The 113,819-nt window shown below is 69.7% G+C and carries 94 protein-coding genes and 2 tRNA genes (2 of these 96 only partly in view); 48 read left to right on the top strand and 48 right to left on the bottom strand.

Going from position 1 to position 113,819, the window contains the following annotated elements; all coding sequences use genetic code 11:
- Positions 1-203, top strand: the 3' end of a protein-coding gene (locus KF708C_RS13620; RefSeq protein ID WP_059412204.1) for a DUF2325 domain-containing protein. The gene continues 1,144 nt to the left of window position 1, outside the view; 203 of the gene's 1,347 nt are visible here — the last part of the coding sequence; the start codon falls outside the window, past its left edge; the stop codon is at positions 201-203.
- Between the two features lie 19 nt (positions 204-222).
- Here KF708C_RS13620 and KF708C_RS35640 read toward each other — a convergent pair whose 3' ends face one another.
- Positions 223-564, bottom strand: a complete 342-nt coding sequence (locus tag KF708C_RS35640) for a hypothetical protein (protein ID WP_156173817.1) — start codon at positions 562-564, stop codon at positions 223-225.
- 404 nt (positions 565-968) lie between these two features.
- Here KF708C_RS35640 and KF708C_RS13615 point away from each other — a divergent pair, with 404 nt between their 5' ends.
- Entirely contained in the window at positions 969-3,737 is a 2,769-nt protein-coding gene (locus KF708C_RS13615; protein WP_052165871.1) for an ATP-binding protein, read from the top strand.
- A 72-nt stretch (positions 3,738-3,809) separates the two neighbouring features.
- On the opposite strand, the gene KF708C_RS13610 is transcribed toward KF708C_RS13615, so the two are convergent.
- A complete protein-coding gene (locus tag KF708C_RS13610) occupies positions 3,810-7,832 on the bottom strand; it encodes an ATP-binding protein (protein ID WP_059412201.1) in 4,023 nt (1,340 codons plus the stop codon).
- A 360-nt stretch (positions 7,833-8,192) separates the two neighbouring features.
- Here KF708C_RS13610 and KF708C_RS13605 point away from each other — a divergent pair, with 360 nt between their 5' ends.
- On the top strand, positions 8,193-9,002 hold the full coding sequence (locus KF708C_RS13605; protein ID WP_020202780.1) for a response regulator transcription factor: 810 nt from the start codon (positions 8,193-8,195) through the stop codon (positions 9,000-9,002).
- 83 nt (positions 9,003-9,085) lie between these two features.
- Complete coding sequence (locus tag KF708C_RS13600) at positions 9,086-10,150, top strand: porin (RefSeq protein WP_059412196.1); 1,065 nt, start codon at positions 9,086-9,088, stop codon at positions 10,148-10,150.
- 198 nt (positions 10,151-10,348) lie between these two features.
- On the opposite strand, the gene KF708C_RS13595 is transcribed toward KF708C_RS13600, so the two are convergent.
- Together KF708C_RS13595 and KF708C_RS13590 are read right to left on the bottom strand one after the other, a co-directional pair.
- Entirely contained in the window at positions 10,349-11,020 is a 672-nt protein-coding gene (locus KF708C_RS13595) for an Hpt domain-containing protein (RefSeq protein WP_196812866.1), read from the bottom strand.
- Positions 11,021-11,063: 43 nt separating this feature from the next.
- Positions 11,064-11,696 carry a response regulator transcription factor gene (locus tag KF708C_RS13590; protein ID WP_029043558.1) on the bottom strand — a complete coding sequence of 211 codons (633 nt, stop codon included), beginning with the start codon at positions 11,694-11,696 and terminating at the stop codon, positions 11,064-11,066.
- A 436-nt stretch (positions 11,697-12,132) separates the two neighbouring features.
- Between KF708C_RS13590 and KF708C_RS13585 the strand changes: the two genes are divergently transcribed.
- The 7 genes from KF708C_RS13585 to KF708C_RS13560 all read left to right on the top strand — a co-directional run bounded on the left by KF708C_RS13585 (position 12,133) and on the right by KF708C_RS13560 (position 20,836).
- Entirely contained in the window at positions 12,133-12,921 is a 789-nt protein-coding gene (locus KF708C_RS13585; protein ID WP_020202776.1) for a hypothetical protein, read from the top strand.
- A gap of 579 nt (positions 12,922-13,500) precedes the next feature.
- A complete protein-coding gene (locus tag KF708C_RS13580) occupies positions 13,501-14,049 on the top strand; it encodes a fimbrial protein (RefSeq protein WP_020202775.1) in 549 nt (182 codons plus the stop codon).
- Positions 14,050-14,195: 146 nt separating this feature from the next.
- On the top strand, positions 14,196-14,960 hold the full coding sequence (locus KF708C_RS13575) for a fimbrial biogenesis chaperone (protein WP_231401598.1): 765 nt from the start codon (positions 14,196-14,198) through the stop codon (positions 14,958-14,960).
- A 227-nt stretch (positions 14,961-15,187) separates the two neighbouring features.
- Complete coding sequence (locus KF708C_RS13570; RefSeq protein ID WP_059412193.1) at positions 15,188-17,806, top strand: fimbria/pilus outer membrane usher protein; 2,619 nt, start codon at positions 15,188-15,190, stop codon at positions 17,804-17,806.
- Positions 17,807-17,866: 60 nt separating this feature from the next.
- Complete coding sequence (locus KF708C_RS13565) at positions 17,867-18,847, top strand: fimbrial protein (RefSeq protein ID WP_020202772.1); 981 nt, start codon at positions 17,867-17,869, stop codon at positions 18,845-18,847.
- Positions 18,848-19,570: 723 nt separating this feature from the next.
- The gene (locus KF708C_RS35635) at positions 19,571-19,768 is read left to right on the top strand and encodes a hypothetical protein (protein ID WP_029043556.1); all 198 of its coding nucleotides are present in this window, start codon (positions 19,571-19,573) and stop codon (positions 19,766-19,768) included.
- Between the two features lie 405 nt (positions 19,769-20,173).
- A complete protein-coding gene (locus KF708C_RS13560; protein WP_020202770.1) occupies positions 20,174-20,836 on the top strand; it encodes a response regulator in 663 nt (220 codons plus the stop codon).
- A gap of 23 nt (positions 20,837-20,859) precedes the next feature.
- Here KF708C_RS13560 and KF708C_RS34165 read toward each other — a convergent pair whose 3' ends face one another.
- The 7 genes from KF708C_RS34165 to KF708C_RS13525 form a co-directional block, all read right to left on the bottom strand.
- Positions 20,860-22,056: a fimbrial protein gene (locus KF708C_RS34165; RefSeq protein WP_197090355.1), complete on the bottom strand. Its 1,197-nt coding sequence runs from the start codon at positions 22,054-22,056 to the stop codon at positions 20,860-20,862.
- A 99-nt stretch (positions 22,057-22,155) separates the two neighbouring features.
- A complete protein-coding gene (locus KF708C_RS13550; protein ID WP_059412184.1) occupies positions 22,156-25,134 on the bottom strand; it encodes a two-partner secretion domain-containing protein in 2,979 nt (992 codons plus the stop codon).
- A gap of 83 nt (positions 25,135-25,217) precedes the next feature.
- The gene (locus KF708C_RS13545; protein ID WP_059412182.1) at positions 25,218-26,906 is read right to left on the bottom strand and encodes a ShlB/FhaC/HecB family hemolysin secretion/activation protein; all 1,689 of its coding nucleotides are present in this window, start codon (positions 26,904-26,906) and stop codon (positions 25,218-25,220) included.
- Positions 26,907-26,969: 63 nt separating this feature from the next.
- Positions 26,970-27,722: a fimbria/pilus periplasmic chaperone gene (locus KF708C_RS13540; protein WP_059412181.1), complete on the bottom strand. Its 753-nt coding sequence runs from the start codon at positions 27,720-27,722 to the stop codon at positions 26,970-26,972.
- A 24-nt stretch (positions 27,723-27,746) separates the two neighbouring features.
- Entirely contained in the window at positions 27,747-30,533 is a 2,787-nt protein-coding gene (locus KF708C_RS13535) for a fimbria/pilus outer membrane usher protein (protein WP_231586472.1), read from the bottom strand.
- Positions 30,534-30,708: 175 nt separating this feature from the next.
- Positions 30,709-31,470, bottom strand: coding sequence for a fimbrial biogenesis chaperone (locus KF708C_RS13530; RefSeq protein WP_059412298.1), 762 nt, complete (start codon positions 31,468-31,470; stop codon positions 30,709-30,711).
- A gap of 31 nt (positions 31,471-31,501) precedes the next feature.
- Positions 31,502-32,071 (bottom strand): fimbrial protein, encoded by a 570-nt coding sequence (locus KF708C_RS13525; protein WP_059412176.1) that lies wholly within the window; start codon positions 32,069-32,071, stop codon positions 31,502-31,504.
- 591 nt (positions 32,072-32,662) lie between these two features.
- On the opposite strand from KF708C_RS13525, the gene KF708C_RS13520 reads away from it, so the two are divergent.
- Entirely contained in the window at positions 32,663-33,415 is a 753-nt protein-coding gene (locus KF708C_RS13520; protein ID WP_059412174.1) for a carbonic anhydrase, read from the top strand.
- Positions 33,416-33,448: 33 nt separating this feature from the next.
- Here KF708C_RS13520 and ppk2 read toward each other — a convergent pair whose 3' ends face one another.
- From ppk2 to KF708C_RS13490, 6 genes are all read right to left on the bottom strand, one after another.
- Complete coding sequence (gene ppk2, locus KF708C_RS13515; protein ID WP_059412170.1) at positions 33,449-34,585, bottom strand: polyphosphate kinase 2; 1,137 nt, start codon at positions 34,583-34,585, stop codon at positions 33,449-33,451.
- Between the two features lie 145 nt (positions 34,586-34,730).
- The gene (locus KF708C_RS13510) at positions 34,731-35,714 is read right to left on the bottom strand and encodes a Bug family tripartite tricarboxylate transporter substrate binding protein (protein ID WP_059412165.1); all 984 of its coding nucleotides are present in this window, start codon (positions 35,712-35,714) and stop codon (positions 34,731-34,733) included.
- 72 nt (positions 35,715-35,786) lie between these two features.
- The gene (locus KF708C_RS13505; protein ID WP_082079545.1) at positions 35,787-36,941 is read right to left on the bottom strand and encodes a mandelate racemase/muconate lactonizing enzyme family protein; all 1,155 of its coding nucleotides are present in this window, start codon (positions 36,939-36,941) and stop codon (positions 35,787-35,789) included.
- Positions 36,934-37,929 (bottom strand): hydroxyacid dehydrogenase, encoded by a 996-nt coding sequence (locus KF708C_RS13500; protein WP_063923005.1) that lies wholly within the window; start codon positions 37,927-37,929, stop codon positions 36,934-36,936. Before KF708C_RS13500 ends, KF708C_RS13505 begins: the two co-directional genes overlap by 8 nt.
- Positions 37,930-37,944: 15 nt before the next feature.
- Positions 37,945-39,084 (bottom strand): mandelate racemase/muconate lactonizing enzyme family protein, encoded by a 1,140-nt coding sequence (locus KF708C_RS13495; protein WP_020202757.1) that lies wholly within the window; start codon positions 39,082-39,084, stop codon positions 37,945-37,947.
- Positions 39,085-39,096: 12 nt separating this feature from the next.
- Complete coding sequence (locus KF708C_RS13490; protein WP_020202756.1) at positions 39,097-39,432, bottom strand: NIPSNAP family protein; 336 nt, start codon at positions 39,430-39,432, stop codon at positions 39,097-39,099.
- 217 nt (positions 39,433-39,649) lie between these two features.
- Between KF708C_RS13490 and KF708C_RS13485 the strand changes: the two genes are divergently transcribed.
- Positions 39,650-40,426, top strand: a complete 777-nt coding sequence (locus KF708C_RS13485; RefSeq protein WP_020202755.1) for a GntR family transcriptional regulator — start codon at positions 39,650-39,652, stop codon at positions 40,424-40,426.
- On the opposite strand, the gene KF708C_RS13480 is transcribed toward KF708C_RS13485, so the two are convergent.
- Positions 40,415-41,962, bottom strand: coding sequence for a HAMP domain-containing sensor histidine kinase (locus KF708C_RS13480; protein ID WP_231586471.1), 1,548 nt, complete (start codon positions 41,960-41,962; stop codon positions 40,415-40,417). The genes KF708C_RS13485 and KF708C_RS13480 overlap by 12 nt on opposite strands.
- Positions 41,959-42,690: a response regulator transcription factor gene (locus KF708C_RS13475; protein WP_020202753.1), complete on the bottom strand. Its 732-nt coding sequence runs from the start codon at positions 42,688-42,690 to the stop codon at positions 41,959-41,961. Before KF708C_RS13475 ends, KF708C_RS13480 begins: the two co-directional genes overlap by 4 nt.
- Positions 42,691-42,875: 185 nt before the next feature.
- Between KF708C_RS13475 and msrB the strand changes: the two genes are divergently transcribed.
- The 3 genes from msrB (at position 42,876) to msrA (ending at position 46,069) form a co-directional block, all read left to right on the top strand.
- A complete protein-coding gene (gene msrB, locus KF708C_RS13470; RefSeq protein ID WP_029043549.1) occupies positions 42,876-43,388 on the top strand; it encodes a peptide-methionine (R)-S-oxide reductase MsrB in 513 nt (170 codons plus the stop codon).
- A gap of 34 nt (positions 43,389-43,422) precedes the next feature.
- Entirely contained in the window at positions 43,423-45,216 is a 1,794-nt protein-coding gene (locus tag KF708C_RS13465; RefSeq protein ID WP_059412159.1) for a cytochrome c biogenesis protein DipZ, read from the top strand.
- A gap of 118 nt (positions 45,217-45,334) precedes the next feature.
- Positions 45,335-46,069, top strand: a complete 735-nt coding sequence (gene msrA / locus KF708C_RS13460) for a peptide-methionine (S)-S-oxide reductase MsrA (RefSeq protein WP_059412158.1) — start codon at positions 45,335-45,337, stop codon at positions 46,067-46,069.
- Positions 46,070-46,093: 24 nt separating this feature from the next.
- Here msrA and eno read toward each other — a convergent pair whose 3' ends face one another.
- Positions 46,094-47,377, bottom strand: coding sequence for a phosphopyruvate hydratase (gene eno / locus KF708C_RS13455; RefSeq protein ID WP_059412157.1), 1,284 nt, complete (start codon positions 47,375-47,377; stop codon positions 46,094-46,096).
- A 202-nt stretch (positions 47,378-47,579) separates the two neighbouring features.
- On the opposite strand from eno, the gene KF708C_RS13450 reads away from it, so the two are divergent.
- The 5 genes from KF708C_RS13450 (at position 47,580) to KF708C_RS13430 (ending at position 51,111) form a co-directional block, all read left to right on the top strand.
- Positions 47,580-48,455, top strand: a complete 876-nt coding sequence (locus tag KF708C_RS13450; RefSeq protein ID WP_059412155.1) for a LysR family transcriptional regulator — start codon at positions 47,580-47,582, stop codon at positions 48,453-48,455.
- A gap of 94 nt (positions 48,456-48,549) precedes the next feature.
- Entirely contained in the window at positions 48,550-48,840 is a 291-nt protein-coding gene (locus KF708C_RS13445; RefSeq protein WP_059412153.1) for a nucleotidyltransferase family protein, read from the top strand.
- The gene (locus tag KF708C_RS13440) at positions 48,837-49,208 is read left to right on the top strand and encodes a HepT-like ribonuclease domain-containing protein (protein ID WP_059412151.1); all 372 of its coding nucleotides are present in this window, start codon (positions 48,837-48,839) and stop codon (positions 49,206-49,208) included. Before KF708C_RS13445 ends, KF708C_RS13440 begins: the two co-directional genes overlap by 4 nt.
- Before the next feature lie 139 nt (positions 49,209-49,347).
- Positions 49,348-49,848, top strand: a complete 501-nt coding sequence (locus KF708C_RS13435) for a GAF domain-containing protein (protein WP_059412149.1) — start codon at positions 49,348-49,350, stop codon at positions 49,846-49,848.
- Between the two features lie 84 nt (positions 49,849-49,932).
- Positions 49,933-51,111 (top strand): MFS transporter, encoded by a 1,179-nt coding sequence (locus KF708C_RS13430; protein ID WP_059412144.1) that lies wholly within the window; start codon positions 49,933-49,935, stop codon positions 51,109-51,111.
- Positions 51,112-52,042: 931 nt separating this feature from the next.
- On the opposite strand, the gene KF708C_RS13425 is transcribed toward KF708C_RS13430, so the two are convergent.
- On the bottom strand, positions 52,043-53,383 hold the full coding sequence (locus tag KF708C_RS13425; RefSeq protein WP_156173816.1) for an Nramp family divalent metal transporter: 1,341 nt from the start codon (positions 53,381-53,383) through the stop codon (positions 52,043-52,045).
- A gap of 374 nt (positions 53,384-53,757) precedes the next feature.
- A complete protein-coding gene (locus KF708C_RS13420; RefSeq protein WP_020204662.1) occupies positions 53,758-54,579 on the bottom strand; it encodes an alpha/beta fold hydrolase in 822 nt (273 codons plus the stop codon).
- Between the two features lie 687 nt (positions 54,580-55,266).
- Here KF708C_RS13420 and KF708C_RS13415 point away from each other — a divergent pair.
- Both KF708C_RS13415 and KF708C_RS13410 read left to right on the top strand, forming a co-directional pair.
- Entirely contained in the window at positions 55,267-56,496 is a 1,230-nt protein-coding gene (locus KF708C_RS13415; RefSeq protein WP_059412295.1) for an MFS transporter, read from the top strand.
- A gap of 74 nt (positions 56,497-56,570) precedes the next feature.
- Positions 56,571-58,019 (top strand): dipeptidase, encoded by a 1,449-nt coding sequence (locus tag KF708C_RS13410; protein WP_059412140.1) that lies wholly within the window; start codon positions 56,571-56,573, stop codon positions 58,017-58,019.
- Positions 58,020-58,074: 55 nt separating this feature from the next.
- Here KF708C_RS13410 and KF708C_RS13405 read toward each other — a convergent pair whose 3' ends face one another.
- From KF708C_RS13405 to cyoA, 5 genes are all read right to left on the bottom strand, one after another.
- On the bottom strand, positions 58,075-58,935 hold the full coding sequence (locus KF708C_RS13405; protein ID WP_059412136.1) for an SURF1 family protein: 861 nt from the start codon (positions 58,933-58,935) through the stop codon (positions 58,075-58,077).
- Positions 58,932-59,348 (bottom strand): cytochrome o ubiquinol oxidase subunit IV, encoded by a 417-nt coding sequence (gene cyoD, locus KF708C_RS13400; RefSeq protein WP_020204666.1) that lies wholly within the window; start codon positions 59,346-59,348, stop codon positions 58,932-58,934. The genes KF708C_RS13405 and cyoD overlap by 4 nt, the downstream gene beginning before the upstream one ends.
- Positions 59,345-59,965 (bottom strand): cytochrome o ubiquinol oxidase subunit III, encoded by a 621-nt coding sequence (gene cyoC, locus KF708C_RS13395; RefSeq protein WP_155888182.1) that lies wholly within the window; start codon positions 59,963-59,965, stop codon positions 59,345-59,347. Before cyoC ends, cyoD begins: the two co-directional genes overlap by 4 nt.
- 28 nt (positions 59,966-59,993) lie before the next feature.
- Positions 59,994-61,994, bottom strand: a complete 2,001-nt coding sequence (gene cyoB / locus KF708C_RS13390) for a cytochrome o ubiquinol oxidase subunit I (RefSeq protein WP_059412134.1) — start codon at positions 61,992-61,994, stop codon at positions 59,994-59,996.
- A gap of 78 nt (positions 61,995-62,072) precedes the next feature.
- Complete coding sequence (gene cyoA / locus KF708C_RS13385; protein ID WP_370552815.1) at positions 62,073-63,068, bottom strand: ubiquinol oxidase subunit II; 996 nt, start codon at positions 63,066-63,068, stop codon at positions 62,073-62,075.
- 250 nt (positions 63,069-63,318) lie between these two features.
- On the opposite strand from cyoA, the gene KF708C_RS13380 reads away from it, so the two are divergent.
- The 4 genes from KF708C_RS13380 (at position 63,319) to KF708C_RS13365 (ending at position 66,547) form a co-directional block, all read left to right on the top strand.
- Entirely contained in the window at positions 63,319-64,641 is a 1,323-nt protein-coding gene (locus tag KF708C_RS13380; RefSeq protein ID WP_029043946.1) for an MFS transporter, read from the top strand.
- Between the two features lie 170 nt (positions 64,642-64,811).
- Positions 64,812-65,510, top strand: coding sequence for a YceH family protein (locus KF708C_RS13375; RefSeq protein WP_059412127.1), 699 nt, complete (start codon positions 64,812-64,814; stop codon positions 65,508-65,510).
- A 345-nt stretch (positions 65,511-65,855) separates the two neighbouring features.
- Positions 65,856-66,089, top strand: coding sequence for a hypothetical protein (locus tag KF708C_RS13370; protein WP_020423871.1), 234 nt, complete (start codon positions 65,856-65,858; stop codon positions 66,087-66,089).
- A gap of 95 nt (positions 66,090-66,184) precedes the next feature.
- On the top strand, positions 66,185-66,547 hold the full coding sequence (locus KF708C_RS13365; protein WP_020204674.1) for a translation initiation factor Sui1: 363 nt from the start codon (positions 66,185-66,187) through the stop codon (positions 66,545-66,547).
- Positions 66,548-66,560: 13 nt separating this feature from the next.
- Here KF708C_RS13365 and KF708C_RS36400 read toward each other — a convergent pair whose 3' ends face one another.
- Positions 66,561-66,737: a hypothetical protein gene (locus KF708C_RS36400; protein ID WP_196812910.1), complete on the bottom strand. Its 177-nt coding sequence runs from the start codon at positions 66,735-66,737 to the stop codon at positions 66,561-66,563.
- A gap of 199 nt (positions 66,738-66,936) precedes the next feature.
- On the opposite strand from KF708C_RS36400, the gene KF708C_RS13355 reads away from it, so the two are divergent.
- Entirely contained in the window at positions 66,937-67,134 is a 198-nt protein-coding gene (locus KF708C_RS13355; protein WP_020204676.1) for a hypothetical protein, read from the top strand.
- Positions 67,135-67,156: 22 nt separating this feature from the next.
- Here the strand turns inward: KF708C_RS13355 and KF708C_RS13350 are convergent, their stop codons facing one another.
- From KF708C_RS13350 to KF708C_RS13305, 10 genes are all read right to left on the bottom strand, one after another.
- Positions 67,157-69,568, bottom strand: coding sequence for a CHASE2 domain-containing protein (locus KF708C_RS13350; RefSeq protein ID WP_082079543.1), 2,412 nt, complete (start codon positions 69,566-69,568; stop codon positions 67,157-67,159).
- Positions 69,558-71,243 carry a FecR domain-containing protein gene (locus tag KF708C_RS13345; RefSeq protein WP_082079542.1) on the bottom strand — a complete coding sequence of 562 codons (1,686 nt, stop codon included), beginning with the start codon at positions 71,241-71,243 and terminating at the stop codon, positions 69,558-69,560. The genes KF708C_RS13350 and KF708C_RS13345 overlap by 11 nt, the downstream gene beginning before the upstream one ends.
- Before the next feature lie 106 nt (positions 71,244-71,349).
- Positions 71,350-72,060, bottom strand: a complete 711-nt coding sequence (locus KF708C_RS13340; protein WP_029043948.1) for a response regulator transcription factor — start codon at positions 72,058-72,060, stop codon at positions 71,350-71,352.
- 217 nt (positions 72,061-72,277) lie between these two features.
- Positions 72,278-73,648 carry an exopolysaccharide Pel transporter PelG gene (pelG, locus tag KF708C_RS13335; RefSeq protein ID WP_020204680.1) on the bottom strand — a complete coding sequence of 457 codons (1,371 nt, stop codon included), beginning with the start codon at positions 73,646-73,648 and terminating at the stop codon, positions 72,278-72,280.
- A gap of 1 nt (position 73,649) precedes the next feature.
- Entirely contained in the window at positions 73,650-75,251 is a 1,602-nt protein-coding gene (gene pelF / locus KF708C_RS13330; RefSeq protein ID WP_059412125.1) for a GT4 family glycosyltransferase PelF, read from the bottom strand.
- Positions 75,248-76,234 (bottom strand): tetratricopeptide repeat protein, encoded by a 987-nt coding sequence (locus tag KF708C_RS13325; RefSeq protein WP_020204682.1) that lies wholly within the window; start codon positions 76,232-76,234, stop codon positions 75,248-75,250. The genes pelF and KF708C_RS13325 overlap by 4 nt, the downstream gene beginning before the upstream one ends.
- On the bottom strand, positions 76,227-77,675 hold the full coding sequence (locus KF708C_RS13320) for a PelD GGDEF domain-containing protein (RefSeq protein WP_059412124.1): 1,449 nt from the start codon (positions 77,673-77,675) through the stop codon (positions 76,227-76,229). The genes KF708C_RS13325 and KF708C_RS13320 overlap by 8 nt, the downstream gene beginning before the upstream one ends.
- 13 nt (positions 77,676-77,688) lie before the next feature.
- Entirely contained in the window at positions 77,689-78,246 is a 558-nt protein-coding gene (locus KF708C_RS13315; protein ID WP_020204684.1) for a hypothetical protein, read from the bottom strand.
- Positions 78,247-78,313: 67 nt separating this feature from the next.
- Positions 78,314-82,471, bottom strand: a complete 4,158-nt coding sequence (locus KF708C_RS13310; RefSeq protein ID WP_059412123.1) for a tetratricopeptide repeat protein — start codon at positions 82,469-82,471, stop codon at positions 78,314-78,316.
- Complete coding sequence (locus tag KF708C_RS13305) at positions 82,434-85,319, bottom strand: bifunctional glycoside hydrolase 114/ polysaccharide deacetylase family protein (RefSeq protein ID WP_059412122.1); 2,886 nt, start codon at positions 85,317-85,319, stop codon at positions 82,434-82,436. Before KF708C_RS13305 ends, KF708C_RS13310 begins: the two co-directional genes overlap by 38 nt.
- 928 nt (positions 85,320-86,247) lie before the next feature.
- Between KF708C_RS13305 and KF708C_RS13295 the strand changes: the two genes are divergently transcribed.
- The 3 genes from KF708C_RS13295 to KF708C_RS13285 all read left to right on the top strand — a co-directional run bounded on the left by KF708C_RS13295 (position 86,248) and on the right by KF708C_RS13285 (position 88,875).
- Positions 86,248-87,630, top strand: a complete 1,383-nt coding sequence (locus KF708C_RS13295; protein WP_082079541.1) for a GGDEF domain-containing protein — start codon at positions 86,248-86,250, stop codon at positions 87,628-87,630.
- Positions 87,631-88,548: a cysteine synthase A gene (cysK, locus tag KF708C_RS13290; protein ID WP_020204689.1), complete on the top strand. Its 918-nt coding sequence runs from the start codon at positions 87,631-87,633 to the stop codon at positions 88,546-88,548.
- 126 nt (positions 88,549-88,674) lie between these two features.
- Positions 88,675-88,875, top strand: a complete 201-nt coding sequence (locus KF708C_RS13285) for a hypothetical protein (protein ID WP_020204690.1) — start codon at positions 88,675-88,677, stop codon at positions 88,873-88,875.
- A 23-nt stretch (positions 88,876-88,898) separates the two neighbouring features.
- On the opposite strand, the gene KF708C_RS13280 is transcribed toward KF708C_RS13285, so the two are convergent.
- Positions 88,899-90,626, bottom strand: coding sequence for a hypothetical protein (locus KF708C_RS13280; RefSeq protein ID WP_059412120.1), 1,728 nt, complete (start codon positions 90,624-90,626; stop codon positions 88,899-88,901).
- A gap of 656 nt (positions 90,627-91,282) precedes the next feature.
- On the opposite strand from KF708C_RS13280, the gene KF708C_RS13270 reads away from it, so the two are divergent.
- Both KF708C_RS13270 and KF708C_RS13265 read left to right on the top strand, forming a co-directional pair.
- Positions 91,283-91,516 carry a hypothetical protein gene (locus KF708C_RS13270; protein WP_059412118.1) on the top strand — a complete coding sequence of 78 codons (234 nt, stop codon included), beginning with the start codon at positions 91,283-91,285 and terminating at the stop codon, positions 91,514-91,516.
- A gap of 217 nt (positions 91,517-91,733) precedes the next feature.
- Positions 91,734-92,573, top strand: coding sequence for a hypothetical protein (locus KF708C_RS13265; RefSeq protein ID WP_020204694.1), 840 nt, complete (start codon positions 91,734-91,736; stop codon positions 92,571-92,573).
- Positions 92,574-92,728: 155 nt separating this feature from the next.
- On the opposite strand, the gene KF708C_RS13260 is transcribed toward KF708C_RS13265, so the two are convergent.
- Positions 92,729-93,256: a metal-dependent hydrolase gene (locus KF708C_RS13260; RefSeq protein WP_020204695.1), complete on the bottom strand. Its 528-nt coding sequence runs from the start codon at positions 93,254-93,256 to the stop codon at positions 92,729-92,731.
- A 262-nt stretch (positions 93,257-93,518) separates the two neighbouring features.
- Here KF708C_RS13260 and KF708C_RS13255 point away from each other — a divergent pair.
- Both KF708C_RS13255 and KF708C_RS13250 read left to right on the top strand, forming a co-directional pair.
- A tRNA-Glu gene (locus KF708C_RS13255) sits at positions 93,519-93,594 on the top strand.
- An 82-nt stretch (positions 93,595-93,676) separates the two neighbouring features.
- Positions 93,677-93,753: transfer RNA gene (locus tag KF708C_RS13250), tRNA-Asp, on the top strand.
- A gap of 79 nt (positions 93,754-93,832) precedes the next feature.
- Here KF708C_RS13250 and KF708C_RS13245 read toward each other — a convergent pair.
- Positions 93,833-95,476, bottom strand: coding sequence for a sensor histidine kinase (locus tag KF708C_RS13245; RefSeq protein WP_059412117.1), 1,644 nt, complete (start codon positions 95,474-95,476; stop codon positions 93,833-93,835).
- A 58-nt stretch (positions 95,477-95,534) separates the two neighbouring features.
- Here KF708C_RS13245 and KF708C_RS13240 point away from each other — a divergent pair, with 58 nt between their 5' ends.
- Together KF708C_RS13240 and KF708C_RS13235 are read left to right on the top strand one after the other, a co-directional pair.
- Positions 95,535-96,140: a response regulator transcription factor gene (locus KF708C_RS13240; RefSeq protein WP_020205424.1), complete on the top strand. Its 606-nt coding sequence runs from the start codon at positions 95,535-95,537 to the stop codon at positions 96,138-96,140.
- 128 nt (positions 96,141-96,268) lie between these two features.
- On the top strand, positions 96,269-96,934 hold the full coding sequence (locus KF708C_RS13235) for a DUF746 domain-containing protein (RefSeq protein ID WP_020205425.1): 666 nt from the start codon (positions 96,269-96,271) through the stop codon (positions 96,932-96,934).
- 61 nt (positions 96,935-96,995) lie between these two features.
- Here KF708C_RS13235 and KF708C_RS13230 read toward each other — a convergent pair whose 3' ends face one another.
- A complete protein-coding gene (locus tag KF708C_RS13230) occupies positions 96,996-97,901 on the bottom strand; it encodes a LysR family transcriptional regulator (RefSeq protein ID WP_059412116.1) in 906 nt (301 codons plus the stop codon).
- 294 nt (positions 97,902-98,195) lie between these two features.
- Here KF708C_RS13230 and KF708C_RS13225 point away from each other — a divergent pair, with 294 nt between their 5' ends.
- On the top strand, positions 98,196-98,939 hold the full coding sequence (locus KF708C_RS13225) for a DUF3047 domain-containing protein (protein WP_082079540.1): 744 nt from the start codon (positions 98,196-98,198) through the stop codon (positions 98,937-98,939).
- Positions 98,940-98,963: 24 nt separating this feature from the next.
- Here the strand turns inward: KF708C_RS13225 and KF708C_RS13220 are convergent, their stop codons facing one another.
- The 5 genes from KF708C_RS13220 to KF708C_RS13200 all read right to left on the bottom strand — a co-directional run bounded on the left by KF708C_RS13220 (position 98,964) and on the right by KF708C_RS13200 (position 102,220).
- Positions 98,964-99,380 carry a type II toxin-antitoxin system VapC family toxin gene (locus KF708C_RS13220; protein WP_029044128.1) on the bottom strand — a complete coding sequence of 139 codons (417 nt, stop codon included), beginning with the start codon at positions 99,378-99,380 and terminating at the stop codon, positions 98,964-98,966.
- Positions 99,367-99,603, bottom strand: coding sequence for a FitA-like ribbon-helix-helix domain-containing protein (locus KF708C_RS13215; protein ID WP_059412115.1), 237 nt, complete (start codon positions 99,601-99,603; stop codon positions 99,367-99,369). Before KF708C_RS13215 ends, KF708C_RS13220 begins: the two co-directional genes overlap by 14 nt.
- Before the next feature lie 120 nt (positions 99,604-99,723).
- Complete coding sequence (locus KF708C_RS13210) at positions 99,724-100,707, bottom strand: tripartite tricarboxylate transporter substrate binding protein (protein ID WP_059412114.1); 984 nt, start codon at positions 100,705-100,707, stop codon at positions 99,724-99,726.
- A 53-nt stretch (positions 100,708-100,760) separates the two neighbouring features.
- Positions 100,761-101,039 (bottom strand): muconolactone Delta-isomerase, encoded by a 279-nt coding sequence (catC, locus tag KF708C_RS13205; protein WP_020205431.1) that lies wholly within the window; start codon positions 101,037-101,039, stop codon positions 100,761-100,763.
- A 62-nt stretch (positions 101,040-101,101) separates the two neighbouring features.
- Complete coding sequence (locus KF708C_RS13200) at positions 101,102-102,220, bottom strand: muconate/chloromuconate family cycloisomerase (RefSeq protein WP_059412113.1); 1,119 nt, start codon at positions 102,218-102,220, stop codon at positions 101,102-101,104.
- Positions 102,221-102,365: 145 nt separating this feature from the next.
- Here KF708C_RS13200 and KF708C_RS13195 point away from each other — a divergent pair, with 145 nt between their 5' ends.
- Positions 102,366-103,295, top strand: coding sequence for a LysR family transcriptional regulator (locus KF708C_RS13195; protein WP_020205433.1), 930 nt, complete (start codon positions 102,366-102,368; stop codon positions 103,293-103,295).
- Positions 103,296-103,783: 488 nt separating this feature from the next.
- On the opposite strand, the gene KF708C_RS13190 is transcribed toward KF708C_RS13195, so the two are convergent.
- The gene (locus KF708C_RS13190) at positions 103,784-104,488 is read right to left on the bottom strand and encodes a FadR/GntR family transcriptional regulator (protein WP_020205434.1); all 705 of its coding nucleotides are present in this window, start codon (positions 104,486-104,488) and stop codon (positions 103,784-103,786) included.
- Between the two features lie 430 nt (positions 104,489-104,918).
- Between KF708C_RS13190 and KF708C_RS13185 the strand changes: the two genes are divergently transcribed.
- From KF708C_RS13185 to KF708C_RS13145, 9 genes are all read left to right on the top strand, one after another.
- Positions 104,919-106,166, top strand: coding sequence for a branched-chain amino acid ABC transporter substrate-binding protein (locus KF708C_RS13185; RefSeq protein ID WP_029044129.1), 1,248 nt, complete (start codon positions 104,919-104,921; stop codon positions 106,164-106,166).
- Positions 106,167-106,322: 156 nt separating this feature from the next.
- Positions 106,323-107,264: a branched-chain amino acid ABC transporter permease gene (locus tag KF708C_RS13180; RefSeq protein ID WP_059412112.1), complete on the top strand. Its 942-nt coding sequence runs from the start codon at positions 106,323-106,325 to the stop codon at positions 107,262-107,264.
- A 2-nt stretch (positions 107,265-107,266) separates the two neighbouring features.
- Positions 107,267-108,622 (top strand): branched-chain amino acid ABC transporter permease, encoded by a 1,356-nt coding sequence (locus tag KF708C_RS13175; protein WP_082079539.1) that lies wholly within the window; start codon positions 107,267-107,269, stop codon positions 108,620-108,622.
- Positions 108,619-109,389, top strand: a complete 771-nt coding sequence (locus KF708C_RS13170; RefSeq protein ID WP_231586470.1) for an ABC transporter ATP-binding protein — start codon at positions 108,619-108,621, stop codon at positions 109,387-109,389. Before KF708C_RS13175 ends, KF708C_RS13170 begins: the two co-directional genes overlap by 4 nt.
- On the top strand, positions 109,386-110,126 hold the full coding sequence (locus KF708C_RS13165; protein WP_020205439.1) for an ABC transporter ATP-binding protein: 741 nt from the start codon (positions 109,386-109,388) through the stop codon (positions 110,124-110,126). Before KF708C_RS13170 ends, KF708C_RS13165 begins: the two co-directional genes overlap by 4 nt.
- Positions 110,123-110,947: an SDR family NAD(P)-dependent oxidoreductase gene (locus KF708C_RS13160; RefSeq protein ID WP_231586469.1), complete on the top strand. Its 825-nt coding sequence runs from the start codon at positions 110,123-110,125 to the stop codon at positions 110,945-110,947. The genes KF708C_RS13165 and KF708C_RS13160 overlap by 4 nt, the downstream gene beginning before the upstream one ends.
- A gap of 90 nt (positions 110,948-111,037) precedes the next feature.
- Complete coding sequence (locus KF708C_RS13155) at positions 111,038-113,227, top strand: alpha-ketoacid dehydrogenase subunit alpha/beta (RefSeq protein ID WP_059412110.1); 2,190 nt, start codon at positions 111,038-111,040, stop codon at positions 113,225-113,227.
- Positions 113,228-113,277: 50 nt separating this feature from the next.
- Positions 113,278-113,766, top strand: coding sequence for a VOC family protein (locus tag KF708C_RS13150; RefSeq protein ID WP_059412109.1), 489 nt, complete (start codon positions 113,278-113,280; stop codon positions 113,764-113,766).
- A 1-nt stretch (position 113,767) separates the two neighbouring features.
- Positions 113,768-113,819: the 5' end (the start) of a pyruvate dehydrogenase complex dihydrolipoamide acetyltransferase gene (locus KF708C_RS13145; protein WP_059412108.1), read on the top strand. The gene runs 1,187 nt beyond the window's last position; 52 of the gene's 1,239 nt are visible here — the first part of the coding sequence; its start codon is at positions 113,768-113,770; its stop codon lies beyond the right edge, outside the window.

Genomic DNA, 113,819 nt, shown 5'->3' with positions numbered 1-113,819 from the left:
CGGTGGACTGCATCGACCACGATTCGATGAACATGATCAAGCGCGTGTGCGAGCGCCACCAGGTCGCCTACCATCCGCTGCGCACGGCGAGCGTGGCCAGCTTCGTGGAGCTGGCGAGCCGCGTGGCCGTGCCGCCATCCGGCCACGCGGACACCACCGCCGCGCCGCGCGCCGTGGCGCTTGCCGGCGCGCGCGCACCGTGATGCGTCGCTCGCATCCTTGCTATCCTTTGGGCCGGCGCGCCATGCGCTTGTCCTCTCCGGCCGCGCCGGCGGCCTGAATCCGGCCGACATCCCGGGCCGGCGCGTGAACGCCCGCCTGCGGCCCGCCGCGCACCCGCTTCGCCACACCCGCCCGCCGCGCATGCATTGACGGGCGGCCGGCGCGCGGCCCCGCCCTCCCCGCTCCGGCGCAGGCCATTCCGAATGGCATCGGCGCGGCGCGCGCCGCGCCGGAATGCGCGAACTGCCTGCCGTTGGCGGAGCGTCCCTTGCCGCGCGCACAGGCTGCAAACAGGGCCTTCGCATTGCGATTGGCCGACATGCCGCGCCGCTGCGCGAGCATCTCGGGAGATTCCTACAGCACAGCAATGTGATTGGGAATTTTCCCCTCCTACATTGGGAAATTTCCCAAAATCATGTCGGAAATGGCGGGATAAAGTCCTGCGTGTTATCGGCATGTTCCGCCCGGACCCGCTCGCGCGCCGTTCTGGCGACCCCACATGACAAGCCACCCGTCCTTGACCGCGCCGCGCAGCCGACAGGCATTGCGTGGGCTTCCGGCGTGCCTGTCCGCCGTCTTTCGCCGGCGAACGCACGAGCCGGCCTCCCACTCCAGGCCGCCGTCGCGCCACGGACGGCCCGGCGGACGTGGCCGGCACATTGCACTGCCCCGGCCACGCCATCGGCAATGACATGTGCTCACGAGGCGCCGTCAGCACAAGTACATAACCGCACCTGAAACAGCACATGCGCATTGACCGACGCTTCCGGCTGGTTGCCGCCTTCATCTTCGTGACCACGCTGGGTCTGGCGGGCTACCTGCTGCTGCTGGAATGGCGGACCTACAACGATGCGCAGGAGACCGGGCCGATGCTGAACCTGTTCCGCGCGGTGCTGGTCGCGGCCGAGAAGGCCTCGGCGGAGCGCGGCCCGTCCAACGCCGTGCTGGGCAGCGACACGCCCGCGCCGGAGAACAAGCTGCACGACCTCGAACGCGCGCGCGCCGAGACGGACAGCGCCATGATGGCAGCCATCGCGGGCCTCGAGGCTTCTCAGTGCGACCATTGCTCGGCCAGCGCCAGGCAGATGCGGCAGACGCACGCGCAACTGCGCGCCGCGCGCGCGCACGTCGACCGGCTGGTGCAACTGCCGCGCCCGGGGCGCTCCACCGACCGGCTGTGCACGGTGCTGAGCACCATGTTTACGGCCACCACCGACATCATGCAGATCTCCGACGAGGTCATGTTCGACCTGATCCGCGCCGAGCCGCTGACCGCCGAGCATGCCGGCATCGCGCGCCTGACCGCCGAGCTGCGCGAGCAGGCCGGCCGCGCCGGCTCCGTGTTCACCCCGGCGCTCACCGCGCGCCGGGCGCTGTCGGTCGACGAGCAGCGCGCGCTGTGGACGGAGACCGGCAGGATCCGCGCGCTGGGCGAGCTGGTGATGATGCGCACGCGCGACGACAAGGCCGCGCGCCGCGAATCGCTGCTGGCCATGCATGAAATGGGCTCGAGCTATTTCACCGATGGCCTGGCCTATCTCAACGAGATCGCCACGCTGCCGCCGCACGACCTGCGCTACCCGACCACCGCGGATTTCGCCGAGCGCTACGTGCCCACCATGAGCGCCATCATCCGCGTGCGCAATGCCGAGCTCGCCTCGGCCGAACACATCATCCAGGCGCAGGACGCCATCGCCGGCAGCCGGCTGCGCGTGCTGTGCGGCGTCATCGGCATCGCGCTGCTGGCGCTGGCCGTCATCATCGTGCTGTTCGCGTACCGCGTGATCCGCCCGCTGTCGGGCGCGACCGACGCCATCCGGCGCATCGCCGGCGGCGACTACAAGGTGTCGCTGCCGTCGGCGCGGCGCAGCACCCAGATCGGCGCGCTGCTGCATTCGGTGCAGGTGCTGCGGCGCGCGGCCATCGCCAAGGACGAGCTGGAGGCCGACCGCGACCTGCTGATCCGGCAGTTGCAGGAAGCCGCCGCGCAGGAGCGCGCGCAGGCCGAGGCGCTGATGCAGGCGAGGGATGCCGCCGAGGCCGCGCTGCACGCCAAGGACAGCTTCCTGGCCATGATGAGCCACGAGATCCGCACGCCGATGCATGGCATGCTGGGCCTGCTGGAGATGCTGATCGACACCGGGCTGGACGAGCACCAGCGCCACCTCGCGCAGGTGGCCAACAGCTCGGGCGAGGCGCTGCTGCAGATCCTCAACGACATCCTCGACTACGCCAAGATCGGCGCCGGCAAGATGAAGATCGTCGAGGCCGAGACCGACATGCGCGAACTGGTCGAAGGCGCGGTGTTCCTGCTGTCCGGCAATGCCTACGAGAAGGGCCTGCGGATGAACATCTGCATCGACTCCGGCATCGCGGCGCGCTACCTCGCGGACACCGCGCGCATCCGCCAGATCCTGCTCAACCTGATCTCCAACGCCATCAAGTTCACCATGCAGGGCAGCATCAGCGTGAGCGCCACGCTGGTGGAGAGCGCCGGCGCGCACGAGACCATCGAGATCACCGTGAGCGACACCGGCATCGGCATTCCGGCCGAGTCGCTGCGCCGGCTGTTCGAGCCGTTCGAGCAGATCGACGGCCATTCCACGCGGCGCTTCAGCGGCACCGGCCTCGGGCTGACGATCTGCCGGCAACTGGCCGAACTGATGGGCGGCCAGCTCGAGATCAGCAGCAACGAGGGCAACGGCACCTCGGTGACGCTGCGGCTCGCCCTGAAGGTCGATTGCGGGCGCCATGCGTTCCCGCAACTGGCCGGCCGCGACATCGCCATCGACGTGAGCGACGCGGCCGCGGTGATGGCGCTCAAGCACTATGCCAGCGCGGCCGGCATGCGGCCGCTGCTGACGGGCGAGGCGGGCGCGCACGGCAAGCCGGATGGCCACGACGCGCCGCTGCGCATCGTGGCCGCCCGCGGCGCCCGCGCGCGCGCCGGCGACATCCTGCTGGCCCACCAGGGCAGCCAGCCGGCCGACGCGCCGGACGGCGGCCCGGTGGTGCTGCACGACAACCCCATCGCGTGGAGCGCCTTCGTCGCCGCGTGCCAGGAAGCGCTGCTGCGCGGCAAGGGCGGCAACGCGGTCGCCGCGGCGCCACCGGACAACGGGCCGGCGCCGTCGGACAAGAAGACCGCGCGCATCGTGGTGGCCGAGGACCATCGCGTCAACCAGTTGCTGCTCAAGATCCAGTTGCGGCAGCTCGGCTACGACAACGTGGTGATCTGCGACGACGGCGAAGGCGCCTGGAAGGCGCTGCACGCCGAGCCGGCGGACCTGCTCATCACCGACCTCTACATGCCCGGCATGGACGGCTTCGACCTCGCCCGGCAGGTGCGCGCCACCGAAGGCGGCAGGCACACGCCGATCATCGCGGTGTCCGCGTCCACGCTGGCCGAGGAGGAACACCGCAGCCGCGCCGCCGGCATCGACATCTTCCTCGGCAAGCCGGCCTCGATGCAGGAGCTGAAGCAGGCGATCCGGCGCGCGCTCGCGCTGCACTGAGGCGACGCGCGCGCGTCATCGCCATCATCGCGCCGCCGTCCTTGCCTGCCCCGCCGCCCTGTCCGTCCCTCCCTATTCGGCCACCGCGCCCGAGAAGCGCGCCGGCATGATCCAGCGCTCCAGGCAGGCGCGCAGGACATGCAGTTGCGCGGGCTTGAACAGGCATTCGTCCATGCCGGCGTCCAGGCAGCGCTGCATTTCCTCCGCCTCGGTGCTGGCGGTGATGGCGACGATGGGCAGGTGGCGCCGCCCCTCCGCGTCGTCGCCCGCTTCGGCCGCTTCCTGCGCGCGCACCCGCCCCGCCAGCTCGTAGCCGTTCATGACCGGCATGTGGCAGTCGGTGATCAGCAGGGCGTAGCTGGTCCTGCCGAGCGCGGCCAGCGCCTCGCCGCCGTCGCCGACCGCGTCGCTGGCGTAGCCGAGCACCTTGAGCTGGCGCTGCAGCAGGATGCGGTTGGTGGGATGGTCCTCGGCGATCAGGATCAGCCGCCCCTGCGCCAGCGCCAGCTCGCGCGACACCGCGGGCACCTGCGCCGGCGCGGCGGCGGGCTCCGCGCCGCGCGCCGCCTGGCTGCCGACGGCGGCCAGCGAGGCCGCGCGCAGCGCGCGCCACGTCAGCGGATTGGCGCTCAGGCGCACGTCCGAGCGCGTGAGCCGGTAGCCGGCCAGCTTGGGCTTGTCGGTGATGCGGATGGCGCCAGACGCGGGCGCCTCCGTGCCGTCGTCCAGGAACAGCAGGTCGAAGCCCGGCTCGCCGGCGCCGTCCGCGCGCGCCGGCTGCCGCTGCTCCACGGTCTGCGCGCCGGCGGCGCGCAGCAGGTGCGCGATGCCGCGCGAGACCTGCGCATCGGCCACGCGGATCGCGGCGCGGCGCCCGGCCAGCGGGCGGGCCGTGTAGGCCATGTCCCTGACCGGCAGCGCGAGCCGGACTTCGGCCTGCGTGCCCGCGCCCGGCGCGCTGGCCAGCGTGATCTCGCCATGCATCAGCACCAACAGCCGGCGGCAGATCGACAGGCCCAGGCCGGTGCCGCCGAAACGCCGCGTGGTCGACGAGTCCGCCTGCATGAAGGGCTCGAACAGCCGCGCCTGCTTGTCCAGCTCGATGCCGACGCCGGTGTCGCTGATGCGGAACACCACGGTCTGCCTGCCGTCGCGCTCGCCGGCCGCCTCCACGGCAAGCGTGACGGTGCCGTGCTCGGTGAACTTGATGGCGTTGCTGAGCAGGTTGAAGAGGATCTGGCGCAGGCGCACGCTGTCGCCCAGCACCACCGCCGCCACGTCGTCGCTGACGTCCAGCCGCATCAGCAGGCCCTTGTCGTGCGCGCGCGTGGCGAGCAGGCCGAGGGCGTTGTCGCACAGCTCGCGCAGGTCCAGCGGCAGCCATTCGATGTCGATGCGGCCGGCCTCGATCTTGGAGTAGTCGAGGATGTCGTCGAGGATCTGCAGCAGCGCGCCGGCGGAGTCCTCGATCATGCCGACCGTGGAGGCCTGCTCGCGGCTCAGCTCGGTATGGCCGAGCAGTTCGACCAGCCCGAGCACGCCACTCATGGGCGTGCGGATCTCGTGGCTCATCATGGCCAGGAAATTGTCCTTGGCGCGCGAGGCGGCCTCGGCGATGTCGCGCGCGCTCGCCAGCGCGGCCGCGCGCTCGTGCTCCTCGGTGGTGTCGGTCCAGTAGCCGTTCCACAGCGTGGTGCCGTCGTCCTCGCGGCGCGGCACGGCGTGCAGCCGGGCCCACTGGAAGCCGCCGCGGCCGCGCAGGCGGACCTCGTGGTTGACCGCCTGCAGCGCCGCGCCGGCGCGCGTGACCGCCGCGCGCAGCGGCTCGGCGTCGTCCGGATGGACGCAGGCGCGCACGCGCGCGCTGTCGGCCATCATGTCCTCGGCATCGAGCCCGAACAGTTCCTGCGTGTTGCCGCTGACCCAGACGAAGGCGAAATGCCCGTCGCGCGCCTGGCGCATCTGGAACACCGTGGCCGGCAGATGGCGCGTGACGTCGGTCAGCCGCGCCTCGGCCTCGCGCGCCTTGAGCTCGGCGCGGCGGATCTCCGAGACCTCCACCGCCGAGAAGATGACGCCGCCCGCCTCGGACTCGTTCGGGGCGAACGGCTGCAGCCAGCACAGGAAGTGCCGCGCGTGCCCGGACGCGGCCTGGAAATCGAGCGCGATATGGTGCATCTCGCCGGCCTGCATGGCGTCGCGGATCGCCTGGTCCAGCGTGGCGCTGATGTCGGCGCCCCACACCGCGGCCTCGTTCTGCAGGCGGCCGACGAGGCGCTCGCGCGTCACGTCCAGCAGCGACAGGAAGGCCGCGTTGATCGCCAGGTAGCGCCCGTCCTTGTCCATGACCGCGATCGGCAGCGGCACGGCGTCGATCAGCGTCGACTGGAAGCGCTGCTGCACCGAGACCTTGCGCTCCACCGCGCGCCGGCCGGCCGCCTCCTTGCGCAGCAGGTACTGCGAGCGCAGCAGGACGGCGACGATGCACAGCAGCGCCGCGATCGGCAGCCCGGCGCGCTCCAGGATCTGCCGCCACGACGGCTCGAGCACGTAGCTGGCCGCCATGTAGCGCTTCTGGATGTCGAGCCGGCGCTGGTCCTGCAGCGCCGACAGCGCGCGGTTGACCAGCGGCAGCAGCCGCTCCGACAGTGCCGGCGACACCGCGAAGCCGATGTCCAGCAGGCGCTCGCCCGAGCCGATCACGCGCAGCTTGCCGGCGAAGCTGCGCTGCAGCTCGACGTCCGCCGAGGCAAGGTCGTCGACGTAGACGTCGGCGTCGCCGTCCGCCACGCTTTGCAGCGCGGCGTGCACGCTGGGCGCGGTGGACAGCAGCGCGCCCGGCACCTCGCGCCTGACCACCCCGCCGGCGCCACCGGCCGCGGTGACAACCACGCGCAGGCCGGCGAGTTCCCGCAGATGCCCGACCGCGGGCGCCGACTGCCGCCCGACGATCACCACCGGGAACGCGGCGTAGGGCCGCGAGACCGGCAGCCGCCGCAGGCCGGGGTCGTTCGGGGCCGCCACCGCCATCAGGTCGAGCGCGCCGTCGTGCATGGCGTCCACGGTCTTGCCGAAGTTGCCGGACGGCACGCGCTGGAAGCGCAGGCCGAGCGCCTCGCCGAGATAGCTCAGGTAATCGAGCGCGATGCCGCTCGGGCGGCCGCTGTCGTCGAGATAGCTGTAGGGCGGCAGGCCCACGTCGAAGCCCACGCGCAGCGGCGGCAGCGCGTTGAGGAAGGCGCTTTCCTCGGGCGTGAGGAAGAACTGGTCGGCGTCGTCCTGCTGCACCAGGCGCGCGTTGATCCATTTCGCCAGCAGCATGAGGCGGCGCTCGCGCGGCACGCGCGCGAGCCCTTCGTCCACCCGGTCGCGCAGCGCGGTGGCCGCGGGCGGGAAGGCGAAGTGCACGGCGCTGCCCGGTTCGCGATAGGCGTTCACCACCGAGAGCGCGTCGAACTCGCGGCGGGCCAGCGCGTATTCCGCCACCGGCTGCACCGCCGAGTAGAAGTCCGCCTTGCCCGCCACCACCGCGCGCAGGCCGTCGGTGACGTCGCCCACCGGCACCAGCGTGGCGCCGGGATACCGCGCGCGCACCACGCTTTCCATGTAGAACCCCGGCTCGGCCGCGAAGCGGACGCCTTTCGAGCCCGGCGACAGCACGCCGGCCACGTGGTCGGCGGTGCGCCCCACCACCACGGTGTCGCCCTCGAAATACGGCGCGGAATAGAGCAGGCAGCGCGTGCGCGCATCCGTCTTCGCCATGCTGATCAGGAGGTCGATCTCGCCGGCGCAGGTGGCGGCGATCAGCGCCGGGATGTCGGGATAGGCGTGCTCGACCAGCTCGAGCGCCGGGTTGCCGAGCGCCTCGCGCAGCAGGTCGACGCCGTATCCGCTCGGCTGCGCGCCGCGCGCGAACAGGAAAGGCGGCAGGCCCTGCCTGACCGTGCCGATGCGGATGACGGCCGGCACCGGCCCGGGCGCCGCGGCCGCAGCCGCAGCCGCCGCGCCGAACGCCGGGCCGGCGCAGCACGCCAGCAAGACAAGATGAACCAGCCACCGCCGCCAGGCCTCGCCCGAGGTCCAGGTTTTTTCCATGAGTCGGTTGTCCTATGTCGCCGCGACGCGTTGCGCTCCCGCGTGGCCGCCCGCTCCGTGCGCCGGGAGCCGCATGGCCGATGGCTTTGCATGATAGCGCCTCCGCCGCGCCGATGGCCGGGCTTCCCGGCACGGTACGAAGCCGCGCCGGCGCGCCGCGCGGACGCCGTTTGCGGCGGCGGCGGCGCCCGCGATCTGATCTTGCGCAAGGCGCGGGGAGAAAACCGAAGTATTCCGACTTGTTTGCGGAAATTTCCGGGCTCGGTACGAAGGCATTGACGCTACCTTGTACCTCGGCCGCCGGGCGTCATCGCGCATGCGACGCCGCGCGCGGGCCGACAGACTCAGAGGTTGTCTTATATGAAAGTCGCACTACTGGATGCCAACCCGGCAAGCTCGCAGCCGGTCGCCGAGCTGGTGACGGGCGCCGGATTTCCCTGCCACTGCTATGAAGAACGGGCCGCGCTGATCCGCGACCTGCGCGACCACGTCTTCGACATGATCCTGGTCGCCGGCGAGCTGCCGGACGGCAACGGCACCGAGGTCGTCAGGATGATCCGCTGCACCTTCGCCTTCCAGACGCCGGTGATCGTGGTCTCGCCCGGCGCCAGCCACCACGAGATCATGGAAACGTTCGCGGCGGGCGCCGACGACTACTGCTGCGCGTTGCGCCCGGCCGAACTGCTGGCCCGCATGGTGTCGCACTACCGCCGCCACCACAGCGCGCAGCCCTCCCGCCAGCGCCTGATCCACCTCGGCGACTACGTGCTGAACATCGACCGGTACAGCGCCACGCTGCGCGGCAAGGACATCCGCCTGACGCCCAAGGAATTCGGCCTGGCGTGGCTGCTGTTCTCCTCGCCTTCGCAGGTGCTGCCGCGCAACCACATCGAGACGATGGTGTGGGGCCACGTGCTGCCCGCCATGTCGCGCGCGCTGGCGGCGCTGATCGCGCGCCTGCGCCGGGTGCTGGAACTGCGTTCCGCCAACGGCATCACCATCGCGTCGATCCACGCCCTGGGCTATCGCCTCGACGTCCAGGAGGCGGCTCCGGCCGGATGGCATCCGGCCGGGCGCGGCGCGCCCGGCGACGTGCCGGCGCGCATGCCGCCGCCGACGCCGGCGCCCGGGGAATACGCGCTGCCCGCCGGGCTCGGCGCGCCCGGGTAGCTGGCGCAGCGGCGCCGACAACCGGCGCGGGCGCGCGCCGGACAGAGTTTCTTAACCAAGGGAATCAGCGAGGAAATCAGGAAATGAAGAAGACAATCGTTGCGGCGGCGGCCGCGGTCCTGGCAAGCGGCGCGTGGGCGCAGAGCGCCGTCACGCTGTACGGGGTGGCCGATGCCGGCCTGGAGTTCGTCAACCGGCAGAACGGCAACGGCGACAAGGTCTACCGCCTGCAGTCCGGCAGCGCGCTGACCGGCTCGCGCTGGGGCCTGCGCGGCGCGGAAGACCTGGGCAGCGGGCTGAAGGGCATCTTCGTGCTGGAAAGCGGCTTCGACCTCGACGACGGCAGGGCCGGCGACCGCCTGTTCGGCCGGCAGGCCTACGTCGGGCTGGAGACCCCGCAGGGCACCGTCACGCTGGGCCGCCAGCAGACACCGATGTACGACTTCGCGCTGCAGTACGACCCGATGGCCGCCGTCAGCAGCTATTCCATCTACGGCATGGACAGCGACTTCGGCGCGCGCGCCGACAACGCCATCAAGTACCGCGGCCAGTCCGGCGGACTGACCGTGTCGGGCCTCTACAGCTTCGGCTACGACGGCCAGGGCGGCACGAATGGCGAAGTCCCCGGCCACTGGAAGGTGGGCCGCGAGTATGCCTTCGGCCTGAACTATGCCGTGGGCCCGCTGGCCGCGGGCGCGGTCTTCGACCAGAAGAACGGCGACACCATCGCCTCGCGCAACCGCCACGACCAGCGCGCCACCATCGCCGCCAGCTATGCCTTCGGCCCGGCCAAGGTCTTCGCCGGCTACCGCTGGCAGCACCTCGGCTTCACCTCGGCGCTGGGCAACGGCACGGCTCACCTGGGCTGGGCCGGGGCCAGCTACCGGCTCACGCCCGCGGTTTCGTTCAGCGGCGCGGTGTACTACCAGGACAACCGCGGCACCAGCGCGGACCCGTGGCTGCTCTCCGCCGGGGGCAACTACGCCTTGTCCAAGCGCACCGACCTGTACCTGAACATGGCCTACGCGCTGAACAAGACCGACCGCTCGCGCGGTTTCATGTCGGACACCAGCGTCAACGGCAACGGCCAGGTCTCGCCGGGCGACAACCAGTTCGGCGCCAGCTTCGGCATGCGGCACCGCTTCTGACGGCACGGCCCCGGCCTGACGGATTGGCCGGGTTGCCGCGGACGCCCCGGTGCGATGCCACGGCATGCACCGGGGCGTGCGGCTTTCGGCGGTCCGGCGGCGGTATCGGCGCCGGCACGCGCAATGCGCGCAACATGCGCCAGCCATCACAGCGGCGGCGCGCGGCATGTGCGCCTTGTCGCACCGCCCCCCCGCCCGCTATCGCTCCGCCAGGCAGTCGTTCATGTGCTCGATGGCCGGCTCGAAGAGCGCCAGCAGGGCCAGCACGCCGTCGGCGTCGCGCCGGCGCGCGGCCGCTTCCAGGCGCGCGCAGAGCGACACCACCGCGCGGGACTCGAGGATGCGCGCCGAGCCCTTGAAGCGATGCGCCAGCGAGGCGGCCTCGTCCCAGCGGGACGCGACGCAGGCATCGCGCAGCAGCACGAGGTCGTCGCGATTGGTGTCGACCAGGCTTCTCACCAGCTCCGCGATCATGTCGGGGTCGCCATCGGACAGCGTCTCGATGGCCGGCCAGAATGCGGCCTCCTCCTCGGCGCTGATCGGCATGAGCCGATGCCGCACCAGTTGCCGCACGAGTTCGTGCTCGCGCACGGGTTCCGCCAGCGTGCCGCCGAAGCGCGGGTCGGCCGGCCCCGCCGACACCGCCAGCCACAGGGTCGGCCCGGCGCCGTCCGGGTCCGGCGCCACGCCGGCCGGCAGCGCGCCGTCGGCGGGCAGCCGCACCACCACCAGCCGCCAACCCTCGCCCAGCGGGCCGGGCGAGGACAGCGCATGCGCGGTCGCCTGGAAACCCAGGCCCTCCATCAGGGTGGCGAGGCCGCTGTCTTCCGCCCAGTCCGTCGTGTCGCCGATTAGCAATGCGCGATGCATGATCCGTAGTCCTTGAAGCTGCGTCGATGAAATTCCGGCACCGTCACGGCACCACATGACAGCGCCGTGCGAAGTCTACCAACTCCACCAGCGTCGCGACACGCAGCTTGGCCATGATGTGGATCTTGTGGCTGCTCACGGTCTTGTTGCTGATGAACTGCAGCTTGCCGATGGCGGCATTCGACAGCCCCCGCGCCAGCAGTTGCAGGATGACGATCTCCTTGTCGGTCAGCTGCTTGAGCCGGTCGTTGTCGTCGCGCAGGTCGGGCGGCACGGCCTCGGCGTCGCCCACTTCCGGCGGGAACAGCGTGTAGCCGGCCATCACGGCATCGACGCAACGCATGATCTCGTCCACGTCCTGCAGCTTGCTGACGAACCCCTTGGCGCCGAGCTGCATGGCGCGCGGCGCGAACGTCAGCGAATCCTGGCCGGACAGCACCAGGATGCGCACGTGCGGATGCATCGCCCGCAGGCGCGGGATGACCTCCAGGCCGTTCACCTTGGGAATATCGAGGTCGAGAATCACCAGGTCGGCCGGGTACTCCTTCGCGATGTCCAGCGCGGACTGACCATTGTTGGCCTCCAGCACCCGGCTCACGCCCAGCACCTGCGAAAGCCGCGTGCGAATGACCATGCGCATCGCTGGATGATCGTCAACTATCAACACCGTTGTCATTGCGCAGTCTCCGTTCAGAAAAATTTGCGCTATCTGCCGCGGAAGCACGCGGAATGCGTGATCCTTGTCTTCCGATTCTGCGATAAAGCGCCTGAGGCAAGTATGGGAAACCCCTGCTTTCGCTGCGGAAAGATCGCCATATGGCATGCGGCATGTCGCGTCCGCACGGACGGCGCAGCGCTGCGCCGCAGCGGCGGGCGGAAAGCGCCGCATGCCGGCACGGCACCTTCGCCCTGGCCCCGCAGAATCCTCCCGCCTCTGTTCGGGAAATGTCCGAGCCCGGCTGCAAGGCCGCTGCGACATACTTCATCCCTCGACTTTTCACGGCCGCGGGGCGGCCCCATCGCGGCGGTCCCGCCGGACGCCAGACGGCCACCAGGGACGCGCGCACGCGCGGCATGCCCCGGGCCTTTCGAAACGACCGCCAAGGAGCCAGATGAAGAAAAGCAAATCTGCAGGGCCGGGAAACCACGGCGACCCGCTGCGCGCGACCCGCGGCAGCATCTCCGACCTGCGCATGGTGGTGACGCTGCGCCCCGACCAGGAAATGACCATCGACAGCCTGGCCGACGCCCTGCGCCACAACGGCGAGTGGCTGGCGCGCGCCAGCATCTGCCTGGCCGCGTTGCGCGAGGCGGGCGCCGTGCCCGTGCGCGCGGTGATCTCGGACGTAAGAAAAGGGGCCGTCGCGCTCGATTTCTACGTCAACGACGACATCGCCCACTGCGCGCGCCTGACGCGCTCGGTCCACGCCGTGCTGGCCAGGGAATTCAACCGCGTGCTGCCACCATCACTGCTGATCGCGGTGCGGCCCCTGCTGGACGCCGCGCCGGAGCGGCGCCGCGCGCGCAGCCGGCCGGACGAGCTCGCCGCCTCCGCAGTCATGCTGGCCGAATCCGCCTCGGAGGCGAACCGGCGCATGTCGGCCATCTGCGCCTACCTGGCCGCCTTCCACGAGGCCAGGCAGGTCGGCGAGATTGCGTGTCCCGAGCAGCAGAACCTGCTGGCCGACCACCACGAAGCGGTGGACTGGCGCCTGCGCCTGCACCAGTCGGAGCAGGCGCGCTCGCTGGCCGAGTCGCTGGCCTTCCTCCAGCGCACCTACAACGAGGCCGCCTTCGACCTCGACACGCCGTTCCGCGAATACCAGGCCCTGCTGCAGCGGGAAGTGATGCTGGCCTTCCGCGAGGACCTCGCCTCGTTCTCCGCCGGGCAGCGCGCGTAGCGGCGGCGCGGTTGCCGGGTGGCGCCTTTGCATGAGGGCGCCGGCATACGCAGCGCCGGCATTTGTTTCGTTATCGGCACGAATATGAAATCATTGAGTTAGGAATTTCCCTCAATGACTAGGATAAATCCTATATTTCTAGTGCTTCCCGCAGCGCAATATTTTATTCATACGCATTGCGCATGCGACTTGCCAAATTTCTGCAATGGCCAGCTGAAATCGCTCTCCCCTTTTCCCCCGCCAGCATCCGCCCATCCCGGGCGGATTTTTTTGAGATTTCCGTCCTTCCCATGACCGCATGGATGGCCTCCTATCCTGTCTCCTGGCGCCGTACGCGCTTTCTCTTGGTTCCGACTTCCGCCGAAATCACCGCCCCGAAGGCAACGATCTGTCCCAACACAAACCCATCCCATATTTAGTACTTGTACTACGTTTAAAGTCCAAATCTCGTTCTGGTCAGATAGTTCGGAACATTGACTTATCCGAAAATTCATTCAGAGCACCGCAGCAGTACTACCTCTGTATCAAGCGGGGCTTTAACGGGTAGTTCCGGATCTTCCACTTTTCCCATTTCTTGTCGTGAAAAATACCCTTCTTGCTTCTGCCATCGCCGCCGCAGCAGCAGCGGCTGCATTCGCCCCGGTCGCCAACGCCTACGACGGCACGATCGAAATCACCGGCAACATCGTCGCCACCACGTGCCAGATCAATGGCAGCAACGGCCCCACCGACGTGACGGTGCCGCTGCCCCCGGTATCGGCCAACGCGCTGTCGACCCAGGGCGCCACCGCCGGCCGCACGCCGTTCTCGATCACGCTCTCCGGCTGCCAGGGGGGTTCGGCCACCAAGGTTTCCACCAGCTTCGAAGCCGGCCCGACGGTCAACAGCACCGGCCGCCTGACCGTGGACGCAGGCGGCGCCAGCGGCGTCGAAATCCGCCTGCTGAATGCCACCCAGGGCGTGATCAACGCGGGCACCGCGCTGACCGGCCAGAACTCGCCGGCCGTGAACATCGTTGGCAATGGCGCCACGCTGAACTACTTCGCCGAATACTTCGCGACCGGCACCGGCACCGTCACGTCCGGCGCCGCGAACTCGCGTGTCCGGTACTCGCTGGTCTACGAGTGATCGACAGCCGGCCGGCGTTGCGCGGAAGACGGTCCGGCGCCTGACCCCGCCGCCGCAAGGCGAGGCCTTTCAAGCCGTCTCGGCAATGCCGAGACGGCTTCTGAGGAAACGTGTTGCCCAAGTAAGCAAATCAATCGGTAGCAAAGATGAAACCCTCCATTTTTCTCGGGCCTCTCATGGCGGCGGCCTTCACCGTGGCGGGCGGGCTGGCCACCCCGGCGCAGGCGAGCGTGGTCATCACCGGCACCCGCGTCATCTTTCCGGCGCAGGAGCGCGAGGTCACGGTCAGGCTCACCAACGACGGCAAAATCCCGGCGCTGGTGCAGAGCTGGATCGACACGGGCGACGCCGACGCCTCGCCCGACCAGATCGACGTGCCGTTCGTGCTGACGCCGGCGATGTTCCGGCTCGAGCCCGGCAAGGGCCAGACGCTGCGCGTGATCTACAGCAAGGAGCCGCTGCCGCAGGACAAGGAATCGCTGTTCTGGCTCAACGTGCTCGAAGTGCCGCCAAAGCCGGAGCTCGGTGAAAACACCAACCGCCTGCAACTGGCCTTCCGCACGCGCATCAAGATGATGTTCCGCCCGGCCGCGCTGGCCGGCAGCGCCGACGACGCGCCGGCGAAGGTCACATGGGAGCTCGTGCGCGGCGAAGGCGGCAAGGGATATGCGCTGAAGGCGACCAACCCGAGCCCGTATGTGGTGAACCTCGGCAGCATCTCGCTCCTGGCCGACGGCCGGGACCTCAACGCCGGCAAGGGCTACGTCCTGCCCGGCGGCTCGCGGACGTTCGCGGTCGAAGGCCTTGCGGCGCCGCCGGCCTCGGCCGTGTCCGTCAACTACAGCGCCATCAACGACTGGGGCGGCGCCGTGCAGGGCAAGCAGCCGTCCGCGGTCAGGCTGGCGCAGTAGGCGCGGGCGGGCGGGGCTGGCAACCATGCCAGTCCCGCCGGGACCGCGCGGACCGTTCCCGCTTTCCAGACAGATCCAGTCCATATCCGCCGCGTGCAGCCAGGGCTTTCGTGAACAGCCCGCACCGGCAGGCGGCGGCCAGGTCCCGGAGGACCCTGGCAAGCCCCGCTCGGCCGTGCATCCGGTCATGCCGGATGCCAACGGCTTTTATCAAGGAGCAAGTAGTCATGACCCCCGCCCGCGATGGCGCCTTTCATTTCCGCCTCAAGCCATTGTGCGCGCTGGTGCTGTCGAGCCTGGCCGCATGGCAGTCCGAGGCACTGGCCGAGGCGGGCGCGCCCGCGGCGAGGCAGGTCGCGCAGGTCGAGTTCGACAGCGGGTTCCTGGTGAAAGGCAACGCCCGGCACGTGGATCTGTCGCGCTTCGAGCACGGCAACGTCGTGCTGCCCGGCGTCTACAGCCTCGACATCTACGTCAACGGCAGCCGCGTGAGCCGCGCCGACGTGCCGTTCAGGCTCCTCGGCGACGGCGACCGCGACGCGCAGGCCTGCTTCGACGGCAAGCTGCTGCAAGGCATCGGCATCGATTTCCGCAAGCTGTCCCCCGAAACGGCGTCGAGGCTCGCGATCGCGGGCGCGTGCCTGCCGCTTGCCGAGGTGGTGCCCGACGCCAGCGTGAGCCTGGACTTCGGCGACCAGCGCCTGGACATCGGCGTGCCGCAGGTTTCGCTGAGCCGCAGCGCGCGCGGCTATGTGAGCCCCGACCTGCTCGACTCCGGCGTGACGACCGGCATGCTCGGCTACAACCTCAACGTCTACAGTTTCAAGAGCCGCGGCGCCAGCATGCACACGCAGGGCTACCTCGGCCTGAACGCGGGCTTCAACGCGGGCAACTGGCATTTCCGCCACAACGGCTCCTACAACTGGGACGCGAACGGGCGCAGCGTCTACCAGAACGTCGCCACCTATGCCCAGCGCGACCTGACGAAGCTGGCTTCGCAACTGACCATCGGCGAGGCCTACACCAGCGGCGAACTGTTCGACTCGACCGCTTTCCGCGGCGTGCGCATCGCCACCGACGACCGCATGCTGCCCGATTCGCTGCGCGGCTACGCGCCGACGGTGCGCGGCGTCGCCAACAGCAATGCCCGGGTGACGATCCGCCAGAACGGCATGACGATCTACGAGACCACGGTCGCGCCCGGCGCGTTCGAGATCGACGATCTCTACGCCACCGGCTACGGCGGCGACCTGAACGTCGCCATCACCGAGGCGGATGGCTCGGTGCGCTCGTTCTCGGTGCCGTATGCCGCCGTGCCGCTGTCGCTGCGGCCCGGCGTCAACCGCTACAGTGTCGTGGCCGGCACGGTGCGCGACCCGTTGAGCTCGCGCAACCCGCTGTTCGCCCAGGCCACCTGGCAGCGCGGCATCAGCAACCTGCTGACCGGCTACGGCGGCGTGACGCTGGCGCAGGGCTACGGCTCGGCGATGCTGGGCGGGGCCTTCAACACGCCGTTCGGCGCGCTCGGCGCGGACGTGACGCAGGCGCTCACCTCGCTGCCCGGCCAGGGCCGCTTCAGCGGCACGAGCACGCGCATCAGCTATTCCAAGCTGGTGCCAAAGACCCGCACCGACGTGGCGATCGCCGCCTACCGCTACTCCACGGGCGGCTACTTCGGCCTCAACGAGGCCATGCTCGCGCGCACGCGCGCGGAGAACGGCCAGAGCATCGACAGCGTCTGGCGCCAGCGCAACCGCGCTTCGGTCACGCTCGGCCAGCAGCTCGGCGAGCGCGGCGGGCGGCTCAACCTGACCGCGTCGACCGCCAACTACTGGAACCGCAGCGGCTCGGACATCAATTATTCGGTCGGCTACGCCAACACCTACAGGAACATCGCCTTCGGCGTGTCGGCCATGCGCCAGCGCAGCGTGGACGGCCGCATGAGCACGATGTACTACGCCAACATCACGATCCCGCTGGGCAAGCAGCGCCCGCTGACCGTGACGGGCAGCGTCTCGCACGACAGCCGCGGCAGCACGCAGGCACAGACCTCCGTGTCGGGCTCGGCCGGCGCCGACAGCAACTTCTCGTATGGCCTGAGCGTGAACCACAGCTCGGGCGCCGGGCAATCCAGCACCGACGGCAGCGCCAACGTGCTGTACCGCAGCGCGTATGCGGATTTCAGCGGCAGCATGGGCGCCGGCGCCGATCGCCAGCAGGCCTCGCTCGGCGTGCGCGGCGCGGCGGTCCTGCACCGCGGCGGCATCACGCTGTCGCAGCCGCTGTCCGACACCTTCGCGATCGTCGAGGCGCCCGCCGCCGAGGGCGCGCGCGTGGCCAACGCGCCCGGCGTGCGCATCGACAGCCGCGGCTACGCGGTGGTGCCGTACCTGACGCCGTACAGCATGAACACGGTGGCGCTCGACCCGAAGGGACTGTCCACCGACGTGGAGCTGCGCGAGACCAGCCAGCAGGTCGCGCCGCGCGCCGGCGCGGTGCCGATGCTCAGGTTCGAGACCATTTCGGGGCGCTCGGCGCTGATCCGGGCGCTGCGCGACGGCAATGCACCGCTGCCGTTCGGGGCGTCGGTGCGCGACGAGACCGGCCAGGAAGTCGGCGTGGTCGGCCAGGCCGGCAAGATCTTCGCGCGCGGGCTCCGGGACAAGGGCGTGCTGAAGGTCTCGTGGGGCAGCGGCGATGCGTCGGCCTGCCGCATCGACTACACGCTGCCGGAGCGCAAGAAGACGGACAAGGGCAGCAGCTATCAGCAGATCAAGGCCGGCTGCGCGTCCATCGCCACGGCGGCGGCCACCGTGACCACCGGCGCGCCGGTGGTACGCCGATGAGCGCGCCGTGCGCGGCGCGTGCCTCCTGACTGGCCATATCGAAACCTGGGCAAGGACATCATGAAAAGACTCTTCTTCTGGCTGGCGTTGCTGAGTTCCGCGCTGACGACGGTCGATGCGATGGCCGACTGCAATGTGATTCCGTCAACGGATCACAAGCCGTTCCGCTACAGGCTGAGCAACTTCAACCCGCCGGCCTTCAATCCGAACGTGGCGGACGGCACCCTGCTCTACTCGGGGACGCACGACTTCATCCCGGAAAACAGCGGACCGACCGGTTGGACCTGCGATCTCCGACTGGTCAATTACGGCGGCCGGGGAAGCCTGGGACCCCACGACACCTTGTCCACACCGCTCAAGGGTATCGGCTTGCGGATGCGCTATGCCTTCGACCCCAGATGGTGGCCGTACTCTGAATCAAGCGCGGCCGTCGGCCTCAGTGAAGGCTACACCGTGCAGTTGGTCGTCGAGCTCGTCAAGGTCGGCCCGATCACCGCGGGTGGCACGCTGAACGGCGTGGTTGCGGCAAAATGGATTCATGACGGCACGGTGAAGGCAGCCGAATACCTGATCGACAATGCCCCCATCAGGCCGCTCGTGCCCACCTGCTCACTGCAAAACAACCATATCCCGGTGTCGCTGGACAAGGTCGACATCAGTCGTTTCAAGGGCATCGGTTCGGCTTCGGACGACCAGCCATTCCACGTCAGGCTATCCTGCGCCGGCGGCAGTGCCGGGACCGAGACCAACATCCATGCGACGCTGACCGACGCGAACGATCTGGCCAACCGCGGAGATACGCTCAAGCTGTCGCCGGGATCGACGGCGAAAGGCGTGGGCATCCAGATACGCAAGGACGGCACCGTGCTCAAGTACGGCGCCGATTCCCGCGACCCGGCCAATCCGAACCAGTGGCCCGCCGGCCTGGCGGCGAACGGCCCGTTCGACATTGCCCTGACCGCACGCTACATACAGACCGAGGCCGAGGTCGGGGCGGGCACGGCAAACGGCCGGGCAACGATCACCATGAGCTATCAATGATGGTCATGCGGCACGGGCATTTGCCGCCGTATTGAAAGACGAATCCGATTGCTCCGGCCGCCCGGCCGGACGGACATGGCGCCCCGGGACCACGTTCCCGGCCCCACGGATTCGGCATCGCCCCGGCATCTTTTTCCTCCGGTGCCCGCCCCCTCGCACGGCGGACCTCTTCTCCCCCGGCTCCCCGACTTGCGCCGGCGCACGTTTGCCGGTCCCGGTCAACCAGCCGGCCCCATCATCGAACTTGTCCGAAATCGGTTCTTGCGCAAAGCGCGCATAGCCATCGATTTCATACTCACCCTATATGGACGCCATAAATATCGTTCATGTCAGATAGAAAGGGAAACGTCATTGACCGAAACTCTGTGCTTGAGCCTGCCCTTGGCAACACGGCAGCCCTCCCCGTCGACAGGCGCTCTGGCCCGCTTCCGGACAGGCCTGGAACGCATGTCGCCGCCGTTGCCCGCGCGCGTTTGCGCCGGCATCGCCCGCGCAGGCAGCGCGCGCGGCCGGACCACTCATACCAAGAACGATCGATGAACCCTATGAAGCCACCACCCCTGACCGGCCTGCCCGCGCCGCCATTGCCGGCGCAGGGCCCATCCACGGAAACCGCGCCCTCGCCATGCGCCGCCGCCATGCCGGGCTGGACATCCATTCCATCTCACCACTGAGACACCGGCAATGCGTGAAGACTCCAGCTTTCCGCCGGAAGGACCTGCCGTGAAAACGCAACAACCCTTGACTGTGTATCGCGTGCTGCTCGAATTCTCCGACCTGAGCAAGGTGAATCAGCAGGTCTTCATCGAACTGATGAACGACTTCCTGATGATCTCGCCGCAGCGGCGCCGCGAATTCATCGAGCAATGGCGCGTGGCGCTGGACCGCCACGCCACAGCCGACACCGAACACAGCAATTGAATTGAGGATGGCGTCTCCCGCTGCGGCGGCGAGCCGCGCCATCCGGGACGCAAAGCAGCAGCCGGCCGGCAGCCAGGCTGCGCAGCACAGCCTGGCCAGCAAGAGAGCAACAAGAACATTCCTAAGCCAGCCGCCGCCAGAGCCGCGTCTCGCCCATCGATGAAACAATTTCTTGGACTCTTCCTTGATTGTTTCTCCTTTTAACCTTCGCACGGGGATGACCGCCGCCCCCGGAGGGAGCTTGCCAACGGTTTAGGGGAAATTCCCGTTAAACTCGTACAGTCATTTAGGATTTGTCAGACGGCTGCTCCCTCGGTCATCATGCGTCCGCCCTCGCGCCCGAAGTCAAACCCGCCATCATTGCCACGTTCCGCGCCGTGGCAGCCGGGGTCAAGGAGTGAAAACATGCAAGAATTTTCCATCAGAGTGATCGTCGCGGACGACCATCCGGCGGTGGCCCTGGGAATCAGTTATGAACTGCAGAAGATCGATGCCGCCAAGCTGGTGGCAACCGTGAGCAACTCGACCGAACTGATCGCCACGCTGGACGCGCATCCGTGCGACGTGCTCGTGACCGACTACGTCATGCCCGGCGGCAAGTACGGCGACGGCCTCGCGCTGGTGTCTTTCCTGCGGCGCCGCTACCCGGCGCTGCGGCTGGTGATCTTCACCATGATCGACAACCCCGGCGTCATCCGGGCCATCCTGCAGCAGGGCGTGAACTGCATCCTGAGCAAGTCCGACGCCATGTCCCACCTGCTCGCCGCGGTCCATGCGGCCCATGTGGAAGGCAAGTATTTCTCGCCCTCCATCAAGGAAATGCTGGAGGACGACCAGCCGGCCACGCAGTCGCGCCCGCTGACCCCGCGCGAAGCCGAGGTCGTGCGCCGCTTCGGCTCGGGGCAGACCATCAACGAGATCGCCGCCCAGTTGCATCGCAGCAAGCAGACGGTCAGCTCGCAGAAATCCAGCGCCATGCGCAAGCTCGGCATCAAGCGCGACGCCGACCTGATCCGCTACGCCACCGACGGCAACCTCGCCGCGTCGGAGAACTCGCTGGCGGGATAAGCGGCCGCGCCGCAACACCGCCCTCATGGGAAGGTAAACGTGAATTCCGCCGAGCCGCCGGCATACCCGGCCTTCATCTCGGCAACCGTGCCGGTGCGAAGGTATTGCGCCTGCAGTTGGATCGTCGCCGTATCGCCCGAGCGCGTCATCACGTACTTCGTGGCCACGTTCGGATTGTCGAAGGCGATGCGCGCACCGCTCGACCTGTTCGTCATGATGATGCCGAAGCCCTCGGCCAGGCTCTGCCCGCCGGGCGCGTAGAGTTGCAGGATGGTCTTGTCGGTGGTCGGCTTGTTGGACTTGTCGCGGAAGCTGATCGTGGGCTTGGCGTTTGCCGTGCAATTGTTCAGCGTGATGGCGAACGGCACCGGCGTCGAGGTGCTGTTGGCGTTCGGGAAATCCCTCACCGAAAAGGTACCCAGGTTGACCGGAATGATCTGGTTGGCCACCACGTCGCACTTGTTCGGAATCGGCGGCGGCGGGCCGCCGCCGAGGTTGACGATGCCCGTGCTGTCGTAGACACGCTCCAGACTGCAGGTGCCCGAAGTCGCCTGGCTGAGGTCGACGATGGTGCCAAGCGCCGGCGCCGCCGCGGTCAGGAAATCCCGGGCATAAAGCTTCACCTCCCGGTTATCCGCGATCCTGGTCACCTGGAGCGCACCCGGCGGCAGCAGATTCGCGGGCTTGGTCAGCACCAGGTATTGCCTGTAGCCGGAGAGACGCCCGGAGCTTCCAGAGCCCACCGCGTCATTTATCATCAACGCAAGTTTGTCGGCGGCCAACGCCGTCGGATACGAACTGAAGGGCAGCGGTGTCTCGCCAGCCCCCGATACCGTCATCCATTTGAGACCGATGCCGTCGATATTGGTCGGCGCAATGCTGTCCGATCCGATCGGTCCCACCGACCAGTGCCCGGCAATGACGAGCGTGTGGGGTACGGTAGCCGGCTTGTAGGCAAATTCGGTATGCAAGCTGAAGTTCCGCGCCATCAGGGGGGTGCCGACCGGCGTGCTGCTGGTCAGCGGATTGACGATCGTCCATGGCTGCACCATGTCGTCGGAGAGCCGCGTAAGGCAACCGGTTGTCACGGCGTCCACCCATGCCGCCCGCACGTCCGCGCTGGCCACGCCCAATGCAACCCCGAGTGCCAGCAGCGGCACGGCAGCGAGCCAGCGCGGTGACGGGGCGCGCCCGGCGCCCGGCAATTCGTTCCTGTTCATGCCATTCTCCATGGCCTCCTTACTGCGAGGCAATTTCAGGGGCCGGCGCGCCCGTCCGGCCTGCACCAGGCGGACAGGCGGCCGGCCAGCCTCGGCGCCTTACTCGATGGTGCCGAAGTTGCGGCCCGCCAGCGGCACCAGCGCGGCGTCACCGGAGACGGCGTTGTAGCTCATCCGGCCATAGTTCACGCCGACCAGCCCACCGCCGTTCTGGCCGTAGTAGGCCGTGGCGTTGACCTTGCCGCTCGCCTGCGAATACTCGACCACGCCGTTGTTCACGCCGACCAGCCCGCCCAGCGATGCATAACTGCCGCCCTTGACCGAGCCCGAGGCCGAGGCGCCGAGGATGCGGCCGTTGTTCTGGCCGACCAGGCCGCCTACCATGCTGTAGTTTTGGCCTGTGACGCTGCCGCTGGCCACGCCGGAAATCGCCATGGCGGTCGGGTCGAGGCTCGTGTTGTTGGTGCCGACCAGCCCGCCGACGTAGCTGTTGCTGCCGCTAGAGACATTGCCGCGGGCTTCCACCCCCTGCAAGTCGCCGGCGTTGTAGCCGACCAGGCCACCGACGTGGCTGTTGCTGCCGGACCAGACATTGCCAGTCGCCAGCGCGCCGACGATGGCACCACCATTGCTGCTGCCAACCAGCCCGCCCACGCGGGCGCCGCTGCCGCCGTAGACCTCGCCGGCGGCCTCGGCATTCAGGATGGTGCCGCCGTCATGCGTGCCAACCAGCCCGCCCACGCTGACGCCGCTGCGGTTCTCGACGACGCCGCTGGCCCGGACATCGGTCAGGTTGCCCGCCTGATTCCAGCCCACCAGGCCACCCACCGTGGCCGCGCCGGAACCGGTCACCCTGCCGCTGGCGTAGGAGCCGGTAATCGAGCCGCCCTCATTGCGGCCGACCAGGCCACCGAGATAACCGCCGGTGGCGTTGACGGAGCCAGTGGCGAAGAAGCTGCTCGCGACGGTGCCGCCACGGTTGTAGCCGACCAGCCCGCCGTAATTGGCTCCGCCCGCGTAGTTGGTGATAGTGCCCAGGCTCGAGGAGTCGGCGATGAAACCAGCGGCACTGCCGCCCGTGCCGTCGCCGTTGTTGATCCCGACCAGTCCGCCCACGCTGCCGGACAGGTTGTGCGACATGCGGTTCATCAGGCTGACGTTGGTCTGGCTGTTGATCACGCGGCCGAAGTTCTCGCCGACCAGACCGCCGACGGCCTGGCTGTAGTCGTTGCCCGACACGGTGCCTGCCACCCTGGCGGTGTCGATGGTGCCGAAATTCATCCCGACCAGGCCGCCCGTCGTGGCGCCGCTGCTGCCGTAGACGTTGCCGTCCACCTTCACGCCGGTGACGTTGACGTTGTTGATCTGGCCGAAGTTCGCGCCCGCCAGCCCGCCCACCAGCGCAATCCCGCCCGCGGGCCAGCCGGAGGGGCCGACGGCCGTAAGCGAAGCCAGGTTCAGGTTGCTGATGCGGCCGGACGAGATGCCGAACAGGCCGACATACGGCCCCGTGCCGCTCACCCTGATGTCGCTCAGCGTATGGCCCAGGCCCTCGAAGATGCCGGAGAAGACCTGGCTGGAACCGATCGGCGTCATGTAGGCACCGCGAAAATCGGTGCCGACCACGTAATAGCCGCCCAGGTTGTTGTTGACGTTCTGCAACTGGGAGAAATTCTGGATCACGTCATAGAAGTAGCCGTTCGACTTGAACGAGGCACCGGTGCCGGACAGCGTCACCACGGCGCCGTTGTTCAGCTTCAGGGCATTGCCCGCGCCATAGTTGATCTCCATGCCGGAGCCCGCGCCGCTGGCCGTCAGCGCGACGCCGTTGATGTTGACGTCGCCGGCCGCGGTCAGCGCCAGCTTGTTGCCGCTGCTCCAGGCCACGGGCGCGTTGACCGAGAGATTGCCAGTGTTGCTGACCAGCTCGACATTGGTGGTGCCCAGGCTGCGTGCCAGCGTGTCGGCCGTTACGGTGCTGCCGCCTGCGCTGCCCGTCTGCCTGACGCTGGCCTCGGCCGTGCCGATGCGCCAGGTGCCGGTCTGGCCATAGCTGGCCTGGGTGCTGACCTGCGTACCCACCAGCACCTGCACGTCGGCGCCCTTGGTCTCGACGACGCCGCCGTTGCCCGGGCCGGACAGCGCGCTGGCGTTGAGGCTGCCGGCCACGCGCACGGTGCCGGCGTCGCCGCCGTCCAGCGTGATCCTGCCGGCGTAGCCGGCCAGGGTCTTGGCCTCGACGACGCCCGTGTTGTTGACCACCGCCTGCTGCAGGCTGCCGGCCGCCTGCGCCGTCATCAGCACCTGCCCGCCATTGGCGCGCAGCACGCCGCCGTTCTGCGCCACCGCGCTCAGCGCGGCGCCGTTGACCTGCAGGTTGAGCAGGCCGCTGCCATCGAAGCTGACGGTGAAGTCGTTGCCGGCGCCCAGCGCCACGCGGCCCAGCAGGGCCTGGATCGTGCCGGTGTTGTTGACGTTCGTGCCCAGCAGCGCCACGCTGCCGCCCGGCGCGGCATTGATCGTGCCGTAGTTCCATACCTGCGCGCCGGTGCTGCCCGCGAAGCGGTAATTGCCGTTGAGGAAGTCGGCGTCGCTGATGCCTTGCGCCGAGGCCACCAGCCCGCCGACGTTGACCTGGGCGGTCCGGCCGAACAGCATGCCGTTGGGATTGACCAGGAACACGCGGCCATTGGCATCCAGCGCGCCATCGATGTTGCTGGTAGCCGCCGTGACCACGCGGTTCAACACCACCGAGGTATTGGCGGGCTGGTTGAAGGCGACGCGTTCGGCCGCGCCGATGTTGAATTCGTTCCAGTTGACGATCAGCTTGTCGGACTGCTGATTGACCGTCATGTTCCTGCCGCCGTTGTATACCTGCACGTCGCCGCTGCCGGACACGATCGACTGCCCGGTCGGCAACGCATGCGCCGTGGCCAGCGCGCCCAGCCCCAGCACGGCGGCGGCTGCCGCGATGACCCGCTTCGCGCTGCCCGGCTTGCCGTGGCGGCGCGTTCCTTCGCTGGCGACATTCCAGCAACCCTGAGATTGGTTCCAGACCAATGCGTAGTTCTTGTTCATGACTTCTTCCTTGTTTGTCAGACACTGCCATCTGCCCGGCAGCATGGGTACGACATCGATGCCGCGCGGCGGACATCCGCCGCTCAAAAGTACTGCGCGCCCTGCACCCAGATCCGCGGGCTGCGCACCGGCCCGCCGCTTTCGTCGCGCTGGCCCACCGGCCACGCGAGCGCCACGCTGACCTGATGCCCGTCGCCGGTCCAGCCGGCACCGACTCCAGCGGCGGTCAGCCGGCGCTGGTTGTTCCCGGTGGACCAGGGATGGCGGTTGATGTCGACCTCGCTGCGGTCGACGAAGGCGCTGAACTGCCAGCCGGCAAAGGGCATGTAGCGCAGCTCCAGGCTGGCCTGCCAGCCCTGGTCGCCGGTGCCGGCGCCGAGCGCGTAGCCGCGCACGCCGTAGGGCCCGCCCATGCCGAATTTCTCGGAGCCGTCGAGATTGCCCGAGGCCCATTGCGCATTGAACTGGCCATAAAGCTGGAAGCGCTGGCTCAGCCGCTGCAGCCGCGCGGCGTTCAGGCTCAGCTTGCTGAAGCGGCCGGCGGCGTGGGCGGTGAAGCCGTCCACGTAACTCGTGTAGGGATCGTCCAGGCGCAGCCGCCCGCGGCTGACGCTCACCGACACCATGCTCTGCCCGCCGCCGAACAACCCGTCCTGGTTGTTGGCGTTCACGCCCAGCGTCCATGATTCGACGCGCTTGGGATTGGTCACCTCGAACAGGTCCATGTCGTCGCGCAGCCGCTTGTCGTCGTATTGCAGTTGCGCGTTCACGTTGAACGCGCGGCCGCGCAGCAGCGGCTGGGTGATGAAGGCGCTGCGGATGCCGGCCTTGCCGTGCGCATCCAGCACCGCGAAATCCCGCGCCAGGTGGTAGCGCATCTCGGAGTACGCCACGCCCGCGCGCGTGAGCCACGGGCCGAACGGCACCTGGTAGCCGGCGCGGTAGTAGCGCTGCCGCTTGTCGCTGCCCAGCACGCGCAGGCTCAACTGGTCGCCGAGCCGCAGCGGGCTGTTGAGATAGAGGCTGCCGCCCAGGCGGTATTCGCCGGTGTAGTAGCCGCCGTAGTTGTCCGCCTCCACGCTGCCGCTGACCAGCGGCAGCGGTGCCGCGTCGACCACGAGGTCGGTGGCGCCGCGCTCGGCGCCGGGGCGCAGCGTGCCGCGCACCTGCACGCCAGGCAGGTCGTTGAGCAGCAGCAGGCGGCTTTCCAGCGCGGCGGCCTGCACGGCGTCGCCGCCCCTGAGCGCCGCGAGCGGCTGGCGCAGCACGCCGTCGAGCACGCGCGACTGGTTCTGCAATTCGACCTGCCCGTAGCGGCCCTCCATCACTTCGATCAGGACCACGCCGTCCTCGATGTCCTGGCGCGGCAGGAACGCGCGCGCCAGCACGTAGCCGTGTTCGTGGTAGTACGCGGTGATGCGGTCGGCCGCGGCGCGCAGGCCGGCAAGGTCCTGCTCACTGCCGTGCAGGTCGCGCAGCAGCGCCAGTAGTTGCGCCGACGCGAACGCCTGGTTGCCGGTGATGCGAAAGCCCTGCACCGTCATGCGCAGGCCCGGCTCGGCGGGCGCGGCCGGGCGCGCCGGCGCCTGGGGCATATCCAGTTCCAGGTCCGATGGCGCCGGCAGGCCGGGGCGCACCGTTTCCAGGTCGCGCATGGTCTGCCCGGCGTTGGGAATATTGGGTGCGTTTGGAACACCGGGCGCCTGCGCCCACGCGGCCACCGGCAGCGCCAGCGCCGCGCCGAATGCGCACAGGCCCGGGATACCAATCATTTGTCTTGCTTTCACATTGACCATCGTCGATTCACCTGCGCCGCGCGGACCATCCGGGCGGACCTACGGCCTGGCGCTCGCGCTCCCGCCGACCAATTCCCCACCGTCCTTCGCCACCTCGTAGCGCACCTGCGCTTCGCCGCTCCCCTTCAGGCCGGGCAGCGCGATGCGCGTGACGCCGAGCGGCGCCAGCGTCTGGCCGTCCAGTTCCACCGCGGCAGCGCCGCGCGTGACCGTCATCTGCGCGAGCGAGACGTAATACGGCGTGGGGTTGTCCGCCTCCAGTACCGCGTCGCCGGGCGCGGGCGCGCCGCCGAGGCGCCACGTCACGCGCGAGACCGCTTCGTCGGCGCTGCCGGGCAGGCCGGCGGGCCGGTACAGCAGCTTCATGCGCGAACGGTATGACAGCCGCAGCAGGTTGCGGCTGTCCTCGGGCAGCGTCGGCACTTCGAGGAAGTTGAGCCAGAACACCGATTCGCGGTCCCCCGGCAGCGGCTCGCCGGTATGCCTGAGGCGCAGCACGGACTTGTGCTCGGGGTCCAGCCGGAACATCGGCGGCGCCAGCACGAACGGCACGCTGAGCCTGGCGGGATCGGCATCGGGATCGCCGCGGTCCAGCCAGGCCTGCACCAGGATCGGGCTGCGGCCCTTGTTGCCCACCTGCACGGTCAACTCCTTCGCGCCGGCGGGATAGATGAAGCGCGTGCCCACCACCGACAGCGCCGCCGCGGCCCAGCCCGGCGCCAGCAGCGACAGCGCCACCAGCACCGCCAGCACGTGCCGCCGCCGTATGCCTGTCTTCGTTCCTGTGTTCATCGCGCCTCCGGGTCCGTTGTCTGCCTACTGCCGTGCCGCGACCTTGCCGCCCTCGGCGCCGCCGGCCGGAATCGGCCTGCACTCGAGGTCCAGCGTTGCGTAGCTCTTGCCGCCGCCGGTTTCGCGCGCCGGCAGCGTGTAGTCGATGGCGCAGCGCTGGTCCGGCTTGCTGCCCCATTCGACGCGGATCGTGCCGTGGTCCTTCTCGCTGCGGATCACCAGGCGGCTGCCCTGGCCGACCGCGCCCACGGATGCGTTGGTCTCGGTGTCGATCACGCTGGCGGCGAACGGCAGCGGCTCGCCGCTGGGCGTGCGGCTGTCGATCAGCACGGCGCGCGCGCGGCGCGTCTCGTAGGAAAGCATCACCACCGCGCCGGCGCGCGGCGCCACGCTGCGCGAGGTGGTCTTCAGTTCCACGTCGTCGGCCATGCCCTTCGGATCGAGGTCGACGCTGTTGAGCTGATAGGGCGTGAGGCTCGGCACGATCGCGTAGCCGCGCCCGTCGATGGTGGCGCCGCCGGAATTGACCGTCGCGCCGGTGGCATCGGGCGCCTTCACCACGCCGATGGTCTCGCCCAGCGTCTGGGCCGCCGAAAGGCCGCCCGGGTGCAGGACCAGCGCGCCCATGGCATTGGCCGACGCCTGGCGGTAGCCTTGCCCCTGCGCGATGCTCGCGCCCACCGTGGCACGCGAGGCGCGGTAGCTGATGCTGGCGTTGCCCGAGGTCGCGTTGCGGTTGTTGTCGTAGGTGCCGGACACCGAATACGACGCCGTGCCGCGCTCGTTGAGCGCGCCCGACACGCCGGTGGACACCTGGGCGCCGCGGTCGCTGTCGTGCGTGAAGAAGGTGTTCATGAGCGGCGTGGTGCGGGAGCCGCCGCGGCCGAGCGGAATCGAGAGATTCACACTGACCAGCGTGCTCTTGGGCGTGACGCTGGGACTCATGAAGCTGCCGCCGCCGGTGTAGGGCACGCTGGTGCCGGCCGACACGTTCTGCACGCGCTGCACGGACACCGAGTAGGTGATGCCGCGCCACTGGTTGCTGTAGCCGAGCGTGAAGCTCAGCGCCTGTCCGCGCTGGTTCCAGTACTGCAGCGAGGAGCCGTTGAGATAGACACTGCCGCCGCTGGTGCCGAGCTGCTGGCTGACGTTGGCGTCCATGCGCGCGCGCATGCGCGCGAACGAGTCGGTCGGCACGCCGCGCTCGGTCAGGTCGTGCAGGCTCAGCGCGTCGCGCAGGCCGAGATAACCGCCGGTGGAGTAGCGGTAGGCCGCCAGCGAGAAATTGGTGCCGCTGTTGGCGATGTTCTTGCTGTACGACAGCCGGAAGCTGGCGCCGCGCTTGCTTTCTCCGTTCGCCAGCCCGGTCCTGGCATAGGTCACGTCGGCGCCGAAGCCGCCCAGCGGCGTGTTGAACGCCGCGCCCACCAGCCCGGACATGTAGTTGGTGGCGAAAGCCATGCCGCCGTAGCCGGTCACCATGTTGTTGATGCCGTGCTGCACCGTACCCTGCACGATGTACTTGCCGCTGCCTTGCAGCGAGAGATCGCTGGCGCGGCCGGCGGTCACGCTGTAGCGCGTGGAGCCGGGGCGCAGCAGTTGCACGGTGGTGGCGAACGGCACCACGAACGTGCGCTCCTGCCCGTTGGCCTCGGTCACGGTGACGTTGAGGTCGCCGCCATAGCTGGCCACCTGCAGGTCGTCGATCTCGAACGGGCCGGGCGCCACGGTAGTCTCGTAGACCAGGTAGCCGCGCTGGTAGACCGAAACCTTGGCGTTGGAAGCCGCGGTGCCGCGCACCACCGGCGCGTAATAGCGCTGCGCCTCGGGCAGCATGCGGTCGTCGCTGAACAGCGACGCGCCGCGGAACGACACCGAATCGAACAGCTCGCCGCTGGTCGCGCTCTCACCCACGAGCAGTTGCGAGCGCAGTGCGGTCACGTCGGTCTGGCCGTAGATGAAACCGCGCTGGTAGTGCGTGCCGGTCTGCGGCGACCACGTCACGGCGCCGTTGTGACGCACCCGCACCGGTCCCAGGTTCATGCCCAGGTTCACGCCCGCGTAGCCGTTGGTGGTGTTGTGCCCCTGGCTCTCGGTGGTGAAGACGTTGGTGTTGTAGTTCAGCAGCAGCGCGGGCACGCCGCTGTCCCACTGCTGCGGGTCGACGTAGTTGGTGAGCCCGGTCAGCCGCAGGAAGTATTGCGGCACGGTCAGGTAGGCGCGCTGCTCGGCCTGGTCGTAGCTCAATTCGGCGCCGGGGATGTAGCGCGAGATCTCGTCGCAGACCGCTCCTTCGGGCACCGGGTCCGGCACGTGCTGCGGATCCTGGCCGCGCGCCGCCTTGGCGAGGTCCACGCCGGCACGCGTCAGCAATTCGCGGCTGTAGCACGGCTGCGCGCTTTCCTTGCCGGGCACCTGTCTGAACTCGATGTCCTCGGTGCCGCGCCATTGGCCGTTGACCAGCAGCTCCGTGCGGTAGCGGCCGGGCGCCACGATGTCGGGCCGCTCGAAGCGGCTGGTGTCGATGGCGAAACCGTCGCCGCCCTGCACCAGCATGTAGGAATCGAACAGCACCGGCCTGGCGGCAAGCTGAAGCGCCGCGGTATCGGCCGTATCGGTGACGGCGGCGGCATCGCCGTCGCCGCGGTCCTGGCCGCGCTCCGCGCGCTCCTCGCGCGCCAGCCGCTCGCCCACCTGCGCGGCGGTGTCCACGGGCTGGCGCGGACCCGCGCCCTGGCCCACCATCGTGGCCGCGGCCCATGCGGTCGGCGACATCGCGATCGCCGCCGCGGCGCTGACCAGGCGTGGCACGAAACGCTCGAGCCGAGACGGCGGCGGAGCGGCCACCGCGCGGGGCCGCTGGGGCCGGCGAGGAAGGACGATGTAGGCAGGACGGGGAGAATACATGGCCGACGGGACTTTCCTGGATTCGAATTGGGAGTCCGCCATGTTGCGCAAGCGGCGGAAGGAGCGGGGCGCGATAGCTTCAGTTCGCCAGGGTCCGCTCTTCTATCGAGCGGCCGCCATAGTCGTTGATGACCTCGAAGCGGACCGACGCCTTGGCATGATTGCCAGGCTTGGTATCGGGCAGGGCAATGGTCTGCGTGGCAAGCGGCGCGACCATGCCGCCGGGCACCAGCACGGACTTGCCGTCCAGCGTAGCTTCGACGAACCCGAACGAAACGTAATACGGCGTGGGATTGCTCGCTTGCACCGCAAGCTGCTTGCCGGACTTGCCGTCGGTCCGGTCCACGCTGGCCAGCTTCCAGGTGAGCCTGGCGGCGGCGGCGTCCACGTCCTTGAGCTGGACCGGCCGGAAGAACACCTTGATGCGGCTGCGGAAAGCGAACTGCAGCACGTTCTCCGCGCCCTCCTGTTTCGAAGGCACTTCCAGCACGTTGAGCCAGAACAGCGACTCGCGGTCCGCGGGCAGCGCCTCGCCCGTGTAGGAAATGCGCAAGACCATGCCCTTGCTCGGCTCCACGCGGGAAACCGACGGCGCGAGCACGAACGGCACCCGCACCTGCTCGGGCGGAATGTCCGCGTGGCCGTCGTCGACCCAGCTTTGCACCAGCACGGGCGCGGCGCTGGGATTGTTGATGCGCAGCGTGACTTCGCGGGAGTCCGCGGGGAACACTACGCGGGTCCCCTGGATGACAATGGCCGCCTGCGCCGGCGCGGCGAGGGCGGAGAGCGCCATGACGCCGGCTGCGGCGAGGCGGAAAGACAGGTGTGCGACCGACGTCATGGCGTTCACGGGATCAGGATCCTGACCCGGCTCAGTTGTAGACCATCGTGTAGCGGATGAACGTGTTGGCGGCGCCCGGCGTGATGGAGCCAGCCGTCTGCACGTACACGGCGCTGTAGGTCAGCGTGGCGGTGTTGCCCGAGATCGTGGCCGTCTGCGGCGTGGTCTGCGCCACGTTCAGCGGGATCTTGCCGGACGCGCCGTTGCCGGCGTCGCTGACCTCGACCTGCACGCCCTTGGCCGCGCCGGTGCCCACCAGGATCAGGTTGCCTGTGTTGGGATCGATGTTGGACGAACCCGTATCGAAGGAGACCAGTGCCTTGCGGCCGTCGATGCAGTTCGTGCCGCCGCCCAGCGCCAGGCTGAACGGCACGGCGGTGCTGCGCGCATTCAGCCCGGTAAACACGTTCGGATTGATCGTACCCAGATCGACCAGGGTGTGATTGCCACCGCCCGGCTGATGGCCGTTGATGGTGCAGCTCACGTCCGTGATGCTGCCGGTGAAGTCGATCTGGCCGTCGAACGCCTGCGACAGCGACGGCGTCAGGGCGGCCAGGGCCACGCAGGTGGTGGCGAGGGATGCAACGATTGTGCGCTTCATGTGATTACCTTTTCAGGTTGAGGTGAGTGGAGCTATGACCGTCTTCGCCGCATCGCTCTCATGACCGCGCGGTGGCAACCGAACCGCTTCGCCGGCCATGGAAAATGGCCATGCCCGGTCTGGCATCTCGGCATTCGACGCTTCATTTCCGGGGAGATCCGCGGTGGCAACCACATCACTCTCCGGTAATGAAAATGTACTGTCCGGCGCGCATGAAGATTCCACGAAGCATCTCTTTGATATCGAGAAACGTCATTTTTTGATTGGTACTAATTCCAATGAATGCATAGGACGCGTACGACATAACGTGTCGATTCTTCTGAGACACGCTTCGTAAACGTCTGTCTTTCCTGCGGCCGATGCGACCTTTACGTCGTCCTGTCTCACTGCTGCCAGTTGTCCTCGCGCCCAAAAGGAGACGACAGGCAGATATGCAGAAAATGGAAATCGAGATCAGAAGATTCACAGTGAAAAATCGAAACTTCCGAGTTATCCGCCGCATCGCCAAATTCATCATGCGTTGGCAGACTTCGGGCTCGCAGCGCGGCCCAGCGCGCTGCCCGACATGGAAAGACAACCAGGGGAAACAGGATGAAGACAGAGATGCTTGCCGCGGCGCTGTGCGCGCTGCTTGCCGCTCCCGCGGCATTCGCCGGACACGAGGCGCACTGGAGCTACTCGGGGCGCACCGGCGCCGAGCACTGGGCGGACCTCGACAAACGCTTTGCCGGCTGCCGCGGCGGCGCGGCGCAGTCGCCGGTGGACCTGGGCGGCGTGCAGGAGAAGGAGGACGGCGGCGAGGCGATGGCCTTCGCGTACCGCGGCGGCGCGGCGGAACTGGTCAACAACGGCCACACCATCCAGGCGAACCTGCGCGGCGCGGGCACGGCGCGCATCGACGGCACGGCCTACCAGTTGCTACAGTTCCATTTCCATACGCCCAGCGAAACCACGTTCGACGGCAAGGCCTATCCGCTGGCCGCGCATCTGGTCCACAGGGATGCCGAGGGCCGGCTTGCGGTGGTGGCGGTGCTGTTCAGGCTGGGCGAGGAGAACGCGGCCCTGAAGCCGGTCTTCGCCAGCCTGCCCGCCCATAAGGGAGAAAAGCGGAAGCTGGCCGCGCTCGACCCGGCGGCGCTGCTGCCCGGCGCGCGCGGCTATTACGCCTACATGGGTTCGCTGACCACGCCGCCGTGCAGCGAAGGCGTGCGCTGGCGCGTGTTCAGGACGCCGCTGGAGATTTCCGCGGCGCAACTGGCGGCGTTCCGCGCGCTGTACCCGATGAACGCGCGCCCCGCGCAGCCGCTCAACGGACGCGAGATACGGTCCGGCGGCGCGGACTGAACGACAGCCCGCGCCGCCGAGGGGCGGGCCGGGCTAGCCCGCCAGCGCCCGCCCGACGATCAGCGGATCGGTCGGGCCGACCGCCTCGACGTCGCGGTTGGCGTAGGGAAAGCGCAGCAGCACGTGCCGCATCGCGTTCAGGCGCGCCCGCTTCTTGCAGTCGGAGCGGATCACGGTCCACGGCGAATCGGCGGTATCGGTGCGCGCGAACATCGTTTCCTTCGCCCGCGTGTAGGCATCCCACTTGTCGAGCGAGGCGACGTCGACCGGGCTGAGCTTCCATTGCTTGAGCGGATGGATCTCGCGCTCGCGGAAGCGCCGGCGCTGCTCCTTCTGGCTGACCGAGAACCAGAACTTGAACAGGTGGATGCCGCTGCGCACCAGATGCCGCTCGAACTCGGGCACCTGCATCAGGAAATCCTGGTATTCCTGCGGCGAGCAGAATCCCATCACGTGTTCCACGCCGGCGCGGTTGTACCAGGAGCGGTCGAACAGCACGATCTCGCCGGCCGAGGGCAGGTGCTGGACGTAGCGCTGGAAGTACCACTGGCCGCGCTCGGATTCGGTGGGCTTTTCCAGCGCCACCACGCGCGCGCCGCGCGGGTTCAGGTGTTCCATGAAGCGTTTGATGGCGCCGCCCTTGCCGGCCGCGTCGCGCCCCTCGAACAGGATCACCACGCGCTGGCCGGTTTCCTTGACCCAGGCCTGCAGCTTCAGGAATTCCACCTGGAGCCGGTATTTCTGTTTCTCGTAATTGCGCCGCGACATCAGGTTCTGGTACGGATACAGGCCCTCGCGCCAGCCCGGCGACAGCTCGTGGTCCGGATGCCTGCGCTTGCCCACCTGCCAGGCGCCGGGATCGCCTTCGAGGATGAGGCTGCGCAGTTGCGCGGCTTCGTCGGGAGACATGCCGTCCATCAGCGTCCTGACCACGCCGAGCATGCCTTCCTCGCCCTCGACGGCGGCCTGAGCGAGGATGTCCTGCATGCTGCTGGCCGCCAGTTGCGCGGCGGCGTCCACGGCGTCGATGACGGTGTTGCGCTCGGCCGAGCGCGGCGTGCGGGTCGGAATCACGTCGCCCTTGGCGACCGGACGCGCGTCGGCTGGCGGGTTGGCGGAATCGGGCTGGCCGGAGGGGGACGAATCGATGTTATGTACGTGTGCTGCCATAGCGGGTATCGGAAGGGTTGCGCGGTAGCGCGATGCCCGGGAACCCGGCAGCAACTCCGGCGGGAATCGGGAATCGCGAGTTTGATTATGCGCAAACACCGCCCGGCGGCTCTTGATGCAGATCATCAGCCGCCCCCAACGGCGCTCAGTCCGGCTGGATATGCGCCTCGGCGATGATCCTGGCGGCCTTGTCCATCTCCGACCTGATATGCGCGGCGAACTGCTCGGGCGTGCCGGCCACCACCTGCAGGCCGGCCTTCTCCAGCGTCTCGACCGACGACGGCTGGCGCAGCGCGGCCACGATCTCGGTGTTGAGCTTGGCCAGGATGTCCTTCGGCATGCCCGCCGGCCCGACGAAGCCGTACCACGACGACGCCGTGAAGCCCGGCACGCCGGCCGACGCCACCGTGGGCACGTCGGGCATCTGCGGCAGCGGCTTGTCGGCCGCCGTCGCCAGCGCCAGCAGCTTGCCGCTGCGGGTGTGCGGCGTGGCCGTGGGCAGCACGTCGAACTCGACCGAGACGCGCCCGCCGAGCAGGTCGGTATAGGAATTGGACGAGCCCTTGTAAGGCACGTGGACCATCTTGATGCCGGCCATGTACATGAACTGCTCCATCGCCAGGTGCTGGGACGAGCCGCTGCCGCCCGAGGCGTAGCTGATGCTGTCCGGGTGCGCCTTGGCCAGCGCGATCAGCTCGCGCACGCTCTTGACCTTGAGCTGCGGGTTGGCCACCAGCAGCATCGGCGCGTTGACCGCCAGCGTGACCGGCGTGAAGTCGCGCACGGTGTCGTACGGCACGTTCTTGTAGAGGCTGGCATTGGCCGCGTGCGTGCCGGGCGAGGCGATGCCGAGCGTATAGCCGTCCGGCGGCGCCTTGGCCACGAACTCCGTACCGACCATGCCGTTGGCGCCCGGGCGGTTCTCCACCACCACCGGCTGGCCCCATTTCTCGGTCAGCTTCTGCCCGACCAGGCGCGCCAGCAGGTCGGTGCTGCCGCCGGCCACGTAGGGCACGATGATGCGGATCGGCTTGCGCGGGAAATCCTGCGCCGTGCCCTGCGCCGCGGCCAGCGGCGGCGCGGCCAGCGCGATGGCGGCCGCGGCCGCCAGTAGCGTCTTGATGTACATGTCTGTCTCCTGTCTGTAGTTATGTTGTCCTGCATTGCCGCGGCGGCGATCCGGCGCGGCTAGCCCGCTCCCCTACACATAGGCCGGCCCCTCGATCACCGGATGCGCGCGCAGGAAATCCTCGTCCACCTCGATGCCCAGCCCCGGCGCCTCGCCCGGCATGACGTTGCCATCCGCGTCGAGCCGGTCCGGCCGCGTGGTCAACTGGTCGCGGAACAGGTTTTCGCGAGCCACGTCGGCCTCGAAGTAACCGGGGTTCTCGATGGCCGACAGCAGGTGGATGCTGGCGGCCATGTTCAGCCCACTGGCGGACGTGTGCGGATGGATGGCGAGCTTCTCGCCCGATGCCATCGCCGCGATGCGCAGGCCTTCGGTGATGCCGCCGGTCTTGGACAGGTCGGGCTGCAACACCTGCACCGATTCCTCGCGGATCAGGCGGTTGAACTCGAAGCGCGTGTAGTGGTTCTCGCCGGCGGCCAGCGGCACGCCGCCCAGCGCGGCGGCGTGGCGGTAGTCGCGGTAGTCCTGCGGCGGGAACGGCTCCTCCAGCCACGCCACGTCCATCGCCACCAGCGCCGGCATCACGCGGCGCACGTCGTCGAGGCGGTAGCCGGTGTTGGCGTCCACCATGATCTTCAGCTCCGCGCCGAAGGCCCGGCGGATCGCCTCCAGCCGCTCCACGTCGCGCGCCACGCTGTCGCCGAAGCGCAGCTTCACCGCGCGGTAGCCCTGCGCGCGCAGCGCCGCCACCTCGTCCACCAGCGCCGCCGGCGGCTGGAAGCCGAGCGAGATGCCGCCGGCATAGGCCGGCACCGGCCTGCGGCTGCCGCCCAGCAGCTTGTACAGCGGCCAGCCCACCGCCTTGCCGCGGATGTCCCACAGCGCCTGGTCGATGCCGCTCATGGCCAGCGCGCACGCGGTGCCCATGCCGTGGCTGGCAAGCTGGCGCGCGTAGATGCGCGCCCACACGCCGACCACATCGTGCGCCTCCATGCCCGTCACCAGTTGGCGCAGCGTGGTGTTGATCAACTGGGCGATCGCGCCCGGGCAGCGGCCGTGGTGCGATTCGCCCCAGCCCACCAGCCCGCCTTCGGTGATCACCTTGACGATCAGCGCGTCGCGCTTGACCGCGCGCCCGATGCCGAGCGTCACGCCCTGCCTGACCGGGAACGAGGTGGCAAACCCTTCCACGCTGACGATCTTCAGGCTCGATTGGGTATCAGGCACGTTGCACCTCCACGGCCCGGCGGCTGGCATGGCCGTCCCAGACCTGCGGGTTGACCAGGAACTCGGGACGCTCGCCGGCAATGAGCTGCAGCAGCTGGCGCGCCGCGCCCGTGCTCATCTTCTCCGAACTCTCTTGCGTGAGCGACGCCGCGTGCGGGGTGAGCATCACGTTGTCGAGCGCCAGCAGCGGATGCGCGGGCGCCAGCGGCTGCCGCGCGAACACGTCGAGCGCGGCGCCGGCGATCCAGCCTTCGCCCAGCGCCCGCACCAGCGCATCCTCGTCGACGACCTCGCCGCGCGCGGCGTTGACCAGGAACGCGCCCGGCTTCATCGCGCGCAGCCGCGCCGCGTCGAGCAGGTGATGGGTCTGCGGCGTCAGCGGGCAGTTCAACGAGACGAAATCGCTTCGCCGCAGCAGTTCGTCCAGCGTGACCCGCGTGACGAAGTCCGGCAGGCCGGCCTCGCCGGGCTGGCTGGCCAGCACGGTCATGCCGAACGCCCCGGCGCAGATGCGCGCGAGCCTGCCGCCGATATTGCCCAGGCCGACGATGCCGACCGTCTTGCCCGCCAGTTCGACGGTCGGCGCGCTGAGCGCGCGCGCCTCGGCCCAGCCGGCGCCGCGCAAAGCCGCGTCCATCATGCCGAAGCGCCGCGCCAGCGCGAGAAAGGCGCCGATGCAGTATTCGGCCACCGCCTGCGCGTTGGCACCGGGCACGTTGGCCACGGGAATGCCGAGCGCGGTGGCGGCATCGACCGGAATCATGTCGAGCCCGGTGCCGTTGCGCACCACGCCCTTGAGCCGGGGCGCGCCGTCGAACAGGTCGGCGGGCAGGTGGCTGCGCACCAGCAGGTAGTCCGCGTCGCGCACCATGCGGCGCAGCGTGTCGGCGCCGGTGTCGGGCGCCACCACCAGCTCCGCCACCGGCGCCAGCAGGGCGGCGCCGGATGCGTGCATGGGCAGCGTGCAGAGAATGAGAGGTCGCGTCATGTGCGTTCTCCCGCCTCAGGCGACACGATACTTGCGCAGGACTTCGCGGTCGATCTCGATGCCCAGCCCCGGCCCGGTCGGCACCGCGACGATGCCGCGCGTGTGCGTGAGCGGCGTGGTGCTGAGCTCGTCGCGGAACGGGTTGAAGGTCTGCTCGTACTCCAGCATCGGATGCACCGGCACCAGGCAGGGCGGGCAGTTGGGCAGCGAGGCCAGGAAATGCATGGTGGCCGCCAGCCCGATGGCCGTGCCCCATGCGTGCGGCACGCACTGCACCGAATGCGCCTGCGCCAGCGTGGCGATCTTCTTGCACTCGGTGATGCCGCCGGCCGCGCACACATCCGGCTGCACGATGTCCATCGCGCGCTTTTCCAGCAGATGGCGGAAGCTGAACTTGGTGAACTCGTTCTCGCCGCCGGCGATCGCCATGTCCAGCCGGCGCGACACCTCCACGTAGCCGTCCACGTCTTCCGGCGAGATCGGCTCCTCGAACCAGTGCACGTCGAGCTTCTCCAGCTCGCGGCCGATGTTGATGGCCTGCGGCACCGTGAAGCAGTGGTTGGCGTCCACCATCAACTGCACCTTGGGGCCGATGGCGTCGCGCACCGCTGCCACGCGCTCCAGGTCCTTGTGGATCGAGCCCAGGCCGATCTTCATCTTGATCGCGCCGAAGCCCTGCTCCACGTAGCCCTGCGCTTCCTCCACGGCCTCTTCCACCAGGCGGTTCATGTCGCGGAAGTACAGGCCGGTGGCATAGGCCTGCAGCTCGGTGCGGAAGGCGCCGCCGATCAGCTTGTGGACGGGCTTGCCGCAGGCCTTGCCGATGATGTCCCACAGCGCGATGTCGATGCCGCTGATGGCCGAGATGTTCATCCCGGTCATGCCGTAGTCCTTGACCTTGTTGTACAGCTCCTCCCAGATCACCTCGACGTCGAACGGGTCGCGCCCGATCACGGCGGCGCGCAGCACGGTCTCGACGATGGCGCGGTTCACCGCCGCCGGCCCGTAGCAGTCGCCCCAGCCGACGATGCCCTCGTCGGTCACGATCTCCACCACCAGCGCGCCCTTGGTCTTGTAGTACCAGCCGCGCGAGGAGGTGAAGGGCTCGTCCACGTTCACCAGCAGCTGGTGCGTGATGACATCGGTAATTTTCATGTTCGCTTCGCTTCAGGACAGGTAGGCGGGCTCTCTGGCCCAGGGGGAAAACGCGGCCGGCACCAGGATCTTGTTCTCCTGGGTCAGCACCAGCGGCTGCACCTTGACGGCGTAGGCCTGCCACGCGGGATCGGCCAGCAGGCGCGCGCGCCGGGCGGCGCGGTCCTCGAGGTCCTGGTAGGCCCACAGGTGCACCACCTGGTTGAGCGGGCCCAGCTCGCTGGTGAAGTAGCCCAGCAGGTGGCCCAGGATGGGGCGCTGGATGGCGAGGCCCTCGGCCTCGTACATCCTCACGTAGGCCTGCGCCTTGCCGCAGTGGCAGGTGTAGACCCGCTCTTCCACAATCATCGTCGTCTCCTTTGTCTTCGCGTCGGTTCCCGGCGGTACCGCGCGAAGTCTATTTAAACTATAAACCTATATAGGACTACAGTGCTGCTAGTATAGACACGGAAACGAAACTGTCAAATGGCCATTGATGCGGCCGTTGATGGTTGCTTGAGACGAGGCGGTCCGGGCGCGGCAAGGCGCGCGCCGGCAGGATGGCCCGCAAGAAGAGGAAGAAAAGATGATGGAAGCACCTGGCGTGGATGCCATCGCGCAATGGCTGCCCGACACGCTGCGCGCGCGCGAGCGCTCCGGCCTGCCGAAATACCTGCAACTGCGCGACGCCGTGTCCGACGCGATCGACGACACGCGCCTGCGCGGCGGCGACAAGCTGCCGGCCGAGGAAACCCTGGCGCAGATCAGCGGCTTCAGCCTGGGCACCGTGCAGCGCGCGCTGGCCAGCCTCGCCGAGGACGGGCTGGTGGTGCGCCGGCAAGGCTCCGGCACCTTCGTGGCCGCCGGCGAGCGGCCCATGACGGCGCCCTTCTATCACTGCCGCTTCCTCGACGAAAGCAGCGGCGAGATCCTGCCGATCTTCTCGCACGCCATCGGCAAGCAGACCGTCACCGAGAGCGGCCCGTGGTCGGCGCACCTGCCCGGCGCCGCGTGGCACCGCGTGGACCGCATCTTCTCGGTCAACAACGAGTTCGACCTGTTCACCAGCTTCTACGTGGTGCAGGGCCGCTTCCCGGAACTGGAGGAGGAGCCGGTCGAGGCGCTCCAGGGCATCAACCTGAAGGAATTCCTCGCGCGCAAGGCGCGCCAGGCGGTCACGCACTTTGCCGAGACGCTGACGGTCGGCGTGTTCCCGCCGGCCGCGTGCCGCGCCATCGGCGTCAAGCCGGGCACCGCGGGCGCGACGCTGGAGATCCGCGCGTTCGACAAGCGCGGCGACGCGGTCTATTTCCAGACCATCGCGATCCCGCCCAATCCGCGCCGGCTGCTGCTATCCAACTGAGCGCCCGGCCACCGGCAGCTCGAAGCGGAATACCGCGCCCGCGCCTTCGCGCTCGAGCAGGCGGATCTGGCTGTGGTGCAGCTGCAGCATGCGCTGCACGATCAGCAGCCCCAGCCCGCCGCCGCGGTGCGCGCCCGCGCTGAAGGCGCGCTGGAACAAACGCTCGCGCAAGGCCGGCGCGATGCCGGGGCCGGTGTCGCTGACCGTGACCGACACCTTGCCGTCGCCCACGGCAAGGTCGACATCGACGGCGCCATGCGCGGGCGTGTGGCGGATGGCGTTGTCCAGCAGGTTGGTCAGCACGCGCTCGATCATGCCGAGGTCCGCCGTCACCGCGGGCAGCCGCGGCGGGATGCCGGCGCGCAACTGCACCTGGCGCGCCTCGGCCGGCAGCTCGAATTTCTGGAACACGTCCTGCAGCAGGTCCGCCAGCGAGAACGCTTCCAGCGCGGGCTGCACGATGCCGTGCTCCAGCCGCGCCAGCTCGAACAGCGACTGCGCCAGCCGCCCCACCTTCACGCTCTGCGCCAGCGCGATGGCGAGGTAGCGGCGGCGCTCGGCGTCGCCGAGCGTGTCGGCCTTGAGCGAGAGCGTTTCCAGGTAGCCCTGCAGCGAGGTCAGCGGCGTGCGCAGGTCGTGCGAGATATTGGCCACCAGCTCGCGCCGCTCCTGGTCCTGCTTGGTCAGCGCGCGCCATTGCTCGGCGATGCGCCCGGCCATCTGCGCGAACGCGGCTTCGAGCGCGGCGATCTCGTCGCGGCTGCCCGCGGCGGACGCGCGCAGCAGGCCCGGCTGCGCCGCGGGCGCGGTTTCCGGGTCGGCGTCGGCATTGAAGCGCCGCATGGCCTCGGTCAGCCGGCGCAGCGGCCGCGTGATCAGGCCGAACGCCACCAGCCCGGCCACGAGGCCCAGCGCCGCCACCAGCGCCATCGACCACAGCGTGGTGCGCAGCACCGAGCTGGCCGACACGCGCGCGGCCAGCTCGTCGTGCGTCTCGCCCAGCAGCACCACGTAGATATAGCCGCCCGAGCGCAGCGGCGCGGCGCTGAACACCTTGCGGCCGGTGGCGCTGCGCGGGTCGTCGCCGAGGATCGGCAACGCGCCGCCGGCCAGCAGGCGGCGCACCGGCTGCAGGTCCACCTGCTCGCGCTGCAGGCGCCCGGCCGGCGCGTCGTGGCCCACGACATGCCCCTGGCCGTCGAGCAGGTAGACCTCCACGCTCGGGTTCACCACCATCAACTGGCCGAACAACTGGCGCAGCGCCTCGGGCTTGAGGCCGTCGGCATCCATCAGCACGGCGTTGCGCGCGATGTGCGCGGCCAGCCCGCGCGAGAGGTCCTGGATGACCTCCTTCTCGTGCATGTCGTTGGAGCGGACCTGCAGCCACGCCGAGGCGCCGCAGCAGGCCAGCAGCAGCACCGAGAACACCAGCGACAGCCGCTGCGTGAGCGTGAGGCCGAAGCGCGGGCCGCGGCGCGCGGGCCGCTCCTGCGCAACGCCGGTGGTTTCGGCCGCGCTCTCGGTGAGGGTGTTCATGTCGCGTCTCCCGGCGCGCCGGCGGGCCCGGCCGCCAGCTTGTAGCCGTGTCCCCACACCGTGAGGATGCGGCCGGGCTGCGCCGGATCGGCCTCGATCTTGGTGCGCAGCCGGTTGATGTGGGTGTTGACGGTGTGCTCGTAGCCTTCGTGCTGGTAGCCCCACACGGCGTTGAGCAGGTCCATGCGCGAGAACACCTTGCCCGGGTGGCGCGCGAAGAAATACAGCAGGTCGAACTCGCGCGGCGTCAGCTCGATGCGCCGGCCGTCCACGGTGGCCTCGCGCGCGATCGGGTCGATCGACAGCCCGCCCAGCACCAGGCTGCCCGCGTCCACGCGCAGGTCCTTCGCCAGCGCGTCCACCCGGCGCAGCAGCGCCTTGACGCGCGCCACCAGCTCCAGCACCGAGAACGGCTTGGCGAGGTAGTCGTCGGCGCCCAGCTCCAGCCCCAGGATGCGGTGCACCTCGCTGGAGCGCGCGCTGGTGATGATGATGGGGGTGTAGCGCGCCATCGCGCGGGCGCGCCGGCAGATCTCCAGCCCGTCCACGCCGGGCAGCATCAGGTCGAGGATCAGCGCGTCCCAGTTGCCCTGCTCGAGCAGGCGCAGGCCTTCGTTGCCGTCGGCGCTGTGCACGACTTCGTAGCGCTCGTCGCGCAGGTGCAGGCTGAGCACGTTGGCGATGTCGACGTCGTCTTCGACGATCAGGATGCGCTTGGGATGGTCCATTGGCGGCGATAGGAACGGTGAAAAGACGGAAAAGACGGAAAGGCGGATGGCGCCCGCGCAGCCATTGTGCAGAATTCCGCGCCGCCGAGTTATCACATTTAATTTAACCTTTCGTGAGGACTCCGGGATCGCGCCGGCCATAGGATGCGTCCATCGATTCGTGGAACCCACGCAAGGAGTACATCATGGGCAGCAGAAGGCGCTTTCTATTGTCGGGCGGTGCCGCCGTGGCGACCATCGCCGTGGCGGGCGGGTGGCGCGCCCTGGCGGCCGGCCCCGCCGGCGCGGGCAAGCCGGCCGAGGTCTTCGAGGTCATGAAGACCGACGCGCAGTGGCGCCAGCTGCTGACCCCGGCCCAGTACGAGGTGCTGCGCCAGGAAGGCACCGAGCGCCCCTACAGCAGCCCGCTCAACAACGAGCACCGCGCCGGCGTGTTCGCCTGCGCCGGCTGCCAGCTCGACCTGTTCTCCTCGCGCGCCAAGTTCGACAGCCATACCGGCTGGCCCAGCTTCTGGGCGCCGCTGGAGCACGCCGTGGGCACCACCGAGGACCGCAGCTTCGGCACCACGCGCACGGCGGTGCACTGCCGCCGCTGCGGCGGCCACCTCGGCCACGTGTTCGACGACGGCCCCAAGCCCACCGGCCTGCGCTACTGCATGAACGGCGTGGCGATGACCTTCCGCCCGCAGGCCGCCTGACGCGCCCGGCATACCACCACATCTGGACCACGCCATGTTTCTCATCGTACTCGCCTATCTCGGCGGCGCGCTCACCATCCTGAGCCCGTGCATCCTGCCCGTGCTGCCGTTCGTGTTCTCGCGCGCGGACCAGCCTTTCCTGCGCAGCGGCCTGCCGCTGCTGGCCGGCATGGGCCTGACCTTCGCCGCCGTGGCCACGCTGGCCGCGGTGGGCGGCGGCTGGGTGACGCAGGCCAACCAGTACGGCCGCTGGCTCGCCATCGCGCTGCTCGCCGTGTTCGGCCTGACGCTGCTGCTGCCGCGGCTGGCCGAGCGGCTGATGCACCCGCTAGTCAGCGCCGGCAGCCGCCTGTCGGCCTTCGCGCAGGCCGACGGGCAGGTGCGGCCCGGCTCGTCCTTCCTGCTCGGCATCGCCACCGGCCTGCTGTGGGCGCCGTGCGCCGGCCCCATCCTCGGCCTCGTGCTGACCGGCGCCGCGCTGCGCGGCGCCAGCGCGGGCACCACGCTGCTGCTGGTGGCGTATGCGGCCGGCGCGGCCACTTCGCTGGCGGTGGCGCTGCTGATCGGCGGGCGCGTGTTCACCGCGATGAAGCGCTCGCTGGGCGCGGGCGAATGGCTGCGGCGCGGCATCGGCGCGGCCATGCTGCTGGGCGTGGTGGCGATCGGGCTGGGGCTGGACACCGGCGTGCTGGCGCGCGTGTCGACCGTGGCCACCGGCGGCATCGAGCAGCACCTGGTGGACCGGCTGGCGAGCAGCCCCGCGCCGGCGGCCGACACGGCTGGCGGCCCGGCCATGATGGCGGCCTCCAGCGCGATGATGCGCGCGGTCGGCGCAGACGCCGCCCCGGCGCTGCCGGTCGAAGGCCAGCTGCCCGCGCTGACGGGTGCCGTGCAGTGGCTGAACTCCCCGCCGCTCACCGCCGAAGCGCTGCGCGGCAAGGTGGTGCTGGTGGACTTCTGGACCTACTCCTGCATCAACTGCCTGCGCACCCTGCCCTACGTCAAGGCATGGGCGCAGAAGTACCGCGACCAGGGGCTGGTCGTGATCGGCGTGCACGCGCCGGAGTTCGCCTTCGAGCGCAACGTCGGCAATGTGCAGAAGGCCATGCGCGACCTCGGCATCGACTACCCGGTGGCCATCGACAACAACTACGCCATCTGGCGCGCCTTCAACAACCAGTACTGGCCGGCGCACTATTTCATCGATGCCAAGGGCCAGATCCGCTTCCACCATTTCGGCGAAGGCGAATACGCGCGCTCCGAGCAGGTGATCCGGCAACTGCTGGCCGAGGCCGGCCACGCCGGCGCGGCCACGGTCGCCACCGGCATCGGCGCGGCGTCCGAGCAAGGCGTGCAGATGGCTTCCGACAAGGCCGACGTGCGCTCGGGCGAGACCTACATCGGCTACGAGCGCGCCGAGCACTTCGCCTCGCCGGGCGGCCAGGCGCAGGACAAGCCGCGCACCTACGCCGCGCCGGCCCGGCCCGCGCTCAACGACTGGGGCCTGGCCGGCGACTGGACCGTCGGCGCGGAGCACGCCACGCTGGCCGGCAAGGACGGCCGCATCGTGTACCGCTTCCACGCGCGCGACCTGCACCTGGTGCTGGGCCCGGGCCAGGACGGCAAGCCGGTGCGCTTCCGCGTCAGCATCGACGGCGCCGCGCCGGGCGACGCGCGCGGCATGGACGTGGCGGCGGACGGCAGCGGCACGGTCACGGAGCAGCGGCTGTACCAGCTCGTGCGCCAGCCCGGCACGGTCGCCGACCACACGTTTTCCATCGAATTCCTGGACCCGGGCGTGGAGGCGTATGCCTTTACGTTCGGCTGATTCGACACATCTCCTGCTGCCGGTGTTCTCCCCTCTCCCGCGTGCGGGAGAGGGGGCAAACCACCAGCAACAAGCTGACTTTCCGCCAGCAACCCGATCTCACCAAGGACAGACCATCATGCCCACGCAATCGACCACCCTCTTCTCCCGCCTGACGCGCTCGGCCGGAGCCAAGCTTGCCGGCGCGGCCATGCTCGCCGCGGGCCTGGTAGCCTGGCAAAGCGCCAACTCCGCCGAGGATGCCGTCAAGATCCCGCCGCCCGCGCAGGACGAAAAACCCGCCGCGCAGACCGAGACCGCGGTCTTCGCGGGCGGCTGCTTTTGGGGCGTGCAGGGCGTGTTCCAGCACGTGCGCGGCGTCAAGCAGGTCACTTCCGGCTACGCCGGCGGCGCGGCCGGCACGGCGCAGTACGAGACCGTGAGCGGCGGCAACACCGGCCATGCCGAATCGGTGCAAGTCACCTTCGATCCCGCTCAGGTCAGCTACGGCCGCCTGCTGCAGGTGTTCTTCTCGGTGGCGCACAACCCGACCCAGCTCGACTACCAGGGCCCGGACCACGGCACGCAATACCGCTCGGCCGTGTTCCCGCTCACCGCCGAGCAGCGCAGCGTGGCGCAGGCCTACATCGCCCAGCTCGGCAAGGCGCGCGTGTTCGGCGGCCCCATCGTCACCCGCGTGGAAGACTACAAGGCCTTCTATCCGGCCGAGGCCTACCACCAGAACTTCCTCACGCTGCATCCGGCCCATCCGTACATCGTGGTCAACGACCTGCCCAAGATCGGCTACCTCAAGCAGATGTTCCCGGACCTGTACCGCAACGACCCGGTGCTGCTGAAGGTGGCCGGCTCCTGACGCGCTGGCCGGTGCGCGCCGCCTTCAGCCCCGCGGCTGGAAGGCGGCCGCGCCCGCGTAGCGCGCCCGCGCGCCGAGCGCGCGCTCGATGCGGATCAGCTGGTTGTACTTGGCGGTGCGGTCCGAGCGCGAGACCGAGCCGGTCTTGATCTGCCCGCAGCCGGTCGCCACAGCCAGGTCGGCGATGCTGGTGTCCTCGGTCTCGCCCGAGCGGTGCGACATCACCGCCGCGTAGCCCGCCGCCCGCGCCACGCCCACGGTGTCGAGCGTCTCGGTCAGCGTGCCGATCTGGTTGGCCTTGACCAGGATCGCATTGGCGACGCCGGCCTCGATGCCCTGCCGCAGCAGCGCGGCATTGGTGCAGAACACGTCGTCGCCCACCAGCTGGCAACGCCCGCCCAGCCGCGCGGTCAGCAGCTTCCAGCCGTCGAGGTCGTCCTCGGCCATGCCGTCCTCGATCGAGACGATCGGGTAGCGCGCCACCAGCCCCGCGAGGTAGTCCACCTGCGCCTCGGCGCTGCGCGTCACGCCCTCGCCGCGGTAAACGTAGCTGCCGTTCTCGTGGAACTCGCTGGCGGCGGGGTCGATGGCCAGCGCCACGTCCGTGCCGGCGCGGTAGCCGGCGCGCTCCACCGCGCGCAGGATGAAGTCCAGCGCCTCGTCCGCCGCGCGCAGGTCCGGCGCGAAGCCGCCCTCGTCGCCCACGTTGGTGTTGAAGCCCGCCGCCTTCAGGTCCAGCCGCAGCGTGTGGAAGACCTCCGAGGCCATGCGCACGCCTTCGGCAAAGTCCGGCGCGCCCACCGGCACGATCATGAATTCCTGGAAGTCGATGGCGTTGTCCGCATGCGCGCCGCCGTTGACGATGTTGATCATCGGCACCGGCAACACATGCGCCTGCGGCCCGCCGAGATGCGCGAACAACGCCTGCCGTCCCGACGCCGCCGCCGCGTGCGCCACCGCCAGCGACACGCCCAGCAGCGCGTTGGCGCCGAGCCTGCCCTTGTCCGGCGTGCCGTCCAGTGCGGCCATGATGCCGTCCACCCGCCGCTGGTCGCGCGCGTCCACGCCGGCCAGCGCCGCGCGCAGCTCGGTATTCACCGCCGCCACCGCGCGGCTCACGCCCTTGCCGAGATAACGCGCCGGGTCGCCGTCGCGCAGTTCCACCGCCTCGCGCGCGCCGGTGGATGCGCCCGAAGGCACCGTCGCCCGGCCCGTCGCGCCGTCGGCCAGCGTGACCTCCACCTCCACCGTGGGATTGCCACGGCTATCCAGCACCTCGTATCCCTGCACCTGACTGATCTCGCTCATCCTGCCGCTCCGTTGCCTGAAAGAAACCGCCTGCGGCGCCGCGGCTTCGTGAGCAATCTTCACGCTGACGGATGTTCCGCCGCGTGGGAGAAGCGCTCCTTCCCGCCACAACGCACTCGATGGATGGCATGTTAGGGAGAACAAGCCTCCGGCAAAACCAAGTTATTCTTCCCAATTCGTCAGTTTTTTGCATATTCACGCCATGCGGACCCTGCCCCCGATGTCCACGCTGCGCGCCTTCGAGGCCACCGCGCGCACCGGCTCCATCACCCGCGCGGCCGAGGAGCTGTGCCGCACGCACGGCGCCGTCAGCCGCCAGTTGCGCCAGTTGCAGGAACACGCCGGCACCACGCTGTTCGACAAGGACGGCACCGGCGTGCGCCTGAACGCGCGCGGCCAGGCCATGTACGACGTGGTGCGCGCCGTGTTCGACCAGCTCGAGCAGGGCTACGGCCGCCTGCTCGACCAGGCGCGCGGCCCCAGCCTGCACGTGGCCTGCAGCGCCACCTTCGCCATGCGCTGGCTGGTGCCGCACCTGGTGGACTTCTACCGGCTGCGGCCCGACATCCGCATCCGCCTGTCCATGACCTCCGCGCGCGAGATGCGCACCGAAGGCGCCGACGTGGTCATCGCCTGGGACCTCAGCGCCTACGCCGAGGCCGACCGCCGGCGCGCGCTCTACCTCGCGCCGGCCACCTTCGGCCCGGTGCGCGCGCCGGCGTACAAGACCCCGCTGCGCGCCGCCGTGCGCATCGCCCACGACTTCACCTCCAGCGCCTGGGACCAGTGGCAGCGGTTGTCCGGCAAGTCCATCGCGCACGGCGGCGAGCTCACCTTCCCGCACACCCACCTGTGCATCGAAGCCGCGCTCGCCGGCGCCGGCGTGGCGCTGGTCGAGCAACGCCTGATCCACAAGGAACTGCGCGACGGCCAGCTCGTCGCGCCGCACGGCTTCGTGCGCTTCGCGGGCGGGCTGATGGCGGTGCCCGCCGCGCGCGAACTGCCGCGGGACATGGATGTGTTCATCGGGTGGCTGCGGGGGACGTTGGGGGCAGAGGGGGAGGAAGGCGGATCATGAGGCTTCGAGCCGCGCGCCGGTTCGCTATATGATAGTCACCGTGTGCTGGCGCACCCGCGAAGCGGGTCCACTCTGGAAAACAGGTCTGCAAGCCATGAAACCCTCTCAGGCACTTGCCTCCCACCGCGAGGCGATCCGGCGCGTGGTGGAATCCCACCGGGCCCGCAATGCACGCGTCTTTGGTTCGGTCGTCCGCGGCGAAGATGCGGAAGGCAGCGACCTCGATATCCTGGTCGACCCGACACCGGAGACGACACTGTTCGATATCGGCGCCATCAGGCATGAATTGCTTCAACTGCTCGGCGTGCCCGTCGACGTGCTGACGCCGAAGGCGCTGCCCGAGAAATTCCGGGACATCGTGCTTGCCGAAGCGGTGCCGGTATGAGCCGGGACAAGCAACGGCTGGCCGATTATCTGGAGCACGTTCTGCAAGCCATCGACCGGATTGCCCGCTACACGAAGGGGATGGACGAGATGGCGTTCCTTGCGAACGAAATGGCGCAGGACGCGGTAGTCCGCAACATCGAGATCATCGGAGAAGCGAGCCACAACATCGAGGACCACTATCCGGAATTCGCGGCGGCGCACCCTGAGTTGCCGCTGGCCTTCGCCTATCAGATGCGCAATGCGGTGGCGCACGGCTATTTCGCGGTCGATCTGGAAATTGTGTGGAAAACCCTCCAGAACGACCTTCCCGGGCTGCGCCGGCAAGTGGAAATATCGCGCCAGTCTCTTCGCCAGGATATTGGCTGACCGGCTGCTCCTCGCCCACGGCCGCGAGCCGGACCGCGCGACCGCCCGCCCGACACCGCCATATTGCACTTCGGAACACCGCCCGGAACGCGGGAATGAGACAATGGCGCAGCCTTTTTCCGCTCTCATTCCAGCCGCCATGTTCCACCTCCCCACCGACGCCACCCCGCAATCCAAGTCCGCGCAATACCAGGAACTGGTGGCGCAGGCCCGCGCACTGCTGGCCGACGAGACCGACCGCATCGCCAATGCCGCGAATTTCTCGGCGCTGGTCTATCACTCGCTGCAAGACCTGAACTGGGCGGGCTTCTATTTCCATGACGGCCGGGAACTGGTGGTCGGGCCGTTCCAGGGCAAGCCGGCCTGCGTGCGCATCGCGCTGGGCCGGGGCGTGTGCGGCACCGCCGCGCAGACCCGCGCCACCCAGATCGTGCCGGACGTGCATGCGTTTGCCGGACATATCGCCTGCGACGCCGCCTCGCAATCGGAAATCGTGGTGCCGCTGGTTGCCGCCGACGGCACGCTGATCGGCGTGTGGGACGTGGACAGCCCGGTCGCGGGCCGCTTCGACAACGAGGACGCCGCCGGCATGGAAGCGCTGTGCCGGGTCTTCGTGGAACTGGGCTGGTCGCGCGCCTGACCCGCTGCCGGTAGCGGCGCGACCGGCCATGCTGGCCGCGCCGCCAAACAACAACAACAACAAGCACCGATCCGCCAACCATCCGTGACCACCCAAGCCGCCAGCATCCGCCACCCCGTCGCCGCGTTCTATCTGTACTACATCGCGCTGTACGCGCCGGTCGCCATCACCATCAGCTTTTTCCCGCTGTGGATCCGCGCGCAGGGCCTGGACGACCGGCAGACCGGGCTGGTGATGGCGCTCGGCGCCGCGCTGGCGGTGCTGGTCAATCCGGCGGTAGGCGCCATCGCCGACCAGTACCGCAGCCGCAAGGCCATCCTGCTGGCGCTGGTGGGCGGCTCCGTGCTCAGCGCCGGGCTGCTGTTCAGCGCCGAGGGCTTCGTCGGCGTGCTGCTGGTGTTCCTCGCCACCAAAGCCTTCTCGGCCAGCCTGATTCCGTTGAGCGAATCGATGGCGCTGGCCGGCGTGCCGCGCTACGGCCTCGATTTCGGCCGGCTGCGCAGCGCGGGCTCGATGTCGGTGGTGGCGGTGTCGGTGGCGCTGGGCTGGCTGGTGGACCGCGCCGGCACCGAAGTGATCGCGATCGCCTTCCTTGTGACCTATCTCGGGCAGGGCATCCTGGCGCTGATGCTGCCCAATGACGACATCGCCGTGCGCCACACGGTCAAGGGACCGCTGCTGCAGGTGCTGCAAGTGCCCGGCTTTTCGCTGTTCCTGGCCAGCGCGGCGGTCTCGCAGGCCTGCCACGGCTTCTTCTACAGCTACAGCGCGCTGTACTGGAAAAGCGTGGGGTTTTCCGCCTCGACCATCGGCTACCTGTGGGCGCTCGGCGTGCTGGCCGAGATCACGGCGTTCACCTGCGGCTCGCTGCTGGCCGCGCGCATCTCGCCGCCGGCGCTGATCGCGCTGGCCTGCGCGGCGGGCGTGCTGCGCTGGTCGCTGACCGGCCTGGCGCAGACCCCCGGCGTGGCCATGCTCGCGCAACTGCTGCAAGGCGCCACGCTCGGCTTCACGCAGCTTGGCGCGGCGCAGTACGTGCGCACGCGCGTGCCCGCGCAGGTGCTCTCCAGCGGCACGGGACTCTACGCCGCCTGCACCGGCCTGCTGACGGCGGCCTGCGTGTTCGCGGGCAGCTTCCTGTTCGCCAGCGTGGGCGGACGGGCGTTCCTGCTTACGGCGGCGATGTGCGCGGTCGGGTTGGCGGCGGCGCTGGTGCTGCGGGCGCGGGAAGCACGCTTGATGGACGTGGCCGGCGCGGGCTGACCGCTTGCGCCTGGGTTTCTGGATTGGGCTAGTCTGCCTGGATTTGCGCTGATTTCGAAGATTCGGAAGCTTTGGAAGCTTGGATTTGACGTCAACTGCTGAACGTCAAAGTCAACTTCTGAACGTCAACGGCTGAACGTCAAAGTCAAAGGCTTTCGCTCCCCCGGAGCGACCTACTTTCTTTTCCCCGAAAAGAAAGTAGGCAAAGAAAGCGGGCTGCCTTGCCGGCAGGGGCAGAAACGTTGGGATTTCGAGGGTTATTGGTTTCGTGGTGGGGCCTGTGGTTCTGCTGGCATCCTGCCGTTACCGGTTCGGCTGGCCACGATCTGGCTGGCGGTATGGGTTTCGGGGTCGGACCTATGATGGCGAGCGCACTGCTGGTTCGACCATCTGCCGTTACCGACTCGGGCGGCCACGACATAGCACCCTCATGTTTTCGTGGTGGGCGTGGTGGACCCCGCGCGAGTGTGTTGGGTTGCTTTGACCCGGATTACCTCTCAAGTCAAAACCGTTTGGCACTGAGATCAAATGGGGGCCACCGCGCCCACCACGAAACCAGCACCGTCCCTCTGCCGTGTGCATTTGCCCCGGTCGCGGCAGCAGCCCGAAGGGCCTGGGTCTATGCCATCATGCAGCGCCACCACGAATCGAACACCACCCGAGAGAACGTGGCCGCTAGAACCGGTACCGGCAGAATCCCAGCAGAACCACGAACCCCACCACGAAACCACCAACAGCCAGCAACCCTGTTCGGCTCTGCCCCTGCCGGCCAGGCAGTCCGCTTTCTTGGCTTACTTTCTTTTCGGACAAAAGAAAGTAAGTCGCTCCGGAGGAGCGAAAGCCTTTGAATTTGATGTTGACTTTAAGCCGTTGACTTTGAAGTTAATCCTTTGACTTTAAGAGTCTAAGGAATTTAAAATCAATAAAAAAATTAACCAATTACCCCCTGCCAAAGCAACGCCCCATTAAGAAAAAGAATAACCCCCGCACTAACCCAGGCCAACACCAGCGGCACGCCGCGCACGCGCCACGCGCCCATCAGTTCCCGGTTGGACGCGAACAGGATCAGCGGCACCACCGCCAGCGGCAGGCTCAGGCTGAGCACCACCTGGCTGGCCACCAGCAGTTCGGCCGAGCCGTGCTGCCCGAACACCCCCACCGCCGCCAGCGCCGGCACGATGGCCAGTCCGCGCGTGAGCAGCGCGCGCCGGGTCTGCGAGATGCGCAGGTTGAGGAAGCCTTCCATCACCGCTTGCCCGGCCAGCGTGCCGGTGAGCGTGGAGTTCAGGCCGCAGGCCAGCAAGGCGCCGGCGAACAGCAGGCTGGCCCATTGCGAGTGGAGCAGCGGATCCAGCAGGCGGTGCGCGTCGGCGAGGTCGCTGACTTCGGTCATGCCGCTGGCGTGGAACGCGGCGGCGGCCAGGATCAGCAGCGCGGCGTTGACGAGGAAGGCGAAGGTCAGCGAGCCGATGGTGTCGAGGTTGACGCCGCGCAGCGCCGCCGCCACGGCGGGCGCGTCCGCGGCCCGGGGCGCGCGCGTTGCCGCCGGCTGGCCGGCTTGCGACCGCGGCGCGAACTTGCTGACCAGCGCGGAGTGCAGGTAGAGGTTGTGCGGCATCACGGTGGCGCCGACGATGCCGGCGGCCAGCCACAGCATGCCGGCGTCGCGCACCAGTTGCGCCGAAGGCGCGAAGCCGCCGGCCGCCGCGGCCCAGTCGGGCTGCGCCATCGCCAGCTGGGCGACGAAGCACAGCGCCACCAGCAGGATCAGCCCGGCCACCAGCGCTTCGAGCGTGCGCCGGCCCTGGCGCTGCACGGCCAGCATGGCGATAGTGCCGACGGCGGAGAGCAGCACGCCGACCCACAGGTTCACGTGCAGCAGCAGTTGCAGCGCCACGGCGGTGCCGACCACTTCGGCCACGTCGCAGGCGATGATGGCGATCTCGCTGGCGAGCCACAGGCCGATCACGGTGCGCCGGCCGAAGCGCTCGCGGCTGAGCTGCGCGAGGTCGCGCCCCGTGACCACGCCGATGCGCGCGGCGATCCATTGCAGCAGCATGGCCACCACGCTGGCGGCGGCCACCACCGCGAGCAGGCCGTAGCCGTACCTGGCGCCGGCGGAAATGGCGGTGGCCCAGTTGCCCGGGTCCATGTAGCCGACCGCCACCAGCGCGCCGGCGCCGAGAAAGGCGGCCCGCCGCGGCAGCTGCGGGGCAAGCCGAGCGTCCGCGGACGCGGCGGGAAGGGCAAGCTGGTCTGGGCTGGGAGGCATGATTGGCTCTGGCATGGTGGTTGGCGCGCCGGCGGGGCCGGCTCGCGCGCCTGATGACTCATTCTGGGCAATGCCGCACGCTGCCGCCAATTGTAAATGCCAATCACTCTCATTTGATGCACAGATGAGGACGGTTGCACATCACTTCCAGTGCATTCTGATTCACTTATTTCGGAGAATTGCCTTCAAAGGCATAAAGAATGCGGTGCCTTCCGTGCGGGAAGCGCCGCCTGGCCGGCAAGAGCGGCAGGCGCGCATCCCGCCGGCGGCCTTGGGACGCACAGGCGCCGTGCCGCCCGCGGCGGGAACCGCGGGCGGCACGGCAAGGGAAAGACCGACAAACCGCAGCCGGCTTTGGGCCGGCTACCGCGCGGTCATTGCTTGATGAAGGCGAGCAGGTCTTCGTTGATGACGTCGGGATGGGTGGTGCACATGCCGTGCGGATACCCCTTGTAGACCTTGAGCGTGCCGTTGCGCACCAGCTTGATGGACAGCAGCGCCGAATCGGCGATTGGCACGATCTGGTCGTCGTCGCCGTGCATGATCAGGACCGGCACGTCGATCTTCTTGAGGTCTTCGGTGAAGTCCGTCTCGGAGAAGGCCTTGATGCAGTCGTAGTGGGCCTTGGTGCCGCCCATCATGCCCTGGCGCCACCAGTTCTCCTTGATGCCTTCGGAGACCTTGGCGCCTTCGCGGTTGTAGCCGTAGAACGGAATCGGCACGTCCTTGTAGAACTGCGCGCGGTTGGCGGCAAGCTGGGCGCGGAAGCCGTCGAACACGTCGAGCGGCAGCCCGCCCGGATTGGCCGCGCTCTTGACCATGACCGGCGGCACCGCGCCGATCAGCACCGCCTTGGCCACGCGGCCGGCGCCGTGGCGCGCCACGTAGCGGGCCACCTCGCCGCCGCCGGTGGAGTGGCCCACGTGCACGGCGTTGCGCAGGTCGAGGTGCGCGGCCAGCGCGGCCACGTCGGCGGCGTAGGTGTCCATCTCGTTGCCGGTCGCGGTCTGGGTGGAACGGCCGTGCCCGCGGCGGTCGTGCGCGATCACGCGGTAGCCCTTGGAGAGGAAGAACAGCATCTGCGCGTCCCAGTCGTCGGCGGTGAGCGGCCAGCCGTGATGGAACACGATGGGCTGGCCGGTACCCCAGTCCTTGTAGTAGATGCGAGTGCCGTCTTTGGTGGTGATGGTATCCATGACTTGGCTTCCTTGGTTGGGGGCGTGTTGGCCGCCGGCACGAACCGGCTTGGTGGCTGCCTCGGCGTCCGCCGTGGCAGCCAGGGCGGAAAGGGTGCCGGCGGCAACGGCGGACGCGCCGGCCACCAGCACATTGCGGCGCGCTGGCGACGGCACGGGGTCTTGTTCTTGTTGCGTAGTCACTGCATGCTCCTTGGCGAGAAACGATGCGGGAAGGAAAAAGGCGCGGAGCGCCGTCCCCTGCGGGCGCGGCAAGACCAGGGCACCGGGCATCCCTGGCCGTGCACTGCCGCCCTGGCGGGACGGGCAGACTTCCGCGTTCATGGCGCCCGGCAAGCTGCGGCCGGCCAGCGATACAACGTGCACAGCCATAGGAGAATAGGCGGCGAATCGCGTGTGCACGAGCGGGATGTGGCGAATTTTCATCGGCCATCGGCCGGGCCGGAACGCTGCCGCGCGGTCACAAGCCTGACATCCATCCGCACCGATAATCGAACAGATTGACGCCGGCGAACCACGCAAGCCAACCGCGGCGCACCTCGGCCGGCGGGCCGGCAGCGTAGAATGACCCGCTGCCGCGGCGCCCCGCGGTCGCGGTCCTGCGCCCGTGCTCCGGGAAGCAGCGCATAAGAAGAACACAGACCTGGTTCCATCGTGAAGACATCCCCAGCCGCGCAAGGCGGCCAGCTGCCCGCGCGGCAAAGCGCCCCCGATGCCACCAACCGCGTGCTGCACGGCATCCTCCTGTTGACCTTCGCGTTCGCGCTCAGCCAGTTCTACCGCAGTTGCCTGGCGGTGATGGCGCCGGAACTCCAGCATGACTTCCGGCTGTCGGCGGCCGGCTTCGGCGCGCTGTCGTCGAGTTTCTTCATGGCCTTCGCGGCGGCGCAGATCCCGGTCGGCATCGCCTTCGACCGCTACGGCGTGGGCCGGCCCACGTCGCTGCTGCTGGCCATCGGCGCGGTGTCGTCGCTGCTGTTTACGCTGGCGCCCAACGGTGGCGTGGCCATGCTGGCGCAGGCCGGGCTCGGCCTGGCCTGCGCGCCGGTCTTCATGGGGCTGCTGCATTTCGCGTCCGAGCAGTTGTCCGAGCGCGACTACACGCGCGTGGTCAGCAAGTCCAACGCCACCGGCATGATCGGCGCGCTGTGCGCCACGGCGCCGCTGGGCTGGGCCTCGCAACTGCTGGGCTGGCGCGTGGCGATGGCGTTCGCGGCACTGTGCATGGCGATGGCCTGCTACGGCGTCTGGCGCTGCGTGCGCGACGAGGGCCATGCCGAGGCACGCCACACGCCGTGGCGCGCCATGCTGCTGCAGAGCGCCCGGCTGCTGGGCCTGGCGCCGCTGTGGACGCTGATCCCGATGTGCGTGGCGATGGCCGCCGGCACCGCCTTCCGCAATGCCTGGAGCGGGCCTTACCTGGCCAGCGTCTACGGCCTGCAGGCCGGCCCGCGCGGCGTGGCGCTGACGCTGCTGAGCCTGGCCGGCTTCGCCACGGCGTTCGTGCTGCCGGTGCTGGTGCGGCGCAGCTCGCTCAAGGCCACCATCGGCGGCTGGTCCTGCTTCTCGCTGCTGGGCGCGATCCTGCTGACCATGTGGCCGGACAGCAGCGTGGCCTCCGGCGTGGGCCTGATGGCGCTGCTGTCCACCATCGGCATGCTCCACCCGCTGGTCATGGCGCAGGGCCGCGGCCTGATCCCGCCGGCGGCGCGCGGGCGCGGCCTGGGCCTGCTCAATACCTTCGTCTTCCTCGGCTCGGCGCTGGCGTCGTGGGCCTTCGGCATGATCGCCAGCTTCGGCGACGCCGCGCGCTGGCCGGTCTCGCGCACCTACGCCGCCATCTTCCTGTCGGCGGGCGTGCTGGTGGCGGCCGCGGTGGTGCCCTACCTGTTCAGCCCCCCGGCGCAGAAAAGCTGACGCACAAGCGGGGCCCGAACGGCTATCCTCCATAGCGCGGCCGGCGCGGCGCCGGCCACACCAGGGGACTCCGCATGCAGATCGACTGGACGACGATCCGGAACGGCAATGCCGACGCGCTCGACGGCGCAACGGTCGAACTCGGCGGCTGGATAATCCCCCTCGATCCCGAGGCACAGGCCGCCGACTATTTCCTGCTGGCGGCCGAGCCGCCCTGTTGCGGCGGCTGCGTGCCGCGCGATCCGCGGGCCTGCGTCGAGGTCTACGCCGCCGGCCCGCTGGCCTTGCCGGCGCAGGCAGTCGGCCTGCGCGGCCGCCTGGTGCGCCTGCTGGACGATCCGGCGGGATGGCGCTACCAGTTGCGCGACGCGCAGCCGCTCGCCGCGCCCGCCGCCGGCACCATGAGCCGGCGCGTGTTCCTGGCCTCCGGCGCGGCGCTCGGCCTCGCGGCCTGCGCGCCAGGACGGTTCGCCGGTTACACCGAAGGGCAGGCCGATGCGGCCGGCAACGCGCAGCCGGCCAACGCGCCGGCCAGGTGGCAACCGGCCGCCGACGCGCTGACCATCGACATGCACAGCCACGCCGGCCGCGTGATCGTCTCGCGCGATCCGGCCATCGGCGCGCGCCGGCCGTTCCTGCCGCTGGCCGCGCCGATGCGCGCGGGCGGCATGAACGTGATCTGCCTGGCCATCGTCACCGACACCACGGTCACGCGCGTGTCGGCCAACCGCATGCGCTTCGAGGCCTGGCGCACGCCGCAGGAGGGCGAGCTCTACGCGCTGGGCCGCACCGAATTCGCGCGCGCGCACGAGCTGGTGGCGCGCGAGCGCATGCAGGTCGTCACCAGCGCGGCCACGCTGGCGGCGCAGGGCCACGCCGGCCCGTGCGCGATCATCGCGGCGGAGGGCGCCGATTTCCTGGAAGGCCGGCTGGAGCGCGTGGACGAGGCGCATGCGATGTACCAGTTGCGCCATCTGCAGCTGACGCACTACCGCGTCAACGAACTGGGCGACATCCAGACCGAGACGCCGGTGCACGGCGGCCTGACGGACTTCGGCGCCGCGGTGGTGCGGCGCTGCAATGCGCTGGGCATCGTGGTGGACGTGGCGCACGGCACCTACGACCTCGTCAAGCGCGCGGCGGCGGCGTCGAGCAAGCCGCTGGTGATCTCGCACACGGCGCTGGCCACGCACCCGGGCACGCGCAGCCGGCTGATCTCGCCGGACCATGCGCGCGCCATCGCCGGCACCGGCGGCGTGATCGGCGTGTGGCCGAGCGCGGGCACCTTCCACAGCCTGCAAGCGATGGCCGAAGGCGTCAAGCGCATGGCGGACGTGGTGGGCGTGGCGCACGTCGGCCTGGGCACCGACATGCTCGGCTTCATCTCGCCGCCGGTCTTCACCGGCTACGAGCAGCTGCCCTCGCTGGGCGACGCGCTGGTCGCCGCGGGCTTCACCCAGCAGGAAACGGGCATGATCCTGGGCGGCAACTACCGCCGCGTGTTCGAGGCCACGGTCGGCTAGGGCCCCGGCGGATGTGCTGGCCGGCGTCCCGATGCGTCGGGACGCCGGCCCCGCCTCACATCCCCTTGCGCCGGCGGTACTCCTGCCGGCCGACCAGGAAGGCGCCCAGCGCCACCATCAGCGCCAGCCCGTACCACGTGATGGCGTAGCCGAGGTGGCTGTTGTGGAAGGAGATCACGGTCAGCCCGCCGACCGGCCACGTGCGCTCGCCGTCCTGCTGGCGCGGCACGCTGCCTTCGGGGTCGGCCGCCGCGCCATTGACCGCGGGCGCGGCGCCGGCCGCCGCATCGGCGTCGATGAAATACGGCGCCACGTTCTGCAGGCCGCGCGCCGCGGCGATGGCGGGCACATCGCGGTTGTACCAGCGGTTGGCCGCCGGGTCGTTGTGGCGCAGGAAGGCGTCGCCGGGCTCGCTGATGCGCAGCAGGCCGGTGACGGTGGTCTCGCCGGGCGGGTCGTACTGGCTGCGGGTAGCGCGCTCGGCGCGCTCGGGCGGCACGAAGCCGCGGTTGACCAGCACCACGCTGCCGTCAGCCATGCGCAGCGGCGTGACCACCCAGAAGCCGCCGCCCAGGTCGGTCACGGCCTGGACCAGCGTCTCGCGGTCGTTGAGGAAGGTGCCGGACACGCGCACGTGCTTGTATTCGTCGCCGGCCACGCTGACCTGCGGCCATTGCGCGAGATCGGGCGCCGCCACCGGTGGCGCGTGCACGCGCGCGTTGACGCGCTCGATCAGGTCGAGCTTCCAGGCGCGGCGCTGGACCTGCCAGGTACCGAGCCCGACCAGGACGGAAAAGGCGAATGCCGCCAGGACGGCAAACACCACGAGAGCGCCGGTGCGGCGCGGGGAAGCGGACGGCTGGGCGCTCGCGGCGCCGGTGGCTGGCTGGGGCTGGGGGTGTCGAGTTGCGTTCAAGGTAGGTTCTTCGTGTCGTGCATAGCCGGCATCATATTCTGATCCAGGTGGAACATCACCCAGAGCGAGCCGCTCAGCGCGATCACGACGAGCACGATGGTGAAGATCAGGGCCAGCATGGTCCAGCCACCCTCGGACTTGAAGTTCATGTGCAGGAAGTAAATCATGTGCACGACGATCTGCACGGCGGCGCACGCCAGCAGCACCAGCGCCGTGGTCCGGGACTTGTCGAACACGTTGGCCATGACCAGCCAGAACGGCACCGCGGTCAGCAGCACGGCGAGCACGAAGCCGGTCATGTAGCCGCCGAAGGTGGCGTGGAACCCTTCGTCGTCATGGTGTCCGTGGCCGTCGTGGCCATCGTGGCCGTGCGCGCCGGCGCCGCCGGCCAGCGTATTGTCGTGCGCGTTCATGGCAGGACTCCCATCAGGTAGACGAAGGTGAACACGCCGATCCAGACCACGTCGAGAAAGTGCCAGAACATGGACAGGCACATCAGGCGGCGCTTGTTCTCGTGGATCAGCCCGTACTTGCCGACCTGCACCATCAGCGTGACCAGCCACACGATGCCCACGGTCACGTGCAGCCCGTGCGTGCCGACCAGCGTGAAGAACGACGACAGGAACGCGCTGCGCTGCGGCCCGGCGCCTTCGTGCACGAGGTGCGCGAATTCGTACATCTCGATGCCGAGGAAGGCCGCGCCCAGCACGCCGGTGATGGCCAGCCACCACTGCGTCTGGCTGGTGCGCGCCTTCTGCATTTCCAGCATGGCGAAGCCATACGTGATCGACGACAGCAGCAGGAAGGTGGTGTTGAGCGCCACCAGCGGCAGCTCGAACAGCTCCGCGCCGGTCGGGCCGCCGGCATAGCGCCGGCCCACCACGCCGTAGACGGCGAACAGGCTGGCGAAGATGAGGCAGTCGCTCATCAGGTAGAGCCAGAAGCCGAGCAGCGTGCCGTTCTGCGGGTGCACCTCGGTGGTTTCATAGAAGCGCAGCTGCGCCTCGCGCGGGGCCGCCTGCGCGCTCATGCTGTCCGGGCCGTAGGGGGTGGCGATATCAACCATGAGTGGCAAGCAGGCGCGAGCGCTCTGCCTCGGTACGGACGACGGTGTCGGCCGGGATGTAGTAGTCGCGCTTGTAGTTGAAGGTGTGGCCGATCGCCACCGCCAGCAGGGCGATGAACGCCAGCGCCACGATCAGCCACATGTGCCAGATCAGCGCGAAGCCCATCAGCGTGCTCAGCCCCGCGAGGATGATGCCGGCGCTGGTGTTCTTCGGCATGTGGATCGGGATGAAGCCCTGCTGCGGGCGCTGGTAGCCGAGCTGCTTCATCTGCCACCAGGCGTCGTTGTCGTGGATCAGCGGCGTGAAGGCGAAGTTGTACTGCGGCGGCGGCGAGGACGTGGACCACTCCAGCGTGCGGCCGTTCCACGGGTCGCCGGTGGTGTCGCGCAGTTCCTCGCGGCGGCGGAAGCTCACGAACAGCTGGATCAGGAAGCAGCCGATGCCGCAGGCGATCAGCAGCGCGCCGAACGCGGCGATCTGGAACCAGATCTGCAGCGAGGCATCCTGGAAATGGTTCATGCGCCGGGTCACGCCCATCAGGCCGAGCACGTACAGCGGCATGAAGGCGACGTAGAAGCCGACCAGCCAGAACCAGAACGAGCACCTGCCCCAGAACGGGTCGAGCTTGAAGCCGAACGCCTTGGGGAACCAGTAGCTGATGCCGGCCATCAGCCCGAACAGCACGCCGCCGATGATCACGTTGTGGAAGTGGGCGATCAGGAACAGGCTGTTGTGCAGCGAGAAGTCCGCCGGCGGCACCGCCAGCAGCACGCCGGTCATGCCGCCGATGACGAACGTCACCATGAAGCCGACCGTCCACAGCATCGGCACCTCGAAGCGGATGCGCCCGTGGTACATGGTGAACAGCCAGTTGAAGATCTTGGCCCCGGTCGGGATCGAGATGATCATGGTGGTGATGCCGAAGAACGAGTTGACGCTCGCGCCCGAGCCCATCGTGAAGAAGTGGTGCAGCCACACCAGGTACGACAGCACCGTGATCACCACCGTGGCGTACACCATCGACGCATAGCCGAACAGCCGCTTGCCGCAGAAGGTAGACACCACTTCGGAGAAGATGCCGAACGCGGGCAGCACCAGGATGTAGACCTCGGGGTGCCCCCAGATCCAGACCAGGTTGATGTACATCATGGCGTTGCCGCCGAGGTCCGCCGTGAAGAAGTTGGTGCCGACGTAGCGGTCCAGCGCCAGCAGCGCCAGCACCGCGGTGAGCACCGGGAACGCGGCGATGATCAGCACGTTGGTGCACAGCGAGGTCCAGGTGAAGATCGGCATCTTCATCAGCGTCATGCCGGGCGCGCGCATCTTGACGATCGTCACCAGCAGGTTGATGCCGGACAGCAGCGTGCCCAGCCCCGCCACCTGCAGCGACCAGATGTAGTAGTCCACGCCCACGTCGGGGCTCTGCAGGATGCCGGAGAGCGGCGGATAGGCCAGCCAGCCGGTGCGCGCGAACTCGCCGACGAACAGCGACATCATCACCAGCACCACGCCGCCCACCGTCATCCAGAAGCTGAAGTTGTTGAGGAAGGGAAAGGCCACGTCGCGCGCGCCGATCTGCAGCGGCACCACGAAGTTCATGAAGCCCGTGACCAGCGGCATGGCCACGAAGAAGATCATGATCACGCCGTGCGCGGTGAAGATCTGGTCGTAGTGGTGCGGCGGCAGGTAGCCGGCCGAATCGCCGAAGGCCACCGCCTGCTGCGCGCGCATCATGATGGCATCGGCGAAGCCGCGCAGCAGCATGACGATGCCGAGCACGATGTACATGATGCCGATCTTCTTGTGGTCGATGCTGGTGAACCATTCGCGCCACAGGTAGCCCCACGCGCGGAAGTAGGTCAGCACGCCGACCAGCGCCAGCCCGCCGACCGCCACCACGGCGAAGGTCGCCAGCAGGATGGGCTCGTGGTAGGGAATCGCCTCCCAGGTCAGGCGGCCGAATACCAGCTGGGTAAGATCGTGCTCGAGCATTGTCATCACCAGGGCCGCAGGGGCATTGTTGCAGGATTCTTTTTCGGCGCTCGCGTCATCGCGTCGGGCCGGGCCGCGTCAGCGCGGCAGGGCTTTGGCGGAACCGGAGCCGGTCGGGTCGCTCGCGGTGCAGATCTCGCCGAATGGCGCGCGGTCCCGCTGCAGCGAGGCCAGCGCATACTCGCCCTGCCCCGGCCCCAGCCGTACCGATGGCACCGGCTGCGCCCGCTGCGCCTGGCGCGTGGCCTGCCCGGTCATCGGCATCATGTCCTTGATGCACGGCTTGCCCGCTTCCACGCAGCGGTTGAGGATGGCGCCGTACAGCGCCGGGTCCACGCTGGCGTAGCGGCGCACCGGCTCGCGCTCGCTGGGCTGCTCGAGCCTGAGGTAGGTCTCGCGCGTGAGCGCGCCGCCGCCGGCCTTGGCCTGCCTGACCCAGCGCTCGAATTCCTCGTTGCTCACGCCGTGGAACTTGAAGTACATGCCGGAGAAGCCCGCGCCGCTGTAGTTGGCGGAGAAGCCTTCGTACACGCCGGGCGCGTTGATGATCGCATGGAGCTTGGTCTCCATGCCCGGCATGGCGTAGACCTGCCCGGCCAGCGCGGGGATGAAGAAGGAGTTCATCACGCTCGACGCGGTGAGCTTGAAGCGGATCGGATGGTCCACCGGCGCCACCAGTTCGTTGACGGTGGCGATGCCCTGGTCGGGATACAGGAAGAGCCACTTCCAGTCCAGCGCCACCACTTCCACGGTGAGCGGCTCGGTGCCGGTGGGCACGCCGCGCTCGGCGTCGATGCGCGACAGCGGCTGGTACGGGTCGAGCTTGTGCGTGCTGACCCAGGTGATCGCGCCGAGCGCGATGATGATGAGCAGCGGCGCGGACCAGATCACCAGTTCGAGCAGCGTGGAGTGGTCCCAGTCGGGCTCGTAGGTGGCGGCGCGGTTGGAGGCGCGGTAGCGCCAGGCGAACAGCAGTGTGAGGATGATCACCGGCACGATGATCAACAGCATCAGGCCGGTCGAGATGATGATTAGATCACGCTGCCTGACCGCGAGGTCGCCGGACGGGGCCATCAGCACGGCACTGCAACCCGTCAACAGCAAGGCAGCCGAAAGTAGGAATCCGCGCTTGACGTAGCGGGATGGCACTATCCGTGTACGCAAATGCATAGCCGTCCAAGTGATCGTTGGAACGCCGGTGGGCTGGCATGGGCAACATCATACTTCGAGAATCAAGCTTTCCGACACTGCATATTTTCCTATGGCACTGTAGTCAAAGAAGTGCCATTCTTAAAGGAGTGTGGCACTACGACAAGGCCTGATGATGTCCAGCATCGCTCACCAGCACGACCCGTCGTCAGCACCCTCGGCCCAGGAGGCCGCGCACCATGCCAGGGTCGCGCCGGGCGAGATCGCCACCGGCGTGGTCATCGGCCGGGCCTCCGAATACTTCGATTTCTTCGTCTACGGCATCGCCTCGGTGCTGGTCTTCCCGGCGGTGTTCTTCCCGTTCGCCGGGCGCGTGGAAGGCCTGCTGCTGTCCTTCACGGTCTTCTCCTTCGCCTTCATCGCGCGCCCGTTCGGCACCACGCTGTTCATGGTGATCCAGCGGCGCTGGGGGCGCGGCATCAAGCTCACCGCGGCGCTGTTCGCGCTCGGCACGGCCACCGCCGGCATCGCCTTCCTGCCGGGCTACGACACGCTCGGGCGCGAGTCCATCATCCTGCTGGCGTGCTTCCGCGTGCTGCAGGGCATCGGCTTCGGCGGCTCGTGGGACGGCCTGCCTTCGCTGCTGGCGCTCAACGCGCCACCGCAGCGGCGCGGCTGGTATTCGATGCTGGGGCAGCTCGGCGCGCCGATCGGCTTCTTCATCGCGGGCTCGCTGTTCCTGTTCCTGCGCACCAGCCTCGACATCGAGGAATTTCTCGAATGGGGCTGGCGCTATCCGTTCTACGTGGCCTTCGCCATCAACGTGGTGGCGCTGTTCGCGCGGCTGCGGCTGGTGGTGACGCAGGAGTACACGCAACTGCTGGACGAAGGCGAGCTGGAGCCGATCAGCCCCATCGTGATCGCGCGCGACCAGGGCTACAACCTGTTCCTCGGCGCGTTCGCGGCGCTGGCCAGCTATGCGCTGTTCCACCTCGTCACGGTGTTCCCGCTGTCGTGGGTGGCGGTGCACGGCACGCAGGACGTGAGCGACGTGCTGGTGGTGCAGATCATCGGCGCCGGCGTCGCCGTGCTCGGCACCATCGCCTCGGGCGTGATCGCGGACCGCATCGGCCGGCGCACCACGCTCGGCCTGATGGCCACGCTGATCGCCATCTTCAGCCTGTTCGCGCCGTTCCTGATGGGCGGCAGCGCGGCGCGGCAGGACCTGTTCATCCTGATCGGCTTCGGGCTGCTGGGCCTGTCCTACGGACAGGCCGCGGGCGCCGTCACCTCGAACTTCGAGAGCCGCTACCGCTATACCGGCGCGGCGCTGACCTCCGACTTCGCATGGCTGTTCGGCGCGGCCTTCGCGCCGCTGGTGGCACTGGGGCTGTCGGTCGAGTTCGGGCTGGTGGCGGTGAGCGTCTATCTTCTGTCCGGCGCCGCCTGCACGCTGCTGGCGCTGGGCATCAACCGCACGCTGGCCTCGCGCGACTGACGCGGCCCCGCGCGGCGCGGGCCGCGCATGTCCTGCCCGCTTCGCCGCATGGCCGGCTCCGGCGGGAAGACGCGCCCGGGCGGCTATCATATGGCTCGCAAAACCGCTGCCTCCGGGCCCGCGCGCATCCGCCGCGCGGCCCGCAGCCGCCTCACCGAGCAACGCCACTCATGGACACCACCCCCGATCTCTCCGCACGCCCCGCCATCCGCGCCCTGACCCAGCTCGAGGCGCGCGTGCTGGCCGTGCTGCTGGAAAAGCAGCACACCGTGCCCGACACCTATCCGCTCTCGCTCAACGCGCTCACCGCCGGCTGCAACCAGAAGACCGCGCGCGCGCCAGTGATGAACGCCACCGAAGACGAAGTGCTCACCGCCATCGACGGCCTCAAGCGCCTGAGCCTGGCGATGGAAGGCAGCAGCAGCCGCGTGCCGCGCTTCGAGCAGAACATGAAGCGCGTGCTGGGCGTGCCCAGCCAGTCCGCCGCGCTGCTCGCCATCCTGATGCTGCGCGGCCCGCAGACCGCGGCCGAGCTGCGCCTGAACAGCGCGCGCCTGCATGCGTTCGCCGACATCTCCTCGGTCGAGGTCTTCCTCGACGAACTCGCCGCCGCCGAGCCGCCGCGCGTGGTCAAGCTGCCGCGCGCGCCCGGCGGGCGCGAGCACCGCTGGATGCATCTGCTGTGCGGCGAGGTCAGCGTGGACGACGCGCCCGCGCAAGGCAACGGCGAGGACACCGTGCCGCCCTCCGAGTTCGAAGCGATGAAAGCCGCGCAGCGGGAACTGGAGGAAAAGGTCGCGCGCCTGCAGGCCATGCTCGAGCAGATGGCCGGCGAGCTCGGCATCCGCCTCGACACCGGCGGACTCTGACGCCGGGCCGGCCGCGACGCGCCGGCCGATGGCAAGCCGGCGCGATGCTGCCCGCGCAGCCGCCCGCAGCCTACAATGTATTGGTCATGTCCTGGCCCGCGCGGCGCGCCGCCATGTCAATACATTTGCACTCGCCGCGGGAATTTGTGCCGTGGAAGTTGCCTGCGCCCCTGCCGCGGCACGCCGGGGATGCGGTGCTTGCGCAACACACGCGCCATCCTGCCGCCAGACGAAGTAGACTAGGAGCCGCTGCGCTCCGCCGGCATTTCGCTGTCACAATTGTCACGATACTGCCCCGCGGAGCCGGACATAATCTGGCGACCAGAAACGTGGAGGATCCCGACGATGCGCGTGACGATTCGCACCATTACGATTCCGGGAGGCAAGGGCCGCGCGGCCCTGCACAAGGCAGCCGTATACATGACCACCGAGCAGGAAGCCGCGCCGCTGATGACCAGCGAGTGGACCCAGCGCGAGCCGGAAGCATTCATGGCCGCCCAGACCTGGGCCAGGCGCAATACCTATATCGTGTCGAACCCCCGCACCGGCACGTTCTACGGCAGTCCCGCCGGCCGCTAGCCCGGCGCCTCGCGCCGGCACGCTTGCCGGCGGCGCCCGCCTGACGTACCCTGCCCTGCCCCGGGGCATGCCGCCCCGCCACCAGGAACGTCGTCATGCCAGGGCCCAAACCCGCCAGCTCGCTGGTCTATTCCACGGAACACGGCCGCATGTGCCCCGGCTGCGGCAACCCCGCCGCGGCCTGCGCCTGCGGCAAGGCGCAGCCGGCCGCGCAAGGCGACGGCATCGTGCGGGTATCGCGGGAAACCAAGGGCCGCAAGGGCAAGGGCGTGACGCTGGTGCGCGGCGTGGCACTGGCGCCGCTGGCGCTGGCCCAGCTCGGCAAGGAACTCAAGGCGGCCTGCGGCTCGGGCGGCACCGTCAAGGACGGCGTGATCGAGATCCAAGGCGACCACTGCGACGCCGTGATCGAGAAGCTGCGCCAGCGCGGCATGACGGTCAAGCGCGCGGGCGGCTGAGCCCGCCGCGGGATTACCTGGTGCGCTGCTGGTAGCGGATGGTGCCGTCCGGGCGGCGCTGCGGCACCACCGGGTTGCGCGAGTTGCATACGGGGCAACGGAACAGCAGGCCCTGGCCTTCATCCTTGATCGTCACATCCGCCTCTTCCCAGCGCATGCGGCACGATTGGTTCTGGCAAGTAAAAGACATCTTCATTCTCCGAGATAGGCGCGGATCGTAGCATGGCCGCGCGGTGCGCCGCAGTGGCATGCCGTGGCCCGCGCCGGCATGACGGCCCCGCGCACGCGCCGATGCCGTGACGGCACGCGCGCGGCCAGCCCTTGCATTTGTTGACATTGCCTGCGCGCGGCGCGCCTAGAATCCAGCGCTATTCACCACAGGCACGCCGATGCGATCCGAACGAACCAAGCTGCTTGGCTATATCGCGCTATGCATGGTGGCGTTCGCGCTGCTCACCGTGCTGTGCGTCACCTTGCAGGAAGACAACGAACAGCGCGCCGCGCGCAAGATCCGGCAGATGGACAGCCGCGCGGCCGCGCAGGCAGCGCCCGGGCAGGAGCCGAGCAGCACGCACGCGGCGCGCTGAGCGTGGCCGCGCGCCGTGCCACTCAGCACGGCAGCACGATGGTAAACGTCGCCCCCTTCCCCGCTTCGCTGGCCAGGCGGATCTCGCCGCCGTGCCGCTCCACCACCGTCTTGACGAACACCAGCCCCAGGCCGCTGCCGGCGGGCGCGTTGCGCTCGTTGTCGCGCAGGCGCGCGAACGGCTGGAACAGGCGGCCCTGATCTTCCACCGCGATGCCCCGGCCCTGGTCGGCCACGTCGATGGCCACGCCCTGCGGCACGCGGTACAGGCGTACCGTGACGGTGCTCTGCGGCGGGCTGAACTTGATGGCGTTGCTCACCAGGTTGGCGATCGCGCGCACCAGCAGCACGGGTTCGGCCGTGACCATCGGCTGTTCTTCCCCCATCTCCAGGCGCAGGTCGATGCGCGCGGCGCTGGCCAGCGCCCATAGCTCGTCGGTGGCGTCGAGCACCACGCCGGCGAGATCGACTTCGATAAAGTTCAGGTGCGGCGCCTCGGCGCGGGCCAGGCGGATGAAGTCGTCGGCCAGCTCCAGCGTGCGGCTGGCGTAGTCGCCGATGCGGGCCAGCAGCGCGGCCTGCGGCAGCGCGCGGCTTTCTTCGCGCTGCAGTTCGATCAGCGCGAGGATGGAGGCTTGCGGCGAGCGCATGTCGTGCGAGATGAAGCGCAGCGATTCCTCGCGCCGGCGCTCGGCCATGCGCACCTGGGTGATGTCGATCACGCTGATGATGAGGCCGGCCACGCCGCCGGTGTCGCTGCGCAGCGGCGCGCCGCGCAACAGCATGGGGCGCTGGTCGCGCCCTTCCAGCTCCACGCCGGGCGGCGCCTGCGCGCTGTCGCCGCCGGCGTGGGCGCGCCGCAGCTGCTCCCAGTATTCGTGGCCGGCCTTGGGCTGGACGAACACCTCGTCGACCAGCTCGCCGATGCGCGGGCGCGGCACCGCCACGTCGGCCAGCGGCGCCAGCGTGCGCGGCGCCAGCAGCAGGCTGCGGCGGTTGGCCAGCAGCACGCGCCCGGCCGGGTCGCAGATCACGGTGGCCTCCGGCAGGCCTTCCAGCCCGTCGGCGAGGAACTGGCGCAGGTCGCGCAGGCGCGTGGTCATGCGGTAGACCGCCCGCATGCGGGTGTCGAGGTTGCGCCCGCGGCGGGGCTCGCCTTCGTCGGCGGGCATCGCCAGCAGGCCCGGCTCGGCCTCGAGCTGCGCCAGCTCGTCGGTGAGGAACTGCAGCGCGGCTTCCTGCCGGCGCCAGCTCCACAGCGGGTACAGCAGGCCGCAGCCCAGCACCGCGCTGACCGGCGCGAACCACAGGTGGCCCAGCACCACCAGCAGCAGGCTCGCGCCCAGCGTGCCGGCCAGCAGCGCCACCGTCACCACCAGCGCGTTGCGCGGCGTGAGCGCCAGCGCGGCCAGCGCCGCCAGCAGCACCGGCAGCAGCGTGCCGAGCCAGAACCACGGCGCCGGCAGCGCCACGATGGCGCTGTCGTGCTCGAGCGCGTGCATGGCGTTGGCGATGATCTCCACGCCGCTCATGCCGTGGCCGTCGCGCGAGACCGGCGTGGGATAGACGTCGCCCAGCCCGCTGGCGGTGGCGCCGATCAGCACCGCCTTGCCGCGGAAGGTGTCCGGCGGCAGCTTGCCGCCGAGCACGTCGAGCACGGGGATCTGGCGAAACGTGCCGGGCGGCCCGGCGAACGGAATGCGCAAGCGGTAGCGGTGCAGCCAGCCGTCGGCGTCGGGCGCGCTGTCCTGGTGGTCGTGCCGGTAGCCGGACACCGGCCGCGGCGGGCGGCCGAAGGCGACCATCGCCGCCGAGAAATGATCGAGCAGCTGGCCCGGCAGGCCTTCCTGCAGGAATACCTGGCGCGCGATGCCGTCGAGGTCCACGGCGATGTTGATGTGGCCCACCGCGCTGCCCAGGCCGGTCAGCGGATAGCGCACCTGCAGGCCATCGCCGCCGGGCTCGGCCAGCGCGGGCAGCACCACGTTGCCGGCGCGCGCCATCGCCAGCGCCAGCGCGCGGTCGTCCGCGGGATGCTGCAGGTCCGGTTCGGAGAGGATCACGTCCACGCCGATCACGCGCGGCGCGCCGGCGGCGACGTGGTCGATCAGGTCGGCCAGCACGTGGCGGCGCCACGGCCAGCGGCCGATCGCGGTGATGCCCGGATCGTCGATGGCGACGATGACGATGTCGTCGGCGGGCGCGTGGCGCTGGGCCACCACGGCGAGGTCGTAGACCGCCTTGTCGGCGCGCTCGCTCCAGCCCAGCAGCGCGCAGGCCGCCACCAGCAGCAGCACCGCCGCGCTCAGCAGCGCCCACTCCACCAGCGTGCGGCGCTGGTAGCCGGCCAGCAGGCGCATCGGCAGGCGCGCCAGCGCGCGGGCGCGCGCGGCGGCGCGGGCGATCCGCGCGATGCGGGCCTGCTCAGTCGGCACGGTCGAGCATGCGCCCGCCGGCGCCTACCGGCCGGCCTTGCGCGTCGCGCACGTACTGCTTCACCTCGATGCGCTGGCGTGCGGAGTAGTGCGGCCCGGCGGCGGCGCTCTCGCGCCCGACCCGCACGAAATAGGTGCCGCTGGCCGGGCGCGGCAGGCGCGCGTCGTTGGTGTCGCTGCGCACGTCGGCCACGATCTGCGTGAAGGCCGCATCGGCGGCCATCTGCAGGCGGTAGGCCTGCGCCGCGCCGGCCGCGGCGCCGGGCCAGGCGATGTGCAGCGTGTCGCCGCCGTCGTCGTCGAAGCTCGGCTGCGGCGGCGACGGCTCCTGCGTGAAGGCCACCGGCTCGCTCCACGGGCCCGGCTGGCCGGCGGCGTCGAGCGAGCGCACGCGCCACCACCAGCGGCCCGGCGCCAGCGGCAGGCTGGCCGACGGCGTGTCCGCGCGCGCGCGCACGACGCCCTGGCGGAAGTCGGCGTCGGCGGCCACCTCGTATTCGTATTGGGCGACGCCGGTGACTTCGGCCCAGCGCAGCGCGGCTTCCTCGCCGTAGGCGGTGCCGCCGCGCTCGGGCGCGAGCGTAAACGGCGCGGCCGGGTTGAGCCGCACCACCAGCGGCGCCACCGTGCCGGCGCCGCCGAGCCGCCGCGCGTCGAGCGCGCTCACGCCCAGGTACAGCGTGCCCTCGGGCAGGTCCTGCAGCGCGGCCTCGGCGCCGCCCACGGTCTGCGACGACAGCAGCTCGGTCTGGGCGGCATCGCGCGACACCACCACGCGGTAGGCGGCGGCGCTGGCGACCGGCGTCCAGGTGACGGTGGCGCTGCTGGCCAGCAGCGGCGACGGCAGCGGCGCCAGCGCCGGCGCGGGCAGCAGCGCGACCGGCCGCGCCAGCACGCCGGCGGCCGACACGCTGACGCCGTAGCCGGCCGCCACCGCGGCCCGCTGGCCGCGCCGGGCGCTGGCCTGCACGCGGCCTTCGAGCACCGCGCCCTGGCTGGCGCCGTCGTCGGTGCCGACGCGGAAATGCGTGCCGCGCACGCCCGTCACCAGCGACGGCGTGCGGATCTCGTAGCGCCCCACGCCGGTGCCGCGCGGCGCCACGCGGGAATCCACCTCGCCGCGGTCGATGCCGATCACGGTGTCGGTCAGCCCGGTGCGCGCGAACGCGCGCAGGCGGCGGACTTCCACCGCGCTCGCGGGCGGCACCGTGACGCGCGAGCCGTCGCCCAGCTCGATGGTGACGGTGGCGCCGGCTTCCGTCGCCAGGCGCGCGCCCTCGGCCAGCGTCATGCCGGCCTGCAGCGCGCGGCCGTCGGCGCGGGCCGTGCCGGTGACGAACACCACGCGCGCGCTGCCCGGCACGACCGGGATGCGCGCGAGCGGGATGCGCAGGCGCATGCCGGGCGGCAGGTGGTAGGGGTCCGCCACCTTGTTGAGGGCCTGCAGCTCGCGCCAGCCGCCGGGCGTGTCCATGAACTGCCCGGCCAGGCCGATGAGCGTGTCGCCCGGGCGCACCAGGTAGATGAAGTCCTGCCCGTCCGCGCCCGCGGCCTGCGCGGCCGCATCGCCGGGCCAGCCGGCGCCGAGCATGCCGATCAGGCCGGCCGCGCCCATCGTGCCCATTGCGCCGAGCACCGCGCGCAGGCGCGGATGCCGCGCGGCGCGGCCTGCCATGCCGCGCGCGCTGCCCGCGCCACGCGCTCCACCCATCCTGCCCATCCCGCCCATTCCGACCATCCCGCCCGTTCTGCTTGTCGCCATGTCGAACCGCTTCATAAACTCAGTCTTCCTGCTTGTCGCCATCTGCCGTGGCTTCGAAGCGATAGCCGTGCGAATACACGGAGGTCAGGCGCACGCCGTTCTCGGGCCGCAGCGCGAGCTTGATGCGCAGGCGCGAGATATGCGTGTCCAGCGTGCGCGAGCCCGCGCCGATGGCCCTGCCCCACACCGCCTGCTCGACCACCTCGCGCGAGAGCAGCCGGCCGAGGTTGCGGAACAGGAACAGCGCCAGATCGAATTCGCGCGGCGAGACCTCGGCGCGCACGCCGCCCACTTCCACCGTGCGCGCGGCCGGGTCGACCAGGTAGCTGCCCACGCGGATCAGGTCGCCGTCCTGCTGCGCCTGCGGATACGTGCGGCGCAGCAGCGCGCCCACGCGCGCCACCAGCTCGGCGCGGCGCACCGGCTTGATCATGTAGTCGTCGGCGCCCGCGCCGAGCCCGGCGACGATGTCCTCTTCCAGCGAGCGGCTGGTCAGGAACAGGATGGGCGGGTTGCGCCCGGAATTCTGGCGCACCCAGGTGACCACCTCGAAACCGCTGGTGTCGGGCAGTTGCCAGTCCACCACCAGCAGGTCGAACGCCTTGTCGCGCAGGGCGCGCAGGAAGCTGCCGCCGCTGGCGAAGCATTCGCACTCGTGGCCGGCCGAGACCAGGATCTGCTGGATCAGCTCGGCCTGGCTCTTGTCGTCTTCCACCGAAGCTATTCTCATACTTACCTCTTCATCGCGCCGCCCGCGCCCGCCGCCGCGCCACGCACCGGCACGGGCATGGGCACGACAGGCGGGCGTGGCAAGCAAGCGCAGGCGGGCGCTGGCGCGGCGCCCGCAAGCACGACAGCCCGGCGGGGGCCGGGCACGTGGGGAGAATGGTACCGAAAATCGGGCGGCGGCGCGCCGGTGCCGGCGCGCGGGGCGGCCCTGACCTGTCCTATTGCAGCATGTAGGTCTCGTATTCGAGCCGATCCAGCTTGCGGTCGAGCAGGTAGATCGCCAGCGCCACCACGACCAGCAGCGACACGGCGAAGCCGTAGCCGTACCAGGCCGGGCCAAGCTGCAGCGTAAGCGAGGTCAGCGCCACGTTGAGGATCACGAACAGCGCGGTCAGCAACAGCACCTCGCGGCGGCGGTCCAGGTAGAAGTAGATGTTCAGCACGCCCAGCAGCACCACCTGGAGACTGGCGCCGATCACATCCACGTACAGCAGCGGCAGGTACAGCTCGGAGATGCCCAGCAGCGCCAGGATGTAGCGCCCCACCACGAACAGCAGCAGCGCGGCGATGGCCTGCACCTTGACGATCTCGTACAGCCCCAGGCGGATGGTCTGCACCATCGTGTTGCGCATGTCCTCGACGTGCTCGAGCGAGCTGCCGCCGCGCACGGCGTTGTAGAACGCATCGTAGTACTCGACGAAATCGGTCTCGATGCGCACCAGGAACACCGCCATGCCGGGAATGATCGCCAGGTAGGCCAGGAACACCGGGATGTCGTAGATGATCGATGCGTGCAGCGGCCCGATCACCTGCTGGCCGGTGGACGGCGCGTACCAGAACATGAACTTGTCGAGCCAGATGCCGAGGTTGTACAGCAGGCCGATGAGCATCAGGCTCGGGTAGGCGTAGCGGCGCTGGAACACCTCGAACGACATGAAGCGCTGGCTGGTGTAGTTGCGGTAGATCAGCACCACCATCGCCGTGAGCAGGCTCAGCTGGCCCGCCACGAAGCCGGACAGCAGCCCTTCCAGGCCGAAGCCGCGCAGCGCCAGCGCGGCCACCACCGTGAAGGTGTAGCCGATCAGGAAGGTCCACACGATGGCCTTGTACTGCTTCATCCCCGACAGGAAGATCACCGCGATCCAGATGTTGCTCATGACCACGAAGCCGGCGATCATCAGCAGCCGGTACAGCACCGACTGCGCCTGGAACGAGAACAGCGCGAAGCCGATGCCGATCGCGCCGGACAGCACCGTCACCAGCAGCGCCACGGCGTGGAAGTTCGACAGCACGAGGTGGTCGCGCTTCTCGAACAGGCGGTCCGAGGTGAAGCGCGTGAAGGCAAGCTGCATCGGCCCGGTCAATATCAGGCTGACCGCGATCAGGTAGGTCACCGACACCTGGAACTGCGTCACCAGGCTGCCCGGCACCACGAACGGCAGGCTCAGCACGCCGATCAGCAGGATGCCGACGATCGACAGCACCCACGGGCCGGAACTGATGATGCCGGCATAGGCATAGGCGCCGAGCATGCCCGACAGGCTGTCCCGCCGCAGCATCTTGCGCAGCTCGAAACCGATCCCCGCCATCTCAGCGACCTCCCTTCATGGGGCAGCCCGCGGCCTGGGCGGCCTTGGCCGGCGAGGCGCCCGCCGGCGCCTGCGCGCCGGACTGCGCCATCAGGCGCGTGTACAGCTCGCGGTAGCTGCCCACCATCATTTCCTGCGTGTAGTAGCGCTCGACGCGGCGGATGCCGGCCTGCTGCGCGGCGTGCCAGGCCTCGGGCGAGCCCAGCAGGTCGAGGGCCTTCTGCGCCAGCGCGGCCGGGTCGGCGATGCGCACCACGTCGCCCGCCGCGCCCAGCGCGGCATCCTCGCCGGGCAGGCCGAAGATCAGCTGGCGGCACGAGCCCACGTCGGTGGTCACGCACGGCACGCCGGCGGCGAAGCCTTCGAGCACCACCAGCGGCAGCGCCTCGGAGATCGAGCTCAGCACCAGCACGCCCACCTTGGGCAGCAGGTCGTCGATGCGCTGGAAGCCGAGGAACTTGACGCGCTCGCCCAGCCCCAGGCTCTCGGCCAGGCTGCGGCATTCGCGCGCGTATTCCGGGTCCTCGTCCTCGGGGCCGGCGATCCAGCCTTCGGCGTCCGGATACTGGCGCACCACCGTGAGCATGGCGCGGATGAAGGTCTTGATGTCCTTGATCGGCACCACCCGCCCGATCAGGCACAGCACCGGCGGCACGCCCGGCGCGCGTTTCGCGCGCAGCGCGGACAGGCGCGGCAGGTTGATGCCGTTGGGGATGTTGCGCGTGCGCTCGGCGGCAGCGCCGTCGGTCACCTGGCGCAGGCGGTTGCCTTCGTACAGCGCCACGATGGTGTCGCCCGCGTCATAGCACACGCGGCCGAGCGTCTCGAAGAAGCGCACCCACAGTTCGCGGAAATAGCTGATCTGCGAGATGTCGCGCTCGAACACGTTGCGGTTGTCGCGGATCCACTGGCTCTGGAACAGGTCGATCTTGCGTTCCTTGGTGTAAATGCCGTGCTCGGACACCAGCAGCGGGCGCCCGGTCTGGTAATGCAGCATGGCGCCGAGAAAGCCGGCATAGCCGGTCGACACCGTGTGGTAGACCTTGGCCGGCAGCAGCTTGCCGGCGATGCGCGCAAGCTGCCACAGCGGCTTGTGCATGATGCGCACCGTCCAGAAATAGTCCGTAAACGACGGGTCCGTGCAGTACTGGCGGTACTGGTCGGTGATGGTCTGCCAGGCGTGGCGGCTGTACAGGAAGGCGTCCTCGGAGAGGCTGCCGTCGTCGTCGAGCTCGGGCATCAGCTCGCGGATCAGCTCGCCGGCCTCGGCCTCGCGCCCGGGTTCGCGCAGCACCTCGTGCAGGCGCGCCGAGGCGGCGAAGGTGATCGGGTCGCCCTCGCTGCCGTGCACCAGCGGCGGCGGCGCGAAGTCGTAGAGGAAATGGGTCTCCAGATGCACGACGTTGTCGGGCAGCGCATAGACCATGCCGCCGTAGTCTTCGCGGCGGCTGCCGATGAAGACGATGCCGAAGCGGATCTCCGGGAAGGCGCGGATCATCTGGTTGACCCAGCTCGACACCCCGCCGCTCACGTAGGGAAAGGTCCCTTCGAGCAGCAGGCAGACGTCGGCCGAGTCGGCGCGGGGCAGGGAGGTATCGCTCATGATCGCCAGTAACGCAGCATGGGCCGCACCAGGGGCAGCGGCGATGGACTGTCGAACGACAGCAGGATGGCGCGCACCGCGGCGTAGTCGCGCTCCAGGTAGGCGGCTTCGGCCAGCAGCGGCAGCGTGCGCTCGCGCGCGAAGCCGAGGCGCTCGGCGCGCTCCAGCCATTCGCGCGCCTGCGCGGGCTCGTTGCGGTTCAGCGCCAGGCGGCCGCGCATGTACCACAGGCCGGGCTGGCCGGCGTCCGCCTCCAGCGCGGCGCGGGCGTGATGCTCGACCTGGTCGGCGGTGTAGCGGTAGACGTCGCCCTGCACCAGGTTCTGGTAGATCAGTTCCCAGTACAGGTCGGCCAGGCGCTTGTGGATCTCGGCGCGCTCGGCGTCGTCGCGCGCTTCGTCCAGGCGCGGCAGCTCGGCCAGGATGCGCTGCGTGAGCTGCTTCTCGGCGCCGTCGAGCATGCCGTAGGCCAGCAGCCGCACGTCGTCGGCGCTGTCGGCCAGCAGGTCGCGCAGCACCGGGCTGGAAGTGCGCGCCGGCATCGACTGCATGGCCACCAGCGCGGTCATGCGCTCGGGCAGCGGCGCGCGCGTGTTGCCGAGCTGCGCGCGCAGGCGGGCGCCGCCGCCGTGCGTGACGCGCGAGATCAGGTGGGTCACGAACACCGGCAGGCCGACCATGCCGATGCCGCCCGCGGCGCGGCGCGCCGGCAGCAGGCGCGCGATCAGCAGGCTGCCCGCGCAGACGATGCTGCCGGCCAGCGGCACCAGGAAGCAGAACGCGAACAGGTAGCCGTAGGTCCACGCGAACGGCACGCGGAAGCGCCGCGGCAGCAGCCGCCACAGCACCATCGCGATCATCGCGGCGGACAGCGCCTGCGCGCCCAGGAAGGCGAGCAGCAGCGCGCTGCTGTTGCCCGCGCGCGCAAGCAGCGCCAGGGCGGCGATTTGCGCGGCGATGCCGCCGATGCCGAGCTTACCCACGGCCGGCCTCGCTCAGCGCGATCGGCACTGGCACCGGCGCCGGCTGCACGTCCACGTGGCAGCGGTGCAGCAGCCGCACCAGCGGCTCCACCGGCGCGCTGGCGGGCACCGCCAGCGTATGCACGCCGATGCGCGCGGCCTCGAAGTCGGTGCCGAACTGGGCGCGCAGCATGTCCTCGATGCGCACCAGGTAGGCCGAGGCCGCCTCGCTGCCGGACAGCGGCATCAGCGTGAGCAGCGCGCGCTGGTGCGCGCTGGTCAGCGGCCACGCCACGTCGAGCGCGCGGCGGCTGCGGATGACCTGCTCGAACAGCGCGTCGCGCGATTCGTCCAGGTCGAACACCAGCGCCACCACCGTGCTTTCGATGCCGCTGTCGCGGCGCAGGCGCGACAGGCGCGCGTAGTCCAGCGCGAAATCGTACGGCACGCCCGGGATCGCGGCCTCGATGGCGCGCGTGGAGGCGGCATGCTCGATGCCGTCGGCGTAATAGCCCATCAGCACCATGAGCAGCTGCAGGTTCTCATAGTTGAGCGACAGGAACGGCATGCGCTCGACCACCAGCAGGCCGACCAGCTTGTCGGCGCCGGACAGCACGGGCGCGACCGCCAGGTAGCGCGTGGGCGGATGGTCGGGCACGTGGCCCGCCGGGCCGCTGGTCTGCAGGTGCGCGAGCTGGCGCGTCTCCAGGCAGTGGCGCACCAGCGCGTCGTCGGCATCGAACTCGAAGTTCGGGCCGATCCGCGCCGACGCCTCGCCGGCCACGGTGTCGCCATGCACCGCGTAGAGCGCGGCCGCCTCGAGCTGGCAGGCCTGCGCCACCACCGGCAGCATCGCGCGCGCGCCGACCAGCTCGCCGCCGGCGGCGCTGCCGTTCTCGAGCGACACCGCGCGCATCTGCGAGAGCGTGTCGCGCAGCGTGGTGGGCTTGGCCAGCAGGTCGTTTTCCAGCCGCGCGTGCGACACGCGCAGCAGGTAGTGGTTCTTGGTGAGCGCGGCCAGGCGTTCTTCCAGGTAGCGGTTGACCGCGCGCGCGCGCGCCAGCCGCGTGCCCCACACGTCGCCGAACTGGCCGGCCACCAGCACCATCAGCAGGCCGCCGAGGAAGAACAGGCGCGGAAACTCGCCCGGCTGCGCGCCGGTCTGGTGGAAGAAGAACCAGCCGCCGAGCATCATCAGCACGCTGCCCACGCCGATCAGCGTGCCGTAGCGCAGCGCCAGGATCATCGGCAGCAGCCAGGCCCAGGGAAAGCCCAGGCCGAGCAGCAGCGGATTACCGGGCAGCACCAGATAGGCCAGCCCCATCGCCAGGATCATGGTCACCACCAGCTCGACCAGCGATACCGGTCCGCTCGTGGCCGGCGCGATCAGCCGCAGATAGCGGCCGCCCGCGCCAATGCCCTGTCCTTCCCGTATCTTGTCGGCTGTCTTGGCCACGATCACACCCTCCTCCGGCTCAACCCTGGCGCAGCGGCGCCAGCAGGCGGCGCAGCAGCTTCTGCGCCGTGCCGGACAGCGATTCGCGGCTCCAGCCGCTGTCGCTGCCGGTGGCGGACCACACCACTTCGCCGGTGCTCACGTCCAGCAGCTGCAGCGAGATGCCCACCGCCGGCTCGCCGTCCACGCCGACCTTGTAGCGCCATTCCTGCACCGCGCCGGTCAGCGCGTAGCGCAGCTTCTGCGTGCGCGCCCATTCCAGCGCCTTGCCCACCGATTCGCGCTCGGCCGGCTCGAACAGCGTTTCCGGATTCAGGCTGGCCGGATAGCGGCGCACGTTGGTGACGCCGCCGGTCTTGAGCAGGCTCTCGGCGATGGCCTCGGCGCGCAGGCCGGCCTGCGGCGTCTCGGTGTAGTTGACGATCGGCAGCACCGCCAGCGCTTCGCCGGCGCTCAGCGCGGGCGCGCGGCCCACGTCCGTGACCGCGCAGCCGGCCAGCCACAGGGCCGCGCCCAGCGCACCGCACCAGCCCAGCAGGCGTGCCGCGCGACGCGGCGTCTTGCTCGTTGTTTCCATGACGCTTCTCCCCTTCTCGATTGAATCCGATTTCATGCGATGGACCGGCACGCCGTGCCGGGCCGGATCAAAAAAGCCATCTGTAACGCACCCCCACTTCGGTCAGCGGCGTGCCGCCGTTGCGCGCGGCGGTTTCGTGCTGCAAGTACATGGACAGGTGATCGTTGCCGAGGACCGTGCCCGCGATGCCCAGTTGCGCGCGGAAGTTCTGCCCCGCGCGGGTGTCGTGCAGCAGGCCGAGCTCGGCGAACGGCCGCCACTTGTGCGTGTAGTCGTCGAGCAGCTCGGTGCCGAAGCCGAAGGTCACGCCGGCCTGCGTGAAGCCTTGCGGCATGTAGAACGCCGGCGTGGCTTCGTCGTCGGTGGGCACCAGCGTGGCCAGCTTGCCGCTGAGCGTGCCGCTGCGCGTGTTGTAGCGGGCATGGGTGCCCACCAGCCGCACGGTGTAGTCGGGGTAGGCGGTGCGGATGCGGTAGCCGAGCTCGAAGTCGTACACCATGCCGTTGCCCAGCGACGAGCCGTCCTGGCCGCGGAAGCGGTTGTACTCGACGCGCGCGCCGGCGAACTCGCGCAGGCTGAAGTTCCAGGTCGCGCCCAGGCCAAGCACGTCCTTGGCGCCGCCCACGCGCAGCGCGGCCGATTCGTCGGCGCTCTGGTTCAGGCCCGCCTCGGTGGTGAAGCTCAGGCGGCTGTCCTCGCGCCACTCGCCGGTGAAGCGCGCGGTGGTCATGCTGTCGAGGCCGTCGCGGCGCCCCACCGCGAGGCGCCAGCGCTTGTGCTGGTCGCGGTAGCCCAGCGACAGCTCGCCGCGCTGGTCCGAGCCCGGCACGCCGGTGAGCTGGGTCTGGTCGGTGCTGTGCTGGCTGCGCCAGACGCCGCGCAGGTTGAGGTCGTAGCCGTCCCACAGGCGCACGCCGCCGGCCAGGCTGTAGTTGAAATAGGCCAGCGGGCTCTGGCGCTGGTAGGTCACGCGCGGCTCGATGGCCTGCGCGTTGAACAGCAGCGACTCCTGCACCGTTTCCTGCAGGCTGTCGTCGGTACGGGCGACGTCCTGCGTCTCGAAGGCCTGCGTCTGCGCCGCGCCGAGGCGGTCGAGCTGCATGTTGGCCTCGATCTGGTTGTCCACCGGCACGCGGCCGGCCTGGCGCTCCAGCACGCGGTCGAGCGCGTTCAGGTCGCCGCCGGCCAGCGCCAGCGTGACCTCGGCATAGGCCGGGCGCAGCAACTGGCGCGCGTACTGGCGCGCCAGCCAGGCACGCGCGAGCGCGTTGGATTCGTTCGACAGCGCCCACGCCAGCGCCACTTCCCTGGCGGCGGCGGAGACCACCGCCTGCTGGCGCGCCTCGCGCTGCGCCATGTCCTGCGGCAGCTTGAGCGCCAGCGGCGGCAGGCCCGGGATCTCGCCCAGGCGCGACTTCGGCGCGACCGGGCCGGTCCAGTCGGCGGCGCGGCTGCCGGCCATCACGGTGCGGTCGGCGCGCAGCATCTCCATCACCAGCCGCCGCGAGACGTCGCCCGAGGCGAAGATCTGGCCCAGCGCCACGGTCTGGCGCTGCAGCTCGGCCGGGGCCGGGCCGCCTTGCTCGTCTTCTTCCTCGGCGGCCGGGCCGAACGCGCGCGGGTCGGAGGCGCGGCGGCCTTCCGGGGTCTTGTCGCTGTGCAGGTCGATCCAGGCCTGGCGGCGCAGGCGCCAGCCGGTGTCGGTCTGGCCGATGGCGTCGTAGGCGTCGGCGGCCAGGCCCAGCCAGAGCGGGTCGGCGCTCTTGCCGCTGGCCATCTTGCGCAGGTAGTGCAGCGAGCCGCGGCCGTCCTGGAAGCGCATGCTGCCGGCGGCGAAGGCGCCCCACAGGTCGGGGTTGCCTTCGGCCTCGCCCTGCAAGCGCTGCATCATGGCGCGCACCTCGGTGTCGGAGCCCAGGTCCACCAGCGACCACATCAGCGCGGCCAGCGTCTCGCTGCCGGCGTCGGGCAGCGCGGCGGCGCGGCGCAGGTCGGCCAGCGCCCGCTCGCGCTCGCCGCGCGCGCGCAGGTACTCGGCGCGCATGGCGAGGAAGCGGCTGGCCTGCTCGGCCTGCCGCAGCTGCGCGGGCGTCATCGCCTGCAGCAGGCTGGCGACGCGGCCGTAGGCGCGCGCGCGGGTGTAGTAGTTGATGGCGAGCTCGAGCGACTCGAGCTTGCCGCCCTTGCGCCAGCCGGCTTCGGCGATGCGCCCGGCATCGATGGGCGAGCTGTCGTAGAAGTCGATCAGGTTGGAGAAGTCCGATTCCTCGGTGTCGCGCACCTCGGCCAGGCAGTCGTTGCGCCCGGCGCCGGGCGGCATCTTCAGGCAGTGGTCGTCGTGCGTCTCGGCCATCGCCAGCATCAGTTGCCGGTAGCCTTGCTCGAGCAGGTCGTCGCGCTGGTTCAGGCGCGCCAGCTCAGTCAGCGTGCGCCAGAACTCGATGTCGGCCGGGCCGGCTTTCTTCATCGACGGCACCATCGCCTGCAGCGCCTCGCGCAGCGCGCCGCGCACGTAGAGCAGGTTGGCCTGCTTGAGCGCGTATTGCGGGCGCGGGCCGAAGCGCGTCTGCAGCGCCGTGTACAGCTCGAAGGCGCGCGCGTCCTTGCCGGCGCGCTCGGCCAGCTCGGCCTGGCGCTCCATCGCCGGGCGCGCGTTGGGGCCCTGGCTGAGGCCCTGCAGGAACGCCATCGCGTCCTCGGGCTCGCCGAGCCGCTCGTAGGTGGCGACCACCTCGTCGATGGTGGCGAGGTCGCCGTTGCCGGCGCGGTGGCGCAGCGCGGCCAGGTAGGCGCGGTCGTCGTTGAGGGCCGGCGCCAGGCGCAGCACCGCCTTCCACGCGGCCTCGTCGTTGCTGGCCTGGGCGTATTCGAGCCAGCTCTGCAGCGCGACCGCGGGCTGGCGGTTCCATTCGGCCACCTGGGCCAGGCGCTCGCGCCAGCGCGCGGAGCCCGGCAGGCGCTTGACCGCGGTCTCGGCCACGCGCTGGGCATCGTTCAGCTTGCCGGCGGACAGGAACACCTGGAACGCGAGTTCGTAGTCGTCCGCGTTGAAGGCGCGATCGGCCGCGGCGGGATCGGTGGCGGCGGCAGCGGCGGGCGCGGCGGCGGGCGCCGATGCCGCGGTGGCGCCCGGCGTATCGGCCACGCGGCGCAGATGCGGCATGCCGTCCTCGCCCATCGCGCGGCGCAGCGCCAGCCCGCGCGGGCCGTCGAGGAACACCACGCCCTGCGCGGCCCACGGCTGCGTGGCGGCGATGCGCCGCACTTCGGCGCGCCGGAGCTCGGCGCGCGGCGCGGCCGGCAGGCCCTGCACGCTGGGCGGCTGGCGCAGCAGGCGCTCGACATAGCGCGCGGCCTGCTCGGGCCGGTTGGCGGCCAGCGCCAGCCGGGTCAGGTAGCGCAGGACTTCGGCGTTGTCGAGCAGCTTGCCGCCGCGCTGCTCGGCCTGGGCCAGCGCCTGGTCCAGCAGGTTGCCGGACTGCAGCGTCTTGAGGCCGGCCAGGAACAGCCGGCGCTGCTCGGCCGGGTCGGTGGCGCGCGCCTGCGCGCTGAACAGCGCTTCGGCGGCCTGCTGGTAGTCGCCGCCAGCCAGCGCGGCCGAGGCGGCCTGCGCGTTCCACAGCTCGGCGCGGGCCGGGTCGCTCTTGGCCAGCGCGCGGTAGAACGCCTGCGCCGGCTTGAGCGCGTTGACCGCGCGCGCGGTGGTGGCAAGGTCCTCGAGGTCGCCGCGCGACCACGGCATCGGCACGGCCTGGTCGAGCAGGCCGGCGAGGCGGTCCACGTACAGCTTGCGCTCGGGCGTGTCCGGCTGCGCGGCGAACGCGCGCTGCTGCATGATCTCGATGCGGGTGCGCAGCACCTGGCCGGGCAGGTCGGCGTCGGCGGGGTTGCGCACCGGGCCCTGGCGCGCCGCGTTGTAGCGCGCCTCGAGGCGGCCGAGCATGCTTTCGGCCTCGTCCAGGCGGCCGGTGCGCGCGTACTGCTCGGCCAGCACGGCCATGAAGCCGCTGTCGTCGGGCGAGGCGCGCCACCAGGCTTCCAGGTAGGCCATGCTCAGCCCGTCGACCGCGCGGCCTTCGCCGAGCAGGCGCTCGCGCAGGGTCTCGCGCGGGAACATCAGCGCCAGGCCGATCCCCACCATCGCGGTGAAGGTCAGCACGAACGCAGGCGGCAGCAGCCGCTCGCGCTCAGGCCGCGCAGGTGATTTCGACGCTTTGCTTGGCATTGTTCGGATCGGGAACGGGAGTGGTATCGATACGCAGCGTGCCGCGCTCGCGCACGCCCTGTACCGCCTTGCCATCGATGGCGACCCGGCAGCGCTCGGCGCCGGCGAGACGGAAGAAGGGCTTGGTGTAGCCGCTGAACTCGAAGCGGATGTGCTGCGCGCCGTCCTGGACGCCGCGCTGCCAGCCGCGCACGAAGCCGCTGGCCTCGACGATCTGCGGCACCGCCGGCGCCTGGGCCGCGCCGTCGCGCATCACGATGCGCGAGTCGCCATCGGCCAGGTGCACGTAGACGCCGCCGCCGGGCGCCGGCGAGGTGCCGGTCACGTTCAGCGAGGCGGCCACGTCGGGCACGCCGGCGCCGGTCCAGCGCACGTTGCGCAGGTTGCCGTCGCCGCGCACGATCCAGGCGCCGGGCTGGCCGCCGCTGTCGCCGCCGACCTCGCGCGCCACCGCCATGCCTTGCCAGTCGATCACCTTGCGCACGTAGTCGCTGGCGTGCACCGGCATCAGCGGCTGGCTCAGCACGTAGTCGTAGACCTTGTGCAGCGCCTTGAGCGAGGCGGCCTTGGTGCCGGAATAGTTGTGGTAGTAGATGTTGACCGACTTGAAGCGGTACGGCCGGTCGGTCAGCTCGTAGGTCTCGATCACGCGCTCGAAGCCGTAGAACGGGCCGTGCCACAGATTGGTGTAGATGTTCTCGTTCTGGTTGGGCGCGAACACCTGGAAGGTGCCGTCGCCCTTGTTCACGCCGAGCGGCGAGATCGCGGTCCAGGTCGGGTTGCTGCGCGTGATGAGCGTGTCGCCGCCGTTCATGTTGAGCACGCCGGCCTGGTCGGCCAGCTTGATGGCTTCGGCCGGCGCCTGGCAGTCGCCCGACCACAGCAGCATGCTGACCGGCTTGTTGGCGGGCGCCAGCGTGCGGTTGATGTAGTCGATCGAGCCGCCGATCTCGCGCCGCAGGTCCATCTGGTAGCCGGGAATGGCGAGGTGGTAGTCGTCGTCGCCTTCGGTCGGGTTCTGCGCGTGCGTGCCGTTGGGCACGGTGCGGCCCCAGTCGAACGGGTGCGAGAAGGTGTGGCTGGCCACCTCCACGTAGGGCTGCGCGAAGACCTTGCGCGCGATCGGCTCGAGCTGCGCGGTCAGCTTGGGGTACATGCCGTCGCTGGAGACCTCGCCCTGGATGATGGACATCGTCATCGGCAGGCGGTAGTGGTCCCAGATCTCGCGGAACAGCACCTCGCCGGAGAAGCCGCCGCCGGGGATCTCGGCGCGCGAGGCGAAGCCGTCGCCGTCGACGTGGATGGTCAGCAGGCGGCGCCCGTTCTCGGTGGTCACGTCCGGCACCGGCATGGACGGCAGGCGCAGCGCGGCGCGCAGGAAGTCCAGCGGCTGCACCACCCAGCGGTCCTGGTCGTTGACGCTCTGGCGCACCGCGTACGGGCCCATCACGTAGCCGCCCCAGGGCGTGATCGCGGCCGCGTCGTAGGTCAGCGTGCCCGAGCGCAGGCGCAGCAGCGAGCGGAAGCCCGGGCCGGCGCCCACCTGCACGGGGGCGGCCCGGGTGCGGTCCGGCGCCACCGGCATCTCGAAGCCCATCATCGGGTCCTTCGACACGATCTCGGCGGTCTTGCCGATCTTGCCCTTGACCGCCTCGAGCTGCAGCGACGACGCCAGCGAGCCGCCGATGCGCGCGCCGAAATCGTTCAGGAACGCCACCGGGATGCCCTGGCCGATGTTGCGCTGGACCCAGCTGAACAGGCGGCCCGGCTCGGCGCGCACGTTGCCGTCCATCCACACCACCACGCCGGCGTAGCGGTCCGGGCCGATCTCCGGCAGCGGCTCGCTGGCCTCGGCGAAGTCGACGCGGTAGCCGAGGTAGTTCAGCGGCATGGAAACGAAGCGCACGCCGGCGGAATCGTCGATCGACACGCCGGGCTCGCGGTCCTGCACCACCAGCACGCGGCGCGGCATGACCTCGATGCTGCCGATGCCGACCGTCTGCAGGCCGGGATCGGCCACGTAGGGAATGATGTCCTGCGCGCGGATGCGCGCCGCGGTGTCGCGCGCGCACTGGCGCTCGGCCGGCGGGCAGTAGTCGATCGAGATCACCGGCAGGCGGTACTGCTCGCGGATGGTGCGGGCCTGGCCGAGCAGCCACGCGCGGTCGGCGTCGCTGACTTCGGTGTAGCGCTTGTTGCCCTGGTCCCAGCCGCGGTACAGCGATTCGAACGCGACCGCGTAGGCGAGCTGGTTGATCTGCGGCAGGATCTCGAAGCCGCGGTTGAAGATCAGCCGGGCGTCCGGGTAGCGCGCCTTGATGGCGCGGATCACGGCGACCATGCCGGCTTCCTGCCGCGCGCGCTCGGCGTCGGTCTTGGCCACCAGCTGGTAGGAATCGAGCGTGTCGAGGAAGAAGCCGCGATAGCCGCGCTCCCACAGCGGCGCGATCACCTTGTCGACGTAGAAGGCGGGCCAGCCCGGCGCGGCCTGGTCGACCACGCGGGCGCCCCAGGCATCGTTGTTGCCGGTCAGCCAGGCCTTGGGCATGTCCTTGAGGTAGGGGCGCGACGGCTCGACCTCGCCCACGCTGACGTAGGCGAACCAGGCGGTCTTCGGCGTGGCGGCGCGGCGCGGATCGAAGCCGCTGTCGGGCTCGACCACGGCGATGTCGAATGCCTGCAAGGCATCCACGGGAGGCTTGCTGCCGTAGTGGAAGGCGATGTTGGGCGGACGCACGCCGGCCGGTGCGGGCGCCTGCGCCTGCGCCGGGCAGCACCAGGCGGCAAGCAGCGCCAGCAATGAGGCCAGCAGCGGCGCCAGCAACGCACCCAGCCCGACCCTGGTCATGATCGTATCCCGGCGGCCTCTTCGCACGGCCGGCACACGACGCAGGACGCCGTCCAATCGCAACAATTTCACTTGTTGGCCCCTTTTTTTTTGGCTTTTTTATTCCCGTCCTGGAGCCGCTCGCCTCGTCTGCTCTGAGCGCCGCGCTGCGGCGCCGGAAAGGCGATGCGTTCCAGGCATGGCTTGCTTACGTCTACTGCGCCCGCGCTGTCCGGCGTCGGCCGGTCAGTCCCTTTCGCGGTCATACCGAAGTGCAGATTTAAGCACTACGGTCGCAAATTCTGAGGCATGCCGATGGTCATGCCTATAAGCATTTCGGACTAGGGATTTCGCACGATGGGCGAATGCAGTCCCTTGTCACATCCGGCGACGATTCCGTGCGCGCGGCCGCAATCCGTTGATGGAACAGGGCATGCCGGCATCCGGCGCCTGTCTCCCAAGGTCGGCGATAGCGACTTTCGCATCACCGTGCCGTGTCGATACTTTCTGCATTTTTGTTGTTTTTGGGCAGCGACAACCATAGCACAGAGCCGTTCCGCCGAACGTCGGAATGGACGATAAACGACAGATGAAATACGACCCGCGAAATGGGCGGCACCCGGGAAAACCTCCACCCGGGCCGCGCCGGCAGCATCGGGAAAGGAATGGTAAGTCACCCGTTTCAAACCCAATGTCAACAATTGTCATACCTTGTTACGACATAGCTCTTACAGGTCGGCACTGTGTAGAATTTTCTCAAACAAGAAAACGACTTCATGGCGGCCCATCGCGGCCATATCGCACCGGACCCGCTCCGGCCACGCGCCGCCTCTCTCGGGAATATCCCTGGCCAGGTCACGGCGCGGACGAGCCGCGCGCGGACACGCATGGCCATCTTCGAAGGCAAACTCCGGCGCATCGCCGATGCGCCGCATTCCGTGGGAATCTCATGCCGTCTGATGAGAGCGCTGCCGTCATGGCGCTGCTGGTCCTGTTTACCGCCGTGCAATGCATCCTGGCAGCGCTGATGCTGGCCCTGCGCCGCAGCGCCGCGGGCCGTGCCTGGGGCGTGGGCCTGGCGCTGGCCTGCGCCGCCGGCCTGCTGGTGGCCGACGGGCCCGGCGAGCCGGCCTGGCCCCTGCTGCTGGCGCCGGCATTGGGGCTGGCCGCCCAGTTGCTGATCCACCGCGGCATCGTGATGGCCGACGGCCGCCGCGCGGCCACGCCGGGCGCCGCGGGCGCCGCCGCGGCCGCCATGCTGGCGGTGCTGGGCGCCGCCGCGCTGGGCGAAGGCAGCCGCCCGGCCGCGGCCGCGGGCTACGCGGCGGCGGCCGTCTGCGCCGCCTTCACGCTGGCCTGGCTGCTGCCGCGGCCGCAGGCGCCGGGCCGCCGCGCGCGCCCGCTGGTGCTGGCCGCCTGCGCGCTGCAGTGCCTGGCGCAATGCTGCGGGCTCTACGCGGTGTGGGGCGTGAGCGCCGCCGTGGCCGCCAGCCATGCCGAAGCGCTGCTGCTGCTGCGCCTGCTGCCGTCGTTCGTGGCGATCCTCGCGGGCCTGGCCGCCTTCACCGTGATGACGATGGAAGCCATGCTCGCCGCGCAGGAACGGCAGGCCCGGCTCGACGCGCTCACCGGCCTGCTCAACCGCGGCGCCGTCGACGGCGCGGCCCGGGTGCTGGCGGCCGAGTACGCGCGCCACGGCCACCCGCTGAGCTGCCTGGTGATCGACGTCGACCGCTTCAAGCGCATCAACGACAGCAGCGGGCACCGCGCCGGCGATCTCATCCTGCGACAGATCGCCGCAGTGGTGGAGGGCGAGCACCGCGCCACCGACGTGGCCGGGCGCTACGGCGGCGAGGAATTCTGCGTGCTGTGCCCGCATACCGCCGAGGCCGACGCGCTCCTGCTGGCCAACCGCATCCTGCGCGGCATCCGCGCCATCGCGCTGCCGCCGGAGATGGGCGGCTTCGCCAGCGCCAGCATCGGCGTCGCCGAGATGCGCGGCGGCGCGGGTGGCGGCCCGGGCGGCGGCGCGGCGGCCTGGGACCGCCTGTTCGGCAGCGCCGACCGCGCCCTGTACGAGGCCAAGCGGCGCGGCCGCGGCCGCGTGGTGAGCGCGTCCTCGCTGGAGGCCCGGGGGCCGGGCGCGGGGCGCGGGGCGCGAGCTGCGCCTGCCGGCGTGCGCCGAAGCCTGTCATTGAGCGGGGTCAGGCGAAGCCGCCGGCGCCGCGCGGAAATCGTGATGCCGGCGCGGTGGCCGGCTAGAATCCTCCCGTGCATGCATGGGCGGGCCCGCGCGCAGGTCCGCATCGAAACCATCCCTGGAGATCTCTGAATGAAGGCCGACAACATCCTGCAGACCATTGGCAACACGCCGCACATCCGCATCCAGCGCCTGTTCGGCACGACGCACCAGGTCTGGATCAAGTCCGAGCGCGCCAACCCCGGCGGGTCGATCAAGGACCGCATCGCGCTCTCGATGGTGGAGGCGGCCGAGCGGTCCGGCGTGCTCAAGCCCGGCGGCACCATCATCGAGCCGACCTCCGGCAATACCGGCATCGGGCTGGCGATGGTGGCCGCGGTCAAGGGCTACAAGCTGGTGCTGGTGATGCCCGACAGCATGTCGGTGGAGCGCCGCCGCCTGATGCTGGCCTACGGCGCCACCTTCGACCTGACGCCGCGCGAAAAGGGCATGAAGGGCGCAATCGCCCGCGCCGAGGAACTGGTGGCGGCCACGCCGGGCGCCTGGATGCCGCAGCAGTTCGAGAATCCGGCCAACGTCGAGATCCACGAGACCACCACCGCGCAGGAAATTCTCGCCGATTTCCCGCAGGGCATCGACGCGCTGATCACCGGCGTGGGCACCGGCGGCCACATCACCGGCTGCGCGCGCGTGCTCAAGCAGAAATGGCCGCAACTGAAGGTCTTCGCGGTGGAACCGGTGGCTTCGCCGGTGATCTCCGGCGGCGCGCCCGCGCCACACCCGATCCAGGGCATCGGCGCCGGCTTCATCCCGCGCAACCTCGACACCACGCTGCTCGACGGCGTGATCCAGGTCGACGCCGAGCCGGCGCGCGAGATGGCGCGCCGCGCCGCGCGCGAAGAAGGCATGCTGGTGGGGATTTCCTCGGGCGCCACGCTGGCCGCCATCGCGCAGAAGCTGCCCGACCTGCCGGCCGGCGCCACCGTGCTCGGCTTCAACTACGACACCGGCGAGCGCTACCTGACGGTGGAAGGTTTCCTGCCGGCCTGAGCGGAATCATGCGCGCGCGGCGCGCGGTGAACCATACTAAAAGGGACCCGGCCTTGCGCCGACCACCATGATAAGCGGCCTGTCCGCGGCCCGCCGGCCGCGGACAGGCCGGAACAAGGAGCAGAGATGACCATTCCCAGTTATGAAGTCGCCCGGCTCGCATCGCTCGCGGTGCGCCTGGCCCTGTCCTCGGGGCTGACGCACGAAGAGATGCAGGCCGCGCTCAGCCTCGCGGCCACGATGATCGAGCAGGACGAAGACGCCACCCCCGGCGGCGGCACGGCGGCCAAGGCCGCCCACACCAAAGTGACGCGCACGATTCACTGACGCCGCGTGGCGCGCCCTGTCCCTTACGCCAGCGCGCCCGCCCAGTAGAGTTCCGCCGCCGCCAGCACCGCACGCATCTGCGTGGTGTGAGCCAGGCGGAAGGCATCGTCGTAGACGGTCTGGTCCGGGAACTCCGTGACCAGCATGAACGGCACCGTGGAGCGGTGATCCTCCACGATCATGCACGGAATGCCGTTGATCACCGGGAACGGCACCGCGCCCGCATGCGCGCCCCAGGTGGCAAGCTGCCGCGCGTTGAACGCGGCCAGTTCCGGCGAGGCGGCCAGCGCCGCCGTCAGCGCCTGCATGAACGCCAGCGCCTTGTCCTCGACCCCGCCGTGATGGCGCAGGATCAGGAAAAATCCCTTGGGAATGGTCCAGGTCTCGAAGCCCGGCGGCACGTAGCCGGTGAGCGGGCGCGTCCACTCGTGGGCGGGATAACCGTGCAGGCTCATGTGCAGCCCGGCGCCGGTGCGCTCGGCCGCCTCCAGCCGCGCCGCCTTTTCGCCGAACGGCGCCGCGGTGCGCGCCTCGAGGTCGTCGCCCAGCGCGGTGTAGCGCGCGGCATGCGACATGTGGCGCGGATTGTCCTCGCGCAGCCGCGCGTGCAGCGCCGCGCCGTCCGGGTTCTCCAGCGCGATCACGGCGAAGTTGGCCTGCGGGCGCTGCCGCAGCGCGTGCGCCGCGCGCAGCGCGCCGACCACGCCGGAACTCTCGTTGGCATGCTGCCCGCCCGAGATCACCAGCCCGGGCAGCGCGCCTTCGATATGCGTGCCGTGGACCACGCGCCCTTGCGTGGACATCGCGCTGAAGCGCGTGCCGCCGAGCGCCGCCATTTCGGTGGCGGCCTCCTCGGGCGTGAGCGGGCGCGCCAGCGCGGCCAGCGCCGCCGCGGACAGCGGCGCGGCGCCGGCGGCGGCCGGCCGCGGGTGCGGCAGCACCTCCACGCGCACGTGCGTGGCGCCCTCGCTGGCGCCCGCATGCACGTCCGGCACGATCTGGCCCGGCTGCAGGGTGCGGTCCCCGCGCGGCAGGCCGGCGCGGTCCTGGAAATATTCCAGCACGGAAAAATACAGGTCCTCGTGCAGCGCCTCGCGCGTGCTGATGCATTCGTCCTGGTAGGCCAGCCGGCGCTCGATGCCGCCGGTGCCGATGGCGATGCGCAGCACGTCGAAATACGGCGCGCGCCCGCCCCAGCCATGCGCGCGGATCGCGTCCATCGCCGCGGCGAAGGCCAGTTCGTATTCGGTGGCCAGCGGCCCGTCCTCGACCAGCGCCTCGCCCTGCCACAGGCGCAGCCATCCGCACGGCGCGCCCGAGGCCGCGAGCGGCACGAACACGCGGCGGGCCTCGCCGCCGGCTTCGACCACGTAGTGCGCGTCGGCGTCGCCGTCGGCCAGGCGCAGGGCGCCCTCGGGCAGCAGGCCGGCCAGCGGATAGGCCTCCAGGCGGAAGCGCTGCGCCTCCTTGTCCGTGGCGGCCGCGGGCAGGCGCACCGTCACGCCGTGGGCGGCGCGCTGCGCCACATCCACCTCACCGGGAAAATCGTCGAGGAAGAAATGCACCAGCGGCTTGTACGCGCTGCGGATCTCCGCCCGCACGCCGGCGGCGGCCAGCCGCCGCTCGGCCGCGCGGCGCGCGTCGGCATCCTCGAACACCCACGCCTGGGCGCGCGCGCCGGGCATGGCCGCGAGGCGTTCGACCAGAGTATCGAGGGTGCGGGCAAAGGTAGCGTCGAGCAGGGTCGTCATGGCGTGGCCGGAGCGTAAGCGGATGGATGCGGAATGCGGCGTGCCGGCGGCGCCAGGCCGGCGGCACGAGCGGCCATTATAGGGAAGGCGACCGGAACACGCCGGGCGGCGCCAGGCAGCGCCGGCGCGCCCGGCGGCGCCCGCGGCCGTGCACATTTCCTTACAACCCGGACACACAGCGGTGCTGCGCGGTGGCTAAGCTGCACCGTTGTGCAAGCGCCGTCTTGCCTGTCTGAAGGAAGTCGCATGAATGACACCCGAGCACAGCCGCCGTCATGGCGCCCGGCAGCGCTGCCCGCGCGCCGCCGCGCCACCCCTGCCGCACCGCGCGCAGCCCTTGCGGCGCCGCGGCGGCAGCCCCGATGAAGTGGACCACCATCGTGCTGGTCCTGCTGGGATGGCTGGGCGCCTGCGCGGCGGCGGGATGGCTGCTGATGGCCTGCTCCAGCCTGCTCGCGCGATGAAGGCCCGCGCCGGCGGCCATGCGGCCCGCGCCCCGCGCGCGCGCGCGGCCGGGGCGGATCCGGCCCGCGCGGCCGTCCATTTCGTAACCGGGTATTTCAGCCGTCCCGCCGGGACCCGCGCCACGCGCGCCACGCGCCCGCGCCCGCACACCTGACCAACGCCGGCCCGTTCGCGCCAGGCAAGGAGAAACCATGTACGACCACGCCACCGCACTCGAGCGCCCGTGCGCCGCCTCCCATGCGGGCCACACCGCCCATGCCGCCACCGAGGTGATGATGTCTGATATCGGCCCGCTCAAGCTGTGCCGCAACTGCGGCGAATACTGGCCCGCCGACGGCGAGTTCTTCTCGCGCGACGGGCGCCGCCGCGGCGGCCTCGAGCATGTCTGCAAGGCCTGCCGCAAGGAGCAGCGCGTGGCGCGCTGACGCGGCACGGCCACCGGCCGCGCGGGCGCGCCGCGTCCATCCGCCATCGGGATGGCACCCGCGCGCGCTTGGTTCGCTGCCCCACATACCCGCCGGCCCCCCGCGCCGGAAACGGCACCGCCGCCTTTGCCTGGCGCGCGCACGCGACTTACCATGCAGGAACACGCCCGGCGACAGGGCGAAGACAGAGAGAAATCTGCGGTAAGGCGGGGACACTTTGGCGAACTATCTGGAAGAGTACTGCTCGCGCATCCGGCGCGGGTCGGCGGCGTCCGTGATCGACAAGCCGGTACTGGTTGATCGCGATCGCTTCTATGTCATGCGCTACGTGCCGTTCGAGCACACGCACGCGGACGCGCGGCTGGCGCTGGTGAGCACCACGCCCGGCCACACCCACGTGCAGCTCGCCGCGGAACTGACCGAGCGCCTGCTGCAGCGGCACGCGCCCGGGCGCGCCATCCAGCGCGAGAACAAGCGCCAGGTGGAGCTGGGCGGGCGGCTGGTGCGGCCCAACCTGATCCGCATGCTGGACCATTTCGGCATCCCGCAGCTGGTGGGCCTGCCGAACGCGGCCTCGCTGTGGGGCGACGGCTTCGCGCGACTGCAGCCGCTGGCCCTGCTGCCCTACGCCACCACGCGGCGCGGCCTGGCCTACGACGGCGACCTCGAAGAACTGATGGCGGTGCCGATGCTGCGCAACGTGTTCGAGGCGCTGTTCCTCGAGCGGCTCGCCCAGGCCGGCGGCGAAGTCCTGTACGTGGCGCTGGGCCGCACCGCGTGGGCCGCGCTGGGCCATGCCGTCGACACCGGCCTGCTGCAGCGGCGCCAGTTGCTCGGCATGCTGCCGGTGCCCGCGCGCGCCGGCAGCATGGTCAAGTATTTCCTGCGGCAGGTCGGCGCCGAAGCGCTCTCGCCGCGCGACCCGGTGCGCCACCGCACCGCCTGGCTCGACGCCGCGCACGCCGAGATGACCCTCGGCGTGCGGCGCCAGCGGCAGCGCCAGAGCGCCAACGAGCCCGGCCCGGAAAGCGCGCCGCTGAGCTGCCTGGAAGCCTGAGGCGCGCATCGGCGCGACGCATATGCACGGAAAGTCACCCCACATCGGAGGGGTGAATGTGGCACTTTTGCCGGCCGTTAGTCATCCCTGAGGGAATTGCCTCCCTCGTATTCCCGATCGGCGGCCCCTCGTGGCCGCCTCTTTTTTTGCCGTGCTCACGCGCGCAGATGCCACGCGCGCAGGTAATGCAGCAGGTCCAGGCCGTGCGCGCCGTGGAACCACACATGGCGCGACAGCGTAAGCGCGCCCGCCCACGACGCCGCCACCACCAGCGCATCGCAGCGCCCGCTCTTCCACCAGTTCAGCGAATGCCGCCCGCAGATCCACGGCACGCCGAGCGGATTGGGCCAGTCCGCCAGCAGATGCATGAGCCCGCCGCAGGCAAAGCCGAACGCCGGCGCGGCCAGCGCGTGGCTGCCCAGCGCGCGGTGCGACAGCACCAGCAGCGCGAGCCAGGCCACGCCCCAGTGCGTCCAGGTCCGATGGGCGATCCACAGGCGGCGCGAGCGCGACCACCACGCCACCTCCAGCCAGTCCGGCGCGCCGCCGCCGGCCACGCCCGCGGCAAAGGCCAGCGCGGCGCCGAATGAATAGGGGCCGCCCGCGCCGGCGCTGGCGACGATCGCCGCGGCGATCAGTCCGGCCGCCCATCCGGTGGCGTGGTGTGCTTTGCTGGAAGCCATTGCGAGGGCGCCTTGCCGGGCCATGAAAACGAAGGGCCGCAATGGTGGCAGATCGGCGCGCGGTTGAACAGCGCCGGCCGGGAACGGCGGGAACGGGCGCTGCGGCGGCGCGCGGAAGCACGCCGCCGCAGCGCCTGATGCCGCGCGTGTCGCGCGCGCGTTTTTTGCATTTCGATGAAAAAACGCTTCACAGCCGCAATGAAGGGCGCTACAATTGCGCCCCTCGCGACATGAAACCGCAAGGTGTTGCAAGCAGGTTCATGTCCCCTTCGTCTAGAGGCCTAGGACATCACCCTTTCACGGTGAGTACAGGGGTTCGAATCCCCTAGGGGACGCCAGTTTCGAAGGCATGCCAGTCACGCATGGCAGCTTCGGCAAGCGCGTCGGAGGCCGGTATCGTCCGGTTTCCGCAGTCAATGTGGAGCGGTAGTTCAGTTGGTTAGAATACCGGCCTGTCACGCCGGGGGTCGCGGGTTCGAGCCCCGTCCGCTCCGCCACAAGAAAATGCCCGCCGCCAGGCGGGCTTTTTTTTCGCCCTCCTTTTTTCCTTCCCCGCGTTGCCGCCGCCGCGTGGCTTCAGCCGCCCGCGCCGTCCAGCCCGCGCGGCAGCCGCACGTCGAAGCACGAGCCCTGCCCTTCCTTGCTGCTCACGCGGATCTCGCCGCGGTGCAGGTCCACCGCCAGCTTGACCAGATACAGGCCCACGCCCGCGCCGGCCGTGCCGGCCACGTTGGCGCCGCGCACGAAGCGCTCGAAGATATGGCCGCGGTCCTTGTCCGGGATGCCCATGCCGCGGTCGGCCACCGACACGCTGACGGTGTTCGCGTCGCCGCGCACGCGCACGGTGACTGGCGTGCCGGCGGCCGAGTACTTGATGGCGTTGCCGATCAGATTGCTGAAGGCCTGGAACAGCAGCTTGGCGTCGCCGTGAAAGATCTCCGCCACGCCGGGATCGACGATCTCCTCGATCACGGCCGCCGGCGAGCTCTCGCGGTGCATCTCGCAGACTTCGTGCACCAGCAGGCTGAGCGAGAAATCCACGCCGCGCAGCGTGGCCAGGCGGCCGCCGTCGAGCAGCTGCGAGGAATCGAGCAGATGGTCGATCAGGCTGGTCATGCGCCGCACCGCGCCGCGGATGCGCCCGCAGCGCTCGGCCAGCACCTCGGCCGACGGGCTTTCCTTCATGCGCATCAGGCGCTGCGCGTGGCCGTCGATCACGTTGAGCGGCGTGCGGAACTCGTGCGAAGCCATCGAGACGAAATTGCGCTGGAGCATGGCCATGCGCCGCTCGTTTTCCAGCGTGTCCTGCAGCATGGTGGTCTGCGCGGCCAGCGCGGCCTTGCTGCGCTCGAGCTCCAGCGTGTTGTCGCGAAAGCGCACCACCGCGCGCGCGATCTCGCCGATCTCGTCGCGGCGCCCGGCGCCCGGTATGTCGACGTGCGGGTCGTTGTCGGTGATGCGGTGCATGCGCTCGACCAGCGCCGCGATCGGGTTGGACACCGCCCGCACCAGGTAGGCCACCGCGGCGATCACCAGGCAGCACGACACCAGGATGGCGCCGGCGATCAGGCGCTGCGCCTCGCGGTAGGCGTCGGCCTCGCGCTCGGTCGCCGCGGCCGCGCCGGCCACGTTGCGCTCGGTCAGCGTGCCGAGCGTGCCGTTGGCGCGCTCGAACGCATGGCGCGACTCGCCGCGGTACAGCGCCACCGCCGGCGCGGTGTCCTTGCGGTAGGCCAGCGCCACCACGTCGTCCACGCACTGGCGGTAGGCGGCCCATTGCGCCATGAACTGCTCGTAGAGCGCCTGTTCGGCCGGGTCGTGCGCGATCTTGCCGTAGCGCCCCTCCACCTCGCGGATCACGTCGTCCAGCCGGGCGATCTGCGCCTGCGCCGCGCGCAGGTCGGCGCCGGTGGTGGCGATCAGGGCATCGCCCTCGAAGGCGCGGTAGTCGGAAATATAATTGTTGAGGTCGCCGAGGATGCGGTTGCTCTGCAGCCAGCGCCCGCTGATCTGCGCCGACACGCTGTGGAAGTTGCTCAGGCGGTTGATGCCGAACAGGCCCACGCCGGCCACCAGCAGCAGGAACAGCACGAACACGAGCGACAGCCGCACGCGGATCGGCCGCAGCATCGGCACCGAATCGGGCAGCCCGGCCAGGCGCCGCCCGAGCCCGCGGCGCACGCGCCGGCCGCCCGGCGCCGGCTGAATCGGGTGATTCATGAGACTGTCATCCTGGAAATCGCTTACGCTCTGCCCGCCCGCACCACCGAGGAACACCATGCACGACGCCAGCCGCAAGATACTCTGCATCGAGGACGATGCCGAAACGGCCGCCCTGATCGCCGAGGAACTGGTCGAGCGCGGCTTCGACGTGAGCATCGCGCATGATGGCGAGCAGGGCCTGGCCAGCATCCTGCGCGACGCGCCGGACCTGGTGCTCTGCGACGTGAGTATGCCAGTGATGACCGGCTTCGAACTGCTGGAGAAGATCGCCGCGCTGGCGCCGCGCTTCGCCGACATGCCGTTCGTGTTCCTCACCGCGCTGGCCCAGCGCGAGGCCGAGTTGCGCGGCCGCCGGCTCGGCGCCGACGACTACGTGACCAAGCCGGTGGACTTCGACATCCTCACCAGCATCGTCGAGACGCGGCTGGCGCGCGTGGCGCGCACGCGGCACGGCCTGCCCGACGTGCAGTTGAGCGAGCGCGAGGTGGAGGCGCTGGTCTGGTCCGCGCGCGGCAAGACCTCCGGCGAGATCGCCACCATCCTCGGGCTGTCCAAGCGTACGGTGGACTTCCATATCGACAACGCGCGCCAGAAGCTCGGCGTGGCCACGCGCATCGAGGCGGTGGTCAAGGCGGCCTCGGCCGGCATCATCAAGCCCTAGCGCGGCACAGCGGCCCGGCGGCACCACCCACTGTGATCAATCACAGTTTCGGGCCGACCCCATCCCCCATAGAATCTGCCCACTTTCATCGCTCCCGGAGCCTGGGCCGGTTTGCCCGCGCCGACGTTATGAGCAGATTCGCCCCTCCCCGGCCATCACTGGCCGACCTCGGCAGCGCGCCGCCGCCCGCGCGCGAACCGCGCCGCGCGACCACGCTGATCCATATCGGCGCGCGCGCCGCCAATGCCGCCGGCGACGAAGCCCTGGCCGACTACCTGATGGCCGCCTGGCGCCGCCTGCACGTGGCCAGCCGCCGCGCGCCGCGCTGCCCGCGCTGCGGCGCGGGCGCGGCCTTCCACAGCACCGACGAGGGCGGCCTGCCGCAGTTCCAGTGCTCCGGCTGCCGCCAGCCGTTCACGCGCCTGACCGGCACGCCGATGGGGCGCCTGCGCCTGGGCGACAAGGCCGAAGCGTTCTTCCATCTGGTGTCGCACCAGATCACCACGGCGGAAGCCGCGCGGCGGCTGCTCATCAAGAGCGAGACCGTCAAGCACTGGTCGCTGCAGACGCGCCTGTGGCTGCTCGCGCTCGATCCCACCGGCGCGTGGGAACGCCGCGTCCTGCTCGGCGTGCGCTACGCGGTGCTGCCGGAGGGCGACCCCGTGAAGCCGCTGGCCGCGTCGCCCGCGTGCCGCTGCGCGGTGGCCTCCGACGACAGCGACGCGCTCGCGGAAATGGAAAGCCCGCCGCTGCTGGTGCGCGTGTGTCCCGCGTGCGAGCTGAAGGCGCACTGATTTTTCTCCCTTTTTCCGTCGACATCCGCCGCGCGCCGAACCGGCGGCGCCGCGCGCGGCGCTAGTCGCCCGTCCGCGCGCCGGCGGTCTCGAACACCTCGCGCAGCCACTGCGCGAACACGCGCACGCGCGACGAAAGCTGGCGGTTATGCGAATACAGCACCGACACCGACATCGGCGGCGGCGGCAACTGCGGCAGCACCACGCGCAGGCGCCCGTCGGCCAGTTCGCCGGCCACGCGGTAGCGCGGCACCTGCACCAGCCCGAGCCCCGCGACCGACGCGCCCGTGTAGAGATCGGCCCCGGTGACAGACACCGTGCCCGGCAGTTGCACGGCGCTCACGCGGCCGTCCACGGTGAACTCCAGCGGCACCACCCTGCCGGTGGCGCTCGAGATGTAGTTGACCGCGCGATGCGCGGCCAGCGCCTCCAGGTCCGCCGGCTCGCCATGCCGGGCCAGGTAGGCGGGGCTGGCCACGGTGACTTGCTCGAGCAGCGCCACGCGCCGCCCCACCATCGACGAGTCCTGCAGGTTGCCCGCGCGCAGCACGCAGTCCACGCCTTCGCGCACGAGGTCCACGAGGCGGTCGTCCTCGCCGATATGCACTTCCAGCTCCGGGTACTGCGCGAGGAAATCCGGCAGCGACGGCACCACGAAATGCCGCGCCAGCGTGCCTTGCAGGTTCACGCGCAGCAGCCCCTTCGGCGCGGTGTTGCGGAACGACCCCTCGGCTTCCTCGAGGTCGGCGATCAGGCGCACGCAGCGCCGGTAGTAGGCCTCGCCGTCGTGCGTGAGGCGCACCGTGCGCGTGGTGCGCTCCAGCAGCCGCGTGCCGATGCGGCGCTCCATGCGCTTGATCAGGTTGGTGATGGTGGCGCGCGGGATGCGCAGGTCCTCGGCGGCCTGGGTAAAGCTCTGGCGCTCGGCGATGCGCACGAACGCCTGCATTTCCTGGAAGCGGTCCATCGCGGTGGCGGTCAATTATTGAGGAAGATGGAGCAATGATACCAATTCCCGGCCGATTATCCATTCACCGGAATGATCCATGACCCCACACCGGCCGGGTCAACGGCCAGATCCCGCGCGCCGACGGCGGCATCGCCTGAGCGCCGTCGCGCGCGCGCGGCAAGCCATCGCAGACCCCGGGGCGGGCCGCGCGCGTCCCGCCGGCCCGCGGCCGGGAGCCGCGCCGCACCGGACAAACCCCGGGCCACCTGCCTACAATGAAACTCCCATCACACCGCCGGCCAGCCCCCGCACATGACCATGCACCGCGCATCGAGGCGGCTTCTGGCCGGCCTGCTGGCCTGCGGCCTGCCGCTGTGGGCCGCCGCGCAGGCCGCGCCGCCCGGCGTGGCGTTCTCCACGGACACGCCGGGCGGCGCGCTGCCGGCCGGCTGGAAGAACCTGCCGGTGGCGCGCGGCAAGATGACCACGCGCTACAGCCTGGTGGCCGACGGCAACGTCACGGTGCTGGAAGCCAGCGCCGACGCCTCCGCCTCGGCGCTGATGCACGACGGCGACATCGATCTCGCCGCCACGCCCCGGGTGAGCTGGCGCTGGAAGATCGAGCAGCCCGTCGACAACGCCGACAACCGCGTGGCCGCGCAGGAAGACGCGCCCGCGCGGCTGCTTTTCCTGTTCGACGGCGACAAGGAAAAACTCTCGCTCGGCGACCGCGCCGCCATGCAGCTCGCGCACACGCTGGCCGGCGAAGACCTGCCCTATGCCACGCTGATGTACATCTGGTCCGACAGCGTGCCGGTGGGCACCATCCTCGACAACCCGCACACCTCGCGCGTCAAGATGATCGTGGTATCGGGCGGCCCCGGCGACGTCGGCAAGTGGCTGTCCCTGAGCCGCAACGTGGCGCAGGACTACGAGCGCGCCTTCAAGGAAGCGCCGGGCAGGCTCACCGCCTACGGCCTGCTCACCGATACCGACAACACCGGCGCGGTCGCGCGGGCGTGGTATGGGGATGTCCGGTTTTCGGCGGGGAAATAGCGCAGCAGGCGAAAGCGGGGGGATTTACGCGAAGGGGTTCAGCAAGCGAGCGCCGCAGCCCGCGAAGTCATCGACATTGCGGGTCACGACCGTGAGGTCATGCACCAGCGCCGTCGCCGCAATCAGCTTGTCCAGCGCATGCTCCGCGTGCGGTACGCGCAGGCGGCCCCAGACCTGACTGACGACATCGTCGATGGGCAAGATCCGCTCTGCGAATTCGCTCAACACGGACTCGAGCCAGGCCCCCAGAGCGGCAAACTGCGCGGTATCTCCGCGATGCCGGATCAACTCGACGCCACGCTGCAGTTCGCCGACCGTGACCACGGAGAGAAACAAAGCGGACTCTCGTTGCGCGGCCTCGCGGAAAAAGTCTCGCACCCCCGGGTTGGCGCGCTCGCGCTTGCGCGCTTCGCTGATGACGTTGGTATCAATCAAATACATGGACGGCCCCGGACGACGGATCGAGCCGCTCGAAATCGCTGTCCTCGCCGACATCCGGCATGCTGGCCAGGATCTCGGCAAAGCTCCTGCGCCGGGTTGCCGACAGGGCCTGCGCGAGGATCTCGCGGTGTTCCGCCTCTGCGCTGCGCCCGTGCGCGGCGGCGCGCTCGCGCAGCCGCTGCACCAGTGCCTCGTCAATCCCGCGAACCAGGAGAGTGGCCATGATTTCCCCTTCCGATACTGTCACGCAAGAACGATAGCACTGCTATCAACAAGGGGCAATCGGCGCACCGCCAGGAAACACGGTACCCGCCGAGAAGAGGCGGCAGCGCCACTCAAATGATCAATCCGCGTGAATCCCCCGCTCCCGGATCAGCTTGCCCCACTTCTGCGTTTCCTCGGCGAGGTGCTTGCCCAGTTGCGCCGGCGTGCTGCCGATCGGCTCGGCGCCGATGCCGGCCAGGCGCGTGCGCACCGACGGCCTGGCCAGCGCGGCGACCATCGCCTGGTTCAGGCGCGCGATCACCTCGGGCGGCGTGCGGGCCGGCACGAAGGCGGCGAACCACGGCGACAGGTCGTAGCCCTTGACGCCGGCCTCGGCCATCGTGGGCACGTTGGGCAGCGTGGTGGAGCGCCTGGCGGTCGTCACCGCGATGGCCGTGAGCTTGCCGGAGTCGATGTGCGGCTTGGCCGAGGTGATGCTGTCGAACATGTAGTCGACCTGCCCGCCGAGCAGGTCGGTCATGGCCGGGCCGCTGCCCTTGTAGGGCACGTGCAGCATCCTGACGTCGGCAAGCGAGGTGAACAGTTCGCCGGCGAGGTGGATCGAGGTGCCGTTGCCGGCGGAGGCGTAGGTGTACTTGTCCGGGTTGGCGCGCGCGGCGGCGATCAGGTCCGGCACCGTGGCGGGCAGCTTCCTGGCCTTGTTGGTGACCAGCACGTTGGGCACCACCGCCAGCAGCGAGACCGGCGCGAAGTCCTTGACCGGGTCGTAGTTCAGGCGCCCGTACAGCGCCGGGTTCACCGCCATGCCGTTGGCCACGATGATGAGCGTGTAGCCGTCCGCGGGCGAGCGCGCCACCATCTCGGCGCCGATGTTGCCGCCCGCGCCGGGGCGGTTTTCCACCACGATGGCCTGCCCGAGCGAGGCCGACATTTCCTCGCCCAGCGTGCGGGCGATATTGTCCATCGCGCCGCCGGCCGGGAACGGCACGACCCAGCGGATCGGCTTGTCGGGCCAGGCGGCATGGGCCGCGGGGACGGCGGCCAGGGTAGCCAGTGCGCAGGCGGCGCCGACGGCGAGGTTGCGCAGGAATGGCAGGCGCATCGAAGTCTCCTCTTGGGATTTATTGAATTTATCGGGTCCGGCGCGCGGCGGCGCTACCGGATCGACGACGGATGCTGCGCCAGCGGCGTGACGTGGATGGCCATGTACGGGAACAGCGGCAGGCCGGACAGCATCGCGTGCAGCGCATCGTTGCTTTCGGCATCGAACACGCTGTAGTTGGCGTACTCGCCCACCACGCGCCAGATGTGCGGCCATTTGCCCTGGCGCTGGAGGTCCTGCGAATAGGCCTTCTCGCGCGCCTTGATCTCGTCGGCCAGCGCGGCCGGCATGTCGGCCGGCAGCTTCACGTCCATTCTCACCAGGAAAAGCATGTCGTCGTCCTTGTCTTGTCATGTCGACGCGCATCGATGCGCATCGACGGGTTTCGGCGCGCTCAGGCGCGGCGGTAGTGGGCCAGCTTGTCCTCGTCCAGCGCCAGGCCCAGGCCCGGGCCGGGCGGCAGGTGCAGCGCGAAGTCGCGGTATTCGGGGCGCGCGGTCACGATGTCGTCCTTGAGCAGCAGCGGGCCGAACAGCTCGGTGCCCCAGGCCAGCCGCGGCAACGTGACGAAGCCGTGCGCGGCGGCGATGGTGCCCACGCTGCCTTCGAGCATGGTGCCGCCGTACAGCGCGATGCCGGCGGCGTCGCCCACCGCGGCGGTGCGCAGCATCTCGTAGATGCCGCCGGACTTGGAGATCTTCAGCGCGAACACGTCGGCCGCGGCCTGGCGCGCCAGGTCCATCGCGTCCTCCGGGCCGCACACCGCCTCGTCGGCCATCACCGGCACCACGAAGCGCGCCGCCAGGCGCGCCAGCGCGCCGCGCTGCTCGCGCGGCACCGGCTGCTCCACCAGGTCGATGCCGGCGGCTTCCAGCATGGCGATGCCGGTGGCGGCCTCGGCCTCGTTCCAGGCCTGGTTGACGTCCACCGTCACGCGCGCGCGCTCGCCCAGCGCGCGCTTGATGGCCGAGACGTGCGCCACGTCCTCGCGCACCGGGCGGCGGCCGATCTTGAGCTTGAAGGTATTGTGGCGGCGCGCCGCCAGCAGCGATTCGGCCTCTTCGATGTCGCGGCCGGTGTCGCCGCTGGCCAGCGTCCACAGGCAGGCCAGGTTGGGACGCACCGCGCCGCCCAGCAGCGCCGACACTGGCAGGCCCAGGCGCTTGCCCTGCGCGTCGAGCAGCGCCGACTCCAGCGCCGACTTGGCGAAGCGGTTGCCGCGCGCCACCGAGCCCAGGTGCTGCATGGCGGCATGGACGTTGCTCGCGTCGAGCCCGGCCAGCGCGGGCGCCAGGTAGGTGTCGATGGTCAGCTTGATGCCTTCGGGACTTTCGTCGCCGTAGCTCAGGCCGCCGATGGTGGTGGCCTCGCCGATGCCCTCGATGCCGTCGCTGCAGCGCAGCCGCACGATCACCAGGGTCTGGCGCTGCATGGTGGTCATGGCCAGCTGGTGGGCACGGATGGTGGGCAGGTCGACCAGGATGGCTTCGACGGAGGTGACGGTGGCTTTCATGCTTGCGTGACTACCTTGATGTCCGCCGGGCCTGCGGAGGGGGAGTGGCCCGGATTCGCTGCACGCAGTATCCGGCTTGACATCGGGGGTGTCCAAGACCGAGTATGTCCCGATCCATACCTTTAGAGTATAGAAAGGAGGCGCCGTGGAGCTTCGCCACCTGCGCTATTTCCAGGCCGTCGCGGAAGAACTCAACTTCACCCGCGCGGCCGAGCGCCTGCATATCGCCCAGCCGCCGCTGTCGCGCCAGATCCGCCAGCTGGAAGACGAGATCGGCACGGTGCTGCTGGACCGCTCCTCGCGCGCGGTGCGGCTCACCGAGGCGGGCCGCTTCCTGCTGGAACAGTCGCTGCAGCTCGGCCAGCGCATCGACGAGATCGTGGAAGGCACGCGGCGCATCGGCCGCAACGAGAAGCGCTGGTTCGGCATCGGCTTCGTGCCGTCGGTGCTGTACGGCTTCCTGCCCGAGCTGATCCGGCTGGTGCGCGGCTCCGACGCGGCGCTGGAAGTGGGCCTGTCCGAGCTCACCACGGTGCAGCAGCTCGAAGCGCTCAAGGCCGGCCGCATCGACATCGGCTTCGGCCGCATCGTGCTGGACGACCCCGCCATCACCCGCACCGTGGTGATGGCCGAACCGCTGATGGTGGCCGTGCCCGGCGGCCACCCCGCGCTGGCGCGCCCGCCCATGACGCCCGACCAGCTCGCCGCCCACCCGTTCGTGCTCTACCCCGCGCGCCCGCGGCCCAGCTACGCCGACCACGTGCTGGCGCTGTTCCGCACGCGCGGCCTGCAACTGCGCGTGGCGCAGGAAGCCAACGAACTGCAGACCGCCATCGGGCTGGTAGCCGCCGGGCTGGGCATCTGCCTGGTGCCGGCGTCGGTGCAGCGGCTGCACCGCGACGACGTGGCCTACATGCCCATCAACGCGCCCGGCTTCACCTCGCCGGTGATGATGAGCTACCGCACCGACGACCACTCCGCGCTGCTGGCCGAAGTGATCGCTCGCGTGGGCAAGCTGGCCGGACGCGGCGCCGAAACTGCTGCGGTGCGCAAGAAACCGCCATTTATCCCATGAACGGGTGATGCGCGCCCGCCGGCCGGTTTGGAAAGAGGAAGAGAGAAGAAACCAGAACAACAAGGACCCCGGGACAAGCACGATGTCCCCACCCCTCGCACGCCCGCGCCCCGGTCCACCACGCCCACCACGAAAACACGAGAATGCTATGTCGTGGCCGCCCAAACCGGTAACGGCAGATGGCCGAGCAAGCAGTGCACTCGCCATCATAGGTCTGACTACGAAACCAACACCACCAGCAAAGTCGTGGCCGCCAGAACCGGTAACGGCAGGATGCCAGCAGAACCACCAACCCCACCACGAAACCACCAACAACCAGAAACCCCAACGTTTCTGCCCCTGCCGGCCAGGCAGTCCGCTTTCTTGGCCTACTTTCTTTTCGGACAAAAGAAAGTAGGTCGCGCCGGGGGCGCGAAAGCCTTTGACTTTGACGTTCAGCCGTTGAAGTTAATCCTTTGACCTTGACCTTGAAGCCAAAGCCTTCAACCTCACCCCTTCAAATACATATTCAACCTCTTAGCCGCATTCCGCAAATGCGTCTCCGCCGCCTCCGCCGCGCGCTCCGCATCCCCCGCCACGATCGCCTCGTAGATCGCCTTGTGCTCGTCCTGCACCGCCTCGACGAGATTGGCGTGATGACTCTTGGTATTGCTCCTGGCCTGCCGGATCACGCGCCGCGCGCCGTGTTCGAGATGCTCGCTCAGCGCCTGGAAATGCGGGTTGTGGGTGGCCTCGACGATGGCCTGGTGAAAAGCGAAATCCTCCTCGTCGCCGAGCCGGTCGTTGGCGATCTCGTATTCCATGCCGATCAGCGCGCGCCGGATCCGCTTGAGGTCCTCGGGCGTGCGGCGCATGGCCGCGAAGCGGGTGGCGGCCACCTCGATCGTCACCAACAACTCCATCACCATCGCCAGCGAGTCTTTCTCGTCGATGGCCACGTCCTGCATGCGGAACGCCTGGCGCTGGCTGCGCTCGGTCACGAACACGCCGCTGCCGGCCTTGGGCGCGACCAGGCCTTCCGACTTGAGCTGCGACAGCGCCTCGCGCACCACCGCGCGGCTCACGGAAAACTGCTCGCACAGCACGCGCTCGCTCGGCAGGCGGTCACCCACGGCGAACTCGCCCGTCTGGATCGCGTGGATCAGGCGCCTGGCGATTTCGTCGGGCAGGTGCCTGGGCTCGGGATGGAACATGGTTCCCTCCGGGCGCTGGGTCAACGGTGGCGAGGCACCGGTCACGGTCTTGTTCACTGCTTGCTCCCTGGCGTCAGCCGCCCCGCGGCTGCGCATGATTCTTGAATTCTTGAATTGGCCTTACAGGTCAATGTAGCACGTCTTGATCGGGGTGAAACGTGCGGAATGCCCCGACACGGCGCCTGCGGCCATTTCCCCCGGCTTCCCGCCAAGCCAACCCATACAACGGAAAGCGGCAATGACGACGGTTCCTTGAGGCAAGCGCCGGCTACGCCTTGGTAGAAACCCTCACAGCGCGCACTTCGCCGTTGACGGCTTCCGCGCATCTCCCTATAGTAAACCTGTCAGACCACTTTAACCACAGGTCAGACCGCCACGGCGGACCCATCCCAGCGGCCCCGGACGATCCCAACAAGATAAGGAGACACTCATGAGCGGTAGCCGCATCCCCCGTCCTTTGTTCGCAGCCGCGGCGCTTTGCCTGCTGGCCGGCGCGGCATCGGCGGCGCCGGTGAAGGTCGCGCTGGTCGAGACGCTGTCCGGGCCGCAGGCCTCCACCGGCCTGATGTTCCGCGCGGCGGCGCGCTATGCGATCGACAAGATCAACGCCGCCGGCGGCTGGAACGGCGAGCCGCTGCAACTGGTCGAGTACGACAACCAGGGCGGCCCGGCCGGCGCCGCCGACAAGCTCAAGGCCGCGGTGGCGGACGGCGCGCAGATCGTCATGCAGGGCTCGTCGTCGGCGGTGTCGGGCCAGATCACCGAGGACGTGCGCAAGTACAACCTGCGCAATCCGGGCAAGGAAATCCTGTTCATGAACGTCGGCGGCGAAGCGATGGAGCTGACCGGCGAGAAGTGCCACTTCTACCATTTCAAGTTCGCCACCAACGCGCAGATCCGCGTCAAGGCGCTGGTCGGCGCCATGAAGCCGCTGCACGCGCTGGGCACGCGCGTGTACGCGATCAACCAGAACTACTCGTGGGGCGCCGACATGGAGAAGGCGACCATCGACTACGCCGGCCCCGGCGGCTACACGGTGGTGGAGAAGACCCTGCACGACGTCAACAAGGTGCAGGACTTCTCGCCCTACGTGGCCAAGATCGCCGCGGCCAAGGCCGACAGCGTCATCACCGGCAACTGGTCCAACGACCTGCTGCTGCTGATGAAGGCCAGCAAGGCCGCCGGGCTGAAGACGCGCTTCGCCACGGTGTTCCTCGACCAGCCCGGCAACATCGGCAACGCCGCCGACGTGGCGCTCGGCCACTTCGTCGCCCATCCGTTCAACGCCGAGGCCAGCGGCGCCGACAGCGAGCGCTTCGCCAGCGACTTCAAGGCCAGGCAGGGCCACATGCCCGCCTACATCGAGCCGCAGACCGTGTTCGCGGTGGAGATGCTGGGCGAGGCCCTCAAGACGGTCAAGCCCGAAGGCGGCAAGCTCAACACCAGCGCGCTGGCCAAGGCGCTCGAAGCGGCCCGCATCAAGACCTCGATGGGCGAGATGAGCATGCGCGCGGCCGACCACCAGGTGCTGCTGCCGATGGTGGTGTCGGAAGTCTCCAGGGACGCCAGGTTCAAGGTGGACGGCACCGACATGGGCTTCAAGCCGGTCAAGACCTTCTCCGCGGCCGAGGCCGCCACGCCGCCGCAGGCCAGCTGCAAGATGCAGCGCCCCGGCTGATCCGCCGCCTTCGCCCGGCACTCCGCCAGCACCACGCCAGCACCACACCAGCAAGACCGGCCCGGTTCCCGCCCTCCCGGCGCGGACCGGGCCGGACGCGGCCGGCCGCATCGCGCACCGCCGCGCGCCGCACCGGCTCGTTCCAAGGAAGCCTTCATGGAATATCTCATCGTCTCACTGCTCAACGGCGCCATCTACGGCCTGCTGCTGTTCATGGTGTCGGCAGGGCTGACGCTCATCTTCGGCATGATGGGCGTGCTCAACTTCGCCCACGCCTCGTTCTACATGCTGGGCGCCTACTTCGCCTACGCGCTGCAGGGCACGCTCGGCTTCTGGCCCGCCATCGTGGTCTCGCCGGTCCTGGTCGGCCTGGTCGGGGTGGCGGTGGAGCGCTTCTTCCTGCGCCGCGTGCACCACCACGGCCACGCGCACGAGCTGCTGCTGACCTTCGGCCTGTCGTTCATCATCGCCGAGCTGATCAAGCTGTTCTTCGGCAACTTCCCGGTGGACTACCGCATCCCGGCGGCGCTGGACTTTGCCGCGTTCCGGCTGGGCGCCTCGGCCTATCCGTTCTACCGCGTGTTCATGGGTGCCATCGCGCTGGCCATGTTCGCCGTCATCTACCTGCTGCTCACGCGCACGCGGGTCGGCATCGTGGTGCGCTCGGCCATCTACAAGCCGCGCATGGCCGAAGCGCTCGGCCACAACGTGCCGCTGGTCTTCATGGGCGTGTTCGGCATCGGCGCGGCGCTGGCGGGCCTGGCCGGCGCGGTGGCCGGCGCGTTCTACACCACCAACCCCAACATGGCGCTGGAGCTCGGCGTGATGGTCTTCGTGGTGGTGGTGGTCGGCGGCCTCGGCTCGCTCGGCGGCGCCATGCTGGCGTCGCTGCTGATCGGGCTGATCACGTCGTTCTCGGTCGGCATCGACCGCAGCCTCGCCGACCTGCTCGCGCTGGTTGGCGCGGGCACCTGGGCCGAGGACGTCGGCGGCCTCTTGACCCTCAAGCTCTCCAGCCTGGCCGGGACCATCCCGTTCGCGCTGATGCTGCTGATTCTGCTGGTGCGTCCGTCCGGGCTGATGGGCGAGAAGGAGTAAGCATGACCCAAGTCCCCCATTCCCCGCGCCTGCCGCGCGCCACGCACGCCGCGCCCGCCCCCCGGCTGTCGCCGGCGCAGAAGATCCTGCTGCTGCTCGGCACCGCCGCGCTGGTGGCGCTGCCGCTGGTGCTGTCGCCGTCGCTGGTCAACGCCTCGATCCAGATGCTGATCGCGGTGCTGTTCGCCGCCGCCTTCAACCTGCTCAGCGGCCAGGGCGGCATGCTCTCGTTCGGCCACGCGGCCTACTTCGGCATCGGCAGCTTCGCCACCGTGCACGCCATGAACGCCTTCGGCGGCAACGGCCTGCTGCCCACCCCGCTGCTGCCGCTGGCCGGCGGCGCGATGGGCCTGCTGGCCGGGCTGGCCGCCGGCTGGTTCGCCACCAAGCGCACCGGCGTGTACTTCGCCATGATCACGCTGGCGCTGGCCGAGCTGCTGCATTCGCTGGCGCCGCACCTGAAGGGCTGGTTCGGCGGCGAGGCCGGCCTGTCCACCATGCGCATGCCGGCGTGGGGCCTGAGCTTCGGCGACAGCAACCAGGTCTATTACCTGACGCTGGCCTGGGTGCTGCTGTCGCTGGCGCTGCTGTACCTGTTCACGCTCACGCCGGTGGGGCGCCTGACGCTCGGCCTGCGCGAGAACGCCAACCGCCTGCGCTTTCTCGGCTACGACACGCACCGCCTGGGCGTGCTGGTGTTCGCGGTCTCGGCCATGTTCGCCGGCATTGCCGGCGCGCTGCAGGCCATCAACATGGAGGCGGCCAACTACGTGGTGTTCGAGTCCTCGGCCTCGGCCGCGGTGGTGCTCAACAGCTACATCGGCGGCGTGAAGCTCTTCCTCGGGCCGGCGCTGGGCGCGGCGGTGATGACGTTCTTCGGCTACGCGGTGTCGGACCTGACGCGCTCGTGGCTGCTGTACCAGGGCATCGTGTTCGTGCTGGTGATGCTGTTCATGCCCACCGGCCTGGCCGGGCTGATCCAGTCCTTCGTCACCCACGGCAAGACCTACGGCCTGCGCGCGCTGCTGCCGGTCACGCTGGCCTATCTCGTCGGCACGCTGCTGCTGGCCTGCGGCACGGTGTTCACGGTGGAGATGCTGCAGCGCTTCTTCTCGCAGGACTACCGCTCGATGGCTTCCCTCAACGGCGGCGCCGGCTGGCCCGCGATCCCGCTGTTCGGCCGCGAGTGGGACCCGGTCTCGCCGCTGACCTGGCTGGTGCCGGCGGCGCTGCTGCTGGCCGGCATCGCCACGGCGCGGCTGGCCAACGGCCGCTGGCTGCGGCTGAAGGAGGCCGCGCCCGCCGCCGGGACGGAAGCCGCCGGCGCCGCCACCACCGCCCGGAGGACCCCGGCATGAGCACGCGCATGAACACCGAACCGATCCTTTCCCTGCGCGGGCTGCGCAAGTCCTTCGGCGACATCGACATCATCCGCGGCGTGGACCTCGACCTCGCCGGCGGCGAGCGGCATGCGCTGATCGGCCCCAACGGCGCCGGCAAGTCCACGCTGTTCCACCTGATCTCCGGGCGCCTGCCGCTCACGCGCGGCGAGATCGTGCTGGGCGGCGAGTCGATCCAGGGCCTGTCGCCGCAGCAGATCAACCACCGCGGCCTGGCGCGCTCGTTCCAGATCACCAACATCTTCGCCGGCCTGAGCGTGTACGAGAACCTGCGCCTGGCCGTGATGCGGCGCCACGGCCTGCAATACACGCTGTGGAAATTCGCCCACAAGCTGCGCGCGGTGCGCGACGAGACCATGCACCTGCTCGGGCAGGTGCGGCTGGCCGCACGCGCGCAGGACACCGCCGGCGAGCTGTCGTACTCGGAGCAGCGCTCGCTGGAGATCGCCATGACGCTGGCCTCGGACCCCAAGGTCATCATGCTCGACGAGCCGATGGCCGGCATGTCGCAGGAAGAGACCGACTACACCGCCGGCCTGATCCGCGAGATCGCGCAGGGCCGCACGCTGCTGATCGTGGAGCACGACATGGACGTGGTGTTCGCGCTCAGCGACCGCATCAGCGTGCTGGTCTACGGCGAGATCGTGGCCACCGGCACGCCCGACGAGATCCGCAACAACGCCCGCGTCAAGGAAGCCTACCTGGGCGAGGAGGTCAGCGTATGAGCACGCCATCCATGCAGAACGAGAGCGGCGCCCCGCTGCTCGCCGTGCAGGGCCTGCACGCGCACTACGGCAAGAGCCACATCCTGCACGGCGTGGATTTCCACGTCGGCCACGGCGAGGTGGTCAGCCTGCTGGGCCGCAACGGCTCGGGCCGCTCCACCACGCTCAAGGCCATCATGGGCCTGGTGCCGCCGAGCGCGGGCGAGGTCAGGCTGCGCGGGCGCGACCTGGCCGGCGCGCAGTCCTACGCGATCTGCCGGCGCGGCATCGCCTACGTGCCGGAGGAGCGCGAGGTGTTCGCCAACCTGAGCGTGGACGAGAACCTGCGCATGGGCGAGCAGCGCGCCACCGAAGGCGCGCCGCAATGGACGCTCGAGCAGATGTTCGACTACTTCCCGCGCCTCAAGGAGCGCCGCAACACCAAGGCCGGCAGCCTCTCCGGCGGCGAGCAGCAGATGCTGACCATGTGCCGCTCGCTGCTGGGCAACCCGCTGGTGATCCTGATCGACGAGCCCACCGAGGGCCTCGCGCCCAAGATCGTGGCGGTGGTCGGCGAGGCCATCCAGGACATCCACCGGCGCGGCGTGTCGGTGGTGCTGGTCGAGCAAAAGCTCGCCATCGCGCTGAAGGTCTCCAGCCGCGTCTGCGTGATGGGCCACGGCCGCATCGTCTACGAAGGCACGCCCGCGCAACTCACTTCCAATACCCAACTTCTGAAGGACTGGCTAGCCGTATGAGCACCTCTTTGCCGACTGGATACCCCAACGCGCAACCGTTCGCGCGCGCCACCTACCCCGGCCTGGCCGGCAAGGCCGTGCTCAACACCGGCGGCGCCAGCGGCATCGGCCGCGCGATGGCGCACGGCTTCGCCCGCCACGGCGCGCGGCTGATGCTGCTGGACCTGGACGCGGACGGGCTGGCCACCACCCGCGCCGAGCTGGAAGCGGCGTATCCGGAAGTCCAGGTCGATACCGTGGTCGCCTCGATCACCGACCCCGACGCCGTCGAGCGGGCCTGCGCCGCCACCGAGGCGCGCTTCGGCCGCATCGACATCCTGCTCAACAACGCCGGCATCTCGATGAACAAGCCCGCGCTGGAACTCACGCCAGAGGACTGGCGCCGCGCCATCGACATCGACCTGTCCGGCGTCTTCTACTGCGCGCAGGCGGCGGCGCGCCGCATGGTGCGCCAGGGCGGCGGCAACATCCTGAGCACCGCCTCGATGTGGGGCCTGGCCTCGTCGGCGCGGCGCCTGGCCTACTGCGCGGCCAAGGCGGGCGTGGTCTCGCTCACCAGGTCGCTGGCCGCCGAATGGGCCGAGTACAACATCCGCGTCAACGCGGTGTGCCCCGGCTACACCAGCACCGCGCTGATGGAAACGCTGCTGGCGCGCGGCGCCATCGACGGCGAGGCGCTGCTCGCGCGCACGCCGCTGCGGCGCTTCGGCACGCCCGACGAGATGGCCGAGGTGGCGCTGTTCCTGGCCTCGGACTCGGCCGCCTTCATCACCGGCCACGCGCTGGTCTCCGACGGCGGCTGGACCGCGGACGGCTTCTGAACGGCGCGCGGCGCCACCTCCCGAGCGCGACACCGCACACAACACCGAACACAACACGGCCGGCCACGACCGGCAACCGAGGATTCTCAAATGTCTGAACGTAGCGCCCTGCGCCCCGCCGCCGAATGGGTGGAACTGCGAGCCACCGACGAAGACTGGGCCCGCGCGGACCCGGCCCTGCTCGGCACGCTGCTGAGCCACCTGCACCTGATCCGCGGCTTCGAGGAAGCCGTGCTCGAACTCGCCGCCGAAGGGCTGGTCCACGGCCCGGCGCATTCCAGCATCGGCCAGGAAGGCGGCGCCGCGGGCTCCATCGTGCCGCTGACCGGCGCCGACCAGATCAACGGCTCGCACCGCGGCCACCACCAGTTCCTGTCCAAGGCGCTCGGCTACCTCGCGCCCAGCGGCATCGACCCGCGCGCGCCGCTGGCGGATGGCGTGCAGACGCTGCTGCAACGCACGCTGGCGGAGATCCTCGGCCTCGCGCAAGGCTACTGCAAGGGCCGCGGCGGCTCCATGCACCTGCAGTGGGCCGAGGCCGGGGCGCTCGGCACCAACGCCATCGTCGGCGGCGGCGTGCCGATGGCGGCCGGCGCGGCGTGGTCGCACCGCCATGCCGGCACCGACGCGGTGGCCATCACCTACTTCGGCGACGGCGCGGTCAACATCGGCTCGGTGCTGGAGACCATGAACCTGGCCGCGGCGTGGAAGCTGCCGCTGTGCTTCTTCATCGAGAACAACCGCTACGCGGTCTCCACCACGGTGGAAGAGTCCACCGCCGAGCCGCGCCTGTCCGCGCGCGGCATGGGCTTCAACATCCCGAGCTGGAAGGTCGACGGCATGGACCCGCTGGCGGTCTGGCTGGCCACGCAGGAAGCGCTCGCGCACATGCGCGCCGGCCGCGGCCCGACCGTGATCGAGGCGGACCTGTACCGCTTCTTCCACCAGAACGGCCCGTTCCCGGGCAGCGCCTTCGGCTACCGCAGCAAGGAAGAAGAGCAGCAATGGCGCGCGCGCGACCCGCTCGACCTGATGGCGCGCCGCATGCAGGAGCGCAAGCTGATCAGCGCCGACGAGATCGCCGCGCTGCGCGAGCGCGTGCGCCAGGCCATGCGCGAGGCCGCCGCCGCGCTGACCGGGGCAGACCCGTCCGGCAAGGCCGGCAAGCGCCGCATCCGCCCCGAGCTGTGGCCGAGCCCGGATTTCCGCGACGTGGGCATCCGTGGCGACCTGTCCGAGCTGGAAGGCCTGCGCTGCGAGGAAGAAGCAGGCTTCGCCGGCAAGCTCGCACCGCGCAAGTTCATCGACGTGGTGGCCGACGTCATGCACCGCCGCATGGAGACCGATGCGTCCGTGGTGGTGATGGGCGAGGACGTGCACCGCCTCAAGGGCGGCACCAACGGCGCCACGCGCGGCCTGCGCGACAGCTTCCCCGAGCGCGTGCTGGGCACGCCGATCAGCGAGAACGCCTTCGTCGGCCTGGGTGGCGGGCTGGCGCTGGACGGCCGCTACAAGCCGGTGGTGGAGTTCATGTACCCGGACTTCATGTGGGTGGCGGCCGACCAGGTCTTCAACCAGATCGGCAAGGCGCGCCACATGTTCGGCGGCCAGAGCGACGTGCCGCTGGTGCTGCGCACCAAGGTGGCGATGGGCACCGGCTACGGCTCGCAGCACTCGATGGACCCGGCCGGCATCTTCGCCACCAGCCCGGGCTGGCGCATCGTGGCGCCGTCCACGCCGTTCGACTACGTGGGCCTGATGAACACCGCGCTGGCCTGCAAGGATCCGGTGCTGGTGATCGAGCACGTCGACCTGTACAACGCCACCGGCGTGGGTCCGGTCGAGGACTTCGACTACCACCTGCCGGTGGGCAAGGCCGCCGTGCGCCGCAGCGGCGCGGAGCTGACCGTGCTCACCTACCTGTCGATGGTCGGCCACACGCTGGAAGCGGTGGAGCAGACCGGCATCGACGCCGAGGTCATCGACCTGCGCTGGCTGGACCGCGCCAGCCTGGACTGGGACACCATCGGGCAGAGCATCCGCAAGACCAACAACGTGCTGATCGCCGAGCAGGGCGCGCGCGGCACCTCCTATGGCGGCTGGCTGGCCGACGAGATCCAGCGCCGCTTCTTCGACTGGCTGGACCAGCCGGTGCAGCGCGTGAGCGGCGCGGAAGCCGCGCCCAGCATTTCCAAGGTACTGGAGCGCGCCGCCGCCGCCCGCACCGAGGAAGTGGCCGAAGGCCTGCGCCAGGCCATGCGCGACAAGGGCGCGGCCTGAGCGCCGCCGCCGGATACATCGAACACGCCAGACACAGCAAAGGAATTCCGATGAGCCTGAACATGATCGTCCCCCTGGAGGTCGGCATCGCCGTGCGCGACCTGCCGCGCATGCGCCGCTTCTACGAGCAGGTGCTGGGCCTGACCTTCGTCAGCGAAGTCGCCGTGCCCGCCGACAAGGCCGCGCAGGCCGCCATGCACGCCGCCGGCTATACCGCGGTGCGCCTGCAGACGCCCTACGGTGAACGCATCAAGCTGCTCGCGCCGGCCCGGGCGCCGGCGCCCGAGGCCGCGCCCGCCTACATCCTCGACAAGGCCAACGCCACCTACCTCACCTTCATCGTGGCGGACATCCAGGCCGTGGTCGACAAGCTGCTGGCCGCCGAAGTGGAATTCCTCACCGGCCCGCAGCGCGTGGAAGTGCGCCCCGGCACCTACCTGGCCTTCTGCCGCGACCCCGAGGGCAACGTGCTCGAGATCGTGCAATACGCGGACATCGCGGCCTATCGCCCCGACCTGCACCAAGCGAGGACCGCCTGACATGGCCACCCTGTTGCGCATGCCCGAGGTGGCGGCCAATGCCACCCACGCCA

This window comes from Cupriavidus basilensis (assembly GCF_000876015.1).
Classification (GTDB): domain Bacteria; phylum Pseudomonadota; class Gammaproteobacteria; order Burkholderiales; family Burkholderiaceae; genus Cupriavidus; species Cupriavidus basilensis_B.
Note: the sequence above shows the minus strand (reverse complement) of the source record. Positions and strands in the feature narration are given on the sequence as shown.

What these genes read in the sequence shown, in the direction of transcription:
- KF708C_RS35640 (WP_156173817.1), bottom strand. Translation starts at nt 564, where the DNA reads ATGCTCGCGCAGCGGCGCGGCATGTCGGCCAATCGCAATGCGAAGGCC.
- KF708C_RS13615 (WP_052165871.1), top strand. Translation starts at nt 969, where the DNA reads ATGCGCATTGACCGACGCTTCCGGCTGGTTGCCGCCTTCATCTTCGTG.
- KF708C_RS13610 (WP_059412201.1), bottom strand. Translation starts at nt 7,832, where the DNA reads ATGGAAAAAACCTGGACCTCGGGCGAGGCCTGGCGGCGGTGGCTGGTT.
- KF708C_RS13605 (WP_020202780.1), top strand. Translation starts at nt 8,193, where the DNA reads ATGAAAGTCGCACTACTGGATGCCAACCCGGCAAGCTCGCAGCCGGTC.
- KF708C_RS13600 (WP_059412196.1), top strand. Translation starts at nt 9,086, where the DNA reads ATGAAGAAGACAATCGTTGCGGCGGCGGCCGCGGTCCTGGCAAGCGGC.
- KF708C_RS13595 (WP_196812866.1), bottom strand. Translation starts at nt 11,020, where the DNA reads ATGCATCGCGCATTGCTAATCGGCGACACGACGGACTGGGCGGAAGAC.
- KF708C_RS13590 (WP_029043558.1), bottom strand. Translation starts at nt 11,696, where the DNA reads ATGACAACGGTGTTGATAGTTGACGATCATCCAGCGATGCGCATGGTC.
- KF708C_RS13585 (WP_020202776.1), top strand. Translation starts at nt 12,133, where the DNA reads ATGAAGAAAAGCAAATCTGCAGGGCCGGGAAACCACGGCGACCCGCTG.
- KF708C_RS13575 (WP_231401598.1), top strand. Translation starts at nt 14,196, where the DNA reads ATGAAACCCTCCATTTTTCTCGGGCCTCTCATGGCGGCGGCCTTCACC.
- KF708C_RS13570 (WP_059412193.1), top strand. Translation starts at nt 15,188, where the DNA reads ATGACCCCCGCCCGCGATGGCGCCTTTCATTTCCGCCTCAAGCCATTG.
- KF708C_RS13565 (WP_020202772.1), top strand. Translation starts at nt 17,867, where the DNA reads ATGAAAAGACTCTTCTTCTGGCTGGCGTTGCTGAGTTCCGCGCTGACG.
- KF708C_RS13560 (WP_020202770.1), top strand. Translation starts at nt 20,174, where the DNA reads ATGCAAGAATTTTCCATCAGAGTGATCGTCGCGGACGACCATCCGGCG.
- KF708C_RS34165 (WP_197090355.1), bottom strand. Translation starts at nt 22,056, where the DNA reads ATGAACAGGAACGAATTGCCGGGCGCCGGGCGCGCCCCGTCACCGCGC.
- KF708C_RS13550 (WP_059412184.1), bottom strand. Translation starts at nt 25,134, where the DNA reads ATGAACAAGAACTACGCATTGGTCTGGAACCAATCTCAGGGTTGCTGG.
- KF708C_RS13545 (WP_059412182.1), bottom strand. Translation starts at nt 26,906, where the DNA reads ATGATTGGTATCCCGGGCCTGTGCGCATTCGGCGCGGCGCTGGCGCTG.
- KF708C_RS13540 (WP_059412181.1), bottom strand. Translation starts at nt 27,722, where the DNA reads ATGAACACAGGAACGAAGACAGGCATACGGCGGCGGCACGTGCTGGCG.
- KF708C_RS13530 (WP_059412298.1), bottom strand. Translation starts at nt 31,470, where the DNA reads ATGACGTCGGTCGCACACCTGTCTTTCCGCCTCGCCGCAGCCGGCGTC.
- KF708C_RS13525 (WP_059412176.1), bottom strand. Translation starts at nt 32,071, where the DNA reads ATGAAGCGCACAATCGTTGCATCCCTCGCCACCACCTGCGTGGCCCTG.
- KF708C_RS13520 (WP_059412174.1), top strand. Translation starts at nt 32,663, where the DNA reads ATGAAGACAGAGATGCTTGCCGCGGCGCTGTGCGCGCTGCTTGCCGCT.
- ppk2 (WP_059412170.1), bottom strand. Translation starts at nt 34,585, where the DNA reads ATGGCAGCACACGTACATAACATCGATTCGTCCCCCTCCGGCCAGCCC.
- KF708C_RS13510 (WP_059412165.1), bottom strand. Translation starts at nt 35,714, where the DNA reads ATGTACATCAAGACGCTACTGGCGGCCGCGGCCGCCATCGCGCTGGCC.
- KF708C_RS13500 (WP_063923005.1), bottom strand. Translation starts at nt 37,929, where the DNA reads ATGACGCGACCTCTCATTCTCTGCACGCTGCCCATGCACGCATCCGGC.
- KF708C_RS13495 (WP_020202757.1), bottom strand. Translation starts at nt 39,084, where the DNA reads ATGAAAATTACCGATGTCATCACGCACCAGCTGCTGGTGAACGTGGAC.
- KF708C_RS13490 (WP_020202756.1), bottom strand. Translation starts at nt 39,432, where the DNA reads ATGATTGTGGAAGAGCGGGTCTACACCTGCCACTGCGGCAAGGCGCAG.
- KF708C_RS13485 (WP_020202755.1), top strand. Translation starts at nt 39,650, where the DNA reads ATGATGGAAGCACCTGGCGTGGATGCCATCGCGCAATGGCTGCCCGAC.
- KF708C_RS13480 (WP_231586471.1), bottom strand. Translation starts at nt 41,962, where the DNA reads ATGAACACCCTCACCGAGAGCGCGGCCGAAACCACCGGCGTTGCGCAG.
- KF708C_RS13475 (WP_020202753.1), bottom strand. Translation starts at nt 42,690, where the DNA reads ATGGACCATCCCAAGCGCATCCTGATCGTCGAAGACGACGTCGACATC.
- msrB (WP_029043549.1), top strand. Translation starts at nt 42,876, where the DNA reads ATGGGCAGCAGAAGGCGCTTTCTATTGTCGGGCGGTGCCGCCGTGGCG.
- KF708C_RS13465 (WP_059412159.1), top strand. Translation starts at nt 43,423, where the DNA reads ATGTTTCTCATCGTACTCGCCTATCTCGGCGGCGCGCTCACCATCCTG.
- msrA (WP_059412158.1), top strand. Translation starts at nt 45,335, where the DNA reads ATGCCCACGCAATCGACCACCCTCTTCTCCCGCCTGACGCGCTCGGCC.
- eno (WP_059412157.1), bottom strand. Translation starts at nt 47,377, where the DNA reads ATGAGCGAGATCAGTCAGGTGCAGGGATACGAGGTGCTGGATAGCCGT.
- KF708C_RS13450 (WP_059412155.1), top strand. Translation starts at nt 47,580, where the DNA reads ATGCGGACCCTGCCCCCGATGTCCACGCTGCGCGCCTTCGAGGCCACC.
- KF708C_RS13445 (WP_059412153.1), top strand. Translation starts at nt 48,550, where the DNA reads ATGAAACCCTCTCAGGCACTTGCCTCCCACCGCGAGGCGATCCGGCGC.
- KF708C_RS13440 (WP_059412151.1), top strand. Translation starts at nt 48,837, where the DNA reads ATGAGCCGGGACAAGCAACGGCTGGCCGATTATCTGGAGCACGTTCTG.
- KF708C_RS13435 (WP_059412149.1), top strand. Translation starts at nt 49,348, where the DNA reads ATGTTCCACCTCCCCACCGACGCCACCCCGCAATCCAAGTCCGCGCAA.
- KF708C_RS13425 (WP_156173816.1), bottom strand. Translation starts at nt 53,383, where the DNA reads ATGCCTCCCAGCCCAGACCAGCTTGCCCTTCCCGCCGCGTCCGCGGAC.
- KF708C_RS13420 (WP_020204662.1), bottom strand. Translation starts at nt 54,579, where the DNA reads ATGGATACCATCACCACCAAAGACGGCACTCGCATCTACTACAAGGAC.
- KF708C_RS13410 (WP_059412140.1), top strand. Translation starts at nt 56,571, where the DNA reads ATGCAGATCGACTGGACGACGATCCGGAACGGCAATGCCGACGCGCTC.
- cyoD (WP_020204666.1), bottom strand. Translation starts at nt 59,348, where the DNA reads ATGAACGCGCACGACAATACGCTGGCCGGCGGCGCCGGCGCGCACGGC.
- cyoC (WP_155888182.1), bottom strand. Translation starts at nt 59,965, where the DNA reads ATGAGCGCGCAGGCGGCCCCGCGCGAGGCGCAGCTGCGCTTCTATGAA.
- cyoB (WP_059412134.1), bottom strand. Translation starts at nt 61,994, where the DNA reads ATGCTCGAGCACGATCTTACCCAGCTGGTATTCGGCCGCCTGACCTGG.
- cyoA (WP_370552815.1), bottom strand. Translation starts at nt 63,068, where the DNA reads ATGGCCCCGTCCGGCGACCTCGCGGTCAGGCAGCGTGATCTAATCATC.
- KF708C_RS13380 (WP_029043946.1), top strand. Translation starts at nt 63,319, where the DNA reads ATGTCCAGCATCGCTCACCAGCACGACCCGTCGTCAGCACCCTCGGCC.
- KF708C_RS13375 (WP_059412127.1), top strand. Translation starts at nt 64,812, where the DNA reads ATGGACACCACCCCCGATCTCTCCGCACGCCCCGCCATCCGCGCCCTG.
- KF708C_RS13370 (WP_020423871.1), top strand. Translation starts at nt 65,856, where the DNA reads ATGCGCGTGACGATTCGCACCATTACGATTCCGGGAGGCAAGGGCCGC.
- KF708C_RS13365 (WP_020204674.1), top strand. Translation starts at nt 66,185, where the DNA reads ATGCCAGGGCCCAAACCCGCCAGCTCGCTGGTCTATTCCACGGAACAC.
- KF708C_RS36400 (WP_196812910.1), bottom strand. Translation starts at nt 66,737, where the DNA reads ATGTCTTTTACTTGCCAGAACCAATCGTGCCGCATGCGCTGGGAAGAG.
- KF708C_RS13355 (WP_020204676.1), top strand. Translation starts at nt 66,937, where the DNA reads ATGCGATCCGAACGAACCAAGCTGCTTGGCTATATCGCGCTATGCATG.
- KF708C_RS13345 (WP_082079542.1), bottom strand. Translation starts at nt 71,243, where the DNA reads ATGGCAGGCCGCGCCGCGCGGCATCCGCGCCTGCGCGCGGTGCTCGGC.
- KF708C_RS13340 (WP_029043948.1), bottom strand. Translation starts at nt 72,060, where the DNA reads ATGAGAATAGCTTCGGTGGAAGACGACAAGAGCCAGGCCGAGCTGATC.
- pelG (WP_020204680.1), bottom strand. Translation starts at nt 73,648, where the DNA reads ATGGCGGGGATCGGTTTCGAGCTGCGCAAGATGCTGCGGCGGGACAGC.
- pelF (WP_059412125.1), bottom strand. Translation starts at nt 75,251, where the DNA reads ATGAGCGATACCTCCCTGCCCCGCGCCGACTCGGCCGACGTCTGCCTG.
- KF708C_RS13315 (WP_020204684.1), bottom strand. Translation starts at nt 78,246, where the DNA reads ATGGAAACAACGAGCAAGACGCCGCGTCGCGCGGCACGCCTGCTGGGC.
- KF708C_RS13310 (WP_059412123.1), bottom strand. Translation starts at nt 82,471, where the DNA reads ATGCCAAGCAAAGCGTCGAAATCACCTGCGCGGCCTGAGCGCGAGCGG.
- KF708C_RS13305 (WP_059412122.1), bottom strand. Translation starts at nt 85,319, where the DNA reads ATGACCAGGGTCGGGCTGGGTGCGTTGCTGGCGCCGCTGCTGGCCTCA.
- KF708C_RS13295 (WP_082079541.1), top strand. Translation starts at nt 86,248, where the DNA reads ATGCCGTCTGATGAGAGCGCTGCCGTCATGGCGCTGCTGGTCCTGTTT.
- cysK (WP_020204689.1), top strand. Translation starts at nt 87,631, where the DNA reads ATGAAGGCCGACAACATCCTGCAGACCATTGGCAACACGCCGCACATC.
- KF708C_RS13285 (WP_020204690.1), top strand. Translation starts at nt 88,675, where the DNA reads ATGACCATTCCCAGTTATGAAGTCGCCCGGCTCGCATCGCTCGCGGTG.
- KF708C_RS13280 (WP_059412120.1), bottom strand. Translation starts at nt 90,626, where the DNA reads ATGACGACCCTGCTCGACGCTACCTTTGCCCGCACCCTCGATACTCTG.
- KF708C_RS13270 (WP_059412118.1), top strand. Translation starts at nt 91,283, where the DNA reads ATGTACGACCACGCCACCGCACTCGAGCGCCCGTGCGCCGCCTCCCAT.
- KF708C_RS13260 (WP_020204695.1), bottom strand. Translation starts at nt 93,256, where the DNA reads ATGGCTTCCAGCAAAGCACACCACGCCACCGGATGGGCGGCCGGACTG.
- KF708C_RS13245 (WP_059412117.1), bottom strand. Translation starts at nt 95,476, where the DNA reads ATGAATCACCCGATTCAGCCGGCGCCGGGCGGCCGGCGCGTGCGCCGC.
- KF708C_RS13240 (WP_020205424.1), top strand. Translation starts at nt 95,535, where the DNA reads ATGCACGACGCCAGCCGCAAGATACTCTGCATCGAGGACGATGCCGAA.
- KF708C_RS13235 (WP_020205425.1), top strand. Translation starts at nt 96,269, where the DNA reads ATGAGCAGATTCGCCCCTCCCCGGCCATCACTGGCCGACCTCGGCAGC.
- KF708C_RS13230 (WP_059412116.1), bottom strand. Translation starts at nt 97,901, where the DNA reads ATGGACCGCTTCCAGGAAATGCAGGCGTTCGTGCGCATCGCCGAGCGC.
- KF708C_RS13225 (WP_082079540.1), top strand. Translation starts at nt 98,196, where the DNA reads ATGACCATGCACCGCGCATCGAGGCGGCTTCTGGCCGGCCTGCTGGCC.
- KF708C_RS13220 (WP_029044128.1), bottom strand. Translation starts at nt 99,380, where the DNA reads ATGTATTTGATTGATACCAACGTCATCAGCGAAGCGCGCAAGCGCGAG.
- KF708C_RS13215 (WP_059412115.1), bottom strand. Translation starts at nt 99,603, where the DNA reads ATGGCCACTCTCCTGGTTCGCGGGATTGACGAGGCACTGGTGCAGCGG.
- KF708C_RS13210 (WP_059412114.1), bottom strand. Translation starts at nt 100,707, where the DNA reads ATGCGCCTGCCATTCCTGCGCAACCTCGCCGTCGGCGCCGCCTGCGCA.
- catC (WP_020205431.1), bottom strand. Translation starts at nt 101,039, where the DNA reads ATGCTTTTCCTGGTGAGAATGGACGTGAAGCTGCCGGCCGACATGCCG.
- KF708C_RS13200 (WP_059412113.1), bottom strand. Translation starts at nt 102,220, where the DNA reads ATGAAAGCCACCGTCACCTCCGTCGAAGCCATCCTGGTCGACCTGCCC.
- KF708C_RS13190 (WP_020205434.1), bottom strand. Translation starts at nt 104,488, where the DNA reads ATGTTCCATCCCGAGCCCAGGCACCTGCCCGACGAAATCGCCAGGCGC.
- KF708C_RS13185 (WP_029044129.1), top strand. Translation starts at nt 104,919, where the DNA reads ATGAGCGGTAGCCGCATCCCCCGTCCTTTGTTCGCAGCCGCGGCGCTT.
- KF708C_RS13180 (WP_059412112.1), top strand. Translation starts at nt 106,323, where the DNA reads ATGGAATATCTCATCGTCTCACTGCTCAACGGCGCCATCTACGGCCTG.
- KF708C_RS13175 (WP_082079539.1), top strand. Translation starts at nt 107,267, where the DNA reads ATGACCCAAGTCCCCCATTCCCCGCGCCTGCCGCGCGCCACGCACGCC.
- KF708C_RS13170 (WP_231586470.1), top strand. Translation starts at nt 108,619, where the DNA reads ATGAGCACGCGCATGAACACCGAACCGATCCTTTCCCTGCGCGGGCTG.
- KF708C_RS13165 (WP_020205439.1), top strand. Translation starts at nt 109,386, where the DNA reads ATGAGCACGCCATCCATGCAGAACGAGAGCGGCGCCCCGCTGCTCGCC.
- KF708C_RS13160 (WP_231586469.1), top strand. Translation starts at nt 110,123, where the DNA reads ATGAGCACCTCTTTGCCGACTGGATACCCCAACGCGCAACCGTTCGCG.
- KF708C_RS13155 (WP_059412110.1), top strand. Translation starts at nt 111,038, where the DNA reads ATGTCTGAACGTAGCGCCCTGCGCCCCGCCGCCGAATGGGTGGAACTG.
- KF708C_RS13150 (WP_059412109.1), top strand. Translation starts at nt 113,278, where the DNA reads ATGAGCCTGAACATGATCGTCCCCCTGGAGGTCGGCATCGCCGTGCGC.